Genomic DNA, 101,992 nt, shown 5'->3' on the forward strand with positions numbered 1-101,992 from the left:
AAACGCCCGGTTACATTCCGAACCCGGAAGCTAAGCCTCACAGCGCCGATGGTACTGCAGGGGGGACCCTGTGGGAGAGTAGGACGCCGCCGAACAATTTTTGGGGAAACCCCCGCATCTATGGATGCGGGGGTTTTCTGCGTTCAGGGCTCGTTTAGGGTCGAGGCATGCGCTACGACCTCATCCTCTTCGACAATGACGGCGTTCTCGTCGACAGCGAGCCGATCTCCAACCGTCTCCTCGCCGGGTATCTGACCGAGTTGGGGCACCCGACGACGTACGAGGACTCCATCCGGGACTACATGGGCGCGGCGATGCACCGGGTCCACGATCTGGTGCTGGAGCGGACGGGGCAGCGGTTGCCGGACGACTTCGACGACGTCTTCCACGCACGCGTGTTCGCCGCGTTCGAGCGGGAGTTGAAGCCCGTGGCCGGTGTCGGGGACGTACTGGAGAAGCTGACCGCGGAGGGGGTGCCGTACTGTGTGGCGTCCTCCGGGAGTCATCAGCGGATCCGGGTGGGGCACCGGGCGACCGGACTCGACCGGTGGTTCACGGAGGACCGGATCTTCAGTTCCCAGGACGTCGGGCGGGGCAAGCCGGCGCCGGATCTCTTCCTGTACGCGGCCGAGCGGATGGGCGTCGCCCCGGAGCGCTGCGCGGTCGTGGAGGACTCTCCGCTGGGCGTGCGGGCGGCTGTGGCGGCGGGAATGGACGTGTACGGGTTCACCGCGATGACGCCGGCGGAGCGGCTCGCCGGGGCCGGGCAACTCTTCTCCAGCATGGGGGAGTTGGCTGACCTGCTGGTATGACCGCAGCCATCGTTCGGTGCCTGACAATTGTCATGCGGTCCTCCGGACGAACGTTTCTACTGGCGGCCCCCCTTCGGCCGCGAAGCTGAGGGCATGACGAAGAACGCGGGTACGACGAAGAATGCGGGTACGACGAAGAACGCCGGCATGACGAAGAACGCCGGCATGACGAAGGACGCGGACACCAAGAACGCGGACGCCGAGAACCCGAGCGCGCTGGACAACTTCAAGCCGCTGCTCCTGGACGTGGCGCTGCCGCTCGGCTCGTACTACCTGTTCAAGGACGCCTTCGGGATGAGCACCTTCGCGGCGCTCGCCTGGAGCAGCGTCGTGCCGGCGGCGCGGACCGTGTGGGGGCTGGTGAGGGAGCGCAGGACGAACGGGCTGGCCGGGCTGATCCTGGTCGTCAACGTCGTCTCGCTGCTGCTGAGTTTCGTCTCGGGCGACCCGCGGCTCATGCTCGCCAAGGACAGCGCGGTCAGCAGCACGGTCGCCCTCGGCATCCTGGTCTCCGTGGTCCTCGGCCGGCCGATGATGACCGCGGGCATGAAGCCCTTCCTGGTGAAGGGCGACGCCGCGAAGGAGGCCGCCTGGGAGCGGCTGGTGTCGGGGGCGGCGGCGAACTCGGCCGTGTTCCTGCGCAAGGAGCGGACGTTCTCCGTGGTGTGGGGTGTGGCGCTGTTCGCCGAGTGCGTGGCGCGGGTGGTGGGGGCGTACACGATCCCCGTGGACACGATGGTCTGGCTGGGCGGGGCCGTCATGGCCGGCGTGCTGGTGGTGACCTTCGTGATCAGTGGCGCTCTCGCCGCCGGGCCGATGGAGCACATCCTCGCCGACGAGGTCGAGGCCCAGGAGGCGGCGGACGGCACTGCCCGGACCGCCGGAGCCGTTCAGACTGCCCGGACCGCGCAGGCCGCCGGGACCGTTCAGACCACCGGGGCCGCGCAGGCCGCCGGGAGCGCTCAGGCCGCCGGGACCGGGGTGGCCGTCGCCGCCTGATCCTCCCTGCCCGGTCAGGCCGGGCCGTCGACCCCGCCAAACTTGAAGAAAATTCATCTTTGGCTGATCTACCCACAGGTAGCCTGGGGCCCTACGCTCGCCGCCATGACAGATGTGCTGCGGCGCGGCAGGGCCTCTTTGGCGTTCAGCTTCTTCACCCAGGGCGCGACCTTCGCGCTCCTCGTGACCCGTATTCCGGCCATCCAGGACCGGTACGGGATCTCCGACGCGCTGCTGCCGGTCTTCCTCGCCGCCGTACCGATCCTCGCCGGGGTCGGCAGTGTGAGCACCGAGCAGCTGGTGAAGCGGATACGGCCCAGCCGGCTGCTGCGCTGGTCCCAGCCGGTGGTGCTGCTGGCGCTGCTCGGGGCCGGGGCGGGCGACCGGATGGCCGAGGTGGCGGTCGCGCTCGGCGCGTTCGGGCTGGCGGTCGGCGCGCTGGACGCCTCGATGAACATGCTCGGGGTGAGTCTGCAGCGGTCGTACGGGCGCAGCATCATGCTGAGCTTCCACGCCGCCTACAGTCTGGGCGGCATCCTCGGGGCCTCGCTGGCGTGGGTGGGGGCGCACTGGCATCTGGCGCTGTGGGTGTCGTACCTGCCGGTGGTGGCCGTGCTGCTGCCGGCGACGCTGGTGGGCAGCCGGTGGTACGTGGACGGGGATCCGGCGCCGGCGGCGGGGGATCCGTCGCCGGTGGAGGGGCGGGCCGCCGGGCAGGGCGGGGGTGGTGTGGTCTTCAAGCTGCTGCTGCCGCTGTGCCTGGTGATGACGTTCGCGTACATCGGTGACTCGACCGTCTCCAACTGGAGCGCGAAGTACCTGAAGGACGTGCTCGGGAGTTCGGAGCAGCTGGCGACAGTGCCGTACAACGTCTACATGGTGACCACGCTGGTGGGGCGGGCCATCGGGGACCTCGGGGTGCGGCGGTTCGGGGCCGTGACGGTCGTACGGCTGGGGACGCTGGTGGCGGCCGGCGGGTTCGCGGTGGTGGCGTCGGCGCCGGGGGCCTGGGTGGGGATGCTCGGGTTCACCCTGCTGGGGCTCGGGCTGTGCGTGCTGGTGCCGCAGACGTTCGCGGCGGCGGGCCGGCTGTTCCCGGGGGCTTCGGACGCGGCTGTGGCGCGCCTGAACATCTTCAATTACGTGGGCTTTCTGATCGGTTCGCCGCTGGTGGGGGCCCTGGGCGATGCGTGGAGCTATCGGGGGGCGATGCTGGTGCCGATGGTGTTGGTGCTGGTGACGTTGGTGTACGCCAGGTCGTTCGCCGCGGCGCCGGGCGGATACGGTGGCGGGCATGAGCGGCCGCGCACAGCTGATGTGGGACGAGGCAGTAACGGGCTATGACTTCGGCCCGGACCATCCGATGGATCCGGTCCGGCTGGAGCTGACCCGGAAGCTGGTGGCGGCCTTCGGGCTCGACCGCGAGGTGGAGGTCGTCGCGGCGAAACCGGCCGGGGACTCGACGCTGCGGCTGGTGCACCGGGAGGACTACATCGACGCGGTGAAGGCCGCGTCCGCGGATCCGGGGTCGGCGGCCGGGGCGTACGGGCTCGGCACGACGGACGATCCGGCCTTCGCCGGGATGCACGAGGTGTCCGCGCTGATCGCCGGGCAGTCCGTGGGCGCCGCGGAGGCGGTGTGGCGCGGTGACGTCGAGCACGCGGTGAACTTCGCGGGCGGGCTGCATCACGCGATGCCCGGGGGCGCGTCGGGGTTCTGCGTCTACAACGACGCGGCCCTGGCGATCGCGCGGCTGCTGGAGCTGGGCGCGGAGCGGGTCGCGTACGTGGACGTGGACGTGCATCACGGGGACGGGGTGCAGGCCGCGTTCTGGGAGGACCCGCGGGTGCTGACGATCTCGCTGCACGAGCACCCTCGTACGTTGTTCCCGCAGACCGGGTGGCCGCAGGAGACCGGGGCCGGGGCGGGGGAGGGGGCGGCCGTGAACGTCGCCCTGCCGGCCGGGACCGGGGACGCGGGGTGGGTGCGGGCGTTCCACGCGGTGGTGCCGGAGCTGCTCGCGGAGTTCCGGCCGCAGGTGATCGTGACGCAGCACGGGGCGGACACGCACTTCGAGGATCCGCTGGCGCACCTCGCCGTGTCGCTGGACGCGCAGCGGGCCGTGCAGGTGGCGTGCCATGAGCTGGCCCATGAGTACGCCGGCGGGAAGTGGGTGGCGCTCGGCGGCGGCGGGTACGCGGTGGTCGACGTGGTGCCGCGGTCGTGGACGCATCTCGTGGGGATCGCGGCGGGCCGGGAGGTCGCTCCGGAGACGGAGATCCCCGAGGGGTGGCGGCAGGAGGTGTTCGCCCGGACCCGTCAGACGGGGCCATGGCGGATGACGGACGGGCGGTGGCCGGTGTCCTTCGCCCCGTGGGAGGCCGGCTACGACCCCGCCGACCGCCTCGACCAGGCCGTACTCGCCACACGCCGGGCGGTGTTCCCGATGCGGGGGCTGCTGGCGTAGGGCGTGGGCGGTAGACGCCCAGCGCACTCGGGGACGTGGTTACGCCGACCGTGGGGTTTTTCCGGGATCCTTGCGCGGTGTCGTCCCCCAATGAGTCACCATCGCACCCGTGTTGACCCCTGATGCCCTTCGCGCGCACCTGTTGGCTGTCCGGCTGGCCGGGGCGGTCGGGACGTCCCGGGAGGTCAGTCTTCGGAGGTATCGGCTGTTCGCGGCGCGGGATCCCCGGGTTCTGATCGGTATTGATCCCGAAGGGGTCTGGGGGCAGCGGGAATTGCTCGATCTGATGGCGAACCGGTGTGGGGTGTCGGCCGATCCGCGGCACACTTCGGGGTGCGACGTGATCGACCCGGAGCGGACGCTGGCCGCGCTGGACGCCTTCGCCGAGAGGATCCGCGGTGCCGCACGCGGCGGTGTCCCGGTGCTGCTGGGCACGGGGCACCCGCACCGGCTGCTCGGGTTCTACGCAGCCCTGGCAGACGCGCTGTCGGCGGCGGGATGTGAGATTCTCACCCCGGCGCAGGGTCGCTGTGTCGACATATTGACCCGGTTCGGCGTACGCACGCATCACCTGGACTACGTACGAGGTGTTGCGTTGGTGCGGGAACCCGAGGCCGAGCGCCCCGGTTGTGAGCCGGGGGTCCACAGCCACTCGCCGCTCCCGGTTCGGCTCGCGCTGGCCGCCGCCGCCGAGGCCGGCGGGCCGCTGCCCGGACTGGTGATCGGTGATCACGGCTGGGTCTGCGGTGCAGGTCAGCTGGGGTTCGAGGCGATCGGGCTGGCGGACGCGGACGATCCGGCGCCGTTCGTCGGGGAGGCCGAGGGGTCGGTGTCCGTCGTCGTTCCACTTGACGACGGGGTGCGGTCTAGTCACTACGGTCCGCTTACCCGCTACGTACTCAAACGAGCATGTCTGTCACAGTAGGCCTGCGATGGGTGCACCTCTTCCCCACTCGCATCACCCGCCCCTACATTGGGGAGTGAGCACGCAACGACGAAGAGTCACCGGAAGGGGAAGCCGGTGGCCGTCGAGTGCGGAAGGTTCAGGTGTGTCATGGCTGCAGCTGGCGAGAGGCCTCTGAACGAGGTTCAGTTCCTTACCGTGGCGGAGGTCGCCGCGGTGATGAGGGTGTCGAAGATGACCGTGTACCGGCTGGTGCACAGCGGTCATCTGCCCGCGATCCGGGTGGGGCGGTCCTTCCGTGTCCCCGAGCAAGCGGTCCACGAGTACCTTCGCGAGAGTTTTGTGGGGGTGGAGACGGCCTGACGACGCTTCCGGGAGACCCGGAGGACACCTCGATTACAGCCTCAACGCGTGAGCGGGTAGGCTAGCCCCTCGTAGGTCGTATGGGCCCATGATGCCCAGCACCGAGTGATGAGAAGTGAGCGAGGGTAGTCGTGGGCTCTGTTATCAAGAAGCGGCGCAAGCGGATGGCCAAGAAGAAGCACCGCAAGCTGCTCAAGCGCACGCGCGTTCAGCGCCGCAACAAGAAGTAAGCGGCGACGCGAGAGCGTGTCCCTGTGGCCCCCGTCCTGAGGACGGGGGCCACAGTCATGTCCGGGACGGGGCGGCCCCGCTCGTGTTCACTCGGGGACGGTCATGTCCGGGGCACCGGGCATATTCCGACTGGGGAATTTCCGCCGCCTCGTGCATCGCGTGGTCATCACAGCGCAACGTCGACCCGCTAAGTTGGCGCACACGGGGAAAAGCGGGCTGGGACCAGGTTTCGCACGAGGTCGGGAAGGAAGGCGCTGATCTTGGGGAAGGTCGTGCTCGTCACCGGGGTGGCCCGGCAGCTGGGCGGCAGATTCGTGCGCCGGATCCAGAAGGACCCCGAGGTCGAGCGGGTGATCGCCGTGGACGCGGTGCTGCCGGCGCACCAGCTGGGAGCGGCCGAGTTCATCCAGGCCGACATCCGGCAGCCGACGATCGCCCGGGTCATCGCCGAGACCGGCGCCGACACGGTCGTCCACATGGACGTGACGGGCATCGCGCCGGGCGGCGGCAGCCGGGCCATGGTCAAGGAGACCAACGTCATCGGCACCATGCAGCTGCTCGGCGCCTGCCAGAAGTCGCCGAACGTGCGGCGCCTGGTCGTGAAGTCCAGTACGAACGTCTACGGTTCCGCGCCGCGTGATCCGGCCGTCTTCACCGAGACGACGCCGGCCAAGTCGCTGCCGAGTGGCGGGTTCGCGAAGGACGCCGTCGAGGTCGAGGGGTATGTGCGCGGGTTCGCGCGGCGGCGGCCGGACGTCGCCGTGTGCGTGCTGCGGTTCGCCAACATCCTCGGGCCGACCGCGGACACCCCGCTCGCCGCGTACTTCTCGCTGCCGGTCCTGCCGACCGTGTTCGGCTACGACCCCCGGCTGCAGTTCGTGCACGAGGACGACGTCCTCGAGGTGCTGCGGATCGCCGCGCACGACCCGCGCCGGGGCACGCTCAACAGCGGCACCTTCAACATCGCCGGTGACGGGGTGCTGTTGCTGTCGCAGTGCTCGCGGCGGCTCGGCCGGCCCACGGTGCCGCTGCTGCTGCCCGCGGTCACCTGGACCAGCTCCCTGGTACGGACGCTCGGCATGAGCGACTTCTCGCCGGAACAGATCCGGCTGCTCACGCACGGGCGGGTGGTGGCCACCGACCAGATGCGCGAGACGCTGGGATTCACGCCCAGGTACACGACGGCGGAGACGTTCGCGGACTTCGCGCGCGGCCAGGGCCCGGGGCTGCTGCCGCCGCAGGCCGTCGCCGGGGCCGTCGACCGGATCGCCGCGCTGTCCGCGCAGGGCAGCGGCCACCTCTTCAAGCACAGCGCCGACTGAGGAGCGCAGCAACGATGGCGGACGCCAAGGTCATTCCGTTCGACGACGACCGCTCCCGCGGGGGTGCCGTGCCGCGGCCGGGCCGGCGCCGGGGCGCGGGCGGCAGGCGCGGCGGCGCGCAGGAGGCCGCGCCGGTCGGTTCGGTCCAGCCCCTGCCCACCAGGGCCGTTCCGCAGGATGGTGATGCCGTGACCCAGCAGGAACACCAGCCCGCCGAACCGCACGACGTACCGCCCGCCGACGGCGGTCTGGAACGGCGCATCGCGAGCGGCCTGGCCTTCCTGCGACGCCGGCTGACCGGTGACTACGAGGTCGACGACTTCGGCTACGACGAGGAGCTGACCGACCAGGTCCTGATGTCGTTGCTCCGGCCCATGTACGAGAAGTACTTCCGGGTCGAGGTGAAGGGCATCGAGAACATCCCGGCCGAGGGCGGTGCGCTGATCGTCGCCAACCACTCCGGGACGCTGCCGCTGGACGGCCTGATGATGCAGGTCGGCGTCCACGACCATCACCCGGCCGGCCGGCACCTGCGGCTGCTCGCGGCCGACCTGGTCTTCGTCCTCCCGGTGGTCAACGAACTCGCCCGCAAGCTGGGCCACACCCTCGCGTGCTCCGAGGACGCCGAAGGGCTGCTGGCGCAGGGGGAGCTGGTCGGCGTGATGCCGGAGGGCTTCAAGGGCATCGGCAAGCCCTTCGGTGACCGGTACAAGCTCCAGCGGTTCGGGCGGGGCGGCTTCGTCTCCACGGCGCTGCGCCAGGGCGCTCCGATCATCCCGTGCTCGATCGTGGGGGCCGAGGAGATCTACCCGATGATCGGCAACGCGAAGACGCTGGCGCGGCTGCTGGGGTTCCCGTACTTCCCGCTGACGCCGACGTTCCCCTGGCTCGGCCCGCTCGGCGCGATCCCGCTGCCCACCAAGTGGACGATCCAGTTCGGCGAGCCGATCCCGACGGACGGCTATCCGCCGGAGGCGGCCGACGACCCGATGCTGATGTTCAACCTGACCGACCAGGTCCGCGAACAGATCCAGCACACGCTGTACAAGTTGCTGGTGCAGCGGCGGTCGGTGTTCTTCTGAGGAGGGGCTCGGCCGGGGGCCTGGGGGGAAGGGCCGGACCCGGGCTGCGCGTAGTCGCCGGTCGGAGGCCGGCGCAGCTGTCCGAAGCCCGCGAAGCGGTGCGAGGGCAGCGGTCGGGAGGGGCCAAGCTGCTGGTGCAGCGGCGGTCGGTGTTCTTCTGAGGTTTGGTCGTTCGGGCATACGACTGTGGGGCGCCCCCGCTCGGGGAGGGGCGCCCCACAGGTGTTGCCGTAGGGGCTAGTTCGCGTCCTGGCTGTCGATGCCCAGGCCGGGGAGCAGGCCCGGGAGGAGTGGTGGCAGGGTGACGTCCGGCTTGGCCGAAGGGGATTTGCCGGCGGACGGGGAACTGCCGCCGGAGCCGAGTTGCGGCGGGTCGAGCAGGCCGCCCGTGGTGCCTCCGATCAGGCCGTCGTCGGCGCTGCCCGAGGCCGAGCCGCTGGGGCTGCCGGGGCTCGCGTGCCTGCCCGAGGACGGCGTGTCGCCGCTGCTCGGGACCGTCGACCGGTGGGTGCCGGACGAGGCGCCGGCGGATGCCGATCCGGAGCCCGTGCCCGTACCGTTGCCGGGTTCGGCGGACGGCGGTGGGAGCATGGACTGCAGCGGGCCGACCTCTTGGTCTATGGCGTCGAAGACGGACGACACCTGGTCCCGGACGTCCCCCAGCTGCAGGGGCAGCCGGTCGCTCAGCGTGCTCCACGCCTCGCGGTGGGACCGGGAGAAGGTGGAGAGTGCCTGGATGGGGCCCAGGGACTCGGGGTCCGCCTCGTAGGCGGCGTGCAGCAGGCGGTGGCCCTCGGTCACGTCGTGCTGCATGCCGGACAGGGTGCGGCGGATCTCGCCGATGGACTCGTGGTCGAGCTGACCACCGCGGTCGCGCTCCATGAGCCGACGGGCCTCGCTCAGCCGGGTGGAGGCCTGGTCGAGGTACGTCTGACCGCGCTCGCCGTCGCCGTCGCTCAGGTAGTTGAGCCTGAAGTCCTCGATGCCGCGTTTGAGGCCGTACAGGGAGTCGCCGGGCAGCGAGTCGGAACTCGCGGCGGCGACCCCGCTGAAGGCCCCGGCGGCGACGCCGACGCTGAGCCCACCCGCGGTGAGCCCCTTGGCCAGCCGGGAACGCGGCCGCAGTCTGCCCAGGGAACTAGCCCGGTGCGCGCCACGGCGCCTCTGTTCCGGCACCGACGCGTTCGCCGCCCCGCCCGCTGCGTCCTCCTGGAGCATGGCCTCCATCGCGGCCACCAGCTGGGCGCGCTGTACGACCTTGACCTCGGGGTCGAGCTGGGGCCTGGGCAGCGCACCGAGTTCCGCCGCGAGGGTCAACAGCTCGCCCTGTCGGCTCTGTTCCTCGGCCGTCGGTGGTGATCCCGACGGTGCTGTGGACTGCTCGGCCGCCGTGTCCCGGTCGGACTGCTCCTCCAGGGCCTGGGCGAAGGCGTTCGCCCGCCGGTGGGTTGATACGTTCGCGATCACAGGCGGCACCTCCTCTCGTCATGACGGTCGACTCCCCAGGGGGTCCTGAGGGTTGCACGCCCACGACCACTTCCACACGATCGAGCGATCGGGGGCGGCCGGGGCGTGACCACAGGGAGCCTGTATCCCGCACAACGAGCGGCTCGGCACTTGGGTTACGGACGCCGGATGATCCGATCAGAAAGTCAACGCGCTTTCACCGAGCGTGAGTTGGTCGTCGCCGAGCGTGGCGGCGGGGTGGGTGCGGCTCAGCGCACGTCGTCCGGCAGGAGCCGGGCGAGGGTCCGGACGGCCCGGTACTGGAGCGTTTTGATCGCCCCCTCGTTCTTGCCCATCACCCGGGCGGTCTCGGCGACGGAGAGCCCCTGGAGGAAGCGGAGCGTCACGCACTCCTGCTGCTGGGGATTGAGCCGGCGTACGGCGTCCAGCAGGGCGGCGTTGGAGAGGGACTCCAGGACGGAGTCCTCCGGGGAGCGCTCGACCTCGTTGGCGTCGAGCATCTCGCCGGTGGTGACCTCCAGGCGGAAGCGGCTGGACTTGAAGTGGTCGGCGACGAGGTTACGGGCGATCGTCACCAGCCAGGCGCCGAAGTCGCGGCCCTGCCAGGTGAAGGTGCCGATGCGGCGCAGGGCCCGCAGAAAGGTCTCGCTGGTGAGGTCCTCGGCGGTCGCCTTGCCCCCCACCCGGTAGTAGATGTACCGGTACACCGTGTCGCTGTACTGGTCGTAGAGCCGCCCGAAGGCCTCGGCCTCCCCCGCCTGGGCGCGCTCGACGAGGTCCATCATCCGGGCGCTGTCACTGTCGGCGGCCGGGCGGCGGGCGGTGGTGGTGGTGGTTCCGGTGCCGGTGGAGCGGCCGCGTCTGCTGACGGCGGCGCTCCGTTCGGCCAGTGCGTAGCACGGGCCCGCGGGTGTGGCGGCGGCGAAGGCGGGGACGGCGTACGCGGACGGGACGAGGCCGCGCAGCGTCTCTTTGACCGTTGCGACAGTTGCGCGCAGCGTAGCCAGGCCCGAGGCGTCAACCCCGACGTGTGGGTACACGGGACTCCCAGAGGCAGAGCTTCCATCACGTGCAGTGCGGGACCGTTCACCCGTCGTGGCGACGGAGGGGTACCGGTTTGCGTCTGAGGAGAATAACGCTTCGTGCAGGCCCTGCTACGCCGAGTTGCTCAAATCGTCGATTGCGTCGCTTATGTTGCCGATTGACGGCTCATCAAGTTGCGTGATGTGACCGGTTGTTGATCGGAAGGGCGCCGGTTTCTGCGAAAGCTGGGGCGTGTTGGGCAGGGGGCGCCATAATTCGGGCGCGAGGGCATGGGGGTGGGGATGGGGATGAGAGTTCCCGGGCAGGGCGAAGGCGGGCGCGAGCAACTTCCCCGCACCCGCACCCGCACCCGCATCTGCACACGCCCCCATCTGCACCTGCACCACCCGGCGACGGCGTGATGCGGCGTCAGTGGCGCAGGGTCACGGACGGCGCAGGGTCACGGACGGCGCAGGATCACCGCCGGCGCCGGCTCAGGGCGATCGCCGCGGCCGTGCCACCGGCGACCGCGCCCACGCCCGCCGCGGCGGGGATGCCGACCTTCGCGGCCTTGCGGCCGGTGCGGTAGTCCCGCAGGCGCCAGTCCTTCTCCCGGGCGTACCTGCGCAGCTTGGAGTCGGGGTTGATGGCGTAGGGGTGGCCGACCAGGGACAGCATCGGAATGTCGTTGTGGCTGTCGCTGTAGGCGGCGCAGCGGGAGAGGTCGAGGCCCTCCGCCGCGGCGAGGGCGCGCACCGCCTCCGCCTTCGCCGGGCCGTGCAGCGGCTCGCCCACCAGTTTGCCGGTGTAGATGCCGTCGACGGACTCGGCGACCGTACCGAGCGCGCCGGTGAGGCCGAGGCGGCGGGCGATGACCTGGGCGATCTCGACGGGCGCGGCCGTGACCAGCCAGACCTTCTGGCCGGCGTCCAGGTGGGCCTGGGCCAGCGCCCGGGTGCCCGGCCACATGCGGTCGGCCATGTACTCGTCGTAGATCTCCTCGCCGATCGTCTCCAGTTCGGCGACGCGGTGGCCCTTGACGATGGACAGGGCGGAGTCCCGTACGTCCTGCATGTGCTCGGGGTCCTCGACCCCGGCCAGCCGGAACCAGGCCTGCTGCCAGGCGAACCTGGCGAGATCGCGGGTCTCGAAGAACTTCCGCTTGTACAGGCCGCGACCGAAGTGGAAGATCGCGGCGCCCTGCATCACGGTGTTGTCGAGGTCGAAGAAGGCGGCGGCGCGGTCGTCGCCGATCACCGGGAACTCAGGTTCCCGTTCGGCGGCCTGCTGTGCCTCCAGCGCCTGCTGGGCTTCCTGCGCCTCCTGCGCCTCCTGCGAGGACTTGCGGGCGGCCTCCGCCGAGGCCTCGCCTGCCAACACGCTCCGCGCCGTGGCGGAGCGCCTACGGGGAGTGAGCCATCCGAGAGCGGCCATGCGGTGAGCATAGCCAGTCTGTTCGGTGCTTCCGGAGTCGAGAGGTTTGAACGGTGTGAACTCTGCGCGACCGCGCCGTTAAAGGAGGCGCGAGAATGGCCGGCATGAGCCCTCTCTTCCGCCGCAAGGCCGCACCTCAGGTGCGGTTGGTCACGCTCGTCCGCAAGCCCGGCTGCCATCTGTGCGACGACGCGCAGACCGTGATCGAGAAAGTCTGCGGCGAACTCGGCGTGCCCTGGGAGCAGAAGGACATCACCGAGGACCGGGCACTGCACGACCAGTACTGGGAGCAGATCCCGGTGGTCCTCGTCGACGGCCGTCAGCACACCTTCTGGCGGGTGGACGAGGGTCGTCTGCGCAAGGAACTGACCGGGGGATGACCGAGAGGTGGTCGGAAGGTGACCGGAAGGTGACCGTCGACTGACCGAGCAGTGCAAGTCGGGGTCGGATGTCGCTTAGGATCGACGACGGTTTGGTCTCGGGGGCGTGATTCATGAGGAGTGTGTCGTTTTGCCCCCTGGCTGTCTCCCGGGATCGACGCGCGTGACCCCGGTCACGTTTGCCGGGCAAATCGGACACCATCTTTGTGCACGCGTTCACAAAGACATAGCCTGCTGTCGACGGGGCGGTCTGGGGACGTATGACCGCCTGCAGCCCCGCTCTACCCGCAGGAGCACCGTGGCAACTGGCCGAACACACCGACCGGCGACCCGTAGCCGAGGGATTCCCGAGGCCACCGTCGCCAGGCTTCCGCTGTACCTCCGAGCTCTGACCGCACTGTCGGAGCGCTCGGTCCCCACGGTCTCCTCCGAGGAGCTGGCCGCGGCGGCGGGGGTCAACTCCGCCAAGCTGCGCAAGGACTTCTCCTACCTGGGCTCCTACGGAACGCGCGGTGTCGGCTACGACGTGGAGTACCTCGTCTACCAGATCTCCCGCGAACTCGGCCTGACCCAGGACTGGCCGGTCGTCATCGTCGGTATTGGTAACCTCGGCGCCGCCCTCGCCAACTACGGCGGGTTCGCCTCCCGTGGCTTCCGGGTCGCCGCGCTGATCGACGCCGACCCGGCGATGGCCGGAAAGCCCGTCGCGGGCATCCCGGTCCAGCACACCGACGAGCTCGAGAAGATCATCAAGGACAACGGGGTCTCCATCGGCGTCATCGCCACCCCGGCCGGCGCCGCCCAGCCGGTCTGCGACCGGCTCGTGGCCGCCGGGGTCACCTCCATCCTGAACTTCGCGCCGACCGTGCTGTCCGTCCCGGACGGCGTCGACGTGCGCAAGGTCGACCTCTCCATCGAGCTGCAGATCCTCGCCTTCCACGAGCAGCGCAAGGCCGGCGAGGAGACCGCCGCCGGCGACGGCGCGCGGCCCGCCGCCACCTCCCGCGAGGGCGTCGACCAGGGACCCGACGGGGACGTACCCGCCGTGATGCCGGCATGAGCCTCCTCGTCGTCGGCCTGAGCCACCGCAGCGCACCCGTGAGCGTCCTGGAGCGGGCCTCGCTGAACGCGGACACCCAGGTCAAGCTGTCCCAGGACACGGTCGCCGCCGAACCGGCCACCGAGGCCGCCGTCCTCGCCACCTGCAACCGCATCGAGCTGTACGCCGACGTGGACAAGTTCCACGCCGGTGTCGCCGAGCTGTCCACACTGCTCGCCCAGCACAGCGGCGTCGGCCTGGAAGAACTCACGCCCTACCTGTACGTGCACTACGAGGACCGCGCCGTCCACCACCTGTTCTCGGTGGCCTGCGGACTGGACTCCATGGTCGTCGGCGAGGGCCAGATCATCGCCCAGATCAAGGACTCCCTGGCCCGCGCCCAGGAGCTGCACAGCGCCGGCAAGCTGATCAACGACCTGTTCCAGCAGTCCCTGCGGGTCGGCAAGCGCGCCCACTTCGAGACCGGCATCGACCGCGCCGGCCAGTCCCTGGTCACCTTCGGCCTGGAGCAGCTGGCCGCGGGCGGCGACGTCCAGGACTGGGCCGGCGGCAAGAAGGCGCTGGTCATCGGCGCCGGATCGATGTCCTCGCTGGCCGCCGCGACCCTCGCACGGGCCGGGGTCCGCGAGATCGTCGTCGCCAACCGCACCTTCGAGCGCGCCGAGCGGCTCGCGCAGATCCTGACCGAGGCCGACGACCACGCGGTGACGGCCCGTGCGGTACGGATGGACGCCGTACCGCACGAGCTGACACGTGCCGACGTCGTCGTCTCCTGCACCGGCGCGACCGGCCTGGTGCTGACCGCCGAGGCGATCGGGCAGGCGGTCGAGGGCCGCGTCGGCGCGCCCGTCGCCGACGCCTCCGCCCCCGCGCCGAAGCCCGCCGCCCCGCAGGCGCCCGCCGGCACCGCCGCCGAGGACGGCTGCCCGGTGGACCTGGCCGCCGTCCAGGGCGCGACCGGCTTCTCGGTGATGGGCGAGGCCGCCGTGGCCGGCATGGACGCGGCCACCCTGGAGCAGCACGCGGCCTGGGTCGCGGGCGCCACCGTGGACCGGCGCGAGAGCGCGCGCCGCACCGCCGAGACCGAGGCCCGTACCCCCGAGGACGACGCCGAGCTGATCGGCGCGCTCGCCGCGACCGCGGCCGCCATCGGCCGCGTCCCCGAGCACCGCAAGCCCGAACCCGTCGCCCAGATCCCGCGCCCGGCCCCGGCCCTGTACCTCCTCGACCTCGCCATGCCCCGCGACATCGACGCGGCCGCGCACCGGCTGGCCGGGGTGCGGCTTGTGGACATCGAGTCCCTCGCCGAGGCCTCCGCCGACGCCCCGATGGCCGCCGACGTGGACCAGGTCCGGCGTATCGTCTCCGACGAGGTCGCGGCCTTCGGCGCGGCGCAGCGGGCGGCACACATCACGCCGACCGTCGTCGCGCTGCGCACCATGGCCGCCGACGTCGTCGCCGGAGAGATCGCGCGCCTCGACGGCCGCCTGCCCGACCTGGACGAACGCCAGCGCGGCGAGATCCGCCAGGCCGTGCACCGGGTCGTCGACAAGCTGCTGCACGCGCCGACCGTACGGGTCAAGCAGCTCGCGGCCGAGCCCGGCGGCGCCGGGTACGCGGACGCGCTGCGCACCCTGTTCGACCTCGACCCCGAGACGGTCGCCTCCGTCTCCCGGGCCGGGAACAGCACAGACGAGAAGGACCGACCGGCATGAGTGAGAAGGCACCACCACTGCGACTGGGGACACGGCGGAGCAAACTCGCCATGGCCCAGTCCGGACAGGTGGCACAGGCCGTGAGCCAGGTGACCGGCCGGCCCGTCGAGCTGGTCGAGATCACCACCTACGGCGACATCTCCCGCGAGCACCTCGCGCAGATCGGCGGCACCGGCGTGTTCGTCACGGCGCTGCGCGACGCGCTGCTGCGGGGCGAGGTCGACTTCGCGGTTCATTCGCTGAAGGACCTGCCGACCACGCAGCCCGAGGACCTGGTCCTGGCCGCCGTCCCGGTGCGCGAGGACCCGCGGGACGCGGTCGTCGCCCGGGACGCGCTGAAGTTCACCGACCTCGCCGCGTCCTGCGCGCACGGCTCCGCCGCCCGCATCGGCACCGGCTCGCCGCGCCGCATGGCGCAGCTGAACGCGTACGCCCGCGCCCACGGACTGGACATCGAGACGGTCCCGATACGCGGAAACGTCGACACCCGGATCGGGTACGTCCGCAAGGGCGAACTCGACGCCGTCGTCCTCGCCGCCGCCGGCCTCAACCGGATCGGCCGCAGCGACGAGGTGACCGACTTCCTGTCGGTCGACACGGTTCTGCCCGCCCCCGGCCAGGGGGCACTGGCGATCGAGTGTGCCGCGGACCGCGCGGACCTGATCGCGGCGCTCGGCCGGCTCGACGACCCGTTCACGCGGGCCGCCGTGACCGCCGAGCGGTCACTGCTCGCCGCCCTGGAGGCCGGCTGCTCCGCCCCTGTGGGCGCGCTGGCCGACCTCCTGGCCGACGGGCAGATTGTCAAGGAAATGCGCCTGCGGGCCGTCGTCGGCACGACCGACGGCACTCGCACGGTGCAGCTGTCCACCACCGGTCCCGTGCCCCACACGCACGAGCAGGCGGAGGCACTCGGTCGCGAACTCGCCGCCGAGATGCTCGCCCAGGGCGCGGCCGGTCTGATGGGGGAGCGAGCACATTGAGCCCCACCACCCTTCCCGCCGGCCTGGAACACGGGCACGTCACCTTCCTCGGTGCCGGACCCGGGGATCCGGGACTGCTGACTCTGCGCGCCGTGGAGGCGCTGTCGACCGCGGACGTTCTGGTCGCCGAGCACGAGGTGCTCGACGTGATCCGGACGCATGCCCGGCAGGGCGTCTCCGTCGTGACGACGGACGCGGATCCGTCTCAGCTCCCGCCGCCGGGCACGGGCACGCCCCAGCTGACGGTCGTTGACGGCACGTCAACAACCGCCGCTGTCCCGGCTGCTGCCCGGGATGCCGCTCATCTTGTCATGGAGGCCGCACGGGGCGGCAGGCGGGTCGTCCGTGCGGTGTCCGGGGACCCCGGACTGGACACGTACGCGGCCGAGGAGATGCTCGCCTGCGCCGCGGCCGGGGTGCCCTTCGAGGTCGTCCCCGGTGTCGCGGCGGCGGTCGGTGTGCCCGCGTACGCCGGTGTGCCGCTGCGGGACGCGCAGGGCGCGGACGTCCGGTTCGTGGACGCCCGTACCGCCTCCGACCGCTGCTGGACCGAGGTGGGCGCCTCCGACGGCACGGTCGTGGTCTCCACGACCCTGGACGCGGTGGCGGCTGCCGCCGGCGAACTGGTGTCGGCGGGCCGCAAGCCGGACACCCCGCTGACGGTGACGGTCGCCGGTACGACGACCCGCCAGCGCACCTGGACGGCGACCCTCGGCACCATCGCCCAGACCCTGAAGCAGGCGAAGGTCCTGCCGTCCCCGGACGGCGGCCGGCCGGTGATAGCCGTGGTCGGTGAGCGTTCCGCCGCCGCCCAGCGCGACCAGCTGTCGTGGTTCGAGTCCAAGCCGCTGTTCGGCTGGAAGGTGCTCGTGCCGCGCACGAAGGAGCAGGCGGCGTCGCTCTCCGACCAGCTGCGGTCCTACGGCGCCGTGCCGCACGAGGTCCCGACGATCGCGGTGGAGCCCCCGCGCACCCCGCAGCAGATGGAACGCGCGGTCAAGGGCCTGGTGACGGGCCGCTACGAGTGGATCGCCTTCACCTCGGTGAACGCGGTCAAGGCGGTCCGCGAGAAGTTCGAGGAGTACGGCCTCGACGCCCGTGCCTTCGCGGGCATCAAGGTCGCCGCGGTGGGCGAGCAGACCGCCAGGGCGCTGATCGCCTTCGGTGTGAAGCCGGACCTGGTGCCGAGCGGCGAGCAGTCGGCGGCCGGCCTGCTGGAGGACTGGCCCCCCTACGACCCGGTCTTCGACCCGATCGACCGTGTCTTCCTGCCCCGCGCCGACATCGCGACCGAGACCCTGGTCGCCGGTCTGATCGAGCTGGGCTGGGAGGTCGACGACGTCACCGCCTACCGCACCGTGCGCGCCTCGCCGCCGCCGGCGGACACCCGTGAGGCGATCAAGGGCGGCGGCTTCGACGCGGTCCTCTTCACGTCCTCCTCGACCGTCCGCAACCTGGTCGGCATCGCGGGCAAGCCGCACAACGTGACGGTGATCGCCTGCATCGGCCCGGCCACGGCGAAGACGGCCGAGGAACACGGCCTGCGGGTCGACGTCATGGCTCCGGAGCCCTCCGTCCACAAGCTGGCGGAAGCCCTGGCCGGCTTCGGTCTGAAGCGCCGCGCCGCCGCCCTGGAGTCGGGCGACCCGGTGACGCGTCCGAGCGAGCGGCGCCCGGGTGCTCGGAGGCGTCGTACGACGACGTGAGTGGTGTGACGGCGTGAGCTGTACGGCGGCGTGAGCAGCTGTACGGCGGCGTGAACGGTGAAGGCGGAGTGCCCTGTGCGGGGCGCTCCGCCTTTTCGTGTGGCCCCCGCTCACGCCGGGGTGCCGGGTCCCCCAGCGGGTGGGCGCTATGCCCCTCTTGGTCCGACAGGGCGTCGGCAAAGGCGCGGGCCGGGCGGGCGTAGCGTAGAAGGCATGACGAAGTACGGATCCTTCCCCGGCACGCGACCTCGGCGGCTGCGGACCACGCCCGTCATGCGGCGGATGGTCGCCGAGACGCGGCTGCACCCCGCGGACTTCATCCTCCCGGCGTTCGTCCGGGAGGGCGTGAGCGAGCCCGTGCCGATCGCGGCCATGCCCGGGGTCGTCCAGCACACCCGGGACAGCCTGAAGAAGGCCGCGGCGGAGGCGGTCGAGGCCGGCATCTCCGGGATCATGCTGTTCGGCGTGCCGGAGGAGAGCAAGAAGGACGCGCTCGGCACCCCGGGGACCGACCCGGACGGGATCCTGCAGGTCGCCATCCGCGATGTGCGCGCCGAGGTCGGGGACGAACTGCTCGTCATGTCCGACCTCTGCCTCGACGAGACCGTCGACCACGGACACTGCGGCGTGCTCGACGCCGAGGGCCGGGTCGACAACGACGCCACCCTGGAGCGGTACGCCGAGATGGCCCAGGTGCAGGCCGACGCCGGCGCCCATGTGGTCGGCCCGAGCGGCATGATGGACGGCCAGGTCGGCGTCGTCCGCGACGCGCTCGACCAGATCGGCCGCGAGGACGTCGCCATCCTCGCCTACACCGCCAAGTACTCCTCCGCCTTCTACGGCCCCTTCCGCGAGGCCGTCGCCTCCTCCCTGCAGGGCGACCGCAAGACGTACCAGCAGGACCCCGCCAACTGGCGCGAGTCGATGCGGGAGCTGGAGCTGGACCTGGCCGAGGGCGCCGACATGGTGATGGTCAAGCCGGCCGGGCCGTACCTGGACATCCTCGCCCGGGTCGCCGACTCGGTGGACGTGCCGGTCGCCGCCTACCAGATCTCCGGCGAGTACTCGATGGTCGAGGCCGCCGCCGAGAAGGGCTGGGTCGACCGCGACCGCGCCATCTTCGAGACGCTGACGGGCATCAAGCGGGCCGGCGCGCGCAACATCCTCACCTACTGGGCGACCGAGGTGGCGCAGAAGCTTCGCTGACGGACACGGGCGGGCATCGTTCCGATACCGGATCCGCCGCGAACCGGCTTCGAAAAGCCGTCAGTTCGGCAACGGAACGACGACGGATCCGCGAACGGGAGGCCGCTGTACCGGCAACGGTCGGCGGCCTTGCTCATATCTGTCCTGAAAATGGCGTTTGAAACGTGCACTTTTACGCCTGACGTGTTCGTGGCGAAACCCTTAACCTCAGCGCCTGGCCTGATCCGTTCGGACCGGGCAACACGTCGATCCCTGGGGGGTTTCCATGAGCTGGTTCATCGAGGCGCTCAAGAAGTACGCGGTCTTCAGCGGGCGGGCGCGCCGCAAGGAATACTGGATGTACACGCTGTTCGCGTGATCATTTACGCCGTCGTCGCGGGCATCGGTGCCGCGGCCAAGGCCCCCTACCTCGTGCTCATCGTCGCGCTTCTCCTGCTGCTGCCGTCCTGGGGCGTCAGCGTGCGCCGGCTGCACGACACCGGAAAGTCCGGCTGGCTGATCCTCCTGGGCATCATCCCGCTCGTCGGCCCCATCGTCCTGCTGGTCTTCTACTGCACCGACAGCGTGGCGGGCGAGAACAAGTACGGCCCGAACCCCAAGGAGACCCCGGCGTTCGGCTGACGCCCAGCGTCTTCCGCCGAGGCCGCCCGGCCGTCGTCCGGGCGGCCGCGCCGCGTCTGAGCCCTGGGGGCAGCGCGCCACTCAGACCAGGGTCGTGATGCAGAACGGGTGGCCCGCCGGGTCCAGCAGGACCCGCCAGCGCTCGGCGCCCGGCTGGAACTCGGGCTTGACGGCGCCCAGTTCGAGCAGCCGCTTCTCGGCGAGGTCGAGGTCGTCCACGCCCAGTTCGATGTGGGCCTGCTTCTCCTGGGCGGGGCCCGGCCAGGTCGGCGGGCGGTAGTCGGCCAGCCGGTTGAAGCCCAGGCCGGCCGCGCCCTCCTTGCCGAGCAGGACGAAGTCGTCCGTGGAGAACAGGATCGGGAAGCCGAGCAACTCGCCGTAGAAACGTGCCATTTCGGCAGGGTCGGCGCAGTCGAAGGTGACGGCGGCGTAGCGGAACGCGGGTGCGGACGTGGTGGTGTCTGTGCTCATGGGGAGGACGCTAGGACATGACCAGGACAGTTACGGTCCTGGTCACCGGGGCGTGTGTGTGAGACTTCGGTCGTGATCGCCGCGTCCGCCCGCCTGCTACGGCTGCTTGCCCTGCTGTCCGCCCGCCCGTCCTGGACCAGCGCCGCACTGGCCGAGCGCATGGAGGTCACCGACCGCACGGTCCGCCGGGACGTCGCACGCCTGAGGGAACTCGGCTACACCGTCGACTCCGAGGCCGGCCCCTGGGGCGGCTACCGCCTGCGCGCCGGATCCCACGTACCGCCGCTGATCCTCGACGACGAGGAGGCGCTGGCCGTGGCCGTGGGCCTGAGCGGGACGGCGCTGGACGGCGACCAGGCGGCCCTGTCCGCGATGCTGAAGCTTCGTCAGGTCCTGCCCCGCCGGGTCGCGGACCGCCTGGGCGACCTGGACGACGCCTTCGTGCGCCTCCCTGGCACCGGCACACCCCCGATGCGTCCCGGCCTGCTACTGGAACTGGCGGCCGCGTGCCGCGGCGGGGAGCGCGCCCGGCTGTCCTACACGGACGGGGCGGGCAGGGCCACGGTCCGCGACGTCGACCCCTACCGACTGGTCCACACCGGCAGGCTCTGGTACTTCGTCGCGCGGGACGTCGCCCGGGGGCAGTGGCGCACCTTTCGCGCCGACCGGGTCGACCGCCTGCGGCCCACCGGTCACCCGGCGGACCTCACCGGCGCCCCGGACCCGGCCCGGCTGGTCTCCCGCAACATCGCAGGCGGCCCGTACCCGCTGACGGCGACCGTCCGCCTCCCCGTTCCGCTCCAGGAGGCCCTGCGCCTCGTCCCGCCCACGATCGGCGCGCACCGGCCCGACGGCCCGGACGCGACGACCGTCGACATCGGCGGCCCGGACGCGGACGGCCTCGCCCGCTATCTCCTGGGCCTGGCAACGCCGTTGAGCGTCCTCGCCCCGGACACCGTACGAGAGGCTCTCGTACGGTGTCCGGGAGCTGGCCGAGACGAACGGCCCGGAGGTCAGAGCTTCTCGGGAGTCCTGATGCCCAGCAGGGCCATGCCCTGGTGCAGGGTGCGGGCCGTGACGTCGCACAGGAAGAGGCGGTTCTCCACCTGCTCCTTCGTCTCGGCCTTCAGGACCGGGCACTTGTCGTAGAACGTCGTGTACAGGGACGCCAGCTGGTAGAGGTACGCCGCCAGCTTGTGCGGGGCGTACTCCGTCGCCGCCTCCGCCACCGACTCCGCGAAGGCGTCCGCGTGCAGACCCAACGCCCGCTCGGCGTCGGCCAGTTCCAGCTCCGGGTGCGCGACCGGGCGGGTCTCGCCGGCCTTGCGCAGGATGGACTGGATACGGGCGTAGGCGTACTGGAGGTAGACGGACGTGTCGCCGTTCAGCGAGACCATCTGGTCCAGGTCGAACTTGTAGTCCCGGTTCGCCGACGTCGACAGGTCCGCGTACTTCACCGCGCCGATGCCCACCTGGGCGCCACGCTCGGTGATCTCCTCCTCGGACAGGTCCTGGGCCTTCTCCCGGACCACGGCCGAGGCACGGTCGATCGCCTCGTCCAGCAGGTCGACCAGCCGGACCGTCTCGCCCTCACGCGTCTTGAACGGCTTGCCGTCCTTGCCCAGCACCGTGCCGAAGGCCAGCTGGTACGCCTTGACGTCGTCGTTCAGCCAGCCGGCCCGCCGCGCGGTCTCGAAGACCATCTTGAAGTGCAGCGACTGACGGGCGTCCACGACGTAGATGATCGAGTTCGCCTTCAGGTTGAAGACGCGGTCGCGGATCGCGGAGAGGTCGGTGGCCGCGTAGCCGTAGCCGCCGTCCGACTTCTGCACGATCAGCGGGACCGGGTTGCCCTCCGGGCCCTTGATGTCGTCGAAGAACACGCACAGGGCGCCCTCGGAGCGGACCGCGACACCGGACTCCTCCAGCAGCCGGCAGGTCTCCGCGAGCATGTCGTTGTAGCCGGACTCGCCGACGATGTCGGGGTCCCGGATCTCCATGTCCAGCTTCTCGAAGACCGAGTAGAAGTAGATCTTCGACTCGTCGACGAACTTCTGCCACATGGCGAGCGTCTGCGGGTCGCCGGCCTGGAGGGCCACCACCCGGCGGCGGGCCCGCGTCTTGAACTCCTCGTCGGAGTCGAACTTCCTGCGCGCGGCCTTGTAGAGGCTGTCGAGGTTCGACATCGCCTCCTCGCCCGTCACCTGGGCGGCCTTGTGGTCCAGCTCGTGCGGGTGCTCGTCCAGGTACTGGATGAGCATGCCGAACTGGGTGCCCCAGTCGCCGATGTGGTGACGGCGCACGACGCTCTCGCCGGTGAACTCCAGCAGCTGCACCACCGCGTCGCCGATGACCGCCGACCGCAGGTGGCCGACGTGCATCTCCTTCGCCACGTTCGGCTGCGCGTAGTCGATCACCGTCGTGCCCGCGTTCGCGGCGGTCGGCACGCCGAGGCGGCCGGTCTCGTCCGCGTACCGCGCGGCCAGGTTCTCGGTGATCGCCCTGTCCGCGATCGTGACGTTCAGGAAGCCGGGGCCGGAGACCTCGATCTCCTTGATCACGTCACCCGTGACGACCTGGGAGACGACCTGCGTCGCCAGCTCCCGGGGGTTCGCCTTCGCCTTCTTGGCGAGCGCCAGGATCCCGTTGGCCTGGAAGTCGGCCCGGTCGCTTCGTCGCAGCAGCGGGTCCGCGCCGGCGGCCTCGGGCAGGGTGGCCGAGAGGGCGGACGCGAGGTGCTGCTGGACGGAGTCGCTGAGGGACGTGACCGAGGCCATAGGAAGGGGTGCCGTTCTCCTCGTGGGGATCGATAGACACGCCCAGTCTCTCACGCGGCACAAAGGGGTTTTCGCCGTCGGGACCGGGTCTGTGAGAATGGGGCATCACCCCGTTTCGATGGAGTGCCGCCCCGTTCCAGGATGAAGCAGGAAGAAGGACGTGCCGATCGTGGCTCAGAGCACCGAGACCACCGACTGGGTCTCCCGTTTCGCGGATGAGGTCATCGAGGAGTCGGAGCGCCGGGCCCCCGGGAAACCGGTCGTCGTCGCGTCCGGACTCTCCCCCTCCGGGCCCATTCACCTGGGCAATCTTCGTGAGGTGATGACCCCGCACCTGGTCGCCGACGAGATCCGGCGGCGCGGGTACCAGGTCCGGCACCTGATCTCCTGGGACGACTACGACCGCTACCGCAAGGTGCCCCGGGGCATCGCCGGGGTCGACGACTCCTGGGCCGGGCACATCGGCAAGCCGCTGACCTCCGTGCCCGCCCCGGAGGGGTCCCCGTACCCGAACTGGGCCGAGCACTTCAAGGCCGCGATGGTCGACTCGCTCGCCGAGATGGGTGTCGAGTTCGACGGGATCAGCCAGACGGAGCAGTACACCACCGGTGTCTACCGCGAGCAGATCCTGCACGCGATGAAGCACCGCGGTGACATCGACGCGATCCTCGACCAGTACCGCACGAAGAAGGCGCCGGCCAAGAAGCAGCAGCAGAAGCCGGTCGACGAGGCCGAGCTGGAGGCAGAGGAGGGCTCGGGCGCCGCGTCCGAGGACGACGGCAGCTCCGGCTCCGCCGGCTACTTCCCGTACAAGCCGTACTGCGGCAACTGCGGCAAGGACCTCACCACCGTCACCGCGTACGACGACGACACCACCGAGCTGACGTACACCTGCACCGCGTGCGGCTTCTCGGAGACCGTCCGGCTGACCGAGTTCAACCGCGGCAAGCTGGTCTGGAAGGTCGACTGGCCGATGCGCTGGGCGTACGAGGGCGTCGTCTTCGAGCCCAGCGGCGTCGACCACTCCTCGCCCGGCTCCAGCTTCCAGGTCGGCGGCCAGATCGTCGGCATCTTCGGCGGCAAGCAGCCCATCGGCCCGATGTACGCCTTCGTCGGCATCTCCGGCATGGCGAAGATGTCGTCCTCGCGCGGCGGTGTGCCGACCCCGGCCGACGCGCTGAAGATCATGGAGCCGCAGCTGCTGCGCTGGCTCTACGCCCGCCGCCGGCCCAACCAGTCCTTCAAGATCGCCTTCGACCAGGAGATCCAGCGGCTGTACGACGAGTGGGACAAGCTGGCCGGGAAGGTCGCTGGGGGCACCTCCCAGGCTATTGGCTCTGGGGGAAGTTCCGCCCTGCCCGGCGACGTCGCGGCCCACACCCGGGCCGTCGGCACCGCCGCCGGCGCGCTGCCCACGACCGCGCGTCCGATGCCGTACCGCACCCTTGCCTCCGTCGCCGACATCACCGCCGGCCACGAGGACCAGGCCCTGCGCATCCTCTCCGAGCTCGACCCGGAGCAGCCCCTGTCCTCCCTGGACGAGGCCCGGCCCCGCTACGACAAGGCCGAGGCGTGGATCAACACCCACGTCCCCGCCGACCAGCGCACCATCGTGCGCGACGAGCCCGACGCCGAGCTTCTGAAGTCCCTCGACGAGGCCTCCCAGCAGTCCGTACGCCTGCTGCTCGACGGGCTCGCCGAGCACTGGTCGCTCGACGGACTGACCCACCTCGTCTACGGCGTCCCGAAGGTCCAGGCCGGATTCTCCGCCGACGCCACGCCGAAGGAGCTGCCGCCGGAGATCAAGACGGCCCAGCGCACGTTCTTCGCGCTGCTCTACCACCTGCTCGTGGGCCGGGACACGGGCCCGCGCCTGCCCACCCTGCTGCTGGCCGTGGGCCAGGAGCGGGTGCGGCGCCTGCTCGGCGAGTAGGCGGCTGAAAGGACATGAGGAAGGGGCCCTCCCCAAGGAGGGCCCCTTCCTCATGGGCCGGGCTTCGCGGCGTCAGGCGATGTGGTCCTCCTCCAGCTCCGCCGAATGGCGCTGCTGGAAGCGGTCCACGAGTTCCTTCAGCTCGCCGGGGCTGAGCTGCTTTCCGTACGTCGCCAGGACGTTGTCGCCCAGGACGCGGGGCGTGGGATAACTGCCGTCTATGGACTGACGGAAGACCTGGTAGAAGTCATCGTCGTCCGGCTCGGCCGGCGGGGTGCCGCCGCCCTCGCCCAGCTCACGGGTGCGGTTCGGGCCCACCGGGATGGGGAAGCTGCCCGTGTCCTCGGGGGACGGCTGCTGGAACTGCTCCGGCGGCTGCTCGTCGTACCACTCCTCGTACTGCTCCTCGGGAACGTACTGAGGATCGGGCGCCGGGTCGTACGTGGGGTCGTAGCCCCCCTGGTAGTCCATGTCGCGCGGCGGCGTCTGGAACCACGGGCTCTCCTCCGGGTCCTGGACGTTCCCCGGCCCACCGCGGTACTCCCCGCCGTGCTCACGGCCGAACTCGCCGGTGTACTCCCCGGTGCGCTGCGCGGGCAGCAGGGGGCGTGCCTCGCCGGCCGGCGCCGCCTGCTGCGGAACCGGAGCCGTCGTGCGGTCCGCGGCGGGCAGCACGGCCGGCTCGATGCCCGCCGCCGCAAGGCCCGCCGGGGCCGTCTGCGCCAGCGGGACGCCGTACCGGGCCAGGCGCAGCGGCATCAGCGACTCCACCGGTGCCTTGCGGCGCCAGGCGCGGCCGAAGCGCGAGCGCAACCGCGCCTGATAGACGAGGCGTTCCTGCTCCAGCTTGATGACCTGCTCGTAGGAGCGCAGCTCCCACAGCTTCATCCGGCGCCACAGCAGGAACGTCGGCACCGGCGAGAGCAGCCAGCGGGTGATCCGCACGCCCTCCATGTGCTTGTCCGCGGTGATGTCCGCGATCCGGCCGATCGCGTGCCGGGCCGCCTCGACGGAGACCACGAACAGGATCGGGATCACCGCGTGCATGCCCACACCCAGCGGATCCGGCCAGGCCGCCGCGCCGTTGAAGGCGATCGTCGCCGCCGTCAGCAGCCACGCCGTCTGGCGCAGCAGGGGGAAGGGTATGCGTATCCAGGTCAGCAGCAGGTCCAGCGCGAGCAGGACACAGATGCCCGCGTCGATGCCGATCGGGAAGACGTACGAGAAGTTCCCGAACCCCTTCTTCAGGGCCAGCTCACGGACGGCCGCGTACGAACCGGCGAAGCCGATCCCGGCGATGATCAAGGCACCGGAAACGACCACGCCGATAAGAATGCGGTGCAATCGGGTCAGCTGCAGTGGCGCGGCCACTCGTACTCCCCTCCCATTGCGTGTTGTTGCGCGCAACAGGGTGGCACACGTGCGTGGCGCACGTGGCGCCGGTCAGCCCTTCTTGGCCGCCGACTTGGACGGCGAAGCGCTCGGGGAGGCGGACTCGGAGGGCGAATCGGACGCCGGACCGGACGTCGAGCCCGACGTCGAACCCGATGTCGAGCCCGACGCCGAACCCGCCCCGGATCCCTTGCCGTTGGCCGAGGCCACCGACGCGATCGCCTCCTTGGCGGCCTTCTCGGCGGCCTTGGTCAGAGCGGCGGCGTCCGGGGTCTTCTCGCCCGCGAGACCGGCACCGTTGTAGTCGAGCGTGACGACGACGTTCTCGACCCGGGCGACGACCGTCTGCTGCTTGAAGGCGCCTTCCTTCTTCTTCAGGTCGTACCGCACGGTCGTCGCCTCGTCGCCCGTCCCGGCCACCGGCTGTGACGTGGTGTTCTTCGCACCGGCCACGCCCTTGGCGTCCGAGATCTGCCGCAGGTAGTACGCGTGCGCCTGCTGGTCGCCGGAGCCGCGGGTCGCGTCCGAGTCGAAACGCAGCAGGGAGACGTTCAGCCAGCGGAACTGCGAGCCCTTGACGCCGTTGTTGTCCAGGCTGTTCCAGGAGCACGAGGAACGCGTCGACACGTCGTCGCTGGTGCCGTCCTTGCCGGCCTTGGACCCCTTCGGCACCAGGTCACCCAGGGTGCCCTTCGACAGCACCTTGCACGGCTCGGGAAGCGTGCGGTACGCGGCGGCCCGCACGGTCGGGGAGGCACTCGCCGAGGGCTGCTTCTTCGCGTCGCCGGCGCTCTGCCCGGCCGCCGGGCCACCCTTGTCGCCGGCACCGGAGTCCGAGGAGCAGGCGGCGGTGATCAGTACCGCGGGAACGGCTGCCGCGCACACAAGGACGCGGCGGAGGCGCTTGGCTCGTTGATCAAGCTGGGCTCGGTCGTCTCGCTGGGCTGCTCGCTGCATGGTTCCTTCACTCGTGACGCTGGGTGTTCGTGCGGGTTCCTGCGGGGCCACCGTACGCGGTGAAGGAGCTGTGCGGTTTTGGTTCGCCCGCATCGCGGGCGGCGACGCACGGCGTTCACCACGCCGTCATCCGCCCAGTGCGTCGTCCAGTTGAGAGGCCAGATTCCGGGCCCTGTCCTGCATTTCCTTGCTGTCCGGGACCATACCGACGGCCATCGGCTGCTCCTCGTACTCGATGGTCACCACGACGTTGGACGTGCGGAACACCACAGTCACCGTCCGCTGTTCGGCCGTCGAACCCGAGTTGCCGAGTTGGTCGTCCAGATACGCCTCGTCACCGAGACCGGAGAGCGTGCGGGGCTGGAGTTCGGCCGTCGAGGAGGCACTGCCCGAGGGGGAGCCCGGGGCGGACGAGGCAGGGGACGAGGCATCGGACGAGGAGCCCGTCGGGGCGCCCGTCGAGGACTGCGTCGGGGAGCCCGCCGAGTCCGGGGTGGCGCCGCCGCCCGCGCTCGCGCTCGCCGAACCGCTGGGCGTGGCGGCCGGTGTCGTCGGGGCCGAGGAGCTGGGCGCGGGCAGGTCCGCGGCCACCTCCATCTGCTGGAACAGCTTCTGCGCCTGGGCGTCGTCGCTGACCGCGTTGTCGTACGACACCACGCGCTCGAAGTCGACCGAGAGGCGGTCGGTGGCCGCCGTCGACTGGACCTTCCAGTGGCAGCCCACCTTGCGGTCGGTGTCGTAGGTCAGCTCGGCCTCGCCCCGGTACGCCTTGTCCCGCGGGTCGGCGTCGGCGATCTGCCGGATGCCCGGGAGCAGCGCGTCCAGGGTGTCGTGGCCGACCGCGCCGCACGGCTCGGGAAGCGTGCGGTACTTGCCGGGCTGGGCCGCGACGGTGGCCGTACCGGCGGCGTCCGGGTTGGAGTTGTCGCTCGCGCCGTCGCTTCCGGAGCCGCTCGAACAGCCTGCCAGCAACGCCGCGAGGAGGGCCGCGATGCCGGTTACGTACGCCTTCCGCTGCACGGGCGGGATCCTCTCGACGGTGGGCGATCCGACGTGGTGATCGCCTGCTGCTTCTGTGTCCCCGCTGGTTATTCGCTTGCCGTGGCGGGGCGCCCCCTGCAGACAATGTGTATCGCACGCACCGCCGTGGACGCCGGTCCCCTGTCTCTTTCCGACGGCTTTGGTGCCGCCTTTCCTTTTTGTCGCTCAAGCTCTTCTGTTGCCTGACCTGTTGCCTGTATCCGGGGGAATGAGGAAGTCATGTCGTACGTCGAGATGCCCGGCGCCAAGGTGCCGATCCGCATGTGGACCGACCCCGCGACCGTCGAGGACGGCGCCCTGCGCCAGCTCCAGAACGTCGCCACCCTGCCCTGGATCAAGGGCCTGGCCGTCATGCCGGACGTGCACTACGGAAAGGGCGCGACGGTCGGCTCGGTCATCGCGATGCGCGACGCGGTGTGTCCGGCGGCGGTGGGTGTGGACATCGGCTGCGGAATGTCGGCGGTGAAGACGTCCCTGACGGCGAACGACCTCCCGGGTGATCTGTCGCGGCTGCGCTCGAAGATCGAGCAGGCGATCCCGGTGGGCCGGGGGATGCACGACGACCCCGTCGAGCCGGGCCGGTTCCACGGGCTCGCGACGTCCGGCTGGGACGACTTCTGGGGCCGGTTCGACGGAATCGCGGACGCGGTCAAGTTCCGTCACGAGCGCGCCGGGAAGCAGATGGGGACGCTGGGAAGCGGCAACCACTTCGTCGAGGTGTGCACGGACACGACCGGTTCCGTCTGGCTGATGCTGCACTCCGGATCCCGCAACATCGGCAAGGAACTCGCCGAGCACCACATCGGCGTGGCCCAGAAGCTCCCGCACAACCAGGGCCTGGTCGACCGCGACCTCGCCGTCTTCGTGGCGGACACGCCGCAGATGGCGGCGTACCGCAACGACCTGTTCTGGGCGCAGGAGTACGCCAAGTACAACCGCACGCTCATGATGGCGCTCCTGAAGGACGTGATCCGCAAGGAGTTCAAGAAGGCCAGGCCGGCCTTCGAGCCGGAGATCTCCTGCCACCACAACTACGTCGCGCAGGAGCGGTACCAGGGCATGGACCTGCTCGTGACCCGCAAGGGCGCGATCCGGGCCGGCTCCGGCGAGTTCGGGATCATCCCGGGCTCGATGGGCACGGGTTCGTACATCGTGAAGGGTCTCGGCAACGAGAAGTCCTTCAACTCGGCCTCGCACGGCGCGGGTCGGCGGATGAGCCGGAACGCGGCCAAGCGGCGCTTCTCGACCAAGGATCTGGAGGAGCAGACCCGGGGCGTGGAGTGCCGTAAGGACTCCGGCGTCGTGGACGAGATCCCGGGCGCCTACAAGTCCATCGACCAGGTCATCGACCAGCAGAAGGACCTGGTCGAGGTCGTGGCCAAGCTGAAGCAGGTCGTCTGCGTGAAGGGCTGACGGCCCCGGAACCGGAAGGCCCTCGCGGGCTGTCTCCCTCCTCGTCGGAAGCCGTCCGGCGGGGAGGGGCAGTTGATGATGCGTCGTAGTCGTATGCGTCGTATATGTCGTACGCGTCGTAGGGGTGCGGTGGTCTCGGTCGCCGCGGTGGTGCTTGCGGGGGGTCTGCTCGCCGGGTGTTCGCAGAACTACAACGACGAGCGGGGCAAGGGGGACGCGCCGGTGCAGGGGCGGGCCGGGGACAACACGCCGGCCGAGGTGTTCAACATGCCCGACGGGTTCGGGAACCTCGCCACCAAGTGCGTGGGGCACGGGTTCCGGGCGTACGTGACGACCAATGCCACCGGGCCCTCCAACGTGCAGATCGTGGAGGACAAGGCGTGCGCGGGCTGAGCGCGCGGGTCGCCCTGGCGGTCGTGGCCGTGGTGTGTGCCGCGTCGGTGACCGCCGGCTGTTCGCGGCAGCACTACGAGGAGCGCGGGAAGGCGGACGCGCCGGTGCGGGGCCGGGCGGGGGAGAACAGCCCGGCCGAGGTCTACAACTTCCCGGACCAGTTCGGGAACCTCGCCACCAAGTGCGTCGGCGAGGGCAAGCGGGGATACGCCACCACGAAGTACGTGCGCCAGGAGGACGACGACGAGGTCGTGGTCATCCCCGCCCACGCGGTGATCGTCGACGATCCGGAGTGCCGGGCGCCCTGACCGGAGCGCGGCTCACCTGGCTCACCTGGTCCACCTGGCTCACTTTGCGTGGCGTACCGCGTAGATCATGATGAACGCCACGAAGTGGATGCCGAAGAGGAAGTACGCCAGGAAGTACCAGACCTGGCGTTCGTTCTTCGTCTCCTGCGCGAGGCGGCGCTTCTCCAGGGACTGGGTGGAGGACGTTTCCGCGGAGGTCTCCGGGGACTTCTCGTCATCCATCACGACTCCCTGTGCACCTTCGTGTTGGAGGCCTGGGCGCGCGGTCGCAGGACCAGGAGGTCCACGTTGACGTGGCTGGGGCGGGTGACCGCCCAGGTGATCGTCTCGGCCACGTCCTCGGCGGTGAGCGGCTCGGCCACGCCCTCGTAGACCTTGGCGGCCCGGTCGGTGTCGCCGCCGAAGCGGGTCAGCGCGAACTCCTCGGTCCTGACCATGCCGGGCGCGATCTCGACGACGCGGACCGGTGTGCCGACGATCTCCAGGCGCAGGGTCTCGGCGAGGACGTGGGCGCCGTGCTTGGCGGCGACGTACCCGCCGCCGCCCTCGTACGTGCCGTGTCCGGCGGTGGAGGAGACGACGACCACCACGCCGTCGCCGCTCGCCTCCAGCTTGGGCAGCAGGGCCTGGGTGAGGTTGAGGGTGCCGATGACGTTCGTCTCGTACATCGTGCGCCAGTCGGCCGGGTCGCCGGTGGCCACGGGGTCGGCGCCGAGGGCTCCGCCGGCGTTGTTGACCAGGACGCCGATCGTCCTGAAGGCCGTCGCGAACTCGTCCACCGCCGCGCGGTCGGTCACGTCCAGCGTGTACGCCGTGGCCGAGTGGCCCGCGGCGTTGATCTCCTTCGCCAGCGCCTCGATGCGGTCCTCGCGGCGGGCGGTGAGGACGACGCGGTAGCCGGCCGCGGCGAGCTGCCGTGCCGTGGCGGCGCCGATGCCGCTGCTCGCACCCGTGACGACGGCGATGCGGGAGGCGGCGGACGGGTCGGCGGTGGCCATGGGCTCTCCTGGAGTCGGCTGCGGGGGCTCCGTCCAGATTAGGCGAGGCTCAGCCGTTGCCTCGCGGCGCCCACATGATCACGGCCATCCCGGCGAGGCAGATCAGGGCGCCCGCGAGGTCCCAGCGGTCGGGGCGGTATCCGTCCGCGATCACGCCCCACAGGATGGACCCGGCGACGAAGATCCCGCCGTACGCGGCGAGGATGCGGCCGAAGTGGGCGTCCGGCTGGAAGGTGGCGACGAATCCGTACGCGCCGAGGGAGAGGACACCGCCGAGCGCCCACAGCCAGCCCCGGTGCTCGCGGACGCCCTGCCAGATCAGCCAGGCACCGCCGATCTCGAAGAACGCGGCGACGACGAACAGGGCGGCGGAGCGGACGATCCACATGGCCGCAGCTTCGCACGAGGGCTTCGGGCGCGGTTCGTGGTGTCACCTGTTGGCAGGTGCCTGGGGGGCGGCTCGTGGCATACCTCCGTATATAGGGGATGTATAGGGGATGTGAAGGCCGCGCGGGACGTGCGGGCCGTGGCGGATGCGGGAGGCGTACGGATGAGGCGGATGCGGCGGATGTGGCGGACGAGCGGGATGCGGCGGACGAGGCGCGCGAGGCGGGCGAGGCGGGCGAGGGCGTGGGTGGTGTCCGTGGTGTCCGCAGTGTGCGCGGGTGCCCTGGTGGCGGCGGGCGGGACCACGTGGGCCGGGTCCGCGCCCCAGGCCGACCTGGCCTTTCACGGGAGCGCGGTGATGAACGGGGACCTGATGGAGGTCCGGCTCACGCCGCGCAACAACGGGCCGACGGCCGTGCCGGACGCGAGCGTGCGGCTGAGCTGGTCGGTGCCGCTGGCCGAGCGGCAGCGGTTGCCGGTGGGGTGCGCGCGGACGGACGAGCGGTCCGTGGTGTGCGGGACGGGGGCGCTGCCCGCGGGTGGGGTGGGGGACCAGATCCGGGTGCCGGTGCGGCTGGCGGAGCGGCCTGCGGAGGTGACGCTGGAGGTGGACACCGCCTGGGGCGGGGGCGTGGTGGACGCGAACCGGTCCAACGACCGGCTGAAGGTGCTGGTGCTGGACACCGGGGACACGTACTCCTTCTGACGTACTCCTTCTGACGTACACCCTCTGACGTCCTCCTTCTGGTGTCGTGCGGCGGCGGGGCGAGGTGGGCCGGCGGCGACGCCGTCGCGTCCCGAAGTGGGGGAACAGGTCGGGAATAGCTCGGGCAGGGCCATCGTTCGAAAGGTATAGTTGAATGGTCAACAACCTAGAGGGTGAGGGACCATGCAGTTCGGGATCTTCAGCGTCGGCGATGTCACGCCGGACCCGACCACGGGACGGACGCCGACCGAGCGTGAGCGGATCAAGGCCATCATCGCCATCGCGCTGAAGGCGGAAGAGGTCGGACTCGACGTCTTCGCGACCGGTGAACACCACAACCCGCCGTTCGTGCCGTCGTCCCCGACCACGATGCTCGGTTACGTCGCCGCTCAGACGGAGAAGCTGATCCTCTCCACGTCCACCACGCTGATCACCACCAACGACCCGGTGAAGATCGCGGAGGACTACGCGATGCTCCAGCACCTGGCCGACGGTCGCGTCGACCTGATGATGGGCCGCGGCAACACCGGACCCGTCTACCCCTGGTTCGGCCAGGACATCCGCGAGGGCATCAACCTCGCCGTCGAGAACTACGCCCTGCTGCGCCGGCTGTGGCGCGAGGACGTCGTCGACTGGGAGGGCAAGTTCCGCACGCCGCTGCAGGGCTTCACGTCCACGCCGCGGCCGATGGACGACGTGCCGCCGTTCGTCTGGCACGGCTCCATCCGCTCCCCGGAGATCGCCGAGCAGGCCGCGTACTACGGCGACGGCTTCTTCCACAACAACATCTTCTGGCCGGCCGAGCACACCAAGCGGATGATCGAGTTCTACCGGAAGCGGTTCGCCCACTACGGGCACGGCACCCCGGAGCAGGCGATCGTCGGCCTCGGCGGGCAGGTGTTCATGCGGAAGAACTCGCAGGACGCCGTGCGCGAGTTCCGGCCGTACTTCGACAACGCGCCGGTGTACGGGCACGGGCCCTCGCTGGAGGACTTCACCGAGCAGACCCCGCTGACCGTCGGGTCCCCGCAGCAGGTCATCGAGCGGACGCTGTCCTTCCGGGAGTACGCCGGTGACTACCAGCGCCAGCTGTTCCTGATGGACCACGCGGGACTGCCGCTGAAGACCGTCCTGGAGCAGCTCGACATCCTCGGCGAGGAGGTCGTACCGGTCCTGCGCAAGGAGTTCGCGAAGGGCCGTCCGGCGAACGTGCCGGAGGCCCCGACCCACACGTCCCTGCTGGCCGCGAAGAACGAGGCGAAGACCGAGACCGAGACGAAGGACGAGTCCGAGACGAAGGACGAGTCCGAGACCCAGAACGAGAAGAGTGAGGACGAGGTGAGGGCCGCATGAAGCTCGTCGTCGTGTCCGCGGGGCTGAGCGTCCCCTCCTCCACCCGGCTGCTGGCCGACCGGCTGGCCACCGCCGTGGACCAGCGGACGCCGTCCCTGGACATCGAGGTCGTCGAGCTGCGTGACCTCGCGGTCGAGATCGCGCAGAACTTCACCAGCGGGTTCCCGGGGCGGGAGCTGGCGGCGGCGCTCGACGCGGTGAGCGCCGCGGACGGACTGATCGTCGTCACGCCCGTGTTCACCGCGTCGTACAGCGGCCTGTTCAAGTCGTTCTTCGACGTGCTGGACAAGGAGGCGCTGGCCGGCAAGCCGGTGCTGATCGCCGCCACCGGCGGTACGGGCCGGCACTCGCTGGTCCTGGAACACGCGCTGCGTCCGCTCTTCGCCTACCTGCGGGCCGTGATCGTTCCGACCGCGGTGTACGCCGCCTCGGAGGACTGGGGCGCGCAGGGGCTGTCCGAGCGGATCGAGCGGGCCGCCGGGGAGCTGTCCGCGCTGATGACGGGGCTGTCCGGCGCCCGTCCGGGCCTGCCCCGGCAGGAGCGGGCCGAGAGCGTCGAGGTCGCCGAGTTCACCGTGGTCCCGTTCGAGGACCAGCTCGCGGCTCTGCGATCCGCAGGCTGAGGCGGCACGGTGAGACGGCACGGTGAGACGGCAGGGTGAGAAGACGGTAGGGACGCGCGGCGGGTTGCCCGTGTGACGGTGAGAGGCGGGTAAAAAGGGTGATCGTAGGCCCGCTCGTCCCGGTCGAACCGCCGCCGCGCTTGGCAGACTGGAACCGTGCCCCAGACTGTGCTGCTCGCCGAAGACGACCGCGCCATCCGTCATGCCCTGGAGCGGGCCCTGACCCTGGAGGGGTACGAGGTGACGGCGGTCGCCGACGGCATCGAGGCACTCGCCCAGGCCCACCGGACCCCGCCTGACGTGCTGCTGCTCGACGTGATGATGCCCGGCATCGACGGACTCCAGGTCTGCCGGGTACTGCGGGCCGAGGGCGACCGCACCCCGATCCTCATGCTCACCGCCCTCGTGGAGACCGCCGACCGCATCGCGGGCCTGGACGCGGGCGCCGACGACTACGTGGTCAAGCCGTTCGACGTCGAGGAGGTCTTCGCGCGGCTGCGCGCGCTGCTGCGCCGCACCACCCCGGTGCCCGCGGGCCCCGCGGGCGGCGGCGGTGACGGCGGGCGGGACGCGCAGGTCTCCGACCGGCAGGTGGAGGCGGCCGGGATCCGCATGGACCTCCAGGCCCGCCGGGCCTGGCGCGGCAAGCGCGAGCTGGAACTGACCCGCACCGAGTTCGAACTGCTGGAACTGCTGGTACGCAACGCCGAGATCGTGCTCGACCACTCGACGATCTACGACCGCATCTGGGGCTACGACTTCGGCCCCGGCTCCAAGAACCTCGCCGTCTACGTCGGCTACCTGCGCCGCAAGCTGGACGAGCCCGGCGCCCCGCAGCTCATCCAGACCGTGCGGGGTGTGGGTTACGTGCTGCGGGAGGAGTAGTGGGCCGTTCCCGGCGGACCTGGACCCGGCCCAAGCTGGTCTCCCTGCGCACCACCTTCGCCGTGTCCTTCGCCGCCGTCACCGCCGCCGTGACCATCCTCGTCGGCATCCTGTCGTACGGCTCGGCCGCGCGGCTGGTCCGGGTCGACCAGCAGTCGATATTCACGCAGGTCGTGCAGGACGTACGGGACGAGGTACGACAGCACGAAATGGTCCCCGAGGACTTCTCCTCCTCCCGGCCCGGCCATGACCTGGTGCGGCCCGCCCGCACCGATGTGCAGGTGCTGGGCGCGCAGGGACAGATCGTCGACCACGGCAGCCCGGCGCTGCCCGTCACCGCCCGGGACCGGGCGGTGGCCGGCGCGCAGGCGGCCGGGAAGGTGGTCGAGCACAAGGACGTACGGGTCGCGGAGGACCTGTTCCGCATCGCCACGGTCTCGCTCGGGGACGGCAAGGGTGCCGTACAGGTGGCGCAGGAGTTCAGCGACACCGAGGACCTGCTGCGTGCCCTGCAGCAGCGGACGCTGATCCTCATGGCGGCGGTCGTGGTCGCGGCCGGGCTGTTCGGATGGTGGCTGGCCCGCCGGATCACCCGGCGCCTGGTGATCCTGACCACCGCCGCCGAGGACGTCGCCCGCACCCGCCGGCTCGGCATCGAGGTGCCCGTCGCCGGTCTCGACGAGGTCGGCCGGCTCGGGCGCGCCTTCGACCGCATGCTCGGGCGGCTCGCACAGTCCGAGGAGGACCAGCGGCGGCTGGTGCAGGACGCGGGGCACGAGCTGCGGACGCCGCTCACGTCGCTGCGGACGAACATCTCGCTGCTGCGGCGCATCGACGAACTGCCGCCCGACACGCGTGACGAACTCGTCGCCGATCTCGGCCAGGAGGCCCGTGAGCTGACCGACCTCGTCAACGAACTGGTCGACCTCGCCGCGGGGCAGTCGGACACCGAGCCGCCGCAGCGGGTGGACGTCGCCGACGTCGCCGAGGACGTGGTGGGGCTCGCGCGGCGGCGTACCGGGCGGGAGATCGTGCTGCGGGCGAGCGGCGACACGAGTACCGACGGGCGGCCGGGGATGCTGCAGCGGGCGATCTCGAACCTGGTCGAGAACGCGGCGAAGTTCGACCGGGACGGGAAGGTGCCGATCGAGGTCAGCGTGACTGGGCCGGCGCGGGCGGGGACGGTGCGGGTGGAGGTGCTGGACCGGGGGCCCGGGATCGCCGAGGGCGATCTCATCCGGATCTTCGACCGGTTCTACAGGGCTGCTGACGCGAGGTCTTTGCCGGGGTCGGGGTTGGGGTTGTCCATTGTGCGGGAGGTGGCGATGGCGCATGGGGGGGCGCCGTTCGCGTATCGGAGGGAGGGGGGTGGGGCGGTGATCGGGTTTACGGTCGGGGGTGGGGGTTAGGGGGGCGGTGCGGTGCTGCTTCTCGGCGGTTCTTTCCCACCCACCCGCCCGCCCGTGCGGGCTTCGTTGTCCGGTGCGGGTGGCCCTTGTGGGGGTGCCCGTACGTCGGCGGCTTGCGGTGGTCTGTGGGGGTTTTCCCACCCGCACGGGTGGTGCGGGTGGGGGAAGTCCCCGCTGTGGGGGGAGTGGCGCGGTCCCGGGGGCGTCGGTGGGTGGGGTCAGGGGGATTTGGGGGTGCGGTGGGGGAGGGTTGGGGGGGTGAGGAAGCCTTCGGCGCGGGCGCTGGCCAGGCCGATGCGGGGGATGTCGGCGGTCTTGGCGAAGAGGAGGAAGCGGGGCTCCCACAGGGGGCGGTACTTGGCGTTGGCCCGGTAGAGGGACTCGATCTGCCACCAACGTGAGAAGAAGGTGAGGATCGAGCGCCAGAGGCGCAGGACGGGGCCCGCGCCGAGACGGGAACCGCGTTCGAAGGCCGAGCGGAACATCGCGAAGTTGAGGGAGACGCGGCGGACGTTCAGCTCCGAGGCGTGGAGCAGGAGTTCCACGACCATGTACTCCATCAGACCGTTCTCGCAGCCCCGGTCGCGGCGCATCAGGTCGAGGGAGAGGCCGTTCTCCCCCCAGGGGACGAAGCTGAGCAGCGCCCGGGGGACACCGTCCGCGTCCCGGCACTCCAGCATCACGCAGCGGCCGTCCGCCGGGTCGCCGAGGCGGCCGAGCGCCATGGAGAAGCCGCGCTCGGTCGCGCCGTCCCGCCAGTGGTCGGCGCGGTCGACGAGGACGGCCATCTCGTCGTCCGGGATGTCCACGTGGCGGCGGATGCGGACCGAGTAGCCGGCCCGCTGTACGCGCTTGTGCGCCTGGCGGACCACACGCATCGCCCGGCCCTCCAGCGTGAAGTCGGCGAGGTCGACGATCGCCTCGTCACCGAGTTCCAGGGCGTCCAGGCCGTGCCGGGCGTAGATCGTGCCCGCCTCCTCGCTCGCGCCCATGACCGCCGGGGTCCAGGCGTGCCGGCGGGCCTGCGCCAGCCACGCGTCGATGGCGCCGGGCCACGCCTCGGGGTCCCCGATCGGGTCGCCCGAGGCCAGGCTGACGCCGCCGACGACACGGTAGGTGATGGCCGCCTTGCCGCTGGGCGAGAACGTGACGGCCTTGTCGCGGCGCAGCGCGAAGTAGCCGAGGGAGTCGCGTTCGCCGTGCCGGTCGAGGAGGGCCCGCAGTCGCCGCTCGTCCTCGTCGGAGAGCAGGGCCTCGCCGCGCGGGGCACGGAAGCAGGCGTAGAGGACGAGGAGGAAGGTCGCGGCGATCAGGACGTTGACGATCACGTCCGCCCAGCGCGGCGCGTGCACCGCGGACACCCGGTCGGCGAGCGGGCCGACGCTGATGCCGCGCAGCAGGGTGTAGGCGATCTCGTCCCGCAGACCGGCGCCGGTGAACCTGTTCGTGAAGTGCACCAGCAGCACGCCGAGCGTGGCGCTGATCAGTGAGCCGCCCGCGCCGACGGCGAGCGCGAGGCGCGGGTTGGACCGGTCCCCGACGGCGTCGAACTCGCGCCTGCCCACCAGCAGGGCGAGCACGAACAGGCCGGTGAGGGCGGCGGAGAGCCAGTTGAAGACGTGCTCGCCGTAGGAGGAGCGGGTCAGGGCGAGGGCGTAGAGGCCCAGCAGTGGGCCGGCGAGGAGCAGGTTGAAGACCCAGGCGGCGCGCTTGCGGCGGCGCATCACCACCGCGAGGAACAGCGCGAGCGCCGCCGAGACCAGGCCGGCGGTGGCCAGGTACGGGGTGAAGAACTCGCCCGCGTTGTGTTCGTGCACCTCCTCGCGGAAGGGCAGGGAGAGGACCGCGACGATGTTGAGCACGGCCATCAGCCGCAGGTACCAGACGGTGGCCGCCGCCGCCCTTTTGCGCAGCGGGCCGGTGTCGGTCGGCAGGAAGGGGATCTGCGGGCGGGGCTTGCGTTGCGTGCGAACCTGTGGGGAGATCAGGGTCGAACCTCGAGCGGGCATGGTGACGGGCACCTTGGGGGGAGGGGACGGGGGACGGGCCACTGGAACCCTACAGCTTGTAGGGGGTCGCGGATACGGATGTGCGCGTACCCGCGAGGGACGGCCTCAACCGGAGTGATCCCTGCCGCGGCGGGCCGACGAGATCATCCAGGCCAGGTTGCCGACCGCCGCCCCGGCGGCCACCACGGCGACGATCACCCCGCCGGTGGCCAGCCCGTCGCTGAACAGGTGCGGGCGCCGCGCGAGCGCGGTCAGGCCGAAGCCGCACAGCTCGTACACGCCGATCGCCGCGATGACCAGGCTGCCGACCAGCAGGGTCAGCGTGGGCGTGAGGCTGCGCACGTCGACCCCCGCCGGGGGGTTCGGCTCCGCCGTTCCCGATTCCGTGTCCTGCATGTGTCCCCCGTCGAGCAGACGTGTGGCCGATGGCGGTTCGGAACCTACAGTATGTAGGGTGCGGCAGTGTGCAGTGTGCAGGGTCCTGCGGTCCTGCCGGGCCGAGCCTGGGCGACGTGAGCGCGGCCCCCTCCATGATGGCCGAGGCGCGAAGTCGGCCGTGCGGGGCGCGCTGGCGGGGGTGCGGAGGGGGTGCGGAGGGGGCTTCTGCGGCCTGCGGCGCCGATGTGGACCGCGCCCGGCCTGAGAGACCTGAGGAGTCTGAGGGACCTGAGGGATCTGAGGGATCTGAGGGGCCTGAGAGGAACGTCTCGGTCGAAGCGGACCGCCGCGTGGCCCGCCGCGTGGTCCGCCGCGCGCTGGTCCGGGGGCGTACCAGCCCTCGATCTTCGGCCCCCGGAGCCCCGTGTCGTACCGCGGTACCACTCGCACGGCGGGATTCGACCCCCGGTACCACGGAATAGGGGCGAAACGGACCATAGCGTGGTGGGTGAGGCGTCAGAGGCGACGGACGCCCGAGCCCGAGAGAAAGCGACGCGCATGATCGACGCACGGCAACTGACCAAGCGGTACGGGGAGAAGACGGCGGTCGACGGGCTGGAGTTCGTCGTGAAGCCGGGCAGCGTCACCGGGTTCCTCGGGCCGAACGGCGCGGGGAAGTCCACCACCATGCGGATGATCGTCGGTCTCGACGCCCCGACGAGCGGCACCGTCACGGTCAACGGCCGGCGCTACGCCCGCCACCGGGCCCCGCTCCAGGAGGTCGGCGCGCTGCTGGAGGCCAAGTCCGTGCACCCGGGCCGCTCGGCCCACCAGCACCTTCGGGGGCTCGCCCTGACCCACGGCATCCCGCGCCGCCGGGTCGACGAGGTCATCGAGCTGGCGGGCCTCGGCAGCGTGGCGAAGAAGCGGGCCGGCGCCTTCTCCCTCGGCATGGGCCAGCGGCTCGGCATCGCGGCGGCCCTGCTGGGCGACCCGCAGACCGTGATGCTCGACGAACCCGTCAACGGACTGGACCCCGAGGGCGTCCTCTGGGTCCGCAACCTGTTGACCTCGCTCGCCGCGCAGGGGCGGACCGTGTTCGTCTCCTCGCACCTGATGAGCGAGGTGGCGCAGGTCGCCGACCATCTGATCGTCGTGGGGCGCGGGCGGCTGCTCGCCGACACCACCGTGAGCGAGCTGGTCCGCGAGGCGGGCGGCGACGCGGTGACCGTGGCGACCGACGCCCCGGCCCGGCTGCGGGACGTCCTGGCCGGACCCGGCGTCGACGTCACCGGCCGGGTCGGCTCCGAGGAACTCCAGGTGACCGGCCTGACCGCCCGCGAGGTCGGCCTCAAGGCGGCCGAACACGGCATCCCGCTGTTCGAACTGACCACCCGGACGGTCTCCCTGGAACAGGCCTTCATGGACCTGACCCGGGAGGCCGTGGAGTACCACGGCACGACGTCCGCGACTCCGGCCGACGCCGAGTCCGAAAGCAACAGCGGACCCGAGAAGGACGCCGAGCCCGGAAACAGCACCGAGCCCGACGAGAACCTTGAGACCGCCGGGAGGCCGGCATGAGCACCCTCAGCACGACCGGCACGACCACCGCGACCCCCGAGTCACCCCGCACCACCACGTCGTCCCCCGACCGCCCCGTCTACCGCGTGACCGGACGGCGCGTCCTGGCCTCCGAATGGGCGAAGCTCTGGTCGCTGCGCTCGACCTGGATCACGCTGGGCCTCGGCCTGCTGTTCCTCGTCGCGTTCGGGCTGATCGCCGCGACCCGCTTCAAGTCCCAGTACGGCTCCGTCCGCATGGACCCGGACTTCGCCCGCGCGACCGCCGTGAGCCTGTCCCTCTTCGGCACCAACTTCGCCCAGCTGGCCCTCGGCGTCCTCGGTGTCCTGGTCACCGCGGGCGAGTACTCCACCGGCCTGATCCGCTCCACCCTGGCGGCCGTACCGCGCCGGCTGCCCGTGCTGTGGTCCAAGGCGGCCGTGTTCGGGCTGGTCGCGCTGGTCGTCGGCACCGTCGGCGCCTGGGTCGCCTTCCTGGCCGGCAGCCGGATCGTCTCCGGCACCCCCGCCGCGCTGGACATCACGCACGACGGCGTCGTACGCAGCCTGTTCGGGGCCGGGCTCTACCTGGGCCTGGTCGGCGTCATCGGCACCGCGCTGGGCGTGCTGCTGCGCTCGGTGGCGGGCGGCATCTCGCTCCTGGTCGCCACCTTCATGCTCGTCCCCGGGCTGATCTCCCTGCTGCCCAGCTCCTGGCAGGACGACATCAGCCCCTACCTGCCCAGCCACGCGGGCGAGGCCCTGTTCTCCCTCACCCACGACGCCACCACCCTCTCGCCGACGGCCGGGCTGCTGGTCTTCCTCGGCTGGACGGCCCTCGCCCTCGCGGGCGCGGCGTACCGGCTGGTGCGGAGTGACGCCTGACCGGGCCCACCGCGGGGCCCCCGCGCGTCCCGGCTCCGGGCCCGGCGCACCTCACAGGTTCCGCGTGCACGATGGGCGGGTGAGTGCCGCGACCCCTTACGACATCGGCGGTATGGGACCGCTGGTCACCCGGCTCGGCCGGGTCGGCCGGCGGTTCCGGCAGGCCGACCGGGCCCACCCCTGGGTGCTGGACACCGCGGTGGTGGTGCTGGTCTTCCTGATGTTCTGTCTGCCGGACCTGCTGCACGCGGGCATCGGGGGCGGCGACGGCGACGGTGACGGACCGCGCCGCTTCCGCCTCGCCTTCACCCGGCTGCCCGTCGCGGGCGTGTTCGTCCTGCAGGCGGGACTGGTGCTGCCGCTGCTGTGGCGCAGACGCCGTCCGCTGGTCGCCTTCTGCGCCGTCTGGGCGGTGTTCGTCCTCCAGTGGGCGCTGGGCTCGGCGCTGCGCGCGGACCTGGCCCTCTTCGTCGCCCTGTACAGCCTGGCCCTGCACGGGCGGCTACGGCAACTGCCCTGGGCCTGCGCCGGCATGGCGGCCGGCATGGCGCTGGTCGCGGTGCGGGTGTCGCCGGTCGTGTCCGTCTGGGACGCGCTGTTCTTCCTGCTGAGCACGGCGACCGCGGCTCTGGCGCTCGGCCTCGTGGTCCGCATCCGCCGGGCCCAGCTCGCCGGACTGCGGGACCGGGCGGCCCGGCTGGAGATCGAGCGCGACCAGCGCAGCAGGCTGGCCGCCGCCACCGAACGGGCCCGCGTGGCCCGCGAGATGCACGACATCGTCGGCCACAACCTCTCCGTCATCATCACGCTCGCCGACGCCGGGGCCTACGCCACCGACACCGCCCCCGAGCGTGGCAAGGAGGCGCTGTGCCTGATCGGTGACACGGGCCGCCAGGCCCTCGACGAACTCCGGCGCGTCCTCGGCGTCCTGCGCGACGCGACGGACGGGCGACGCGACGCGACGGATGGGTGGCGCGACGCGACGGGCGGGTGGCGCGGCGGGCCCGAACTCAGCCCGCAGCCCGGCGTCGCGGACATCGGCTCGCTGTGCGAGGGGGTGCGCGCGGCCGGCCTGGACGTCGTCTACCGCACCGCCGGTGACGTCGACGCCCTGGACGAGGGCGTCCAGCTGGCGGTCCACCGCATCGTCCAGGAAGCCCTGACGAACACCCTGAAGCACGCGGGCGCCGGCACCCGGGTGAACCTGTCGGTCGCGGCCGAGGACACCCGGCTGACCATCCGGGTCCGGGACAGCGGACAGTCCGTCCCGTCCGGACCGCCGAACGAGGAAGGACACGGCCTGGTGGGCATGCGCGAACGAGCGGCACTCTACGGCGGGACCGTCAGCGCGGGCCCCGCCCCCGGCGGAGGCTGGCGCGTCGACGCCGTCCTCGCCCTCACCCCGCCCGGCGACGGCCGCGCACCCCGTGACCTCACGTCCCCGGGCGGCGGGCGATGACCACCACCGTGCTCGTCGTCGACGACCAGCCGCTCCAGCGCTACGCCTTCCGCATCCTGCTGGACTCCGTCCCCGAGACCGAGGTCCTCGGCGAGGCCGCCCACGGCGGCGAGGCCGTCCGCAAGGCCGCCGAACTGCGCCCCGACGTCGTCCTCATGGACGTCCGCATGCCCGGCATGGACGGCATCGAGGCCACCCGGCGCATCGTCGCCTCCGGCGCGCGCTCCCGCGTGCTCGTGCTGACCACCTTCGACCTCGACGAGTACGTCCACTCCGCCCTGCGCGCCGGAGCCAGCGGCTTCCTGCTCAAGGACGCCCGCCCCGAGGACCTCCTCGCCGGCATCCGCGCCGTGGCGGGCGGCGACGCCGTCATCGCCCCCGCGCTCACCCGCCGCCTCCTGGAGGAGTACACCCGGCACGTCCCGCACCCGCACCGCGCCGGCGACCCCGCCGAGGACAGCCGGCTGACCTCCCTGACCAACCGCGAGCGCGAGATCCTCGTCGCCATCGGCAAGGGCTGGACCAACGGCGAGATCGCCGACCGCTTCGTCCTGTCGGAGTCCACCGTGAAGACCCACGTCGGCCGCGTCCTCGCCAAGATCGGCGCCCGCGACCGCGTCCAGGCCGTGATCTTCGCCTACGACCTCGGCCTCGCCCGTCCCCACTCGGACTGACCCCGCACCCGAACCGACCCCGCACCCGAACCGACCCCGCACCCGAACGGCCCACCGTCACTCGCACCCCCGCCCGCGACGGGATCTGCTGCTGGCAGAGGTACGACCGACGGTCCGGGCACGAGCGGTGAGCGGAGGAGGCCGGGGATGACGGAGCGGGAGCCGACGGGGGAGGACGGGGCGGGCGGGGAGGACGGGGGCGCTGCCCGCCAAAACAGTCAAGGAGACCGCGCCGAACTGGACCGGCTGCGCGCCAGGGTCGCCGCCCTGGAGGCCCGGTCGGCGGGCGGAGGGACGGGCGGAGGGACGGCGGGTGGGGCGGTGACAGGCGGGTCACGGCACCGGACGAGGTCCGTGCTCGCCGCGCTGCTGATCGTCCTCGGCTGTGTCCTCGCACCGCTCGGCGCCCTCGCGGCCTGGACCTCCGACCTGCTGGGAGACACCGACCGCTACGTCGCCACCGTCGCCCCGCTGGCCGCGGACCCCGCCGTCCAGAACGCCGTGGCCACCCGGGCCACCGACGCCCTCATGGACCACCTGGACGTCCCCGACCTCCTGAAGGGCGTCGCACCGAAGGACCGGCCGCTGCTGCAGAAGGGCCTCGGCGTACTCGGTGGCTCGGTGGAGGGAGCCGTGCGCAGCTTCGTGCACGACAAGGCGCGGGAGGTCGTCGCCTCCGACGCCTTCGACACGATCTGGCGCGACGCCAACCGCCAGATCCACGCCTCCCTGGACAAGGCCCTGACGGGCAGCGGCGGAGGCGCGGTCCGGCTGGAGAACGACACGGTGAGCGTCGACCTCGCCCCGGTCATCGAGCAGATCAAGACCCGGCTGGCCGACTCCGGGCTGACGGCAGCCGAGAAGATCCCCGCGGTGCACACCCAGTTCACGGTGTTCCAGGGGGACAAGGTCAGCCGGATCAAGACGTACTTCCGGGTGCTGGAGCTGGCGGGCCTGTGGCTGTCGGTCCTCGCCGTCGTCCTCACCGCGGCCGGCGTCCTCACGGCCACGCACCGCCGCCGCACCCTGATCGCCGCCGCCCTGGGCTTCGCCTTCGCCACCCTCCTGCTCGGCCTCGGGCTCACCGTCTTCCGGGTCGTCTACCTGGACTCGTTGCCGCGCGGGGTCTCCCAGCCTGCCGCCGCGTCCGTCTACGACACCCTGACCCGTTTCCTGCGCAAGGAGGTACGGGCGGTGGTGGCACTCGGTGTGATCGTCGCCCTTGCCGCCTGGCTGACCGGACCGGCCCGCTGGGCCCGCGCCGTCCGGCAGGTGTGGCACGCGGGCATCGCCGCGTCCCGCGCCCAGACGGACCGCCTCGGCCTGCGCACGGGCCCGGTCGGCCCGTTCGTGCGCCGCCACCGCGTCGGGATCGGCTGGCTCCTGGTGGCCGTGGCCGCCGTCGCCTTCGTGCTCTGGAACCACCCCACCGGCTGGGTCGTCGTCGGCCTCGCCCTGGCCCTGCTCTTCGCTCTCGCGGTGGTGGACTTCCTGGCCACGGAATGACGGTGGACGACGGCGTACGTCGGCATACGGCGGCATGCGACGGCATGCGACGACATACGACGGCGTACGGCTCGATTTCTTCTCTTACTCGATTGTGTTATCGCTTGGAATTCCGCTGCGCGTGCGCGCCCTGCTTGGTCGATCGGTATTTGGAGGAGACCTGTCCGACGAGTTCCCAGAAACACACCAGGGCGGTGATCGGGGGAATTCCGAGCATCACGAACGTCAGAATCGACTGGGACGCGTGGCTGACGCACAGGGCCACCGCCACGGCCGAGGCCGAGAGGATCACGCCCCAGGAACGGCGGGCGGTGCGGCGCTGGACCGTCGCCCGCAGGATCGACAGGGCCGCGACGAACCAGGGCCCGTACACCGTGAGCGGCCACCACTCGGCGAGGTTCGAGGGCAGGACGGACTCGGCGATGGTGTGCAACTGGCCGTAGGAGTAGCTGATCGCCCAGGTCAGCAGGGAGGCCGCGGCCACGACGATCGTGCCGATCAGGACCGTGACATGGGTGACGCGCTGCCCGCCGTCGAGGAGATGCGATTCTGCCTGGAGTCTGCGCCGGTTGACCTTGCGGTGCGACCGCTCGGGAGAGGCCGGGCCGGGGGTCGGGGCGGGAGCGGGAGCGGCCGCCGCGCGGGTCGCCCCCGACAGCATGTGGGCGAGTTCTTCGTCCAGGTCCCAGGGCGAGACCTCCGGCGCCGGAGCGTGCCAGGACTGCTGGGTCGGGAAGGAGACGGCGTCGAACGTGGGCTGGCTCAGCGTGTCGTGTTCGCCTCGGAAGACGTGCTGCGGCTCGTAGTCGTAGGGGTGTGCCTCATAGCTGTTCCGGTCCATCCGGTGGTTTCCTCCGTGTCCTCAGGTTCAGGAAGCAGTTCCGTCTGGAACACGGGGTCTGCACGATGCCGCCCAGCCGGCGCTCGTCTCACCATTCCGTTCGCGGGCCGCCCGCAGGTATTCAGTTTCCATGACCCTAATCTCGTCCAAGAAATCATCGAGGAGGTCCCAGCAGCTGCCGAGACGCACCGGATGATTCATGGCTTCGCATGCTTCATCCCCTGTCAGTGACACGCTCACATAACGAGGGCCGATGGAGGGCGGGTGTCGAGCATTCGGGGGAATGAATCCCCCGAAAGGGTTGTCCGGGCGGTCCGAACGAAACACTTGACCGATGACAGTAAGTAATGAAAGCAGTTACTGGAGGGCTCGGCCCTCGGGGTCCGGGAAGTCGGCGGACGGGGTGGGTCTCCTCGGACGCCGCATGATCGGCATCAGCAATGGCTTTGCCCGCACTGCTGCCCGGATCCACGGGATCCACGGGATCTACGGGATCCACGGGATCCGCGAGATCCCCCAGGATCCCCTTTTCGCATCCGATGGATTTCAGGAGTTCTGCGGCGGCGGCGAGACTTCGGTGGATAGAATATCGCGCGCTGCTCGCGATGGCGGTCGGTGAGGTCGGTGGTGGAGGGGGCGAGAGCACCGTGATTGAGCTGCGCAAACACACTGTCCGGGGAGGCTTCGCCCGAGGTCGTGAACGTGTGTTCGCCTTTTCTGGCCTGCGGTTCTTACAACTCGTCCGCAATACCATCAAACGATCATCACAACGCGGTCCACGCACCAGCAGTGGGCCGTTTTCTTTTGCCTCGGCGTTCACGGCCGGCGTCCCTTTCCGGGGGCACGAAGTGGACATGTGGCGAGAAGTGGCCGCCTCGTTTTCAAGACAAGAGAAGTGTGGAGTGTGATGCCATGAACCGAGTCGGCTCAGACTCGCGCCAGTCGACCCGCGGCCTTGCGGAGCGGCTGGCACGCGTAGGGTTATCCGTTCTCCTACTGGCGGGCGGCGCCGTGGGAGCGACGTCCGGACCGGCCGCCGCCTCGACCGACGACGGCACGCTGACGGTCGAGGTGCTGCGCGACTTCTTCGGCACCGGCGTGATCAACGCGACGATGGACGTGCCCCAGCGCGGCATGAAGGTGGAGATCTCCGACCCCGCCGGACACCATGTCACCGGCGTCACGGATGCCACCGGAAAGGTCGTGGTGTCGCGGTCGACCGTGCTGAGCGGCGGCCGGTACCGCGTCGACGTCAGCGTCCCGGCGCCGTACAGCGACTATCTGCGGGCGGCACCCGCGTCGACGGCGGAGAACCACTTCGACAGCTTCACGTCGTTCGTGGACGTGTCGGGCGGGAAGAACGCCGCGGTGGTGACCGGGGTCTGGGATCCGGCCGACTACACGCTGCCGGACTCGCGGTACTTCGTACCGGTCCAGAACGGCGCCACCGGAACCGACACCCGGGCACTGGTGGCGTTCGGGACGAACGTCCGGGGCACGTGTCCCACCGGTGTGTCGTGCCCGGCCACGCTGGCCACGCAGGCCCAGGTGGGAACGACGTTCGCGCTGGCGTACGACAAGTACCGGAGCCGGTTGTTCCAGGGCGCGTTCGCCCGCCGGTACGCCCCGTACGGGCCGAAGGGCGTCGGCGCGATCTACACGGTGCCGGTCAGTGGCTCGGGTACGCCCGAGCTGTTCGCACGGGTGCCGGGCGCCGCGGTGACACCGCACGACAGCGCCGACATGAACAAGGACCCCGGGTTCATCGACGCGCCGGGCAAGGAGAGCATCGGCGGCATGGCCCTGTCGGAGGACGGTTCCACGCTGTACGCGGTGAACCTGCTGACCCGCAGCCTGGTGAGCTTCGACGCGACCGGGGCCACCGCCTCGTCGCCCGAGGCGACGGTGCGGATCCCGGACCCGGGGTGCGCGAGCGCCGGCGACTGGCGGCCGTTCGGTCTCTCCGTCCACGACAACAAGCTGTACGTCGGCGGCGTGTGCAACGCGGAGAGCACGCAGCGGCGCGCGGACCTGAAAGCCGTCGTCTACACCTACGACGGCAAGCGGTTCACCACGGTGCTGACCCACGCGCTCACCGCCAAGCGCGGCACCGTCTTCAACGGTGCCGGCGACATCGACCAGGCCACCCACTGGAACCCGTGGAACACCAGCCTGGGCACCTGGGACCAGCGGAAGGCGGGCGGCGCCTTCATCGATCCGCAGCCGGAACTCGCCTCCCTCGCCTTCGGGCGGGACGGTTCGATGATCCTGGGCTTCCGCGACCGGTTCATGGACGTGCTCAGTGCGAAGGGGCTGGACCCCCGCCCGCTGAACAACACGCCCGAAATGGGCATGTCCGGCGGTGACATCACCATGGTCTGCGCCGTTCCCACCGGGGGATACGCCTGGGAAGGCACCGGGAACTGCCCCAACCACGCCACCCCCGCCAACAGCGGAGGCCAGGCCAACGGCGTCGTCGAGTACTTCCCCGGCGACTTCTACGCCGGGCCGCACCAGGAGACCGCGCTGGGATCGGTGGCCTACATTCCGCGGCAGCAGTGGGTCGTCAGCACGGAGTTCGACCCGACCGTCAACATCGAGACCGCCGGGACCGGTTACCACCACATCACGACCGGTCAGGGACCGGGCAACGCCCCGGCCGCCAACGCGTACCAGTTCGTCGGTCAGGAACAGAACGGCTTCGGCAAGGCCGGCGGGCTCGGTGACATCGCGTACGCGGCGGCGAACGCGCCGGTCCAGATCGGCAACCTCGTGTGGTTCGACGGCGACCACAACGGCATCCAGGACCCGGCGGACGTACTGCTGCCGGGGGCGACGATCAACCTGCTGGACGCGCACGGCAAGCAGGTCGCCACGACCAGGACCGATGCCGCCGGCGAGTACTACTTCGGCGGTGTCGGCGCCGCGTACGAACTCACACCCGGTGCCGCGTACACGGTGCAGTTCGACGTGTGCACCGCGGACACGGCCAAGGTGCCGAGGCAACCCCGGGCGAGCGAGCTGCGGTTCACGCTCCCGCGAGCCGGGTCCGACCGGGTGCACGACTCCAATGTGACTCCGCCGACCACGGGGAGGCTGTGCAACGGCTCCGCGCCGGTCACGGCACCGGACAAGCCGGGCGGGGTCGATCACACGATCGACGCCGGGGTGTACATCCCGAAGTCGAAGCCCACGCCGACGCCGACCCCGACGCCGTCGTCGCCACCGGCCTCCGCGCCACCGGCGTCGCACGCGCCGCCTGCGCTGCCTGCCAACAACCCGGCCCCGGCCGGCGGTAGTTCGGGTTCGATGGCGCACACCGGTATGTCCGGGGTGCCGCAGATGATCGGGCTCGCCGGTCTGCTGGTGGCCGCGGGCCTGTTCATCGCGTTCATGAGCCGGAAGCGTCGCGCCCGGAAGAACTGACCGAACGGCACGAACGAACGGAACAGACGAACGGCACGACTGTGATGTGCCCCGGCCGGTCCGCGAGGGCCGGCCGGGGTGGTGATCGAGAGGGTGAACCAGAAGAGTGTCAGCGTCGAGCCGCGCGCGGAGCGTGAGGGTCCAGCGAGCTCTACCGGTCCGTGCGGCCGACCGGCGCCGATGGCTGCGGCCCCGCTGGGCGGCGGCCATCGGCATAGCGGCCGTCGCGGTGGCCGCGATCCTGGTGGCCGTCGTCGCCACCGGCGGCGGCTCCGGCCCCGGCGGTCCGCGCGCGCTGACGCCGGACGAGGCGAACCTGCTGGCGATCACGCGGTTCCGCAACTACGAGGCGCACGGCCGCGCGGTGACGATCACCGTGCCGGGCACCGCCGGTGGGCTGACCGTCACGGGGTCCGTCGACTACCGGGGCAAGCTCGGTTACGGCGTGGTGCACGGCACCGGGCGCGACACGTCCAGCGACGGGCTGATCCAGTGGACGGCCACCTCGGTGTTCGTCCACCCGATGGCGAACGCCCCGGCGCAGGCACCCGCGTCGCCGCCCCGCTCGGGCTGGTACGGCCGCCCGCTGCGGTCGTCCGGCAGTTCGCTGGACACCTCGCTGGCCATCGCGCTCGGTCTCGGCAGCGACCGGCCGGACAACGCCCAACTGCTGCCGCAGAACGGCGCCGCCTGGTGGGGAGAGGACCAGGTGGACGGGCATCGGGTGGACGTCATGACCGGGCCGTCCTCCCGCGACCGCTCCGGCACGGCGGGCCGCGTGCGCTACTGGGTCGGCTCGGACGGCACCATGTACCGGGTCCGCGTCAGCGTGGGTTCCGCGCCGCAGCCGGTGGTCATCGCTTTCGACACCCGCACGTACGTTCCGGTCGAGCCGGCACCGGGAGTCACCCCGGCGCCGTAGCCGCCGTTCAGGACGTCTACACCGCCGTTCACGACGTCCGCACCGCAGTTCAGGACGTCCGCACCGCCGTTCACGACGTCCGCACCCGCGCGCCCGCGGCGAGCAGGGACGCCGACGGCAGCGGGACGTCCGCCGTGTCCGGCAGGACCGGAGAGGCCGGGACGGCGGTGGCGCCCGTGGTGACGGCGTGGGGGAACTGCGGCTGCGGACCGGGAGCCGCGACCTCGGTGAACGGGATGCCACCGGGTGCCGTCGGCATCGTCCATCTGCCCGTCGGCGAGGGCGACTTGGCTGCAAGCGGGCAGGACGCGGTCGCCGCGAGCCGGGCGGGCACCGTGGTGCGCAGCTCGTTGCCGCGCAGGCAGTTGCCCCGTCCCCGCGTGGCGGTGGGGAACGTCCAGCCGACGTCGACGCCGTTGCCGGTGAACGTGTTGTCCAGGATCTGGTTGCCGACCGGAGGCAGGTCGGCGGTCGCGGTGATCACCAGCCCGGCGTTGGCGTTGCCGGCGATGCGGTTGCGGACGAACCGGTTGTCGCTGCCGCCGTCGATGCCGATGCCGGTGCCCCAACCGCCGTCGGCCTGCTGCGGAGTGGCCGGCTGCTGGTTGGCGGCGATCAGGTTGCCCGCGATGACGGCGCCCCGCTGCGGGAGCAGCTTCTCCTGGTGGTCGGAGTCGGTGGTGAGCCCGACCCGGTTGCCGACCAGGCGGTTGCCGACCACGTACATGTCCCCGCCGGCGTTGGTGCCTTCGTAACCGACCGCGTTGAGTTCGGCGATGTTGTCCCGCACCACGACGCGACAGGGCTTGCACTGTCCCACGTAGATCCCCGAGTCGGCCCCGCCCGAGGCGTACGAATGCTCGATGACACCGTTCTGCGCGGAGAACGCGTAGATGCCGTACAGCCCGTTGCGGGTCGCGGTCACGTACGAGACCAGGAACGACTTCAGGAAGGTGACGGGCTCGTCGCCGGTGTCGTACCCCCCGGAATGCCCCGGCAGCCCGGAGGCCGCCTTCGCCGAGCCGGTGACGAGGATCCCGTTCTGCGTGTTGTTCTCCACGGTCAGGTTCTCCACGGCCACGCCGGGCGCCGTGACGACGACACCGTTCGGCTGCCGCAACCGTCCGTCGATGACGACCTTGTCCCGGGACGCGCCGCGAAGAGTGACGCGAGGCGTGTCGATCCGCACCGACTCGTGGTACACGCCCGGTGCGACCAGCACCAGGTCACCGGGCCGGGCCAGCGACACAGCGTCCGAGATCGTCGGGGCGTCGGCAGGCACGCGGATCGTCACGTCCGCACCGCTCGGTCGCCGGCCCCTGCCGGACCCGCCGTCGTCGCCACCACCGCCACTGCCGCAGCCGGCCACGAGCGTCAGCGTGGCCAGTACCGCCGCCACCACGCGAGGAGCTAATCGAGGCATGAGCCCAGTCTCACATGATCGATGCCCAATTCCGGGCCGGAATCGGAAGGTTGACCGGCATGCGTGAAGGGGGTGTGGCACTCTGCACACCATGCACCGAGCCGATCACCACCCGTCTCGCCGCGCGTTCCTCGATGTCACCGGCGCCATGGTGGCCGCCGGTCTGACCGCCGGGTGCACATCGGACTCCGCCCGGCCAGGCCGGCAGGGCCCCTCCGCGGCGGCCACGCCGATGCCGACGCCGGTTCCGGCGGCGGGCCGGCACCAGGCGGGCATCACGCTTCCCCAGCCGGCCCAGCGCAACCTGCTGGCCGTGGTGGCCGACCTCGGTGCCACCGTGGCCGCCGGCCCGTTACTGGCCGAACTCGGCGAGACCATCCGCGCACTCACCGCGGGAACCGACGTGCGATTGCTGGGACTTGAGCCGGGCGACCTCACCGTGACCGTGGGCGTGGGCCCGCGACTGGTGCGCAGCGCCGGCGCCACTCTGCCCGGCGCGGCCGACCTCCCGCGCTTCTCCCGCGAGCGGATCGCCCCACGGGCACGCGGCGGAGACCTCCTGTTACAGATCTGTGCCGACGACGCGCTGCTCCCGCCGGTCGTCGCCGCCGCGCTCCTGCACCAGGCCGGTGACCGCGTCCACGAGCGCTGGCGGCAGTCCGCACGCCGGGGCACCAACGTGCCCATCGGCAACGGCCTCACCGCGCCACGAAACCCGCTCGGTTTCATCGACGGCATCGTGGGCCCGCACACCACCGCCGAACAACAACGCGACCTGTGGCTCGCCGGGCCTCCCGCGGTCGCCGGCGGCACCCTCGCCGTACTGCGGCGCATGGAACTCGACCTGCCGCGGTTCGCCGCGCTGTCCGTGGCCGAACAGGAAGCCGTCTTCGGCCGGCATCGGGCCGGCGGCGCCCCCCTCTCCGGCGGCCCCGTCGCCTCGGGCCCGGACCTCGGCGCCAAGACCCCGGACGGACGCTACGTCGTCCCCGCGGACGCCCACGTGCGCCGCGCGAACCCCGCCGTCGTCGGCACCGGCCTGATGCTCCGCCGCTCCTACAGCACCGACGACCCCGCCCCGGGCCTGCTCTTCATCAGCTTCCAGAACGACCTGCGGACCTTCACCGCCACCCTCACCCACATGGACACGTCCGACGCGCTGCTGCGATTCACCACCACAACCGCCAGCGCGACCTTCCTGATCCTCCCCGGCTTCGACCGCCAACACCCTCTCGGCGCAGAGCTGTTCGCCTGAGACGACCACCCGACGGCGACTTCACCGGAGGACACCTCCACGAACACGGCCAGCCGGCCCAGCCCTCCCGAACTCCAGCTCAGGGCCACACCAGGCAGTACGGCTGATGCCCCGCCTCATGCAACCGGTGCGAGAAGTCCTGCCATTCGTGCAGCGAATGGGAGGGGTGGGTTGCTGACCTGGGGCTTCTCGGTGGAATGTGCGTTGACCTGGGAAAACTCCTCTCCGTAGTTCTCACGGGTCAACGCCGTTTCCCAGGCTCATGTGCCCTGGATGTGCCCTCCGGGGCACATGCCTGACACGCGTGGGTGGTCGTGTCAGGAGACCAGGATGGAAATGCCGTCTCCGACCAGCCTGAGCCCGAGGACGAAGAACAGGACGGCCATCACGGCGACGTTGTGCTGAGCTGCCCACTCTTTCCAGTTGCCGAGCGTGGCCTGGGCTCGCTCTCCTCCGAGGAGGAAAACCCCCAGCGGGGCCAGCAGGCCGAGGGTGGCGACCAGGACGAAGATCGCCAGTGAGGCGATCTGCTGTCCGACCGGCAGCCCGGCCGAGCCGATCGAGGCGCCCGCGGCGATGGTCAGCGGGGCGTTCTTGGCGTTGAGCGCGGCCAGGGCCAGTCCGAGTGTGAAGATCTTGACCGGCGTGAGGCGGTCGATCGCGCTCATCCACTTCGGCAGCTGGGCCTGCGAGGGATCTCTTGGGCGTCGGTGCCATGCCGGGCGCCGAAGAGGACGAGGAACAGGCCGAGTGCGAGCTTGAGAGCTCCCACCCAGGTGGCCGGCTGGTTGTGGGCGGAGGCGCCTGCGGGGGAAGCGATCGCCAGCATCACCGCGCCCAGTACCGAGAGTCCCAGGATCCAGCCGACGGTGAAGAGGACTCCGTTGAGACGTCCCCGGGGCGTGGCGAGTATGAGGATGACGGCGATGATCGGGAGCGGGCTGACCGCCACGGCGGCCGCGAAACCCAACACGTCACCGAGGACTTTGCCCACGGTTGCCTCCCTCTGGGGGGCGGGTGGTGATCCGGTCGAGCAGGGTTCGGCGGAGGCAAGAGCCGCGACCTTGGCGGCGCAATGGGGTTTTGTGCGATCGGCTTGTGCGATCGGTAGCGCCCTTGTCGTCATGACGGCGTGGAAGTGGTTGCCGAGAAGTGGTGACGACGACGCGTTCGGCATGCCCCGGTTCCATCTTCCTGCGCCTGGTCTGATCTGTCTCCGGGAGCCCCTCAGGACTTCGAGGACCTCGGTTGTGGCCTGTCTCACCGCGTTGCTGCCGACCCGGAACCGGGCGGCAAGCCGGGAGACGCGGCACCGACCGTGATCGGCCGTGGTCCGGGAGCACGAGGCGAAGATGCAAGGCAGCGCATCCGCGGTGAGGATTGACATGTGAGGGCGATGGCGCCTCATGTTCGGGGCGCTTGGCGATCCTCGCACCGATCCGTGGCAGGAGAATCTCACGATGACTGCGACGTCAGGTGCACCCCAGTCGGCCCACCCCGAGCGCCCTGGCAGGTCGGACGGGGTCTGCAGCGAGTTCACCGTAATGTGCAAGATCAAGCCGGGCGAGGCCGATGCATTGCGTGAGGAACTCGCCACCGTCTCCAGCGGGGCGGCCGAGAAGACCGTCCGTGCGGCGGTGCAGCAGATCGGCACCCTGCATGACGAGCGCCATGTCATTTTCGACCATGACACCCGGCACATGTTCGCCAGTGTCTTCGACGGCTCCTGGGACGCTTACATCGACGACTTCGCCCATACGCAGGTCGGGGCCAATTTCGACAGGTTCTTCTCGCATGACGAAGGGTTCCCCGGCGTCACCGACCCTGGGGTGAAGGACTGGTTCGTCGCCAACCAGGCGCCCGCGAACGCATTCGTCAGCGCCTATCCCGGACTGACCGTTCAGCAGGTCTGGAAGGACCAGCGCGTGAGTGAGGCGTTCCAGGCGGTGCTGGACACCCCCGAGTTCCGCGCGGCGCTGGAGAACCCGGCAAACGCCGAGTTGCTGGCGACGCCCACCTTCCAGAAGCTGTTGGAGGAAGCCGCACGGTAGAAGCCGGACACAGTCGACCCTCGGAGCTGACCCACCATCGGTGGACCCCGTCTGCGGGCAGGGGCCGGCCGCTGCGGGGCTGCCCGGGCGGAGACCGATGTGGAGGCACTTCCGATCATGAACACGGCGGACAACAGCAACACGGTCGGCGTGCGCGTCGAGATCGACGACGTCCAGAGTGGTGCCCTGCGTCCACGGCCCGTGCCCTACGCGGGAGAGTTCGTCTTCCTGCGTATCGATGACCGCCAAGCAGGCCGCGCCCTGCTGCGGCGGCTGCTCCCGCTGACCTCGGGTGGCCTGCCCGGCGCGGACCGGAGCCAGGATGCCTGGGTGGCTGTGGCGCTCAGCTATCAGGGACTACGGGCCCTGGGGGTGCCCCAGGAGTCGCTGGACAGCTTTCCGCGGGCGTTTCGTGAGGGCATGGCCGCCCGGGCGGAGCTGATCGGCGACGTGGGCGAGAGCGCGCCGGACCACTGGGAGGCGCCGTTCGGGACGGGCGATGTCCACATCGCGCTGAGCGCCCTCTCCTCCGATGTGGGGCAGCTGGGGAAGGAGCTGGAGCGGGCCCGTGCCGCCTACGAGGAGACGCCCGGTGTCCGGGTGGTCTGGCAGCAGGAGGTCCGCCAGCTCCCGACCGGGCGCACCACCTTCGGTTTCCGTGACGGCATCAGCCATCCGAACATCGAGGGCGTCGGACTGCCCGGCTCCAATCCGCAGGAAGTTCCCATCAAGGCCGGTGAGTTCATTCTCGGCTACCCCGACGAGACCGGCAGCCTGCCGCCCACGCCCAGCCCCGACGTCCTCGGTCGCAACGGGACCTATGCGGCCGTTCGCAAGATCCACACCAATGTGGCGGCCTGGCGCCGGTACCTGCGCGCGAACAGCTCCAGCGCCGAGGAGGAGGCGCTGCTGGCGGCGAAGATGGTCGGGCGCTGGCCCAGCGGGGCGCCGCTGACGCTGTCCCCGGACCGCGATGATCCGGAGCTGGCGGCCGACCCGCACCGCGTCAACAACTTCCTGTACCGGGAACACGACGACGGCGGGTTCGGGTGCCCCGCGGGTGCGCACATCCGGCGCACCAACCCCCGCGATGCCACCATCATCGGCGACGCCCGGATGCACCGCCTCATCCGCCGCGGCACCACGTACGGCCCACCGCTGCCGGAGGGCGTGCTGGAGGACGACGGTGCCGAACGCGGCCTGGTCGGAGTATTCATCGGCACCCACCTTGAACGGCAGTTCGAGTTCATCAAGGCCGAGTGGGTCAACGACGGAAACTTCATCGGCTACCCCGGCGAAAAGGACCCGGTGGCCGGGCACCACGGCGGAACCGGCAGCGTCACCATCCCGGAGAAGCCGGTCCGGCGCCGTCTGCGGAACCTGCCCAGCTTCGTGGTGACCCGCGGCGGCGAATACTGCTTCCTGCCGGGGCTGAGCGCTCTGCGCTGGCTCGCCGAGCTGGAGGACTGAGGGCAGTTCCTGCCTCCTGGGACCCGACCACGGCCGTCGAGGAGAGGTCGAAGTCATGGCAGCACAGTTCGTCCCCTACACGCCTGACGTCGAAGACGATGACCCGAACTTCGACCAGAGCCTGCAGCAGGTGATCGAGAAGACCGAGAGCTACGTGGCCGAGTCGGTCAGCGCCGGCGGCACCGGACACGCCATTCGCGACGCCCACGCCAAGGGCTACGGGCTGGTCCGAGGGGAAGTCGAGATCCTGGACGGGCTGCCCCCCGAGTACGCCCAGGGCATCTACGCGACCCCGGGAACGCACGACGCTCTCATCCGCTTCTCCAACGGCTCGCCGCACGCCGGAGCCGACGCGCGACTGGGCCCCGCCACCGGACTGGCGCTCAAGATGTTCGACATCCCCGGCCCGACCCTGCTGGAGGACGAACCGGACACGGGCACGTTCGACTACGCCAACATCAACGGACCGGTCTTCTTCTGCAACACGATCGAGCACTACCTGTTCATCCAGGACCTGTTCCTGAACGCACCGGCCTACTTCTCCCAGGGCCGCCCCGGCGCACATCGCTTCTTCACCGAATTCGTCACCGGAAAGGGAACACTGGACCAGGACGACTGGGCCTGGGACGAGTTCCTGGTCTTCCTGCGCCTGTCCGAGATCCCCATGGTCAACGTACTGCTGTCGAGCTACTGGACGATGGGCGCGGTCCGGCACGGCGACTACATCGCCAAGGTGCGCATCACCCCCGACCCGGCCTCCGCCGCCACGGTGGTCCGACGTGACATCGACCCGGCCTCCGCGCAGGAGGTCTTCCGGCCGGCTCTGCAGGCCGAACTCCAGGAACGGCCCTACACCTTCGACATCCAGGTCCAGCTCTGCACCGACCTGGAGCGCATGCCGGTGGAGGACACCACCGTGGAGTGGCCCGAGCGGCTCTCGCCGCCCGTCACCGTGGCGAAACTGCGGCTTCCGCAGCAGGACATCTCCGGCCCGGAGAACCTGGCGAAGATGGACGCGCTGTCCTTCACACCCTGGCGGGTCACCGCCGAACACGCGCCCCTGGGCAACATCATGCGGGCCCGCAAGGAGGTCTACCGGCACTCCTCCATCACGCGGCACAAGCTCAACCAGCAACCGCGCACGGAGCCTCGGAGCGCCGACGAGGTGCTCGGCCCGCCCCGTTGAAGCCGTCCGGTGTTACGGCAAGCACGACCTCCAGCGCGATCCTCGGCCCACTCTCAGCCCGGCTACTCCTACTTGTGCGAACTCCTCGCCGGGTACCAGCGCCTGAGTCCGCGTGACCGTGCCAGGGCACGGCTGTGGGTGGGTACGGCGCTGAGCAAGGAGTGCGTGGCGCCGACGACCTGGAGCAGGCCCTGCGGGATAGCTTCTGACCTGGTCATACGCACTCTGGCGTGGCCCCCGGGAGCGCAGGATTGCGCCGTTGCCGACCATGGTTTACCGGTCTTATGGGCACGCCGTCGGCTCGGAGGTGCGGGGCACTCCCCTGAGCGGCTGACAGACGGGCGACGTCTGGAAGCGTGAGCGGGCGGAAAGGGTTCGCTTGCAGGAGCACACGGCTCGCGGAGGTCGAGCGGGAACTGCCCGTCATCGTGAACTTCTTCGACGGCCTGATGAAGGCCCGGCGTTCGGGCGAGTGCGCTCGCCGGGGCTGTCTGGTCTCCGACGCGCGCGCCGTCACGGAGAACGGCGATCCGGGCGTACGTGCCATCCCTCGGCCAACACCACCAGGAGCTGCGGAACCTGCTCGCCCACCGCGTGAACCCGCGCTCACGCGCGGGCGCCGATGCAAAGGCGCTGAAAAGGCCGCGACCGTGGCATCAATCGACCGGTCGGCCGCCGTGTGACACCCAGACGCTGTACCACGCCGACGGAGCACGGATCGAAAAGGGCCGTCACTTGGGCGGCAGACTCGCCGAGAAGGCACGACCCTCGTCGATCCACCCGGCCAGCTCGGCGTCCTCCGCGACCGCCTCACCCGCGACCACGATCCAGCCCCGCATGGGGCGACCGGTCATGTCGAAGACGCGCGTCCCGGGCCGGGCCAGGGCTGCGTCGGTGGCGTCGGGGCCGACACGGACCAAGAGGTCGCCGTCGGTGACCCCGACGGCCATGTCGCCCCGGCACAGGAAGGCGATGCCGCCGAACATGTGCTTCTCGGTGATGTCGGGATCACCCCCCAGCCACTCGCGGATCCGTTCGGCCAGTCCCTCGTCGTATGCCATCAGACGTCTTCCTTCGGCTCGGTGAGCCGGTGTTCCAGATCGCGCAGGTCCTTGGCCAGGGAGGAGCGGACCTGGCGGGACATCAGGGGAGCGGCCAGTCGGAGGAGTCCACCGGGCCCGCCTCGGACACGGATGGCTGCAAGAGTTCCGCGCGGGTGCGGGTCGAACGAGTATGTGACGTGCATCGGCATCGGGGCGACCACGGAGACCATGTCGAGCAGTCGCGGGGGTTCGTACGCGGCCACGCGCAGGACGTAGTCGATGCGCCGGCCCAGGAAATGTGCCGTGCGGGTAACCTCGGCACCGGTCCCGAACCCGCCGCCGTCGGCCTGGCGGGACAGCTCCGCGGTGCGGATGCCCTGAGTCCTCCCCCATAGCCCTGAACGGGCATGGGAGGTGCCCCCAGGCGTCATGGCGCCAGTCCATGGCGTACGCAGCCACCCGCTCCGGTGGCAGCGGGATCACGCGCCGCACAGTCACGTCGATCGTCATCGTGCCGCCGTCTCGTCGTCGTCCCGGCTGCCGGGCTTCCCGTTCGCCCGTCCCGCCGCCGGGTCCAGGATGGCCGTGATCGGCGCCCGTCGCGCGCTGCGGCGGGTCGTCGTCGGGTGCGGTGCGGTGCGGTGCGGGCGGGTCGGGCTGCAGTCCGTCCGCTCCCTTGGCCGGCAGGTCAGAACGGGCCGCTGAGGGTGCCGAGTCGGTCGGTCAGGCGCAGGTTCTCGGAGTAGTCGACGGGGCAGGCGATCACGGAGACACCTTCGTCGTCGAGGGCACGGCGCAGCGTGGGTAGCAGTTGGTCGGCGGACTCGACCCGGTAGCCGTGTGCGCCGAAGCTTTCGGCGTAGGCGACCAGGTCCGGGTTGGTGAACCGGGTGTGGCTGTGGCGGCCGAGTTCGAGTTCCATCTTCCAGGTGATCAGCCCGTATTCCTCGTCCACCAGGACGAGGACGACCAGCGGGATGCGTTCACGGACGGCGGTCTCCAGTTCCTGGGAGTTCATCAGGAAGGAGCCGTCGCCCATCATGGCCAGGACGCGCCGGTCCGGCCGGGCCAGTTTGGCGGCGATGGCACCGGGCAGCGCAAAGCCCATGGTGGACAGTCCGTTGGAGACCAGGCAGGTGTCCGGTTCGTAGGTCGGGTAGAGGCGGGACATCCACATCTTCCCGGCGCCGGTGTCGGCGAGCACGATGTCGTGGCGGTCCAGCGCCGTGCGGACATCGGCCACCACGCGTTGCGGTACCAGGGGGAAGGCCTCGTTGTCGCGTCCGTACCGCAGTTCTTCGTCGAGCAGCGTACGGATCTTCGCGCTGCCTGCCGAGTCGAAGGTGAGGCCGTCGGGCAGTGCTGCCGCGAGCGCGTCCAGCGCCTGTGAAGGATCGCCTTTGACGCCCACCGCCACCGGGTAGTGGGCGTCCACCTCGGCGGGGAAGCGGTGCAGGTGCAGGATCCGCTTGTCGCCGTTCGGGTTGATCTTGACCGGGTCGAACTCCTGGATCTCGTAGCCCACGCAGATCAGCACGTCGGCCGTGTCGAAGCCGAAGTTGCCGTAGTCGTGGCGCATGAAGCCGACCGCGCCGAGGGCGCCCGGGTGGTCGTCGGGGAAGACGCCCTTGCCGTGGAAGGTGGTCGCGACCGGGATGTTCAGCCGCTCGGCGAACCGCACCAGGGCGGCCGAGGCCCCGGCTCTGGCAGCGCCGTGGCCCGCCAGCACGACGGGGTGCCGTGCAGCGGTGAGCACCTCGACCGCCCGCGCGATCTGGGAGGCGGACGGAGCGTCGGCACGCACCGTGTCGATCTGCAGGGGTGCCAGCGGCTCAGCGGGACGCCCCGCTTCGATGTCCTCCGGCACGGCCAGGAACACGGCCCCGGGACGCTCGCTCTGCGCGGTCTTGAACGCCTTGCGCGTCATCTCCGGCACCGCGTCCGGACACTCGATACGGGCCGACCACCGGGTGACGGGAGCGAACATCGACACGAGGTCGATGACCTGGTGCGACTCCTTGTGGATGCGACGCAGGGAGCCCTGGGCGGCCAGGGCCACCATCGGCGCGCTGTTGGTCATGGCGTCCGCGGTACCGAGGAGCAGATTGATCGCGCCGGGCCCCAGGGTCGCCGAACACACGCCGGCCCGGCCGGTCAGCCGTCCGTAGATCTCGGCCATGAACGATGCGGCCTGCTCATGGCGTACCAGGATGTACCGGATACCGGAGCCGTTCAGCGCGTCGACGAAGCGGATGTTCTCCTCACCCGGGATCCCGAAGACGTACTCCACGCCCTCGGCCCGCAGACAGCGCACCAGGAGATGCGCGACGTCCTCCGCTGCTGCCGTGTTCCGCGACTCGGTCGCGCTCTCGGTACCCATGCGACGAACGTAGGCACGGCCTCCTGCCTCGGCCACTCTTCGGCCGCCGACCGGGGTGTGGACCAACGGGGGCCGTTCGGAGGTGTTGTGGTGGCGCACGCCGCGGTCGGCCCGCACGCTGGATCCGGATGTGGACGCGCCGCCGGACACCGTACGGCGGCAGGCTCTGGGAGGACCGTGTGACCGCTTCGTCGCCCGCCACCGACGCCCCGCCGGCCCGGTACGACGACCTGCGTGCCCTGGTGATCAACTGCACCCTCAAAAGGTCGCCGGACACCAGCAACACGCAGGGGCTGATCGACCGCGGCGTCGCCATCATGGACGCACAGGGAGTGCACGTCGACGTCGTACGGGCGGTGGACCACGACATCGCCACCGGTGTGTGGCCCGACATGACGGAGCACGGCTGGGAGACGGACGCCTGGCCGGACCTGTACACGCAGGTTCTGGCGGCCGACATCCTGGTGCTGGCGGGCCCCATCTGGCTGGGTGACAACAGCTCCGTGATGAAACGGGTGATCGAACGCCTCTACGCCTGCTCCAGCCTGCTCAACGACGCCGGCCAGTACGCCTATTACGGGAGGGTCGGCGGCTGCCTGATCACCGGCAACGAGGACGGCGTCAAGCACTGCGCCATGAACGTCCTCTACAGCCTGCAGCACCTGGGGTACACCATCCCTCCCCAGGCGGACGCCGGGTGGATCGGCGAGGCCGGTCCCGGACCGTCGTACCTCGACCCCGGCTCGGGCGGCCCGGAGAACGACTTCACCAACCGCAACACCACCTTCATGACCTGGAACCTGCTCCACCTGGCCCGGGCACTGAAGGACCTGGGCGGCATCCCCGCCTACGGCAACCAGCGCACCGCGTGGGACGCCGGCTGCCGCCGCGACTACGAGAACCCCGAGCACCGGTAGGGACACCAACGGCTGCGGCAGCTGTGCGGGACGGGTTCCTGGTCGGCTTCCGTCCCGGTCCGGGTGAGGAGCTGGTGCAGCCGTCGCCGGGAACCACCTGTGACGGACCGGTCAGAGGTCCCAGCGATCGGACGGCCGGTGAGGCGGTGCGTGTCACGTCCGTAGCCGGGACTCAGCGGCTGTTGCGTCGTCCGAAGACGACCAGCCGAAGCAGGACGAAGCGCAATGCGGTCACCAGGGCGAAGCTTGGAACAAGCACCAGGACCTCCGTTGCCGGTGAGGCGGTGGGCCGGTAGTGGCGCAGGAGCAGAACCGCCCCGGTGGTGACCAGATATGCCAGGACGAACAGGACGCCTGCCGCCAGATGAGCCTGGACGGCACGGACCGGAGAGCCGCGGAAGGTCAGCCGCCGGTTCGCTTCGGTGTTGAGGACGGTGAGGACGAGGAGGGAGACGAGGTTGGCCAGCCAGGGGGGTGACCAGTGGCGCAGCACCCAGTACAGCAGGCCCTGGCCCGCCGTGGACGCGACGCCGATCACGGCGAACCAGCCGATCTGTCTGGTCAGCACGGTGCGGCCGAGCTGGTCGGAGGCTTTGTACCGCGCGCTGAGGCGTTGCACCCCTCCATCATGGGGCCGGAGCGCCGACGCCTGGGGAATCACCTGGAGCAGGGGTTCGGCCGTTCGGCTGACGCTGGACACCCGCATGGGCCCCAGGCCCGGCCGACCGACCTGACCTGTGTCAGCTTGTTGGTGTCATGTTCGGTCACGCGCCGGCCGCGACATGGACCCGCCTCGTCGTGAGGGCGGCCCGGGGACTGGAGGAGACGGCCGATGGAAGGTGGCGGACGGCCGTCGGGTCCGACTCCCCCCGGTGGGTCGCGGCGGCGGCCGGATGAGGAGCGTGCGCGGGAGCGTATGAAGCGCATGCGCGCCGCTGTTGCGGCTGTCTCGTCGGTGGCCGCTGTCCGTGCCCACGCGGCGGCGCGGCGCATCGGCCAGGTTCCCCCGCCTCCCGGTCCGTTCCGTCCTGGGTTCTGGCGCAGTCCGATCCGCGGGCCTTGGCTGACCTCGGTGTTCGGCCTGGTCCTGCTGATCGGCATTCCGCTGCTGTTCGTCACCGGACTGCTCTCCTACGCCTCCTACAACCCCGGGCTGAGCCCCCTCAACGACCAGACGCCTGACAAGGGCGTGCTGGGTTTCTACCTGTTCTCCTGGCCCACGCACCCCTACTGGCTGTATCGGCTGACTCAGGGCGTGCACGTCACGCTCGGTGTGGTCCTCGTGCCGGTGCTGCTGGCCAAGTTGTGGTCGGTGATCCCGAAGCTGTTCGAGTGGCTGCCGGTGCGCTCCGTCGCCCACGGACTGGAGCGGCTGTCCCTGCTGATGCTGGTCGGCGGAGTCATCTTCGAATTCGTCACCGGCATCCTCAACATCCAGCTCTACTACGTCTTCCCCGGCTCGTTCTACCGTCTGCACTTCTACGGCGCATGGGTGTTCATCGCCGCCTTCGTCGTCCACGTGTGCCTCAAACTCGGCCGGATGACACATGCCCTGCGCTCCCGCAGCCTGGGCGCCGAACTGCGCACCGACCTCGCCCACACCCGGCCCGAGCCCCTCGACCCCGACGGCTTGGTGGCGGCCGCCCCCGCGCCGCCCACGATGACCCGCCGCGGTGCGGTGGGCACGGTCGGAGCGGGATCGCTGCTCCTCCTCGTCGTGACCGCCGGACAGAGCATCGGCGGCCGGCTGCGCGGCACCGCCGTCCTCGCACCGCACAACCGCGACCCGGGCAGCGGCCCGAACAGCTTCCAGATCAACAAGACGGCGGCGGCCGTCGGCGTCACCCCCGCGCTCGTCGGCCCGAACTGGCGACTGGAGATCCACGGCCACGGACCGGCACTGGTCCTCACCCGCGAGCAGCTCCTGGCGATGCCCCAGCACTCCGCGGCACTGCCGATCGCCTGCGTGGAGGGGTGGTCCACCGGCAACCAGCAGTGGAGTGGTCTTCGGCTGACCGACCTCGCCGCGATGGCCGGATTGTCCGGCGCCGGAAGCGTCCTGGTCGAATCCATCCAACCCCCCGGCCCGTTCACCAAGGTGGTACTGCGGGGCAACCAGATCCACGACCCCCGAGCGCTGCTCGCCCTCCACGTCAACGGCGCGGACCTCTCCCTCGACCACGGCTACCCGGCCCGCGTCATCGTCCCGGCCAACCCCGGCGTGAACAACACCAAGTGGGTCCACCGACTCACCTTCAGGGCATGACCATGGCACGATTCATCCGCTGGTACGGCTCCGGCCCCCTGCACCTCCTCGTCCTGATCGCCTCGTTCGCCCTCACCGGCTACGCCATGGTGCGCCTGTTCGCCATCGAGCCCTGGGGAGTGGCGATCTGGTTCGTCGGCGCGGCGATCCTCCACGATCTCATCCTGCTGCCGCTGTACTCACTGGCGGACCTGTCGGCCCAGTCCGTGCTGCGGCACCGCAAGGACCAGCGACCGACGGGGCTGTGGCTCAACCACCTTCGCGTCCCCGCCTTTCTGTCCGGACTCCTGCTGCTGGTCTGGTTCCCCCTCGTCCTCGGTCTGGCGGTCCCCTACGCCGGTGACACCGGGCTGCCCGGGAGCGTCTACCTCGGCCGATGGCTCGCGATCACCGGTGTGCTCTTCGCCGCCTCCGCACTGGCCCTCGCGTCCAGACTCCGCCGCGTCCGACGGGCCGCCCGCACCGACGGCGACCGGCCCGCTCCAGGCCATGGCGCCACACCGTGACGACCGGCGAAGACGAGCTGCACGGGGCCGAAGAGGACCCCTACGCACTGGCCCTGCGACCCGACCGCGGACCGGTCTATCTGCGGCTGGCGGACGGGCGCCGCATCAGGATGCCCGTGCGCCGCTGGTACGCGCGGCCCACCGTGGCCGACAGAACCGTGTTGGAACGGTGCGTCGGCCCCGTACTCGACGTCGGCTGCGGGCCGGGCCGGTTGTGCAGAGCACTTCTCGGTCGCGGAGTCTTCGCTCTCGGAGTCGACATCGCGCCCCGCGCCGTCGCCCACACCACTGCCCTGGGCGGGATTGCGCTGTGTCAGTCGGTGTTCGACCGGCTGCCGGTCGAGAGAGGCTGGCAGACCGTCCTGCTCATCGACGGCAATATCGGCATCGGAGGCGATCCTGGCGGCTTGCTGCGCCGCTGTCGCGGGCTCATCGCCCCGACGGGGCTTCTCGTCGTCGAGGTCGACCCACACGATGTCGAGGAGCTCTGCACCGCCCGATTCGAAGACAACCACGGCCACAGCGGTCCGCCCTTCCCCTGGGCGCGTCTGGGAGAACGAGCACTCCGCGGAATTGCCGACGGTGTCGCTCTGAGGGTCACCGACCGGTGGACCAGCGGTCACCGGAGCTTCTTCGCCCTAGGCCGCCAGGGCTCGTTCTAGCCAGGACCATTCGTGGTTGTGCCGGGCCGCGACGTGGTGGCCCTGGGCAGGACCGCCGAGGATCGGATATCGAATGGGCTCGCGCCGCCGGGTCATGCGGCCAGGGCCAAGGCCGGGCAGTGTTCGGGCCGTGAGCGGTACGCCGTGTTCGTCGGCGTAGATACGCCGGCACCGGCCGTTGCAGAAGCCGGCGGTGCAGGAGGGGCTGTGCGCCTGCGGTCAGGGCGGCGACCGCCACGGACAGGGACGTTGCCAGGACCCCGGGCGGGGCCGTCCGCGTTGCTGACGCCGCGGAGCCCGCCGCTGGAACGGCGGTCGATGCGGCGATCGGCCTCCAGCACCTGCGACACGGCCAGGAGCCGCCGACCGTTGGAGTCCAGGCCATTGGCGGCAGGCATCCGGTGGATGCAGCCGAGCCGGTTCGCAGCCGACGCGTCCTGCCTGCTCACAAGGGGCGCAGGAACCTCTCTACTGCGGGGTCCGGGCTGGTCGTGACCAGGCCGCAGTCGGCGACGGCAGACTCGGCGCCGGAGCCACACCCGCCGGGAGGCCGTCAGTCCGTTTCGGCTTCGGCCGCGACGTCGCGGATGCCGCGGGGGCGTCCGGCCTTGACCCACATCCGGTACAGCAGTGCGGCGACGGCCAGCGCGGCGACGACCCACCCATGGACAAGCCCCAGGCCATTGACCTGGGGCTTCATCATGGAGCGGGTGACGAGAATCGAACTCGCGCTCTGAGCTTGGGAAGCGACGCCGCTTGGGGAGCCGGATGGCTTCTGACCTGGTCGTATGCAGCTCTGGACGGCGCCCGACAGTCCGAGATCGCACCGCTGTCGACCGTGGTTGTCCGGTCTTAAAGCGCGGGCCGACGCTGCTCAGCGAGCTCAGTTAACAGCACGGTCGCCTTATCGACGTGAGCGACGCCGACACCGAGGCGACCCTGACCCGCGCGCGAGGCGGCTGCCTGCACCTCGACACCATCGCCGACCTCGCGGTTCTCTGGATGAGGATCGCCCGTCAGGAGCCCAAGGCTCTTGACGGGCTCGCGAAACTCGGCAAGTGCGCCCCGCTCAAATGGCAGCGGGCCACGGGGGCTGACTGGGCCGAGCGACTGACCGGCGGGAACCCGAGTACGCCGACCACTCGGACCAGGACTTCACGCTGCGAACGTACACGCACCCGCTGACTTCCAGCGAGACGCGGACCCGCAAGATGATCGACGACGCCTTCAGGCAGTAGCCAGCACCAGAAGCCCGTGGCACATCAGTGCCTCGGCTAAACCAATGTGCCCTCAATGTGCCCCGGGCGCCTGACGGCCCCTCCCCGGCACGTTAAAGGGCGAGGCCCGAAGACCTCGCCCGCCCCCACGAAACCCCAGCTCAGGGCCACACCAAGCAATAAGGCTGATGCCCCGCCTCATGCAACCGATGGCTGAAGTCCTGCCACTCGTGCAGCAGTTGGTACACGTTGAACGCGTCACGTGGGCCGCCCCGGTCCGGGACCGTGGACCAGATGAAGGCCGCCGCGCCCACCGCTTCCTCGCCGATGCCGCGCAGGGGGTCGACGACGGTCATCGGGAGTTTGACGACGGCGTAGTCGGGGTGGAGGACGACCAGTTCCAGGGGCGGGACCTTGTGCAGGGGGACGCCCTCGATGCCCGTGAGGACCATCGCGGCCATCGTCTCCGGCTTGATCTTGGTGAACATGCCGTTCATGCCCAGCTCGTCGCCGCCGAGTTCCTCGGGGCGCATCGAGATCGGGACGCGGGCCGCGGTCGCGCCGTCGGGCGCGCCGAAGTATTTGTAGGTCACCCCCACCCGACCACCATTCCCGCTCCCCGCCCGGAGACGCTCGGGCTCGCTCGGTACGCCCTGTGTCCGGCGTGCGTCGCTCGGCCGCTTCTCGGCCGCTTCCTCCGCCTCGCGCCGGTGCCTGCCCCGCCGGGCACGCCGAGGACCGAGGTCGTCAGTCCCCTCGCCCAGTCCGCCACCGCGATGCATATCTCCACCCGACTGCATTTCTAGGACGCTCGGCCCCGCCGCGCAACCCGATCATCGTGTCAGTGACCTCCCCCACGCCCGCGCGCCGAAACGTGCGGTGAAACAACCAGTCCGCGGGATCCCTCCGGTCCCGGATCACTACGTACCAAGGGGCTGTGTGTATCACTGCGTGTGTCAGTTGCCAGTCTCGCAGATGGTGAGCGAGTGGCCAGGGGATCAAGCCAGGGGATCAAGACTGGGATCAGAGTCAGGGATGAGAGTCAGAGTCGGAGGATCGGGCACGTGGTTGTCCGGGTGGTGCACCGCTCCGCCTACCCTGAGGAGGTCACCACACGACCGGAGTCAGAGAAGCCGGAGAAGTCGCACGTCATGAGCGCCCAGAGCGAAACGCCCTATCCCTACGACGCGCCCGTCTCGCAGGCGCTCTTCGACCGCGCCTCCGTCGTCACGCCGGGCGGCGTGAACTCGCCGGTGCGCGCCTTCCGCGCGGTCGGCGGTACGCCCCGGTTCATGGTCTCCGGCAGCGGGCCGTACCTGACCGACGCCGACGGGCGGGAGTACGTCGACCTGGTGTGCTCCTGGGGGCCGATGATCCTGGGGCACTCGCGGCCCGAGGTCATCGCCGCCGTCCAGGAGGCCGTCGCCCGCGGTACGTCCTTCGGCACGCCCGGTGAGGGGGAGGTGGCCCTCGCCGAGGAGATCGTCGCCCGGGTGGAGCCCGTCGAGCAGGTGCGGCTGGTCAGCAGCGGCACCGAGGCGACCATGTCGGCCATCCGGCTCGCTCGCGGGTTCACCCGGCGGTCCAAGGTGATCAAGTTCGCCGGGTGCTACCACGGGCACGTGGACTCGCTGCTGGCCGCGGCGGGCAGCGGTGTCGCGACGTTCGCGTTGCCCGACACCCCCGGTGTCACCGGTGCCCAGGCCGGCGACACGATCGTGCTGCCGTACAACGACCTCGAGGCCGTGCAGGAGGCCTTCCACCGGCATCCCGGCGAGATCGCCTGCGTCATCACCGAGGCCTCGCCCGGCAACATGGGCGTCGTGCCGCCGGACCCCGGGTTCAACCAGGGCCTGAAGGACGCCTGCCACAAGAACGGCGCCCTCTTCATCTCCGACGAGGTCATGACCGGGTTCCGCACCAGCAGGTCCGGCTGGTACGGGATCGACGGCGTGAAGCCCGACCTCATGACGTTCGGCAAGGTCATGGGCGGTGGCTTCCCGGCCGCGGCCTTCGGTGGCCGTGAGGACGTGATGGCCCACCTCGCGCCCGCCGGGCCCGTCTACCAGGCCGGCACGCTCTCCGGGAACCCCGTCGCCACCGCGGCCGGCCTCGCCCAGCTGCGGCTCCTGGACGACGCGGCGTACGAGAAGGTCGACGCCGTGTCCGCGCAGATCCAGGCCCTCGTCACCGAGGCGCTGACGAAGGAGGGCGTGGCGCACCGGCTGCAGACCGCCTCCAACATGTTCTCGGTGTTCTTCACCGACCGGAAGGTGCGCACGTACGAGGACGCCAAGCGGCAGGAGTCGTTCCGCTTCACCGCTTTCTTCCACTCGCTGCTGTCGAACGGCGTCTACCTGCCGCCGTCGGCCTTCGAGTCCTGGTTCGTGTCCACGGCCCACGACGAGCGGGCCATCCAGAAGATCGCCGACGCCCTCCCGGCGGCGGCCCGAGCCGCCGCGGAGGCGACCGCGTGAGCAACAACGGCAGCAACGGCAGCAACGGCAACGGCAACGGCACCAACGGCAACGGCAGCAGCGGCAGCAGCGGCAGCAGCGGCAGCGGCAGTAACGACATCACCGTCGTCCACGTCATGCGCCACGGCGAGGTCGACAACCCGACCGGCGTGCTCTACGGCCGGCTGCCCGGCTACCACCTCTCCGACCTGGGCCGGAAGATGGCCGAGCGGGTCGCCGAGCATCTCGCCGCACGGGACGTGACCCATGTCGTCGCCTCCCCGCTGGAGCGCGCGCAGGAGACCGCCACGCCGATCGCCAAGGCGCACGGGCTCGACCTCGCCACCGACGGGCGGCTCATCGAGGCCGAGAACGTCTTCCAGGGCAAGACCTTCGGCGTCGGCGACGGAGCGCTGCGCCGGCCGGAGAACTGGAAGCATCTGGCCAACCCGTTCAGGCCGTCCTGGGGCGAGCCGTACATCGACCAGGTGGTCCGGATGATGGGCGCGCTGAACGCGGCCAAGGACCAGGCCCGTGGGCACGAGGCGGTGCTGGTCAGCCACCAGCTGCCGATCTGGATCGTGCGGTCGTACGTCGAGAAGCGCCGGCTGTGGCACGACCCGCGCAAGCGGCAGTGCACGCTCGCCTCGCTGACGACGTTCACGTACCGGGGCGACAGGATCGTCTCGGTCGGCTACAGCGAGCCCGCGATCGACCTCGTCCCGGCCCATCTCCGCGCGGGCGCCAAGCCCGTGAAGGGGAAGAGCAAGGCATTCGGGGCCTGAAGGGCCTGAAAGGGCTGCGGAGCCTGGAGGGCCTGAAAGGGCTGCGGAGCCTGAAGGGCCCGCGTCTCCAGCACGCTTTCTTCAGAGATGTTATGTAAAGCATAAGAAATTCACGGAACCTCCCCGTTCGCCACGCTCTCTAGCTGGTCGACCACAGAGGGCGTGACGAATCGGGGATGTCCATGCGCACCACTTCCCGGGCTCTTTCCCGGCGGGGAATACTCGGCCTCGGCGCGGGCGCGGGCGCCGCTGCCGTCGCCGGGCTCGCCGGATGCGGGACTCTCACGTCGTCGGGCGACGGCGGAAAATCCCCCAGCACTGGTACCGCTTCCGGTTCCGGCGGCTCGCCCACCGGCGACGCCGGCTCCGGAGGTCACAGCGGTGGCAGGAGCGGCGGGATCCCGGCGCAGGCGCGGCCCATCGGGGACGGCTCCACCTCCTTCACCGGCAAGCAGCCCCACCAGCCCGCCGCGCCGCAGCCGCTCGAACCGGGGCAGACCCCGCCACAGTTCGTGATCTTCTCCTGGGACGGGGCCGGCGAGGTCGGCAACGGTCTCTTCCCGCGCTTCCTCGACCTCGCCAAGGAGCACGGCGCGAGCATGACCTTCTTCCTCTCGGGGCTGTATCTGCTGCCCGAGTCGAAGAAGCGGCTCTACAACCCCCCGAACAACCCGCGCGGCGCCTCCGACATCGGCTACCTCACCGACGAGCACGTCAAGGCCACGCTGGCCAATGTGCGCCGTGCCTGGATCGAGGGGCACGAGATCGGCACCCACTTCAACGGCCACTTCTGCGCCGGTTCCGGCACGGTCGGCGACTGGACCCCGCGCCAGTGGCGCAGCGAGATCGAGCAGGCCAAGGCGTTCGTGAAGGAGTGGCGGACCAACACCGGCTGGACCGATCTGCCCTCGCTGCCCTTCGACTACGACAAGGAACTGGTCGGCGCCCGCACACCCTGCCTGCTCGGCCAGGGCAACCTGCTGCCCACCGCCCGCGAGCTGGGCTGGCGCTACGACGCCTCCTCGCCGGGCGGGCGCCAGGTGTGGCCGGACAAGCGGATGGGCGTCTGGGACCTGCCGCTGCAGCAGATCCCGTTCCCGGGGCACTCCTTCGAGGTCCTGTCGATGGACTACAACATGCTCGCCAACCAGTCCGTGAACTCCACGAAGGCGCCCGCCTCCAACTACCCGGGCTGGCGCAGGCAGTCCGCGGGGGCGTACATCGCCGGATTCGAGCGGGCGTACCGGACGAACCGGGCGCCGTTCTTCGTCGGCAACCACTTCGAGCAGTGGAACGGCGGCATCTACATGGACGCCGTCGAGGAGGCGTTCACGCACATCGCGCGCGAGAAGGAGAAGGGCGCGGACGTACGCCTCGTCTCGTTCAGGCAGTTCGTGGACTGGATGGACGTCCAGAACCCGGAGATCCTCGCCAGGCTGCGCACGCTGGAGGTCGGGCGGAAACCGGCCGGGGGCTGGAAGGAGTTCCTGCGCGGCGCCAAGTCCGCCTCCACGGACCCTGCCTGAGGAGCCGCCCGGCAGCCGACCGGCGAGCCACCGGAATGCCGACCGAAATGTCCGGAGTAAATACCTCCTGAAATGCGGTTTTCCGCCCGCCAGGGGGGTGCGCGAGATCCCCGGAACCGACATGCGAAACTTTTCACATGAGTACCCGTAGCCGCGCCGTCCTGCTCAGCGCTGTGGCCGCCGTCGCGGCACTGACCCTGTCCGCGTGCGGCAACGGCGGCACCTCCGGTGGGGGCGGCAACACCAACTTCATCACCGGCAACAACGGCATCGACACGGCTCCCAAGGGCGAGCGGGCCGCGGCCCCCGACCTGTCGGGCAGGACCATCGACGGCAAGTCCCTGGCCGTAGCCGACTACAAGGGCAAGGTCGTCGTCGTCAACGTCTGGGGCTCCTGGTGCGGGCCGTGCCGGGAAGAGGCCAAGTACTTCTCCAAGGTCTCCCAGGACTACGCGGACAAGGGCGTGCAGTTCGTCGGCATCAACACCCGCGACAGCAGCACCACCCCCGCGATCGCCTTCGAGAAGGAGCACGCGATCGCCTACCCGAGCCTGTACGACCCGACGGGCAAGCTGATGCTCCGCTTCGAGAAGGGCACGCTCAACCCGCAGCTCATCCCCTCCACGCTGATCATCGACAAGGACGGGAAGGTCGCGGCGCGCGCCCTGGAGGCGCTCGACGACACCACGCTGCTGAAGATGCTCAAGCCGGTCCTCGCGGAGAAGTGACGTGAGCGACCTCCTCACGCTCGCCGCCGCGACGGGCCGCAACGAGACCGTGCTGAGCGGCGCCCTGCTGGTCGCCCTGCCCGTCGCCCTGCTCGGCGGGCTCGTCTCCTTCTTCTCGCCCTGCGTGCTCCCGCTGGTCCCCGGCTACCTCTCCTACGTCACCGGGGTCGCCGGCACCGACCTGGCCGAGGCCAGACGCGGGCGGATGGTCGCCGGTGCCTCCCTGTTCGTGCTCGGTTTCAGCGCGGTGTTCGTCTCCGGCGGGGCCCTGTTCGGCTCCTTCGGGTGGACGCTCCAGGAGCACAAGGACGTCCTGTCCAAGGTGCTCGGCGTGCTCATGATCCTCATGGGCGTGTTCTTCATGGGGCTGATGCCCTGGTTCACCCAGCGCGAGTTCCGCTTCCACAAGCGGCCGTCGACCGGACTGGTGGGCGCCCCGGTACTCGGTGCCCTGTTCGGCATCGGCTGGACGCCCTGCATCGGACCGACCCTCGCCGCGGTGAACTCCCTCGCCATCCAGCAGTCCAGCGCCGGGCGCGGCGCCCTGCTGATGGTCGCCTACTGCCTGGGTCTCGGCGTGCCCTTCGTGCTGGCGGCCGTGGCCTTCCGCAAGGCGCTCGGCGCCTTCGGCTGGGTCAAACGCCACTATGTCTGGGTGATGCGCATCGGCGGCACGATGATGATCGTGACCGGTGTGCTGCTGCTGACCGGGGCCTGGGACCGCCTGGTGCAGGAGATGCAGACCTGGTCCAACGGCTTCACTGTGGGGATCTGATCGATGAGCACAACCGAAACCGACAAGAGCCAGGACCAGGAGGACCTGGGCGCGGCAGGCTCGCGGCTGTCCACCGCGCCCCAGGAGGACGCGGTCGCCCTGCCCTCGCTGGGCGTCGTCGGCTGGATCCGCTGGTTCTGGCGGCAGCTGACCTCCATGCGGGTCGCGCTGCTGCTGCTCCTGCTGCTCTCCCTCGGCGCGATCCCCGGCTCGCTGATCCCGCAGACCGGCGCGGACATCACCAAGGTCGCCGAGTTCCGCAAGGCGCACGGCACGCTCGCGCCGATCTACGACAAGCTCGGCCTGTTCCACGTCTACGGCTCGGTGTGGTTCTCCGCGATCTACATCCTGCTGTTCGTCTCCCTGATCGGCTGCATCGTCCCGCGCACCTGGCAGTTCGTGGGCCAGCTGCGCGGCCGCCCGCCGGGCGCGCCGAAGCGGCTGACCCGGTTGCCCGCCTACACGACCTGGCGCACCGGGGCCGAGCCCGAGCAGGTCCGCGAGGCCGCGCTCGCGCTGCTGAAGAAGCGCCGCTTCCGCGCCCACCTCGCCGGTGACGCCGTGGCGGCCGAGAAGGGTTACCTGCGCGAGCTGGGCAACCTGGCCTTCCACATCGCGCTGATCGTGCTGCTGATCGCCTTCGCCTCGGGCCAGATGTTCAAGTCGGACGGCACCAAGCTGGTCGTGGAGGGCGACGGGTTCTCCAACTCGATCATCCAGTACGACGACTTCAAGTCCGGCAGCCTGTTCACCACCGACGACCTGGTGCCGTTCAGCTTCGACCTGAAGGACTTCAAGGGGACGTACGAGCTCACCGGTCCGAGCCGCGGCACCCCGCGCACCTTCGAGGCGAAGATCGACTACAGCGAGGGCGCGTACGGCAAGCCGAAGCCGACCACCGTCAAGGTCAACGAGCCGCTGAAGATCGGCGACTCCAAGGTCTACCTGGTCAGTCACGGCTACGCGCCCGTCATCACCGTCCGCGACGGCAAGGGCAAGGTCGTCTACCAGGACGCCGTGCCGCTGCTGCCGCTCGACGGGAACGTCACCTCGCAGGGCGTGGTCAAGGTGATGGACGGCTACAAGGACGCCAGGGGCGTCAGTGAGCAGCTCGGCATCAGGGCCTTCTTCCTGCCGACGTACGGCGGGGCCGGCCAGGAGACCATGTCGGCGTTCCCCGCGCTGCTGAACCCGGTCCTGAACCTGGAGCCCTACCACGGCGACCTCGGTGTCAACTCCGGTCTGCCGCAGAGCGTGTACGAGCTCAGCACGAAGCACATGAAGGCGTTCAAGGACGCCAAGGGGCAGCAGCTGCGGACCAACCTCAAGCCCGGCCAGACGATGCAACTGCCGAACGGCGCCGGTTCGGTCACGTTCGGCAAGGACGTCAAGGAATGGGCCGGCTTCGAGATCGTCCAGGAGCCCGGTGGCGGCTGGGCGCTCGGCGGCGCGCTCGTCGCGATCTTCGGCCTGGCCGCGTCCCTGTTCATCCAGCGCCGCCGGGTGTGGGTGCGGGCCGTGCGCGGCGCCGACGGCGTCACGGTCGTCGAGATGGCCGGCCTCGGCCGCAGCGAGTCCGCCAAGGTGCCCGAGGAACTGGGCGACCTCGCCGGGATCCTCTACGACCAGGCGCCGGGCGCACCCGACCCCGGCGATTCTTCGGCTTCCGAAGTCTCCGAAGTCTCCGAAGCCTCCGACGAAGCAACCCCCGACCCCGAAGTCGTACCTGCCGAAGGGGCTGAGAAATGACTCTCGCCGCCGCAACCGAACTTGCCGTAGCCACCAACGAACACCTCGCGAGCATCAGCAACACGCTGATCTACTCGTCGATGGCCGTCTACACGCTGGCCTTCTTCGCGTACATCGCCGAATGGCTCTTCGGCAGCCGCAGCAAGGTGGCCCGTACGGCCGCCGCGCTCACCGCCGAGGGCGCGCAGAAGGAGAACGGCCCCGCCGTCACCGTGAAGAAGGCCGGCGGCACCGCCGTCCTGGAGCGGCCCAAGGTCGTCGTGCGCTCCGCGTCCGGTGCCCGGGACGTGCCGGACGGGCCCGGCGCCCACGGCGGTGACGTCCAGGGCGACATGTACGGGCGGATCGCCGTCTCCCTCACGGTGCTGGCGTTCCTGGTGGAGCTGGCGGGCGTCGTCGCCCGCGCGGCCTCCGTGGAGCGGGCGCCGTGGGGCAACATGTACGAGTTCAACATCACGTTCTCCACGGTCGCCGTCGGTGTGTACCTCGCGCTGCTGGCACTGAAGAAGAACGTGCGCTGGATGGGCCTGTTCCTCATCACCACCGTCCTGCTGGACCTCGGTCTCGCGGTGACCGTCCTCTACACGGCCAGCGACCAGCTGGTCCCGGCCCTGCACTCGTACTGGCTGTACATCCACGTCTCCACCGCGATCTTCTGCGGCGCGGTCTTCTACGTCGGCGCGGTCGCCACGATCCTCTACCTGTTCAAGGACTCGTACGAGAACAAGCTGCAGACCGGCGGCACGCCCGGCAGGTTCGCGACCTCGGTCCTGGAGCGCCTGCCCGCCTCCGCGTCCCTCGACAAGTTCGCCTACCGCGTCAACGCGGCCGTCTTCCCGCTGTGGACGTTCACGATCATCGCGGGCGCGATCTGGGCGGGCGACGCCTGGGGCCGCTACTGGAACTGGGACCCCAAGGAGACCTGGTCCTTCATCACCTGGGTCGCCTACGCCTGCTACCTGCACGCCCGCGCCACCGCCGGCTGGAAGGGCCGCAAGGCCGCCTACCTGGCGATGATCGCCTTCGGCTGCTGGCTGTTCAACTACTACGGCGTCAACATCTTCGTGACCGGCAAGCACTCCTACGCGGGCGTCTGAGCGGCTCCTGCGCGGGCGTCCGAGCGACTCCTGCACAGGCGTCCGAGCGTCTGTTCGCGGACACTGGTGTCATGAGCGGTTCCATCGAACAGGGCACCAGCCGGACGAAGGGGAACACGCACATACTCCACTTCCTGGTGCGGATTCCGCGGCGGATGGAGGACGTCTGGGCGGCGGTGGCCACTCCCGCGGGGCTCGGGGGGTGGTTCACCGCCGTCGACGTTCTCGAACCCCGGCTCGACGGGTGGGTCACCCTGCGTGACGTGGGGGGCGGGCGGGTCACCGCGTGGGACGTGGACCGGGTCGCCGAGTTCACGGTGGGGGACGGGGGCCGGATCCGGTTCCATCTGGAACGGGACGGCGACGAGGGGTGCGTGCTGCGGTTCACGCACGAGTTCCGGGGCGAGGGGGCGTCAGAGGCCGGCTGGCGGGCCAGGTTCGAACACCTGATCGATATGCTGGAGCCGGCACAGCCGTCCCGTCCGGCACAGCCTTCCCAGCCGTCGCAGGCCCAGTCCTAGGACGGCGGCAGGCATTCCTTCGTCGGTGGCCTGCCCTCCGGCCAGGCGATGCGGACGAAGCGGGAGCCGCCCTCCGGGGTCAGTTCGACGATCGGTACGGCCTTGTCGTACGGGTTGCCGTGCGCGTCCAGGCAGATCCAGCCGCTCGCCCCGTCCACCCGCAGCGACCCCTTGACCTGCGGCCACTGCAGGCCCACGTCCGCCAGGGCCGGGACGGTCCGCCCGTCCGGGACCGCCTCGCGGATGCCGTGGACCGTGAGGCGCAGGGCGTCGTAGCCGATGATCAGCTGACCGTCGTCCAGGGCGACCGTGCCGATCGGGCCGACCGGTGCGCGCTGCCCGGAGGCCAGCAGGGTGAGCATCGTCCGGAGGCCGGCGGCGGAACCGCCGGTCTTCGGGGTGGCCCTCGTCCAGGCGTCGGGGTGGGCGAGGGAGGTGTAGCGGACCGAGAGGTTGTGCCGCAGGGCGTCGCGGTCCAGGGCCTTCTCGTGGGTCAGGTACGAGGCCTCGTCGCCGGTGAGCACCGTGAACGCCCGGTCCTGGCAGCCGCGCCCGCCCAGCGCGTTGATGAACTGCCGCAACTGCGTGTGCCGGCCCGCGAACAGGATCGTGTCCGTCTCCCGGGAGGTGTCGCACACCAGGTGCGTGATCTGCCGGAAGGTGTTCGCGGTCGTGCCCTCCCGGCTGCGGTCGGCGGGCGGCGTGAACGGCTGCGGCTCGTACGGCGAGCCCTTGATCAGCGCCGCGAACGACTCCTGCAGTGTGCGCGTGTACGGGTCGCCCGGCTTGTCGTACACCAGCAGGGCCTTGCCCGCGCTCACCTCGGCGAAGGACGCCAGCGCGCGGGCCTCGTCGGTGTTGGTCGGCGCGACCCGGGCGAGGCCGGGGAAGGGGTCCTTGCCCCGCTGCCCGTTGGCGAGGTCGTCGGCGGTGATGGAGGAGCCGATCACCGGGACGTGGTGCCGGGTCAGTTCCCGTACGGCGTCCTTGTTGTTGTCGGTGCTCTGCCCGATGCCCGCGACCGCCCGCAGCCGGTCCCTGCTCGTCGTCATGGCGACGAGCGTGTCCACCACCTGCCGCCAATGGCCGCCGCCGGAGCCGGGGTTGGCGAGCACCAGCCGGATCTGCGGTGCCTCTCCGTTGGACTCGTGGTTGGCCTGGTACTGCGCCAGGTAGGCGCCCTGCAGCTGGTGCTGGATGTCGTTGAGGTTCGTCGGGGCGGTGGAGCTGTACGGCAGCATCATCGCCACGGTCACATAGCTGCCGGGCTTGAGGCGGTCGTTCTCCCGCCCGATCGCCCGTACGACGTCACGCAGTTGGGCGTGCCCGAAGTCGTACGGGGCCGTGGCCACGCCCACGCACTCGTCGTCGTCCACCGGCCGTGCCACGCCGGGCGCGCAGGACCGGTCCTGGTGGGTGAGGGCGCGCACGGCGAACACCAGGCCGGTCACCAGGCAGGCCGCCAGCAGCAGCGCGAGATAGCGGCGCAGCGGGATCTCCCACACGCCCTCGCGCAGCCATGTGCCCATGCCCCTGCCGCTGCCCGCCATCAGGCCTCCCCGCTCGATGAGTCCGGGCCACCGCCCGCACCGCCCGCACCGCCCGTGCCGACCGCGCCGTCCCCTCCGTCGCCGTCGTCCCCGCCCTCGGGCCCGTCCATCGGGCGTCCGGCGAGCGCGGCCGAAGGCCAGCTCCGGGAGGCCCGCCACAGCAGCGCGTTGCCCGCCGGCCGCAGGTTGGACAGCTGCTCCAGCTCGAAGCGGAGCCGGTCGCCGACCTCCGGGTCGGGCAGCACCAGCGGGTCCGCCAGCAGCCACACCGCGTGCAGCAACCGCCGTATCCGCAGGTGCAGGACGGCGTCCGCGCCCTCCGGTACGGCGTGCCGCGCGTCCGTGCGGCCGAGCGCGACGGCGGCCCGCCGGTCCGCGCGGCCGGTGAAGTCGCGGCCCTCGGCGTCGTGCGCGTGGAAGTACGGCGCCGACGCGACGAACCGCAGGGTGCGCAGCCAGGCCCGGATGTCCTCGGTGAAGAAGGTGTCGCGCAGGTGGGCGACCGCCGGTTCGGTCACGCCCAGGGCGAGTTCGTGGTGGAGCCGGTAGCGGGCGTCCCCGGGCTCCGGGTAGTGGGCGATCAGCGTCTCGTGCGCGATACGCCAGGACGCGTGATCCGCGGACCCGCCCCCGCCCCCGCCTCCGCTTCCGCCCCCGCCTCTGCCGCCGTCGCTGTCGCGCAGGTGCAGCCGCAGATGCAGCAGGGTCCGCACGAACGGGTCCCCGACGAACCGGCCGGGCACGACCGGCAGCCCCTCCTCCGCCAGCAGGGTCCGCAACTCCCGTACGTTCGCCGGGCCGAAGGTGTCCGGGAGCAGTGCCGCCGCCAGCGCGCTCGCCGAGCCGTGGTCGTGGGCGGCGGCCAGCACGGTCAGCTCCTCCAGGTGCTCGGCCGGCACCAGCCGGTCCAGCAGCGCCTGGTAGGCGGGCACGGCGGGATCGTCCTCGCCCGGCCGGACGCCCGCGGTGAGCAGCTCGCCCAGGGTGGTCGCCGCGGGCAGGTTCTGCGCGGCCGACTCGGCGAGCAGGACGATGCCGAGCGGATTGCCGCCGGTCAACCGGTGGATGGCGTGCGGAAGTTGGGCCGGGACCCGGGTGTCCGCGCAGACCGCGCCGACGATGTGCAGGGTGTCGTCCGGGCTCAGCGGGGGCAGCGCGAGCAGCAGCGCCCGCGAGGAGGGGGCCGCGTCCGGCGTCCAGCCGGTGCGCCGGGCCACCTCGGGCAGCTCCCGCCGCACCGCGCTGCGCAGCTCCCGCCGGCCCTCACCGCGCCGGGCCGCGACGAACACCACCTGGTCGGCGACGCCCTCGGCGCGGTCGCGCAGCACGGCGTCGATCAGCCCCGGCCCCGGCGCGGTCTGCGCGTTGTCGAGCAGCACCAGCGGCCGGCCCAGGCGCCGCATGCGCGGCAGCACACCCGCGTACGCCTCCGTCAGGTCGGCCAGCAGCGCCCGCACCAGATGGCGTTCGGCGTGCTCCCGGGAGGTGCCGCCCGCCCGGAAGTGGTCCGAGAGCAGCATCAGCCCGCGCTGGGCGTGCCCGCCCGCGTTCGGGTACGTCCGGTACCACACCGACGCCTTCTGGTGCCGGCGGCTGGCGAAGCCCTCGGCGACCGACTCCAGGGTCGCCTCGATCGCGCCCGAGACCAGGGGCCCGGTGCCGGTGGCCGCGGCGACGACCTTGGCCGCCACCTTCCCGGCCCAGCGCCCGGCGAGCCCGCTGATCCACGACCCGTTCTCGTTCAGCAGCAGGATCCGCTCGACCTCCCGGCGGATCCGCTCCGAGTCGGCGTCGCCCCAGCCGCCCGCGGCGACCGCGACCAGTCCGGACATCAGCCGCGGGAAGGTGATCCGCCCGGCGCCCGTCACCGGCTCCGCCAGCTGCTCCGCGATCACCAGCAGCGCCTGCGCCACCGGCGACCACGACTCGGCGGGCCGCTCCGCGGGCGGGGCGGCGAACTGCTCCTCGGCGCAGTCGACCGACGCGACCGGCGTGTGCCCCCGGTACGCCTCCCGCAGCGCGGCGAGGACCGCGGACTTGCCCAGCCCGCGCGCCCCGGTCAGCACCACGAACGGCGGCTCGGCCGGGTGCTCGAAGGGGTGACTTCGGTGATGGGAGGGGCGCAGGCCCACCAGCCGGGGCGCGAGACCGGCCGGCTCGACGTCGAACAGCGCTCCACGCCCGTGTAATCGTCCGCCCACCGCACCCCCCTCGACAGAAGTGTAGAAAGGGGGAGTTGCTTCGTACCAGTGTCCGTGGTGTCCGTTCGGTCACGAAGTGTGGCCGGGCGAGGACGGCCCTGGTGAGGACGGCCCTGGCGTGAGCGTGGCCGCGATCAGGTCGCGCAGCCGCTCGACGTACAGCCGCATGTTCTTCGCCGCCACGTCGGTGTCCGGATGGCGGCTCGCCAGCCACAGCCCGTCGTGCAGCCGGTTGACCCACACGCACACCTGGTCGCCGTACGACACCCGCAGCAGCCCGTACGCCTTCTGCTCGGCCCAGCGCGCGGCGCCCGGGATGCCCCGGCCGTCGACGAACGAGACGATCGAGTACAGGTCGGGCGAGGTGGGCCGGAAGTCCGCGCCGAGCAGGCGCAGCACACGGGCGAGCGGCATCCGGGACAGCGGCCGGTTCGCCTGGAGCTGCGCGCGCACCGCCCGCATCGTGGCCGGCAGGTCGGGGGCGTCCGCCACGGGCACCTCGATGGGGGCACCGCCCACGAACCAGCCCACCGAGTCGGACCAGCGGGACTTCACCCGGGTGTGGAACGGCACCACCGTCCGGTACACCGGCACCCCGCCCAGCTCGTGCACGATCATCCCGGTGGCCGCGAGCAGCCCGACCAGGCTGCCGCCGTACGGCCGGCAGGCCGCCTCGAACGAGGCCGCGGCGTCCGCGTCCACGAGCGGTTCGCTGATCATCCGCTGCCGGGGCAGCGGGCCGCCGGGCTCGACGTCGTCGATGCCGAGTTCCACCGGGAAGCCCGGCAGGGTGCCGTCGCAGCGCCGGACGAACTCCCGCCAGCGGGCGACGAGGTCGTGGCCGCCGTCGATGCGGTCGGCGTCCGCCCGCTCCAGTTCGCAGAAGTCGACGTAACTGGCCGCGGGGGTGCGTACGACGGGCCCGCGCCCCTCGCGGGCGGCCGTGTACAGCTCCTCGATCTCGGCGGGGATGCCGTGCAGCGAGTAGGCGTCCACGTTGCTGTGGTCGAAGGCCAGGTACACGCTGGCGGAGTCGTCCCGGACGACCGCCGCGTAGATCAGGTTGGGCCAGCGCAGCGCGTCCGCGACCGTGTCGAAGCGGTGCTGCAGGTGCGCGGCCAGGGCGTCGGCGTCGGTGAAGTCGCCGGCGTCCTCGCGGTGCAGGGACACGTCCTCGGCGTCCAGCGTGAACCGGCGCAACTCGCCGCCAACGCCGCCCACTTGGCCCGTCCCGCCTGCCTGGCCCGCCTCGGCCGCTTGGCCCGCCTCGGCCGTCCCATTCGCCCAGCGGAACCCGCTGCGCAGCGTCTCGTGCCGCACGGTCCAGGTGCGCAGCGCCTCCTGGAGCAGATCGAGGTCGACCGGTCCGGGCAGGTCGAAGACCGTACCGAGCCAGGTGGGCACGAACAGGCCGCTGTCCCGTACGGACTTGGCGGTTCTGATGTGCGACTCCTGGATGTAGGCGGGCGGCCGGGAGTCCTCCGGGAGTTTCGCCGCCACCGCGACGGTCGCCGGAGCGAGGGTCCACTCCACGAGCCGTCCCGGCCGGACCTCGCAACGCTGGATGTCAGTGATTCGCACGCGTCTCCGATCGCAGGCGGGGGACCCCCTGGATGAAGGGCCCCCTTCAAGGGAATGCCGTCGGACCCGGCGCGGACATGCCCGCCCGGACCATTTCAACGGAACGGGTGGCGGTGCGAACGCGGAAGTGAATAACCCTCGGTGACCGGTGGGGACATCACGCCGGCGCTGCCGCGACCGCTCGCCAGATGCGGTCCGGCAGGATCAGGGCCGCTTCGTCGAGGTCGACGTCGTCGATGCCGGACAGCCGGCGGCGGGCCACGGCGATGACCGGGCCGAGGACGAGGGACTCGATCAACGCCGTGGGCAGCGGGGCGAGTTCGCCGGCGTCGACATGGATCTGGGCCCACTGGGCGAGGGGGGAGAGGCGGGCCTCCTGGGCGTCGCGCAGGCGTCGGCCGTCGGCCATGCCCCGGCGGTCGGCGTAGGCGGAGTGCAGGAGCAGGGCGGCGTCCCGGTGCTCCTGTACGAAGTCCAGGTAGGTCACGACGAGGGACCGGATGCCGGTGTGGGCGGTGCGGGTACCTCCCAGGGCGGTGACCAGTTCGTCCATCAGCCGGCCGAGCCACCGCGTGAGCAGCGCGTCCATGAGGCCGTCGAGGCTGCCGAAGTGGTGGTACAGGCTGCCCAGGCTCACCCCGCTCGCCTTCGTGACGGCACTGACCGTCAGCCCCTGGTCGCCCCCCTCGGCGTACACGCGCAGCGCGGCGTCCAGGAGGTGCTCGACGGTGGCCTCGCCCCGCTGTTGTTTGCGGCTCATTCTGGAATACTTTTCTAGAAACAAATTTCAGAACAGTGGACAGTGTACTCAGGGGGAGCGCGTTGAGCAGGGAACACGGGGAACGTGGGGAGCACAGGGCGTACGGGGAGCACGGGGTCGAGCCGCTGGAGGCCGACGACCCGCGGCGGATCGGTCCGATCCCGCTGATCGGCCGGCTCGGCTCCGGCGGCATGGGCCGTGTCTATCTGGGCGTGCACGAGGGCCGGTACGCCGCCGTCAAACAGGTGCTGCCCTCCGTGGTCGGTGAGGACAAGGACTTCGTACGACGCTTCGGGCACGAGCTGGACAACCTCTCCCGGCTGCCCGCCGAGGCCACGGCCCCGCTGCTCGCGGGCGACCGGGAGGACCGGCCCCCGTGGTTCGCCACCGCGTACGTGCCCGGACTGACCCTGCGCGAGGCCCTGGAGGCGCACGGCGGCCCGCTGCCACCCGAGGCGCTGTGGCTGCTCCTGCGGGAGAGCGCGGCGGGTCTGGCGGCGGTGCACGGGCTGGGCATGGTGCACCGGGACGTCAAGCCGTCCAACGTCATGCTCACCCTCGACGGCGTCACCCTCATCGACTTCGGTGTGGCGCGGGCCGCCGAGCAGAGCCAACTGACCCGGACCGGCATGGTGGTGGGCACCCCCGCCTACATGTCGCCTGAACAGGCCGCGGGCGCACGGCGGTTGACCGGCGCGGTGGACGTGTTCGCGCTGGGTTCCGTGGTCGCGTTCGCGGCGTGCGGCCGGCCGCCCTTCGGGGACGAGTCCGGGCACGCCGTGCTGTACCGGATCGTGCACGAACAGCCCGACCTCGGGGGGCTGCGCGAGGCCGACCCGGAGCTGGCCTCCGTCGTCGCCTCCTGCCTGGACAAGGACCCCGAGGGCCGCCCCACCGCCGCCGAACTCGTCCGGTCGGCCGCCGGCCGGGGCCCGTCCGGGCCGCCGCTGTGGCCCGCCGCCCTCACGCGGCACCTGGCCGGGCGGGCGGCGTTCGCGGCGGCGGTGCCGGAGGCGACGGTGGTGGAGACGGCCCCGGCCCCCGAGCCGAAGGCCGGTGCCGAGCCCGGTCCTGAGGCCGGTCCTGAGGCCGGTCCTGAGGCCGGTCCTGGGCCCGGTCCCGAGCCCGGTCCCGAGCCCGAGGTGGTCGTACGGCCCTCCGCGGGCGGGCGCAGGGACGACGGCGTCCGCGAACGGCGCCGCTCTCGCGTTCTGTTGGCCGTCCTGCCGGCCGTGGTCGTCGTCGGCACGGCGCCCCTCGCCTTCCAACTCCTCCCGTACGCGACCGACCCGGGCCGCCGCGACGACACCGCGGGAACCCCCGCGGCCTCCGTCTCCGCGTCGGCCGGATCCGCACCCGGCTCGTCCTCCGCGAGTCCCTCCGGTGCGACGAAGCCGGACGGGAAGAAGTCGCCCTCTCCCGCGGGGGAGAAGAAGCCCGGAAAGGGCACGAAGGACTCGGGGGCGTCCGGCGGTTCGGGCGGCTCGGGCGGCTCGGGCGTGTCGAACGGCGGAACCTCCGGAGGCACGGGCGACGACTCGGCTTCCGGCTCGGGCGGTTCCGGCGGCTCGGGAGGCTCCTCCGCCGGTGGCTCCGCCGCCGGCGGCTCCTCGTCCGCAGGCTCCTCGGGCGGCTCCACCGCAGGTTCCCCCGGCGGCTCGTCGTCCGGCGGCTCCTCCTCCGGAGGGACCGGGACCTCCCCCGCCGGCCCCGCCTCGGGAACCTTCCGGCTCAAGAACGGCGAGAACGGCACGTGCCTGATCCAGGTGTACGGCTCCACAGGCCTCGGTGACTGCTCGTCCTCGTCCGCCCGCTGGACCTTCCGCAGCGCCGCCGGTGGCAGCGTCAAGGTGGTCAACGTGTCCAGCGGCGCCTGCCTGAGCGCGAACGGCAAGAACCAGGCCGTCTTCGTCGGCGACTGCTCCCAGGCCAGTGATCTGCGCCTGTGGCGGACGGGCTCCGGCAACTCCCTGAGCACCGTCTACGACGGCGGCTGCCTCGACCTCGCCTACGGCGGCGGCGTGGGCGAGGCCACCTGCCTGCCGGGGGCGTCCTCCCAGAGCTGGGCCAGGATCTGAGGGGCGGCTACGCGCCCACCCGCAGCAGCAGCTTCCCGGTGCTCGTGCGGGTGCCCATCAGGTGGTGGGCCTCGGCGGCGTCCTCCAACGGGAACTCGGCGGTCACCGGCAGGGACACCGTGCCGTCGACCGCCTTGGCGAAGGCCTGCTCGGTGAGCCGGCGCAGCTCGGCCGGTGCCGTCGTGGCGAGGGTGAGGATGGAGAACCCGGAGACGGAGATGCCGAGGGGGTACAGCTCGGGCTGGCCCACGGTCCACGGCGCGGCGGAACTGGCGTTGCCGAAGGAGACCAGGCGGCCGAAGACGGCGAGGGAGGCCAGGCCCGCGCGGAGGGTGTCGCCGCCGACGGGGTCGAGGACCAGGTCGGCGCCCCGGTCGGCGGTGGCCTCGCGCACCGGGTCCTGGAAGGCGCCGACGAAGACCTCGTCGTAGCCGTGCTCCTTGGCGTAGGCGGCCTTCGCCGCGGAGGAGACCACGCCGAGGACCGCGCCGGCGCCCGCCGCCCGTGCCAGTCGGCCCGCCACCGTGCCGATCCCGCCGGCCGCGCCCTGGATCAGGATCGTCTCGCCCGGCTGGAGCCGGCCGACCGTGTGGACGAGGGCGTACGCCGTCGGCAGGACGGTCGGCAGGGTGGCCGCCGTGCGCAGGTCAAGACCGGCGGGGACGGGGAAGACGGTCGTCGCGTCGGCCACGACGACCTCCGCGTACGCCCCGCCCGGCGTCAGCGCGGCCACCTCCTGGCCGACGGTCAGGCCGGTGACCCCGGCGCCGAGGGCGCGGACGCGGCCGGAGACCTCCAGGCCGGGGACGTACGGCAGGTCCGGCACCCGGTAGCCCTCCGCCCGTGCCTTGAGGTCGGCGAAGTTCACGCCCGTGTACGCCACGTCGATGCCGACCTGGCCGGGGCCGGGTTCCGGCGCCTCGGCCGTCACCGCCTTCAGGACCTCGGGACCGCCGTACTCCTGGAACTCGATCGCGCGCATGCCAAACCCCCGGCTCGGTGAAGTGCCCACTGACTGTTCAATCGAAAGCGAACACTCATGAGTGTATGGTTTTCATCGAACACTCGGCAAGCGGGAAACCGCGGAGCGGACAACGGCCGAGCGGACGACAGCCGAGCGGACGACAGCCGAGCGGACGACAACCGAGCCGACAACGGCGACGAGAGAGATGAGGGAGGGCCGGCATGGCCGCGCGTTCTCACCGGGCCGCCCCCGAGCACACCCACCCCGACGACGTCCCGCTGGAGGCCGCCCTCGCCGCCCTCGCCGACCCCGTACGCCTCACCCTGGTCCGGGAGTTGGCCGGCTCCGCAGAGTGGAGCCGCAGCTGCGGCAGCTTCGACGTGCCCGTCGGCAAGGCGGCCCTCAGTCACCACTTCGCGGTGCTGCGCGGCGCGGGCCTGGTCGAACAGCGAGACGAGGGGCCCAAGCGGGTCAACCGGCTGCGGCGGGCGGAGTTCGACGCCCGCTTCCCGGGACTGCTCGACCTCGTCCTGCGCTGACGGTCATTGGCGGCCACTGACGGCCGCTGAAGGCCACTGTCGGTCACTGAAGGCCACTGACCGTCGCTGACGATCCTTCACATTTCTTTGGCTCCCTGTTCGTTGTGCGTTCCGCCGGGCGCCGTCGCGCGCGCGGACGATCCTGCCCCAGCTGACGCAGGGGAGTCCGGTGAACACTCGCAGTGTGGTGACCGACAGACAGCCCGAGGGCGGTGAGCCCCGTCTGCGGGTCGGGGCACCGGCGGTCGTGCCGCCGCGCTCGCGGGCGCGCCGGTGGTTCCCGCGGGCCGTCGCCGTCGCGACCGCCCTGAGCGCGATCGTCGTCCTCGCCGAGGGGCATGTGGGCCTGCCCTTCACGCGCGTCGTGACGATCGAGGCCAAGATGGCCTCGAAGGCCGACTACTTCGAGGACCCCGAGGTCCAGCGGCTGCTTGTCCGGCACGGATTCCGTGTGCACATCACCCGCCTGGGGTCCCGGGGGATCGCCGCCCAGAGCTACGACGGCTACGACGTCGTGTTCCCCTCGGGACAGCCCGCCGCCGACCTGATCGCCAGGAAGCGCGTGGCCGAGGGCCACTCGACGACGGCGTACCGGCCGTTCGTCAGCCCGGTCGTGCTCGGCACCTACCGGGAGTACGCCGAGACGCTCCAGGAGGCCGGGATCGCCACCCCGTTACCGGGGGTGCCGCCGGGTGCCGAACCGCTCTACTACTCGCTGGACATGAAGAAGTTCCTCAAGGCGAGCGCCGACGGCAGCCGCTGGGACGACCTCGGCATCGACCGCCACGGCATCCACAACGGCAACAAGGTGCTCGCCCAGACCTCCGACATCTGCGAGGCCAACTCGGCGGGCACGTACCTGGGTCTGGTCTCCTACATCTGGAACGGCGACAACATCCCGCAGGACGAGGCGCAGGCCGACCGGTTCGCCGCGAAGATACGGCTCCTGCTCAACGACCAGGGCATGCCGTCCTCGGAGAAGAACGAGACGTACGTGTCCGCCGAGGGCAAGAGCATCTCGCCGATCGCGGTGATCTACGAGCACCAGTTCCTGGCCCACCAGATCGCCGCTTGGAACGGCACCGGGCACATCGACAGCGAACGCGTCCTGCTCTACCCGTCGGCGCGGTTCATCACCGAGCCCCAGCTCATCGCGCTGTCCCCGGACGGCGCCCGGCTCGGCGACCTCATCACCAAGGACCCGGCGCTGCAACGGCGCGCGATGGAGCTGGGATTCCGGGTGCGGGACGCCGAGGGTGCCTCGGCCACCAGCGACTCGCTCACCCGGTTCCTCGGGCAGCGCCACATCCAGGCACCCGTCCTCTCCGACGACGACACCAAGGCGGTGCTGCCCCGGCTCGACCTGCTGGAGCGGATGATCGAGACCGTCGGCGACTGCGACCCGGTCGTCCAGTCGGGCGCCGCCGGCGAGGAGGCACCATGAGGACCCGCCCCGCCCGCATCCCCCGCACCCCCGCCGCCCGCATCCGCCCCGCGCGCACCCGCGCAACCCGCACCCGCGCAACCCGCACCCGCGGCCTTCGTCTCACCCTCTGCCTCGTCCTGCTCGCCACGCTCGGCGGGTTCGTCTCCTGCACCGGTGGCGCCGGCGGTCCCGACGTCACCCTGCACGTCCTGGCCAGCGACGAACTCACCGACATACAGCCCCTGTTGGGCCAGCTCCAGGAGGACACCGGCGTCCGTCTGGACATGGACTACCGGCCCACCAACGACGCCGGCGACACCCTGCTGAGCGGCCGCCACTCCTACGACCTGGCCTGGCTCTCCTCCGACCGCTACTTCCGGCTCAAGGCCAAGAAAGCCGAGCCCGGCACCGGCACCGGCACCGGCACGGGCACGGGTACCGGCACGGGTACTGGCACCGTCACCGGCACGGGTACCAGCACCCACCCCGCCACGGTCGTCCAGAGCACCTCGATCATGCGGTCCCCGGTCGTCGTCGGCCTCACCCCCGACGTGGCCGGCACGCTGCGCGCCGGAGTGCCCGGCGGACGCCTGTCCTGGGCGGACATCGCCGACGCCGCCGCCACCGGCACCGTCCGCTTCGGCATGGCCGACCCCCGGCACAGCAACAGCGGCCTCGCCGCGCTGGTCGGCGTCGCCACGGCCGCGGCCGGGACCGGCGGCGCGCTGCGCCTGCCGGACGTCAGCTGCGACCGGCTGCGCGGCTTCCGCTCCGGGCAGACCCTCACCGCCGAGAAGTCCCACGACCTGCTGGACGCCTTCGCCGACCACCCCGGCCGCACCAACGCCCTGATCACCTACGAGTCCGAGCTGCTCACCCTGAACGCCTCGCACCGCCTGAAGCAGCCACTGGAGATCGTCCACCCCGCCGACGGCATGGTGCTGTCCGACTACCCGCTGCTCCTGCTCGACCCGCGGCGCCGCGACTCCTACGACCGGGTCGTGGACTGGCTGACGGCCACCGGCCACCAGCGCGACATCATGCGCCGCACCCTGCGCCGCCCGGTCAGCACCGCCGTGACCCGCGACCCCCGGCTCACCTCGCCCCTGGACAACGCGCTGTACTTCCCCGACGACGCGGCCGTCCTGGACCGGCTCCTCGCCGACTACGGCGACCCGCGCCGCCGCGTCGCCGACCAGGTCGTCTTCCTGCTGGACTTCTCCACCTCGATGCGCGGCGCCCGGACGAGCGCGCTGCGGGCCGCGTTCGCCGGGCTCAGCGGCGCGGACACCTCCGCCACCGGCAAGTTCGTCCGCTTCTACCAGGGCGAGCGGCTGACCGTGGTCCGCTTCGGTGGCCGCCCGCTGGCCGAGCGCACGGTCACCGTGCACGGCCCCGCCGACCTCAGCGCCCTGGACGACTTCGTCGCCGGCGGCGGTTACGACGGCTCCACCGCCGTCTGGTCCGCCCTGGACCGCGGCTACGGCGCCGCCGCGCGCACCCTCGCCGACGACCCGGGCCGTGCGGTGTCCATCGTGCTGATGACCGACGGCGAGAACAACGCGGGCCTGGACCGCGCGGGTTTCGTCAGCCGCTACCGGGCCCGGCCCGCCGACGTGCGCGCCGTGCACACCTACCCCGTCCACTTCGGGGACGCGGACCCGGCCGAACTGCGCCAGGTCGCCGCGGTGACCGGCGGCCGTATGGTCGACGCCCGCCGCTCGTCCCTGTCCACCGCGTTCAAGGAGATCCGTGGCTGTTCTTGACGGCACCTGGTGGAGCGCCTGGTGGGGCGCGATGACATGGTGGCTGGTGGCCTTCGCCGGCCTGCTCGTGCTGGGCACGCTGACCGTGCGCGGGGCCCTGGGACGGATCGGCAGGCCGCCCGAGGACCCCAACTACCAGCCGCTGTACCTCGACAACGACGCCGTGATGGGCCTGTTCAAGATGGGCAACTACAAGACGGCGATGCGCCGGGAGGTCGAGGAGCGGCGCCTGCGCAACGCCGGCTGCCTGGCGGTGATCCCGCTGGTCTCCATGGTGTTCAACCTGACGGGCGGCAGCAGCACCGAGGTCGTCGCCAAGTACGTGGAGCAGAGCGAGCCGATATCGGTGATCGGCCTGCTGCTGTCCGTCCTGCGCCGCAAGGACGCCCTCGTCGAAGTGGTGCTGGGGCGGGAGTCCGGCACCGTCACGCCGAACCACGTCCTCGGCCGGAAGCTGGCCCCCGCCGCGACCGTGGGGCTCACCGAGATCGGCGAGTTCGTCATGGTCACCGGCCGGTTCCAGGCCGACGGCTCCGACGGCGAGGACCTGGTGATGCGCGCCGCCTACGGAGACGGACGGTCCCGCGCGCACCTGCGGGTCGTCCTGCGCCGCTCGGAGCTGCGCCGGCCGGGCAAGAGGCTGCCCGGAGGCCAGTTCCAGGCGCACTGCCTGGGCAAGGTGACCAGCTGGGACCCCGAGAACCGCGAGAGCGTGCTCGAGTACCCGATCGCGGCGTTCCTCTGAGCTGCTGAGCTGCTGAGCGTCTGGGCTTGTGAGCGTCTGGGCGTCCGGTCTTCCGTGAACCCGAGTGGCTGAAAACTGCCCTTAGAGGAAGGCGATTGCACCATCGGACAGTACTTGCGTGCGCAGTGAACCGACGGCGTCACCGCGCGCGATACTCCTCGCCACCAGGGTTTTTTCCCAGTCATGACCTTCGGGAGGAGTTGCGGTGGATGCGATCGCGGAGACGGGAAGATGCCCCGACGGGTACCTGCTGGGTGACCTTCCCGTCCGGCGCCTCGGCTACGGGACCATGCAGCTCACCGGCCCAGGCGTCTGGGGTGATCCCGAAGACCCTGAAGAGGCCGTTCGCGTACTGAGACGCGCGGTCGAGCTGGGCGTCAACTTCATCGACACGGCGGACTCCTACGGCCCGTTCTCCGCCGACCATCTGGTGCGTCGCGCCCTGCACCCGTACGCGGACGACGTGGTCGTCGCCACGAAGGTGGGACTGACACGACCCGGCCCCGACCAGTGGATACCCGTGGGACGTCCGGAGTACCTGCGCCAGCAGGTGGAGTTGAGCCTCCGTCATCTGGGTGTCGACCGCATCGACCTGCTCCAGCTGCACCGTATCGACCCCGCCGTGCCGCTCAGCGACCAGCTCGGTGAACTGAGGAGCCTTCAGGACGAGGGGAAGGTACGGCATCTCGGCCTCAGCGAGGTGACCGTGGACCAGCTGGAGGAAGCCTCCGGTATGGCGACCATCGTCTCCGTCCAGAACCGGTACAACCTGGCGGACCGTGCCGCGGACGACGTCCTCGCCTTCGCGGAGGCGCACGACATGGCGTTCATCCCCTGGTTCCCCCTCGCGACCGGTGAACTGGCCCGGCCGCAGGGACCCTTGCACACGCTCGCCACCGAGATCGGTGTGACACCGGCGCAACTGTCCCTGGCGTGGCTGCTGAAGCGGTCGTCCTCGATACTTCCGATTCCAGGAACGTCGAAGGTGGGTCATCTCGAAGAGAATGTGGCCGCCGCCGACATCGTTCTGTCAGAAGGCGACTTCAAGCACCTGACCGAATCGGTGTAGCAGGAAGAAAGTTGACGATCATGCGCGTCGCCGGCGAGCCGAGCCCGTACGAGTTGTACATACAGTTCCCTCGTCTGGAGGCACTGTGGAGTCGGGCCTCTGCCCCTGACTGGCCCGATGGCGTATCGGTCGCAGCCGGCCTGCAGGCGACAGAACTCTGCCTGATGCTCCTGAAGGACACGCTTGAGGACGAGAGGAAGGACGCTCTGCCGCACCGGCGGCGCGCTCGCCTGGTCGCCCTGCTGGCGGCGGGGCTGGAGGCGGTGTGTGAACAGCTCCTGCGGACACCTCCGCCGCCTTCGTACCTGACCGGCCGCAGCGTCCGTGACATGCGGAGGGCGAAGCCCGCCCAGGGGTTCGGCCTCCTGGCGTATCTGTCGCGGGCCGAGACGGAGCGGGTGGCCGCCGTCTTCCGGGCGGCCGGCCTGCCCTTCGGTGTCGGCGTGGAGGCGGAGGTCGACCGCGCCTGCGCGCAGCACGGCCTGCCGCCTGTTTCTCCGTCTGTGTCTCCGCCCATGTCTCACCACGCCGTGGGAGCGGCCGAGACCCTCGACTACGCCGGACTCGTCCGGCCGGACGAGGTCTGGGGCCTCGACGACACACCGCACCTGGGACCGGAAGACCTCGTCTTCCGCACAGCGCACCAGATCAACGAATGCTGGCTGAGGGTGGCCCACACCCATACCGATGCCGCCGAAGCCGCGGCGAAAGCGGAGCATTGGGAGGAGGCGGCCCGGCGGACCGAGTCGGCCTCGCGGGCGATCCTCCTCGCGACCGAGGCCGGCCACTTGCTGGAGACCATGAATCTGGCCGACTACCATCCGCTGCGCGTCATGCTGCGTGACGGAAGCGGGGCCCAGTCGAAGGCCGCGCGAGCCCTGAGTGCCGTACCCCGCCGGCTCGTCAACCCCTTGGTCGGCGCCCTGGCCGCCAGGGGGCTGTCACTGTTCGACGTGCTCGCCCACCCCGGCCAGGAGCTGTCGGCCTACACCCACCTCGTGGCGGTCAAGGCAGCGGCCCGCAGTTGCCAGAACTTCTTGTTCCAGCACTACTTGCTCGTCCTCAACGTCCTGGGAACGAACACCCGTGGCGCGCTGGGCTACGAGGTGCACGAACTCGGCGACCGGGCTCTGCGGGAGCCCCTGCCCGAACTGGGTGGGGCACAGCACGATCTCGCCCTGATGACCAGCCTGTTGTACGGCCAATCCTCTGGTTCCGCGGTTCTCCACAATGAAATCGCCGTGGGCTGGAATCCCTACACTCTCCCGCCGCCGTCCTCGCCCGCCTGTCCACCCGATCTGATGCGCGAGCGCATCGCCGCGTATTTCCGGACCCTGCGCGAGCGCGACGCGGCCGGATGGGTGGGATTGTTCGATCCCGAACAGGGGCAGATGCGCGACAACCCGGGCGCGCGCCCATTCCGGGGGCGACGTCATCTGTCGGTCTTCATCACCTCGGTCTTCGATGTTTTCGCGGACATCGAGAATTCCTACGACGTGATCGATGTGCACGACAATTATGTGGAAGTGTCGTGGCGGATGGACGTGAACACCGTCATGGGCCGGGAAAGCGGTTTTGAGGGCACGGAGGAGTTCTGGTTCGACGACGAAGGTCTCATACTTCGCGCGTGGTCGAAGTGGGATCCCGAGCAGGCGGCCGTGTCCTTGTGGCCCGGATCCACCATTCGTCCGCCGGTCCGGGCGTCGGTCGGCATGCCCTTGTCCGGCACGTCCTTGTCCGGCGTGCCCTCGTCGGGCGTCTGAGCCGGGGCCATCGGCCGCGCCGATGGCCCCATCGGCAGCACTCCCCAGTGGCCCGTGGACCGGCCCGCCGCCCTTTCGTAGCGTCGACGTCATGACACCGGAACACAGGGGCACGGCCCAGCTGACCACCGCGATGATGCTCTCCGGAACCCTCGGCGTGTTCGTCGTCGAGTCGGGGGCCTCGCCGTACGACGTCGTCTTCTTCCGCGTCCTGTTCGGCGCCCTCGCCCTCGGCGGATACGTCGTCGCCCGGGGCTGGCTGCGCGGGCACGGCTTCACCCCGCGCACGCTCGGACTCGCCGTGCTGGGCGGGGTGTTCATCGTCTTCAACTGGGTGCTGCTCTTCCAGTCGTACGAGAACACGTCCATCTCGGTCGCCACCGTCGTCTACCACACACAGCCGTTCTACGTGGTCCTGCTCGGCGCCCTGCTCTTCCGGGAGCGGCTCACCGCCGCGCGGGTGGGCTGGATCGCGGTCGCGTTCGCCGGGCTGATCCTCGTCTCCGGCGTGAGGCCGGCCGACTTCACCGGCGGCGGCACGTACCTCACCGGCATCGGTCAGGCCCTGCTCGCAGCCCTCCTCTACGGCCTGTCCACGCTGGTCACCAAGCGGATCACCGGGGTGCGCCCGCATCTGATCGCCCTGGTCCAGGTCCTGGTCGGCATCCCGCTGCTGCTGCCCCTCGCCGACTTCGGCGCGATGCGGGGCACGGGCTGGGACTGGGGCTGGCTGGTCGGGCTCGGCCTCGTCCACACCGGCGTGATGTACGTCCTCATGTACGCCGCCTACGCCCAGCTCCCGACCGCGAAGATCGCCGTCCTCGCCTTCGTCTACCCGGCGGTCGCGCTGCTCATGGACTGGGTGGTGTACGGCCACCACATCGGCCTCGTCCAGGCCCTCGGCGTCCCGCTGATCGTGACGGCGAGCCTGAAGGTCACGCTGGCCCGGCCTGCTCGGACACCAGTTGCCGGGCCCGCTCCACGAACAGCCGCGCATGGGCCGCAAGCCGCTTCCCGGCCCGCCACGCCAGCTGCGTGCGAAGCGTGAACGGCGGCTCCCAGCCAAGGCGTACGAGGGAGCCCTCCGCGAGTTCGGCGGCGACCGTCACCTCGGGCAGCAGCGCGATCCCGAGGCCGGCCGCCGCCGCGCGTTTGGTCGCCTCGATCGTGCCGAACTCCGTGAACGCCACCGGCTCCAGCGCCGTCAACTCCCGCTCGAACAGGTCCCGGTAGGCGCAGCCGGGCTCGGTGGCCAGCAGGGACTGCCCGGTCAGCTCGGCCGTCTCGACCGGCCGTCCGGCCAGGGCGTGCCCGCGGGCCGCGACCAGCGCCAGCGGCTCCACCGCCAGCACCGCGCTCGTGAGCCCCGGGTGCTCGGTCTCCGCCTCCATCAGGAACCCGACGTCGTACGTGCCCTGCCGCAGCGCCTGCCGTGTCTCGTCGCCGATCGTGGTGCGCAGCGCGAGCCGTACCTGGGGGTGGCGGTGGTGGAAGTACTCCAGCAGCGGGGGCAGCCGGTAGGAGGTCAGGGACTCCATGGTGCCGACGGTCAGCGTCCCGGACGGCTCCTGCGGCCCGGTGACCGCCGCCCGCGCCTCCTCGGCCAGCTCGATCATCTCCCGGGCGTACGGCAGCAGCCGCTCGCCCGCCTCGGTGAGCCTGATCCTGCTGCCGAGCCGGTCGAACAACTCGACCCCGAGGTCCGACTCCAGCGCCCGGACCTGGCTGGTCACACTCGACTGGGCATACGACAACTCGGCCGCGGCCCGCGTGAAACTCAGCACGGTGGCGACCTTCTCGAAGGTGACGAGCAGCCGGAATTCCATGGGTCAGTCGTTCTTCGGATCGTCCTTGTCGAGGGACTTCAGGAAGTCGGGATTGTCGTCCGGGGCCACCCAGTTCGCGGCGGTGTTCCGGTGCCACCGCGACGGCGTGGATCCTCCCCCGGAGGGGGTACCCCCAGCCGGGCCGCCGCGCCGCACCTTGCCGGTCACCAGCCACGCGACCGGCCCGACCAGCACCTCGCCGAACAGCAGGATGACGATCACCCACACCACCTTCGGCAGATGCCGCACCTCGTCCTCAGGCGTGTTCAGACAATCCACAAAGGCATAGACCCACAACGCCAGAACCAACAAAAACGGCAGATACCTGACCATGGCGCACAAATCCCCCGACATGTAAGGCGGCCCGACGACCGAGCCAGACTAGCGGGACGAATCCAGGCACGGCTCACTGCAACTCCCCAGGGGCGCGGGACTGTATCGATGTGCGGCTCCGCCACGTGGGCGCGACCAGCCCCCACACACCCGCACCCGGCAACGGCCAGCCCACTCACGGCGCGAATCCGCCCGTCGGCGATACTTACCCCATGGCTTACGACGATCTTCGCTCCCTCCTCCGCGCCCTGGAGCGCGAGGGAGACCTCAAGCGCATCAAAGCCGAGGTCGACCCGTACCTGGAGGTCGGGGAGATCGTCGACCGGGTCCAGAAGTCCGGCGGCCCCGCCCTCCTCTTCGAGAACGTGAAGGGCTCCTCGATGCCCCTCGCGATGAACGTCTTCGGCACCGACCGCCGCCTCCTGAAGGCGCTGGGCCTGAAGTCGTACGGCGAGATCTCCGAGAAGATCGGCGGCCTGCTGCGCCCCGAGCTGCCGCACGGCTTCGTCGGTGTGCGCGAGGCCTTCGGGAAGCTCGGCGCGATGGCGCACGTGCCGCCGAAGAAGGTGAAGGCCGACAGCGCCCCCGTGCAGGAGGTCGTCCTCACCGGCGACGACGTGGACCTGGACAAGCTGCCGGCCCTGTTCACCTGGCCGAAGGACGGCGGCTCCTTCTTCAACCTCGGCCTCACCCACACCAAGGACCCCGAGACCGGCATCCGCAACCTGGGCCTGTACCGCCTCCAGCGCCACGACAAGCGCACGATCGGCATGCACTGGCAGATCCACAAGGACAGCCGGAACCACTACCAGGTGGCGGCGCGGCGCGGCGAGCGGCTGCCGGTCGCCATCGCCTTCGGCTGCCCGCCCGCCGTCAGCTACGCCTCCACCGCCCCGCTGCCCGGTGACATCGACGAGTACCTGTTCGCCGGGTTCCTCGCGGGCAAGCGGATCGAGATGGTCGACTGCAAGACGGTCCCGCTCCAGGTGCCGGCGAACGCCGAGGTCGTCATCGAGGGCTGGCTTGAGCCGGGCGAGATGCTGCCGGAGGGCCCCTTCGGCGACCACACCGGCTTCTACACCCCGCAGGAGCCCTTCCCGGCGCTGACGATCGACTGCGTCACCATGCGCAGGCGCCCGCTGCTCCAGTCGATCGTCGTCGGCAGGCCCCCCACGGAGGACGGTCCCCTCGGCCGCGCCACGGAACGCTTCTTCCTGCCCCTGCTGAAGATCATCGTCCCGGACATCGTGGACTACCACCTGCCCGAGGCCGGCGGCTTCCACAACTGTGCGATCGTCTCGATCGACAAGAAGTACCCGAAGCACGCCCAGAAGGTCATGCACGCGATCTGGGGGGCCCACATGATGTCCCTCACCAAGCTGATCGTGGTCGTGGACTCCGACTGCGACGTCCACGACCTGCACGAGGTCGCCTGGCGGGCGCTCGGCAACACGGACTACGCCCGTGACCTGACCGTCGTCGAGGGCCCCGTCGACCATCTCGACCACGCCTCCTACCAGCAGTTCTGGGGCGGCAAGGCGGGTATCGACGCCACGAAGAAGTGGCCGGAGGAGGGCTACACCCGCGACGGCGGGTGGCCGGACATGGTCCTCTCGGACCCGGATACGGCGGCCCTGGTGGACCGCCGCTGGAAGGAGTACGGCCTGTGAGCACCGCCTCCGCGGCACTCCCGCGGCCGGGACGCACCAGGGCGTTCCTGCGCCTGGTGATGATCGAGCACTCGGTCTTCGCGCTCCCCTTCGCCTACATCGCCGCGCTGACCGCCATGTTCCAGTGGGACAGGAACATCCACTGGGGCCGGCTGCTGCTGGTGACGATCTGCATGGTCGGCCTGCGCACCTTCGCCATGGCGGTCAACCGGATCATCGACCGCGAGATCGACGCCCGTAACCCCCGCACCGCCCACCGCGAGCTGGTCACCGGCGCGATGTCGGTGCGGCACGCCTGGACGGGCGCCCTGATCGCCCTGGTGGTCTTCCTGGGCGCCGCGGCCCTCCTCAACCCGCTCTGCCTGGCCCTGGCCCCCATCGCGGTGATCCCGATGGTCGTCTACCCCTACGGCAAGCGGTTCACGAACTTCCCGCAGGCCATCCTGGGCCTGGCCCAGGCGATGGGCCCGGTCGGCGGCTGGCTCGCGATCTCCGGTACCTGGTCCTGGGACGCGGTGATCCTCGGCCTCGCCGTCGGCATCTGGATCGGCGGCTTCGACCTGATCTACGCCTGCCAGGACGTCGAGACCGACCGCGAGATCGGCGTCATGTCGGTCCCGGCCCGCTTCGGCATCCCGGCCGCGATCTGGGGCGCCCGCGTCTGCCACACCCTCACCACGGCCCTGTTCGTCTGGTACGCCCTCGCCACCCACGCCGGCGCGTTCTTCTGGCTGGGCCTGGTCGTCGTCGCGGGCGCCTTCCTCTACGAACACCGCATCGTCCGCCCCCACGACCTCTCCCGCGTGAACCGCGCCTTCTTCTCGGTCAACGGCTTCATCGGCATTGCCCTCTTCGTGTGCGCCCTCCTCGACCTGCTGGTCCGGGGCCTGACGGTCTGAGTACGGTCGGCCTACCATCGAGGGCAGGACCCCCAGGGAGGCCAGCGTGACCGTCTCGGGCATCGATCGCCTGCACTCGCAGCTCAGCAAGCTGGAGGACATGTTCCCCGGCTATGTCACGGAGATTGTCGAGGGCAGCATCGTGATGAACCCGGTCAGGCCGTTCCACGGGAGGACGATCCAGAGCTTCTGGGGGATCGTCGAACCGCAGCTGCCGACAGGCTGGGTCGTGGTGACCGACGTCGCGTTCCCTTTCGACGACGCCCACGAGTTCTGCCCGGACCTCGCGGTCATCCCGGCCGAGGCGGAGGCCGAGAACCACAGCTCCTACGCGCCGGACCTCATCGAGTTCGTCGCGGAAGTCGTCTCGCCGGAAAGCATCCGGCGGGACTACGAGCTGAAACCCCGCTGGTACGCCTCCCGGGGCATTGCGAACTACCTGGTGCTCGACCCGCTCCAGGGGCATGTCGTCACCATGTGGAACCCGAGCCCTGACGGCTACCTGGGCCGGGACACCGTTCGCTACGGCCCCGAGCTGACCGTGCACTCGCCCCTCGGCAAGCTGGTGATCCCCACCGGCACCCTCCCCGTCGACCCCAAGGCACCCGACCGGTCCTGAGCAGTCGACATCTCACCGGTACGCTCAAGGTGTGAACGCAGGAGAAACGCAGCGCGCGCCTTGGATCGTGGGGGTGTCCGGAGCTTCCGGGACGCCGTACGCGGCTGCCGTGCTGCGCGCGCTGCTGGACGCGGGGGAGGCGGCGGACCTGGTGGTCAGCCGGGCCTCGCGGCTGACGCTGCTGGACGAGACGGGGATCTCGTTCCGGGACGCGCACTGGCAGGAGGACCTGCGGGAATGGCTCGCCCGGGGTGCCGACGGCAAGCCCGGGACCTTCGACGTGGACGTCAGCGGGGTGCGGTACTGGAACGCGGGGGACCTCGCGGCCGGACCGTCCTCGGGGTCGTACCCGGCGAAGGGGATGCTCGTCGTGCCGGCCTCCACGGCCGCCGTCGCCGGTGTCGCCCTGGGACTGTCCAAGGACCTGCTCCAGCGCGCGGCGAGCGTGACGCTGAAGGAGCGCCGGCCGCTGGTCGTGGCCGTGCGGGAGGCCCCGCTGAACGGGCAGACCCTGCGGCACCTGGTGGCCCTGGACGACGCGGGTGCGAGCGTGGTGCCGGCCTCGCCGGCCTTCTACGCGGGCGCCACCCACATCCAGGACCTGGTGGACTTCGTCGCCGGGCGGGTGCTGGACGCGGCGGGCGTCGGGCACGGCCTGTACCGGCGCTGGAAGGGCGAGCTGGGCGGCGGTGCCGACCGCACGGACCGTTAGCGCGCCTCGCAGTACCTCTCATCACTTCGGGAACTCTTCAGCGGAAGGCTTCGATCGCATGGACGCGGTGGACAGGCAGCTCATCCAGGCCCTGAGGGAGAACGGCCGGGCCTCGTACGCGGAGCTGGGGCGCCTCGTCGGCCTGTCGGGGCCCAGCGTCACCGACCGGATCAACCGGCTGGAGGCGGCGGGTGTCATCACCGGCTACCGGGCCACGGTGAACGCGGCCTCCCTCGGCCTCGGCGTGACCGCCCTGATCGGCATCTCGCTGTCCGACGCCGCCGACCACGAGGACGTGGCCCAGCGGCTCAAGGACCTGCCGGAGATCGAGGACTGCTGGTTCATCGCCGGCGACGACTCGTTCATGCTCAAGGTGCGGGCGGCGGACGTGGACGGCCTGGAGCGGATCATCCGGCGGCTGAGCGGGACCAAGGGGGTCTCCCGGACCCGTACCACGATCGTGCTGTCCACGAAGTGGGAGAACCGGGTCGGGGAACTGCCCGAAGAGGTGTAGGGATACCGTTGGTCGGGCTGTCGGAGAAAGGTGTGGGTATGGACGTCGGGCTCAAGCGCGAGCTGGAGGAGAAGGTCCGCTCCGGTGAGCGGCTGACTCGCGAGGACGGCATCGCGCTGTACGAGTCGGACGATCTGGCGTGGCTGGGCGGACTCGCCCACGAGGTGCGCACGCGTAAGAACGGCGACGTCGTGCACTTCAACGTCAACCGTCACCTGAACATGACGAACGTGTGCACGGCGTCCTGCGCCTACTGCTCGTTCCAGCGCAAGCCGGGCGAGAAGGACGCGTACACGATGCGCATCGAGGAGGCCGTCCGGCTCGCCAAGGCGATGGAGTCGGAGAACCTCACCGAACTGCACATCGTCAACGGCCTGCACCCGAACCTGCCGTGGCGCTACTACCCGCGCTCGCTGCGGGAGCTGAAGGCCGCCCTGCCGCACGTCTCCCTGAAGGCGTTCACGGCCACGGAGATCCACCACTTCGAGACCATCTCGGGCCTGTCGGCGTCGGAGATCCTCGACGAGCTGATCGACGCCGGTCTGGAGTCGCTGACCGGCGGCGGCGCGGAGATCTTCGACTGGGAGGTCCGCCAGCACATCGTGGACCACCGCACGCACTGGGAGGACTGGTCCCGCATCCACCGCCTGGCGCACGAGAAGGGTCTGAAGACCCCGGCCACCATGCTGTACGGCCACATCGAGGAGCCGCGCCACCGCGTCGACCACGTCCTGCGCCTGCGTGAGCTCCAGGACGAGACGAACGGCTTCCAGGTCTTCATCCCGCTGCGCTACCAGCACGACTTCGTGGACATGCAGGACGGCAAGGTCCGCAACAAGCTCCAGGCCCGTACGACCATGGCCACCGGCGCGGAGGCCCTCAAGACCTTCGCCGTCTCCCGTCTGCTGTTCGACAACGTCCCGCACGTGAAGGTCTTCTGGGTGATGCACGGCGTGCAGACCGCTCAGCTCGCCCTCCAGCACGGCGCCGACGACATGGACGGCTCGGTCGTCGAGTACAAGATCACGCACGACGCGGACAACTACGGCACCCCGAACAAGCTGACCCGCGAGGACCTGCTCGACCTGATCCGCGACGCCGGCTTCCGCCCGGTCGAGCGGAACACCCGCTACGAGATCATCCGCGAGTACGACGGCGCGGACCCGCTGCGCCGCGAGTCGCCGCAGCCGATGCGGGTGTGACCGCGTGGCGCTGACCTTCGAGCTGGACCCGGTGGTCTCGCCCTCCTTCAGGGACGAACTGCTCACGCTGTGGACGGACGTCTCGAACGCGGGCGGCTCCGTCGGGTTCGTGCCGCCGGTGACGGCCGCGGACATACGCCCGGAGCTGCTCAAGCACTTCGTGGCCATGGCCGAGGGCCGCGCCCGGCTGCTCGTGGGCCGGGACGAGGCCGGGGCCGTCGCCGCGGCGGCGTTCCTCACCCACAACACGCACCGGCTGATGAGGCACTGGCTGTGGCTGTACACGGTGATGGTGCATCCCCGGCACCAGGGCAAGGGGTACGGCCGCGATCTGCTGGCCGCCGCGGAGGGCGCGGCGCGCGGCTTCGAGGGCATCGAGGCGATACGGCTGACCTGCCGGGGCGGGCTCGGGCTTGAGCGGTTCTACGGCTCCTGCGGCTACAAGGAGGTCGGGCGGGTGCCCGGTGCGATCCGGGTCGCCCCCGGTGACGACCGCGACGACATCATCATGCTGCTGCCGCTGCACTGACCCCGCATCGACCCCGCTGCAAGATCGGATGCGCACCGTGCTTCACTGGACGATGCCCCTGTTTGGAATCGGAAGAGTGGATTGAGATGCTCCGCTACACGCTGATGCGCCTCGGCATCTTCGCCGGCTGCCTCGTGGTCGTCTGGGGAGCCGTCTACTCCGGCATCGTCCCGCGCGGTTTCGGCGACTCCAACCTCCTGTGGGTCCTCCTCCTCTCGCTGATCCTCTCGGCCCCGCTCAGCTTCGTCCTCCTCCGCAAGGAGCGCGACCGCGCCTCGGCCCAGATCGTCACCCGCGTCGACCGCATGAAGGCCAACCTGGAATCCAACCGCAGCCAGGAGGACGCGGCCCAGTAGGGGTCACCTCACCGTCGCCGGGTGCGGCTGCGTCCGCGCAGTTCCCCGCGCCCCTTGGGTGGGTGCCTCGTCGTTGTCGGGTGCGGCTGCGTCTGTGCCGTCCGCGCAGTTCCCCGCGCCCCTTGGGCGGGTGCCCCGCCGTTGCCGGGTGCGGCTGCGTCTGTGCCGTCCGCGCAGTTCCCCGCGCCCCTTGGGTGGGTGCCTCGCCGTTGTCGGGTGCGGGTGTGTGGGGGTTGTTCGCGCAGTTCCCCGCGCCCCTCGGGTGGGTGCCTCGTCGTTGTCGGGTGCGGCTGCGCGGGGGCCGTTCGCGCAGTTCCCCGCGCCCCTCGGGTGGGTGCCTCGTCGTTGTCGGGTGCGGCTGCGCGGGGGCCGTTCGCGCAGTTCCCCGCGCCCCTCGGGT

The 101,992-nt window shown here is 70.8% G+C and carries 93 protein-coding genes, 1 rRNA gene and 3 pseudogenes; 68 read left to right on the top strand and 29 right to left on the bottom strand.

From position 1 onward, the window contains the following. From rrf to ACGFYV_RS06785, 10 genes are all read left to right on the top strand, one after another. Positions 1-95: ribosomal RNA gene (rrf, locus tag ACGFYV_RS06740) — 5S ribosomal RNA — on the top strand; the annotation flags it as partial. A 72-nt stretch (positions 96-167) separates the two neighbouring features. Then, positions 168-812 carry an HAD family hydrolase gene (locus ACGFYV_RS06745; RefSeq protein ID WP_393877290.1) on the top strand — a complete coding sequence of 215 codons (645 nt, stop codon included), beginning with the start codon at positions 168-170 and terminating at the stop codon, positions 810-812. 147 nt (positions 813-959) lie between these two features. Further along, positions 960-1,811, top strand: coding sequence for a VC0807 family protein (locus ACGFYV_RS06750; RefSeq protein WP_393877540.1), 852 nt, complete (start codon positions 960-962; stop codon positions 1,809-1,811). Positions 1,812-1,916: 105 nt separating this feature from the next. Continuing rightward, on the top strand, positions 1,917-3,155 hold the full coding sequence (locus ACGFYV_RS06755) for an MFS transporter (protein ID WP_393877291.1): 1,239 nt from the start codon (positions 1,917-1,919) through the stop codon (positions 3,153-3,155). Then, a complete protein-coding gene (locus ACGFYV_RS06760) occupies positions 3,106-4,278 on the top strand; it encodes an acetoin utilization protein AcuC (protein ID WP_393877292.1) in 1,173 nt (390 codons plus the stop codon). Before ACGFYV_RS06755 ends, ACGFYV_RS06760 begins: the two co-directional genes overlap by 50 nt. A gap of 109 nt (positions 4,279-4,387) precedes the next feature. Continuing rightward, positions 4,388-5,203 carry a phosphatase gene (locus tag ACGFYV_RS06765; RefSeq protein ID WP_393877293.1) on the top strand — a complete coding sequence of 272 codons (816 nt, stop codon included), beginning with the start codon at positions 4,388-4,390 and terminating at the stop codon, positions 5,201-5,203. Positions 5,204-5,332: 129 nt separating this feature from the next. Continuing rightward, the gene (locus tag ACGFYV_RS06770) at positions 5,333-5,545 is read left to right on the top strand and encodes a helix-turn-helix domain-containing protein (RefSeq protein ID WP_159399367.1); all 213 of its coding nucleotides are present in this window, start codon (positions 5,333-5,335) and stop codon (positions 5,543-5,545) included. Between the two features lie 131 nt (positions 5,546-5,676). Continuing rightward, a complete protein-coding gene (locus tag ACGFYV_RS06775) occupies positions 5,677-5,775 on the top strand; it encodes a 30S ribosomal protein bS22 (protein ID WP_003948845.1) in 99 nt (32 codons plus the stop codon). Between the two features lie 261 nt (positions 5,776-6,036). Continuing rightward, a complete protein-coding gene (locus ACGFYV_RS06780) occupies positions 6,037-7,098 on the top strand; it encodes an NAD-dependent epimerase/dehydratase family protein (protein WP_393877294.1) in 1,062 nt (353 codons plus the stop codon). 14 nt (positions 7,099-7,112) lie between these two features. Next, the gene (locus tag ACGFYV_RS06785; protein WP_393877295.1) at positions 7,113-8,180 is read left to right on the top strand and encodes a lysophospholipid acyltransferase family protein; all 1,068 of its coding nucleotides are present in this window, start codon (positions 7,113-7,115) and stop codon (positions 8,178-8,180) included. A gap of 237 nt (positions 8,181-8,417) precedes the next feature. Here the strand turns inward: ACGFYV_RS06785 and ACGFYV_RS06790 are convergent, their stop codons facing one another. From ACGFYV_RS06790 to ACGFYV_RS06800, 3 genes are all read right to left on the bottom strand, one after another. Next, complete coding sequence (locus tag ACGFYV_RS06790) at positions 8,418-9,647, bottom strand: DUF5667 domain-containing protein (RefSeq protein WP_393877296.1); 1,230 nt, start codon at positions 9,645-9,647, stop codon at positions 8,418-8,420. Positions 9,648-9,895: 248 nt separating this feature from the next. Continuing rightward, the gene (locus ACGFYV_RS06795) at positions 9,896-10,687 is read right to left on the bottom strand and encodes an ECF subfamily RNA polymerase sigma factor, BldN family (RefSeq protein ID WP_393877297.1); all 792 of its coding nucleotides are present in this window, start codon (positions 10,685-10,687) and stop codon (positions 9,896-9,898) included. A gap of 460 nt (positions 10,688-11,147) precedes the next feature. After that, complete coding sequence (locus ACGFYV_RS06800; RefSeq protein WP_393877298.1) at positions 11,148-12,104, bottom strand: HAD family hydrolase; 957 nt, start codon at positions 12,102-12,104, stop codon at positions 11,148-11,150. Positions 12,105-12,199: 95 nt separating this feature from the next. Between ACGFYV_RS06800 and ACGFYV_RS06805 the strand changes: the two genes are divergently transcribed. The 7 genes from ACGFYV_RS06805 (at position 12,200) to ACGFYV_RS06835 (ending at position 19,772) form a co-directional block, all read left to right on the top strand. Further along, the gene (locus ACGFYV_RS06805) at positions 12,200-12,484 is read left to right on the top strand and encodes a glutaredoxin family protein (RefSeq protein ID WP_393877299.1); all 285 of its coding nucleotides are present in this window, start codon (positions 12,200-12,202) and stop codon (positions 12,482-12,484) included. 298 nt (positions 12,485-12,782) lie between these two features. After that, complete coding sequence (locus ACGFYV_RS06810) at positions 12,783-13,544, top strand: redox-sensing transcriptional repressor Rex (protein ID WP_393877300.1); 762 nt, start codon at positions 12,783-12,785, stop codon at positions 13,542-13,544. Then, positions 13,541-15,259, top strand: coding sequence for a glutamyl-tRNA reductase (locus ACGFYV_RS06815; RefSeq protein ID WP_393877301.1), 1,719 nt, complete (start codon positions 13,541-13,543; stop codon positions 15,257-15,259). Before ACGFYV_RS06810 ends, ACGFYV_RS06815 begins: the two co-directional genes overlap by 4 nt. Further along, positions 15,256-16,239: a hydroxymethylbilane synthase gene (hemC, locus tag ACGFYV_RS06820; RefSeq protein ID WP_393877302.1), complete on the top strand. Its 984-nt coding sequence runs from the start codon at positions 15,256-15,258 to the stop codon at positions 16,237-16,239. Before ACGFYV_RS06815 ends, hemC begins: the two co-directional genes overlap by 4 nt. Continuing rightward, entirely contained in the window at positions 16,236-17,945 is a 1,710-nt protein-coding gene (locus ACGFYV_RS06825; RefSeq protein WP_393877303.1) for a uroporphyrinogen-III synthase, read from the top strand. The genes hemC and ACGFYV_RS06825 overlap by 4 nt, the downstream gene beginning before the upstream one ends. Positions 17,946-18,158: 213 nt before the next feature. Beyond that, positions 18,159-19,151 (top strand): porphobilinogen synthase, encoded by a 993-nt coding sequence (gene hemB / locus ACGFYV_RS06830; protein WP_393877304.1) that lies wholly within the window; start codon positions 18,159-18,161, stop codon positions 19,149-19,151. A gap of 354 nt (positions 19,152-19,505) precedes the next feature. Beyond that, complete coding sequence (locus ACGFYV_RS06835) at positions 19,506-19,772, top strand: DUF805 domain-containing protein (protein WP_393877305.1); 267 nt, start codon at positions 19,506-19,508, stop codon at positions 19,770-19,772. An 81-nt stretch (positions 19,773-19,853) separates the two neighbouring features. Here ACGFYV_RS06835 and ACGFYV_RS06840 read toward each other — a convergent pair whose 3' ends face one another. Beyond that, on the bottom strand, positions 19,854-20,243 hold the full coding sequence (locus tag ACGFYV_RS06840) for a VOC family protein (protein ID WP_393877306.1): 390 nt from the start codon (positions 20,241-20,243) through the stop codon (positions 19,854-19,856). A gap of 72 nt (positions 20,244-20,315) precedes the next feature. On the opposite strand from ACGFYV_RS06840, the pseudogene ACGFYV_RS06845 reads away from it, so the two are divergent. Next, positions 20,316-21,158, top strand: a pseudogene (locus tag ACGFYV_RS06845) (helix-turn-helix transcriptional regulator); the annotation flags it as partial. A gap of 98 nt (positions 21,159-21,256) precedes the next feature. Here ACGFYV_RS06845 and argS read toward each other — a convergent pair. Continuing rightward, complete coding sequence (gene argS / locus ACGFYV_RS06850) at positions 21,257-23,020, bottom strand: arginine--tRNA ligase (protein ID WP_393877307.1); 1,764 nt, start codon at positions 23,018-23,020, stop codon at positions 21,257-21,259. Positions 23,021-23,180: 160 nt separating this feature from the next. Between argS and lysS the strand changes: the two genes are divergently transcribed. After that, a complete protein-coding gene (gene lysS, locus ACGFYV_RS06855) occupies positions 23,181-24,953 on the top strand; it encodes a lysine--tRNA ligase (protein WP_393877308.1) in 1,773 nt (590 codons plus the stop codon). Between the two features lie 72 nt (positions 24,954-25,025). Here the strand turns inward: lysS and ACGFYV_RS06860 are convergent, their stop codons facing one another. The 3 genes from ACGFYV_RS06860 to ACGFYV_RS06870 form a co-directional block, all read right to left on the bottom strand. Next, positions 25,026-26,324 (bottom strand): DUF2637 domain-containing protein, encoded by a 1,299-nt coding sequence (locus ACGFYV_RS06860; protein ID WP_393877309.1) that lies wholly within the window; start codon positions 26,322-26,324, stop codon positions 25,026-25,028. Positions 26,325-26,396: 72 nt separating this feature from the next. Further along, positions 26,397-27,302, bottom strand: a complete 906-nt coding sequence (locus ACGFYV_RS06865; RefSeq protein ID WP_393877310.1) for a DUF3558 domain-containing protein — start codon at positions 27,300-27,302, stop codon at positions 26,397-26,399. A gap of 126 nt (positions 27,303-27,428) precedes the next feature. Then, positions 27,429-28,322: a DUF3558 domain-containing protein gene (locus tag ACGFYV_RS06870; protein WP_393877311.1), complete on the bottom strand. Its 894-nt coding sequence runs from the start codon at positions 28,320-28,322 to the stop codon at positions 27,429-27,431. A gap of 240 nt (positions 28,323-28,562) precedes the next feature. Here ACGFYV_RS06870 and ACGFYV_RS06875 point away from each other — a divergent pair, with 240 nt between their 5' ends. The 3 genes from ACGFYV_RS06875 to ACGFYV_RS06885 all read left to right on the top strand — a co-directional run bounded on the left by ACGFYV_RS06875 (position 28,563) and on the right by ACGFYV_RS06885 (position 30,457). After that, positions 28,563-29,756, top strand: a complete 1,194-nt coding sequence (locus ACGFYV_RS06875) for an RtcB family protein (RefSeq protein WP_393877312.1) — start codon at positions 28,563-28,565, stop codon at positions 29,754-29,756. A 129-nt stretch (positions 29,757-29,885) separates the two neighbouring features. Then, complete coding sequence (locus ACGFYV_RS06880) at positions 29,886-30,149, top strand: hypothetical protein (RefSeq protein ID WP_393877313.1); 264 nt, start codon at positions 29,886-29,888, stop codon at positions 30,147-30,149. After that, on the top strand, positions 30,137-30,457 hold the full coding sequence (locus ACGFYV_RS06885) for a hypothetical protein (RefSeq protein ID WP_393877314.1): 321 nt from the start codon (positions 30,137-30,139) through the stop codon (positions 30,455-30,457). The genes ACGFYV_RS06880 and ACGFYV_RS06885 overlap by 13 nt, the downstream gene beginning before the upstream one ends. 39 nt (positions 30,458-30,496) lie before the next feature. On the opposite strand, the gene ACGFYV_RS06890 is transcribed toward ACGFYV_RS06885, so the two are convergent. The 3 genes from ACGFYV_RS06890 to ACGFYV_RS06900 are packed head-to-tail and all read right to left on the bottom strand — an operon-like array spanning position 30,497 to position 31,843. Next, a complete protein-coding gene (locus ACGFYV_RS06890; RefSeq protein ID WP_393877315.1) occupies positions 30,497-30,679 on the bottom strand; it encodes a hypothetical protein in 183 nt (60 codons plus the stop codon). Next, the gene (locus tag ACGFYV_RS06895) at positions 30,679-31,455 is read right to left on the bottom strand and encodes an SDR family NAD(P)-dependent oxidoreductase (RefSeq protein ID WP_393877316.1); all 777 of its coding nucleotides are present in this window, start codon (positions 31,453-31,455) and stop codon (positions 30,679-30,681) included. Before ACGFYV_RS06895 ends, ACGFYV_RS06890 begins: the two co-directional genes overlap by 1 nt. A gap of 49 nt (positions 31,456-31,504) precedes the next feature. After that, the gene (locus ACGFYV_RS06900; protein WP_393877317.1) at positions 31,505-31,843 is read right to left on the bottom strand and encodes a YnfA family protein; all 339 of its coding nucleotides are present in this window, start codon (positions 31,841-31,843) and stop codon (positions 31,505-31,507) included. A 255-nt stretch (positions 31,844-32,098) separates the two neighbouring features. Here ACGFYV_RS06900 and ACGFYV_RS06905 point away from each other — a divergent pair, with 255 nt between their 5' ends. The 5 genes from ACGFYV_RS06905 (at position 32,099) to ACGFYV_RS06925 (ending at position 36,818) form a co-directional block, all read left to right on the top strand. Next, positions 32,099-32,548 carry a hypothetical protein gene (locus ACGFYV_RS06905; RefSeq protein WP_393877318.1) on the top strand — a complete coding sequence of 150 codons (450 nt, stop codon included), beginning with the start codon at positions 32,099-32,101 and terminating at the stop codon, positions 32,546-32,548. A 183-nt stretch (positions 32,549-32,731) separates the two neighbouring features. After that, a complete protein-coding gene (locus ACGFYV_RS06910; RefSeq protein ID WP_393877319.1) occupies positions 32,732-33,901 on the top strand; it encodes an LLM class flavin-dependent oxidoreductase in 1,170 nt (389 codons plus the stop codon). Continuing rightward, positions 33,898-34,524: a CE1759 family FMN reductase gene (locus ACGFYV_RS06915; protein WP_393877320.1), complete on the top strand. Its 627-nt coding sequence runs from the start codon at positions 33,898-33,900 to the stop codon at positions 34,522-34,524. Before ACGFYV_RS06910 ends, ACGFYV_RS06915 begins: the two co-directional genes overlap by 4 nt. Before the next feature lie 156 nt (positions 34,525-34,680). Further along, positions 34,681-35,409 (top strand): response regulator transcription factor, encoded by a 729-nt coding sequence (locus tag ACGFYV_RS06920; RefSeq protein ID WP_393877321.1) that lies wholly within the window; start codon positions 34,681-34,683, stop codon positions 35,407-35,409. Beyond that, on the top strand, positions 35,409-36,818 hold the full coding sequence (locus ACGFYV_RS06925) for an ATP-binding protein (protein WP_393877322.1): 1,410 nt from the start codon (positions 35,409-35,411) through the stop codon (positions 36,816-36,818). The genes ACGFYV_RS06920 and ACGFYV_RS06925 overlap by 1 nt, the downstream gene beginning before the upstream one ends. A 218-nt stretch (positions 36,819-37,036) precedes the next feature. On the opposite strand, the gene ACGFYV_RS06930 is transcribed toward ACGFYV_RS06925, so the two are convergent. Together ACGFYV_RS06930 and ACGFYV_RS06935 are read right to left on the bottom strand one after the other, a co-directional pair. Further along, complete coding sequence (locus ACGFYV_RS06930; protein ID WP_393877323.1) at positions 37,037-38,827, bottom strand: phosphatidylglycerol lysyltransferase domain-containing protein; 1,791 nt, start codon at positions 38,825-38,827, stop codon at positions 37,037-37,039. A gap of 105 nt (positions 38,828-38,932) precedes the next feature. Then, a complete protein-coding gene (locus tag ACGFYV_RS06935; protein WP_393877324.1) occupies positions 38,933-39,223 on the bottom strand; it encodes a hypothetical protein in 291 nt (96 codons plus the stop codon). A 540-nt stretch (positions 39,224-39,763) separates the two neighbouring features. Between ACGFYV_RS06935 and ACGFYV_RS06940 the strand changes: the two genes are divergently transcribed. The 5 genes from ACGFYV_RS06940 to ACGFYV_RS06960 all read left to right on the top strand — a co-directional run bounded on the left by ACGFYV_RS06940 (position 39,764) and on the right by ACGFYV_RS06960 (position 45,288). Beyond that, positions 39,764-40,786, top strand: coding sequence for an ABC transporter ATP-binding protein (locus ACGFYV_RS06940; protein WP_393877325.1), 1,023 nt, complete (start codon positions 39,764-39,766; stop codon positions 40,784-40,786). Further along, a complete protein-coding gene (locus ACGFYV_RS06945; protein ID WP_393877326.1) occupies positions 40,783-41,649 on the top strand; it encodes an ABC transporter permease in 867 nt (288 codons plus the stop codon). Before ACGFYV_RS06940 ends, ACGFYV_RS06945 begins: the two co-directional genes overlap by 4 nt. Before the next feature lie 112 nt (positions 41,650-41,761). Next, on the top strand, positions 41,762-43,108 hold the full coding sequence (locus ACGFYV_RS06950) for a sensor histidine kinase (protein ID WP_393877541.1): 1,347 nt from the start codon (positions 41,762-41,764) through the stop codon (positions 43,106-43,108). Beyond that, a complete protein-coding gene (locus ACGFYV_RS06955; protein ID WP_393877327.1) occupies positions 43,105-43,782 on the top strand; it encodes a response regulator in 678 nt (225 codons plus the stop codon). The genes ACGFYV_RS06950 and ACGFYV_RS06955 overlap by 4 nt, the downstream gene beginning before the upstream one ends. Before the next feature lie 147 nt (positions 43,783-43,929). After that, positions 43,930-45,288, top strand: a complete 1,359-nt coding sequence (locus ACGFYV_RS06960) for a hypothetical protein (RefSeq protein WP_393877328.1) — start codon at positions 43,930-43,932, stop codon at positions 45,286-45,288. Positions 45,289-45,385: 97 nt separating this feature from the next. Here the strand turns inward: ACGFYV_RS06960 and ACGFYV_RS06965 are convergent, their stop codons facing one another. Beyond that, positions 45,386-46,129, bottom strand: a complete 744-nt coding sequence (locus tag ACGFYV_RS06965) for a DUF2637 domain-containing protein (RefSeq protein ID WP_393877329.1) — start codon at positions 46,127-46,129, stop codon at positions 45,386-45,388. 424 nt (positions 46,130-46,553) lie between these two features. Between ACGFYV_RS06965 and ACGFYV_RS06970 the strand changes: the two genes are divergently transcribed. From ACGFYV_RS06970 to ACGFYV_RS06980, 3 genes are all read left to right on the top strand, one after another. Continuing rightward, the gene (locus ACGFYV_RS06970; protein ID WP_393877330.1) at positions 46,554-46,748 is read left to right on the top strand and encodes a hypothetical protein; all 195 of its coding nucleotides are present in this window, start codon (positions 46,554-46,556) and stop codon (positions 46,746-46,748) included. Between the two features lie 392 nt (positions 46,749-47,140). Beyond that, positions 47,141-49,555 carry an SdrD B-like domain-containing protein gene (locus ACGFYV_RS06975; protein ID WP_393877331.1) on the top strand — a complete coding sequence of 805 codons (2,415 nt, stop codon included), beginning with the start codon at positions 47,141-47,143 and terminating at the stop codon, positions 49,553-49,555. Positions 49,556-49,796: 241 nt separating this feature from the next. Continuing rightward, positions 49,797-50,477, top strand: a complete 681-nt coding sequence (locus ACGFYV_RS06980; protein ID WP_393877542.1) for a hypothetical protein — start codon at positions 49,797-49,799, stop codon at positions 50,475-50,477. 70 nt (positions 50,478-50,547) lie between these two features. On the opposite strand, the gene ACGFYV_RS06985 is transcribed toward ACGFYV_RS06980, so the two are convergent. Then, positions 50,548-51,900: a nitrous oxide reductase family maturation protein NosD gene (locus ACGFYV_RS06985; RefSeq protein WP_393877332.1), complete on the bottom strand. Its 1,353-nt coding sequence runs from the start codon at positions 51,898-51,900 to the stop codon at positions 50,548-50,550. Positions 51,901-51,991: 91 nt separating this feature from the next. On the opposite strand from ACGFYV_RS06985, the gene ACGFYV_RS06990 reads away from it, so the two are divergent. Then, on the top strand, positions 51,992-53,155 hold the full coding sequence (locus tag ACGFYV_RS06990; RefSeq protein ID WP_393877333.1) for a Dyp-type peroxidase: 1,164 nt from the start codon (positions 51,992-51,994) through the stop codon (positions 53,153-53,155). Between the two features lie 317 nt (positions 53,156-53,472). Here the strand turns inward: ACGFYV_RS06990 and ACGFYV_RS06995 are convergent. Next, positions 53,473-54,563: pseudogene (locus ACGFYV_RS06995) on the bottom strand (GAP family protein). Positions 54,564-54,699: 136 nt separating this feature from the next. Between ACGFYV_RS06995 and ACGFYV_RS07000 the strand changes: the two are divergent. The 3 genes from ACGFYV_RS07000 (at position 54,700) to ACGFYV_RS07010 (ending at position 57,862) form a co-directional block, all read left to right on the top strand. After that, positions 54,700-55,206: a hypothetical protein gene (locus tag ACGFYV_RS07000; protein WP_393877334.1), complete on the top strand. Its 507-nt coding sequence runs from the start codon at positions 54,700-54,702 to the stop codon at positions 55,204-55,206. A gap of 117 nt (positions 55,207-55,323) precedes the next feature. Continuing rightward, positions 55,324-56,676: a Dyp-type peroxidase gene (locus ACGFYV_RS07005; RefSeq protein ID WP_393877335.1), complete on the top strand. Its 1,353-nt coding sequence runs from the start codon at positions 55,324-55,326 to the stop codon at positions 56,674-56,676. Between the two features lie 55 nt (positions 56,677-56,731). Then, entirely contained in the window at positions 56,732-57,862 is a 1,131-nt protein-coding gene (locus ACGFYV_RS07010; RefSeq protein ID WP_393877336.1) for a catalase family protein, read from the top strand. A gap of 731 nt (positions 57,863-58,593) precedes the next feature. Here the strand turns inward: ACGFYV_RS07010 and ACGFYV_RS07015 are convergent. The 3 genes from ACGFYV_RS07015 to ACGFYV_RS07025 all read right to left on the bottom strand — a co-directional run bounded on the left by ACGFYV_RS07015 (position 58,594) and on the right by ACGFYV_RS07025 (position 61,285). After that, a complete protein-coding gene (locus ACGFYV_RS07015) occupies positions 58,594-58,923 on the bottom strand; it encodes a TfoX/Sxy family protein (RefSeq protein WP_393877337.1) in 330 nt (109 codons plus the stop codon). Continuing rightward, entirely contained in the window at positions 58,923-59,336 is a 414-nt protein-coding gene (locus ACGFYV_RS07020; RefSeq protein ID WP_393877338.1) for a hypothetical protein, read from the bottom strand. The genes ACGFYV_RS07015 and ACGFYV_RS07020 overlap by 1 nt, the downstream gene beginning before the upstream one ends. Positions 59,337-59,593: 257 nt before the next feature. Continuing rightward, positions 59,594-61,285, bottom strand: coding sequence for an acetolactate synthase large subunit (locus ACGFYV_RS07025; RefSeq protein WP_393877339.1), 1,692 nt, complete (start codon positions 61,283-61,285; stop codon positions 59,594-59,596). 179 nt (positions 61,286-61,464) lie between these two features. Between ACGFYV_RS07025 and ACGFYV_RS07030 the strand changes: the two genes are divergently transcribed. After that, positions 61,465-62,202, top strand: a complete 738-nt coding sequence (locus tag ACGFYV_RS07030; protein ID WP_393877340.1) for a flavodoxin family protein — start codon at positions 61,465-61,467, stop codon at positions 62,200-62,202. A 172-nt stretch (positions 62,203-62,374) separates the two neighbouring features. On the opposite strand, the gene ACGFYV_RS07035 is transcribed toward ACGFYV_RS07030, so the two are convergent. Continuing rightward, complete coding sequence (locus ACGFYV_RS07035) at positions 62,375-62,821, bottom strand: GtrA family protein (protein ID WP_393877341.1); 447 nt, start codon at positions 62,819-62,821, stop codon at positions 62,375-62,377. Between the two features lie 453 nt (positions 62,822-63,274). Here ACGFYV_RS07035 and ACGFYV_RS07040 point away from each other — a divergent pair, with 453 nt between their 5' ends. The 3 genes from ACGFYV_RS07040 to ACGFYV_RS07050 are packed head-to-tail and all read left to right on the top strand — an operon-like array spanning position 63,275 to position 65,636. Next, a complete protein-coding gene (locus ACGFYV_RS07040; RefSeq protein WP_393877342.1) occupies positions 63,275-64,468 on the top strand; it encodes a molybdopterin-dependent oxidoreductase in 1,194 nt (397 codons plus the stop codon). A 2-nt stretch (positions 64,469-64,470) separates the two neighbouring features. Continuing rightward, positions 64,471-64,974, top strand: a complete 504-nt coding sequence (locus ACGFYV_RS07045) for a hypothetical protein (protein WP_393877543.1) — start codon at positions 64,471-64,473, stop codon at positions 64,972-64,974. Then, positions 64,971-65,636 carry a class I SAM-dependent methyltransferase gene (locus tag ACGFYV_RS07050; protein ID WP_393877343.1) on the top strand — a complete coding sequence of 222 codons (666 nt, stop codon included), beginning with the start codon at positions 64,971-64,973 and terminating at the stop codon, positions 65,634-65,636. Before ACGFYV_RS07045 ends, ACGFYV_RS07050 begins: the two co-directional genes overlap by 4 nt. A 553-nt stretch (positions 65,637-66,189) precedes the next feature. Here the strand turns inward: ACGFYV_RS07050 and ACGFYV_RS07055 are convergent. After that, positions 66,190-66,339 (bottom strand): hypothetical protein, encoded by a 150-nt coding sequence (locus tag ACGFYV_RS07055; protein WP_393877344.1) that lies wholly within the window; start codon positions 66,337-66,339, stop codon positions 66,190-66,192. A 209-nt stretch (positions 66,340-66,548) separates the two neighbouring features. On the opposite strand from ACGFYV_RS07055, the gene ACGFYV_RS07060 reads away from it, so the two are divergent. After that, positions 66,549-66,821, top strand: a complete 273-nt coding sequence (locus ACGFYV_RS07060; protein ID WP_393877345.1) for a hypothetical protein — start codon at positions 66,549-66,551, stop codon at positions 66,819-66,821. Between the two features lie 193 nt (positions 66,822-67,014). On the opposite strand, the gene ACGFYV_RS07065 is transcribed toward ACGFYV_RS07060, so the two are convergent. Next, the gene (locus tag ACGFYV_RS07065; RefSeq protein ID WP_393877346.1) at positions 67,015-67,635 is read right to left on the bottom strand and encodes a hypothetical protein; all 621 of its coding nucleotides are present in this window, start codon (positions 67,633-67,635) and stop codon (positions 67,015-67,017) included. Positions 67,636-68,004: 369 nt separating this feature from the next. Between ACGFYV_RS07065 and hemL the strand changes: the two genes are divergently transcribed. The 8 genes from hemL to ACGFYV_RS07105 all read left to right on the top strand — a co-directional run bounded on the left by hemL (position 68,005) and on the right by ACGFYV_RS07105 (position 76,490). Continuing rightward, the gene (gene hemL / locus ACGFYV_RS07070) at positions 68,005-69,330 is read left to right on the top strand and encodes a glutamate-1-semialdehyde 2,1-aminomutase (RefSeq protein ID WP_393877347.1); all 1,326 of its coding nucleotides are present in this window, start codon (positions 68,005-68,007) and stop codon (positions 69,328-69,330) included. Between the two features lie 116 nt (positions 69,331-69,446). Then, complete coding sequence (locus ACGFYV_RS07075) at positions 69,447-70,094, top strand: histidine phosphatase family protein (RefSeq protein WP_393877544.1); 648 nt, start codon at positions 69,447-69,449, stop codon at positions 70,092-70,094. A 182-nt stretch (positions 70,095-70,276) separates the two neighbouring features. Then, on the top strand, positions 70,277-71,620 hold the full coding sequence (locus tag ACGFYV_RS07080; RefSeq protein WP_393877348.1) for a hypothetical protein: 1,344 nt from the start codon (positions 70,277-70,279) through the stop codon (positions 71,618-71,620). A gap of 137 nt (positions 71,621-71,757) precedes the next feature. Then, positions 71,758-72,348, top strand: a complete 591-nt coding sequence (locus tag ACGFYV_RS07085; RefSeq protein ID WP_393877349.1) for a TlpA family protein disulfide reductase — start codon at positions 71,758-71,760, stop codon at positions 72,346-72,348. Between the two features lies 1 nt (position 72,349). Further along, positions 72,350-73,123, top strand: a complete 774-nt coding sequence (locus tag ACGFYV_RS07090) for a cytochrome c biogenesis CcdA family protein (RefSeq protein WP_393877350.1) — start codon at positions 72,350-72,352, stop codon at positions 73,121-73,123. 3 nt (positions 73,124-73,126) lie between these two features. Beyond that, the gene (locus tag ACGFYV_RS07095) at positions 73,127-74,872 is read left to right on the top strand and encodes a cytochrome c biogenesis protein ResB (protein WP_393877351.1); all 1,746 of its coding nucleotides are present in this window, start codon (positions 73,127-73,129) and stop codon (positions 74,870-74,872) included. Further along, on the top strand, positions 74,869-75,969 hold the full coding sequence (gene ccsB, locus ACGFYV_RS07100) for a c-type cytochrome biogenesis protein CcsB (RefSeq protein ID WP_393877352.1): 1,101 nt from the start codon (positions 74,869-74,871) through the stop codon (positions 75,967-75,969). The genes ACGFYV_RS07095 and ccsB overlap by 4 nt, the downstream gene beginning before the upstream one ends. A gap of 71 nt (positions 75,970-76,040) precedes the next feature. After that, positions 76,041-76,490: a hypothetical protein gene (locus ACGFYV_RS07105; RefSeq protein ID WP_393877353.1), complete on the top strand. Its 450-nt coding sequence runs from the start codon at positions 76,041-76,043 to the stop codon at positions 76,488-76,490. Here ACGFYV_RS07105 and ACGFYV_RS07110 read toward each other — a convergent pair. From ACGFYV_RS07110 to ACGFYV_RS07125, 4 genes are all read right to left on the bottom strand, one after another. Next, positions 76,487-78,040, bottom strand: coding sequence for an ABC transporter substrate-binding protein (locus ACGFYV_RS07110; RefSeq protein ID WP_393877354.1), 1,554 nt, complete (start codon positions 78,038-78,040; stop codon positions 76,487-76,489). The genes ACGFYV_RS07105 and ACGFYV_RS07110 overlap by 4 nt on opposite strands. Then, positions 78,040-80,241: a hypothetical protein gene (locus ACGFYV_RS07115; protein WP_393877355.1), complete on the bottom strand. Its 2,202-nt coding sequence runs from the start codon at positions 80,239-80,241 to the stop codon at positions 78,040-78,042. Before ACGFYV_RS07115 ends, ACGFYV_RS07110 begins: the two co-directional genes overlap by 1 nt. A gap of 69 nt (positions 80,242-80,310) precedes the next feature. Continuing rightward, positions 80,311-81,822 (bottom strand): condensation domain-containing protein, encoded by a 1,512-nt coding sequence (locus tag ACGFYV_RS07120; protein ID WP_393877356.1) that lies wholly within the window; start codon positions 81,820-81,822, stop codon positions 80,311-80,313. 157 nt (positions 81,823-81,979) lie between these two features. Further along, positions 81,980-82,582, bottom strand: a complete 603-nt coding sequence (locus ACGFYV_RS07125) for a TetR/AcrR family transcriptional regulator (protein WP_393877357.1) — start codon at positions 82,580-82,582, stop codon at positions 81,980-81,982. Between the two features lie 62 nt (positions 82,583-82,644). Here ACGFYV_RS07125 and ACGFYV_RS07130 point away from each other — a divergent pair, with 62 nt between their 5' ends. Further along, a complete protein-coding gene (locus tag ACGFYV_RS07130) occupies positions 82,645-84,660 on the top strand; it encodes a protein kinase (protein WP_393877358.1) in 2,016 nt (671 codons plus the stop codon). Positions 84,661-84,667: 7 nt separating this feature from the next. On the opposite strand, the gene ACGFYV_RS07135 is transcribed toward ACGFYV_RS07130, so the two are convergent. After that, a complete protein-coding gene (locus ACGFYV_RS07135; RefSeq protein WP_393877359.1) occupies positions 84,668-85,642 on the bottom strand; it encodes a zinc-binding alcohol dehydrogenase family protein in 975 nt (324 codons plus the stop codon). A gap of 203 nt (positions 85,643-85,845) precedes the next feature. Here ACGFYV_RS07135 and ACGFYV_RS07140 point away from each other — a divergent pair, with 203 nt between their 5' ends. The 7 genes from ACGFYV_RS07140 (at position 85,846) to ACGFYV_RS07170 (ending at position 93,980) form a co-directional block, all read left to right on the top strand. Continuing rightward, entirely contained in the window at positions 85,846-86,163 is a 318-nt protein-coding gene (locus ACGFYV_RS07140) for an ArsR/SmtB family transcription factor (RefSeq protein WP_393877360.1), read from the top strand. A 184-nt stretch (positions 86,164-86,347) separates the two neighbouring features. Beyond that, complete coding sequence (locus tag ACGFYV_RS07145; protein ID WP_393877361.1) at positions 86,348-87,607, top strand: hypothetical protein; 1,260 nt, start codon at positions 86,348-86,350, stop codon at positions 87,605-87,607. Continuing rightward, entirely contained in the window at positions 87,604-89,355 is a 1,752-nt protein-coding gene (locus ACGFYV_RS07150) for a substrate-binding domain-containing protein (RefSeq protein WP_393877362.1), read from the top strand. Before ACGFYV_RS07145 ends, ACGFYV_RS07150 begins: the two co-directional genes overlap by 4 nt. Continuing rightward, positions 89,342-90,100, top strand: a complete 759-nt coding sequence (locus ACGFYV_RS07155) for a hypothetical protein (protein ID WP_393877363.1) — start codon at positions 89,342-89,344, stop codon at positions 90,098-90,100. Before ACGFYV_RS07150 ends, ACGFYV_RS07155 begins: the two co-directional genes overlap by 14 nt. Positions 90,101-90,305: 205 nt before the next feature. Further along, entirely contained in the window at positions 90,306-91,169 is an 864-nt protein-coding gene (locus tag ACGFYV_RS07160) for an aldo/keto reductase (protein WP_393877364.1), read from the top strand. A 20-nt stretch (positions 91,170-91,189) separates the two neighbouring features. Further along, on the top strand, positions 91,190-92,932 hold the full coding sequence (locus ACGFYV_RS07165) for a nuclear transport factor 2 family protein (protein ID WP_393877545.1): 1,743 nt from the start codon (positions 91,190-91,192) through the stop codon (positions 92,930-92,932). A gap of 91 nt (positions 92,933-93,023) precedes the next feature. Further along, positions 93,024-93,980 carry a DMT family transporter gene (locus tag ACGFYV_RS07170; protein WP_393877365.1) on the top strand — a complete coding sequence of 319 codons (957 nt, stop codon included), beginning with the start codon at positions 93,024-93,026 and terminating at the stop codon, positions 93,978-93,980. Here the strand turns inward: ACGFYV_RS07170 and ACGFYV_RS07175 are convergent. Both ACGFYV_RS07175 and ACGFYV_RS07180 read right to left on the bottom strand, forming a co-directional pair. After that, positions 93,868-94,758: a LysR family transcriptional regulator gene (locus tag ACGFYV_RS07175; protein WP_393877366.1), complete on the bottom strand. Its 891-nt coding sequence runs from the start codon at positions 94,756-94,758 to the stop codon at positions 93,868-93,870. The genes ACGFYV_RS07170 and ACGFYV_RS07175 overlap by 113 nt on opposite strands. A gap of 6 nt (positions 94,759-94,764) precedes the next feature. Further along, positions 94,765-95,091 (bottom strand): annotated as a pseudogene (locus ACGFYV_RS07180) (PLD nuclease N-terminal domain-containing protein); the annotation flags it as partial. Positions 95,092-95,303: 212 nt separating this feature from the next. On the opposite strand from ACGFYV_RS07180, the gene ACGFYV_RS07185 reads away from it, so the two are divergent. From ACGFYV_RS07185 to ACGFYV_RS07220, 8 genes are all read left to right on the top strand, one after another. Next, entirely contained in the window at positions 95,304-96,761 is a 1,458-nt protein-coding gene (locus ACGFYV_RS07185; RefSeq protein ID WP_393877367.1) for a menaquinone biosynthesis decarboxylase, read from the top strand. Beyond that, entirely contained in the window at positions 96,758-97,660 is a 903-nt protein-coding gene (gene mqnP / locus ACGFYV_RS07190) for a menaquinone biosynthesis prenyltransferase MqnP (RefSeq protein WP_393877368.1), read from the top strand. The genes ACGFYV_RS07185 and mqnP overlap by 4 nt, the downstream gene beginning before the upstream one ends. Positions 97,661-97,706: 46 nt before the next feature. Then, on the top strand, positions 97,707-98,279 hold the full coding sequence (locus tag ACGFYV_RS07195; protein WP_393877369.1) for a Uma2 family endonuclease: 573 nt from the start codon (positions 97,707-97,709) through the stop codon (positions 98,277-98,279). Positions 98,280-98,310: 31 nt separating this feature from the next. Beyond that, the gene (locus ACGFYV_RS07200) at positions 98,311-98,991 is read left to right on the top strand and encodes a UbiX family flavin prenyltransferase (protein ID WP_393877370.1); all 681 of its coding nucleotides are present in this window, start codon (positions 98,311-98,313) and stop codon (positions 98,989-98,991) included. A 58-nt stretch (positions 98,992-99,049) separates the two neighbouring features. Next, entirely contained in the window at positions 99,050-99,505 is a 456-nt protein-coding gene (locus tag ACGFYV_RS07205) for an Lrp/AsnC family transcriptional regulator (protein WP_393877371.1), read from the top strand. A gap of 38 nt (positions 99,506-99,543) precedes the next feature. After that, positions 99,544-100,707, top strand: coding sequence for an aminofutalosine synthase MqnE (gene mqnE, locus ACGFYV_RS07210; protein ID WP_393877372.1), 1,164 nt, complete (start codon positions 99,544-99,546; stop codon positions 100,705-100,707). Between the two features lie 4 nt (positions 100,708-100,711). Further along, positions 100,712-101,236 carry a GNAT family N-acetyltransferase gene (locus tag ACGFYV_RS07215; RefSeq protein ID WP_393877373.1) on the top strand — a complete coding sequence of 175 codons (525 nt, stop codon included), beginning with the start codon at positions 100,712-100,714 and terminating at the stop codon, positions 101,234-101,236. 86 nt (positions 101,237-101,322) lie between these two features. Continuing rightward, a complete protein-coding gene (locus ACGFYV_RS07220) occupies positions 101,323-101,592 on the top strand; it encodes a DUF4229 domain-containing protein (RefSeq protein WP_393877374.1) in 270 nt (89 codons plus the stop codon). Positions 101,593-101,992: the final 400 nt, after the last annotated feature.

The sequence above is a fragment of the Streptomyces sp. NPDC048297 genome (assembly GCF_043201585.1).
Classification (GTDB): Bacteria; Actinomycetota; Actinomycetes; order Streptomycetales; family Streptomycetaceae; genus Streptomyces.

What these genes read in the sequence shown, in the direction of transcription:
- ACGFYV_RS06970 (WP_393877330.1), top strand. Translation starts at nt 46,554, where the DNA reads ATGATCGGCATCAGCAATGGCTTTGCCCGCACTGCTGCCCGGATCCAC.
- ACGFYV_RS06890 (WP_393877315.1), bottom strand. Translation starts at nt 30,679, where the DNA reads ATGGATGACGAGAAGTCCCCGGAGACCTCCGCGGAAACGTCCTCCACC.
- ACGFYV_RS06935 (WP_393877324.1), bottom strand. Translation starts at nt 39,223, where the DNA reads ATGCAGGACACGGAATCGGGAACGGCGGAGCCGAACCCCCCGGCGGGG.
- ACGFYV_RS06915 (WP_393877320.1), top strand. Translation starts at nt 33,898, where the DNA reads ATGAAGCTCGTCGTCGTGTCCGCGGGGCTGAGCGTCCCCTCCTCCACC.
- ACGFYV_RS07020 (WP_393877338.1), bottom strand. Translation starts at nt 59,336, where the DNA reads ATGACGCCTGGGGGCACCTCCCATGCCCGTTCAGGGCTATGGGGGAGG.
- ACGFYV_RS06840 (WP_393877306.1), bottom strand. Translation starts at nt 20,243, where the DNA reads ATGAGCACAGACACCACCACGTCCGCACCCGCGTTCCGCTACGCCGCC.
- ACGFYV_RS06985 (WP_393877332.1), bottom strand. Translation starts at nt 51,900, where the DNA reads ATGCCTCGATTAGCTCCTCGCGTGGTGGCGGCGGTACTGGCCACGCTG.
- ACGFYV_RS06960 (WP_393877328.1), top strand. Translation starts at nt 43,930, where the DNA reads ATGACGGAGCGGGAGCCGACGGGGGAGGACGGGGCGGGCGGGGAGGAC.
- ACGFYV_RS06805 (WP_393877299.1), top strand. Translation starts at nt 12,200, where the DNA reads ATGGCCGGCATGAGCCCTCTCTTCCGCCGCAAGGCCGCACCTCAGGTG.
- ACGFYV_RS07105 (WP_393877353.1), top strand. Translation starts at nt 76,041, where the DNA reads ATGAGCGGTTCCATCGAACAGGGCACCAGCCGGACGAAGGGGAACACG.
- hemL (WP_393877347.1), top strand. Translation starts at nt 68,005, where the DNA reads ATGAGCGCCCAGAGCGAAACGCCCTATCCCTACGACGCGCCCGTCTCG.
- ACGFYV_RS06900 (WP_393877317.1), bottom strand. Translation starts at nt 31,843, where the DNA reads ATGTGGATCGTCCGCTCCGCCGCCCTGTTCGTCGTCGCCGCGTTCTTC.
- ACGFYV_RS07125 (WP_393877357.1), bottom strand. Translation starts at nt 82,582, where the DNA reads ATGAGCCGCAAACAACAGCGGGGCGAGGCCACCGTCGAGCACCTCCTG.
- ACGFYV_RS07165 (WP_393877545.1), top strand. Translation starts at nt 91,190, where the DNA reads ATGCGCGTCGCCGGCGAGCCGAGCCCGTACGAGTTGTACATACAGTTC.
- ACGFYV_RS07205 (WP_393877371.1), top strand. Translation starts at nt 99,050, where the DNA reads ATGGACGCGGTGGACAGGCAGCTCATCCAGGCCCTGAGGGAGAACGGC.
- ACGFYV_RS06800 (WP_393877298.1), bottom strand. Translation starts at nt 12,104, where the DNA reads ATGGCCGCTCTCGGATGGCTCACTCCCCGTAGGCGCTCCGCCACGGCG.
- ccsB (WP_393877352.1), top strand. Translation starts at nt 74,869, where the DNA reads ATGACTCTCGCCGCCGCAACCGAACTTGCCGTAGCCACCAACGAACAC.
- ACGFYV_RS07170 (WP_393877365.1), top strand. Translation starts at nt 93,024, where the DNA reads ATGACACCGGAACACAGGGGCACGGCCCAGCTGACCACCGCGATGATG.
- ACGFYV_RS07185 (WP_393877367.1), top strand. Translation starts at nt 95,304, where the DNA reads ATGGCTTACGACGATCTTCGCTCCCTCCTCCGCGCCCTGGAGCGCGAG.
- ACGFYV_RS07045 (WP_393877543.1), top strand. Translation starts at nt 64,471, where the DNA reads ATGGCACGATTCATCCGCTGGTACGGCTCCGGCCCCCTGCACCTCCTC.
- ACGFYV_RS06785 (WP_393877295.1), top strand. Translation starts at nt 7,113, where the DNA reads ATGGCGGACGCCAAGGTCATTCCGTTCGACGACGACCGCTCCCGCGGG.
- ACGFYV_RS06875 (WP_393877312.1), top strand. Translation starts at nt 28,563, where the DNA reads ATGTCGTACGTCGAGATGCCCGGCGCCAAGGTGCCGATCCGCATGTGG.
- ACGFYV_RS07095 (WP_393877351.1), top strand. Translation starts at nt 73,127, where the DNA reads ATGAGCACAACCGAAACCGACAAGAGCCAGGACCAGGAGGACCTGGGC.
- hemB (WP_393877304.1), top strand. Translation starts at nt 18,159, where the DNA reads ATGACGAAGTACGGATCCTTCCCCGGCACGCGACCTCGGCGGCTGCGG.
- ACGFYV_RS07025 (WP_393877339.1), bottom strand. Translation starts at nt 61,285, where the DNA reads ATGGGTACCGAGAGCGCGACCGAGTCGCGGAACACGGCAGCAGCGGAG.
- ACGFYV_RS07110 (WP_393877354.1), bottom strand. Translation starts at nt 78,040, where the DNA reads ATGGCGGGCAGCGGCAGGGGCATGGGCACATGGCTGCGCGAGGGCGTG.
- ACGFYV_RS06895 (WP_393877316.1), bottom strand. Translation starts at nt 31,455, where the DNA reads ATGGCCACCGCCGACCCGTCCGCCGCCTCCCGCATCGCCGTCGTCACG.
- hemC (WP_393877302.1), top strand. Translation starts at nt 15,256, where the DNA reads ATGAGTGAGAAGGCACCACCACTGCGACTGGGGACACGGCGGAGCAAA.
- ACGFYV_RS07220 (WP_393877374.1), top strand. Translation starts at nt 101,323, where the DNA reads ATGCTCCGCTACACGCTGATGCGCCTCGGCATCTTCGCCGGCTGCCTC.
- ACGFYV_RS07080 (WP_393877348.1), top strand. Translation starts at nt 70,277, where the DNA reads ATGCGCACCACTTCCCGGGCTCTTTCCCGGCGGGGAATACTCGGCCTC.
- ACGFYV_RS07000 (WP_393877334.1), top strand. Translation starts at nt 54,700, where the DNA reads ATGTGCAAGATCAAGCCGGGCGAGGCCGATGCATTGCGTGAGGAACTC.
- ACGFYV_RS06750 (WP_393877540.1), top strand. Translation starts at nt 960, where the DNA reads ATGACGAAGAACGCCGGCATGACGAAGGACGCGGACACCAAGAACGCG.
- ACGFYV_RS07055 (WP_393877344.1), bottom strand. Translation starts at nt 66,339, where the DNA reads ATGATGAAGCCCCAGGTCAATGGCCTGGGGCTTGTCCATGGGTGGGTC.
- ACGFYV_RS07175 (WP_393877366.1), bottom strand. Translation starts at nt 94,758, where the DNA reads ATGGAATTCCGGCTGCTCGTCACCTTCGAGAAGGTCGCCACCGTGCTG.
- mqnE (WP_393877372.1), top strand. Translation starts at nt 99,544, where the DNA reads ATGGACGTCGGGCTCAAGCGCGAGCTGGAGGAGAAGGTCCGCTCCGGT.
- ACGFYV_RS06815 (WP_393877301.1), top strand. Translation starts at nt 13,541, where the DNA reads ATGAGCCTCCTCGTCGTCGGCCTGAGCCACCGCAGCGCACCCGTGAGC.
- argS (WP_393877307.1), bottom strand. Translation starts at nt 23,020, where the DNA reads ATGGCCTCGGTCACGTCCCTCAGCGACTCCGTCCAGCAGCACCTCGCG.
- ACGFYV_RS06745 (WP_393877290.1), top strand. Translation starts at nt 168, where the DNA reads ATGCGCTACGACCTCATCCTCTTCGACAATGACGGCGTTCTCGTCGAC.
- ACGFYV_RS06990 (WP_393877333.1), top strand. Translation starts at nt 51,992, where the DNA reads ATGCACCGAGCCGATCACCACCCGTCTCGCCGCGCGTTCCTCGATGTC.
- ACGFYV_RS07150 (WP_393877362.1), top strand. Translation starts at nt 87,604, where the DNA reads ATGAGGACCCGCCCCGCCCGCATCCCCCGCACCCCCGCCGCCCGCATC.
- ACGFYV_RS06965 (WP_393877329.1), bottom strand. Translation starts at nt 46,129, where the DNA reads ATGGACCGGAACAGCTATGAGGCACACCCCTACGACTACGAGCCGCAG.
- ACGFYV_RS06760 (WP_393877292.1), top strand. Translation starts at nt 3,106, where the DNA reads ATGAGCGGCCGCGCACAGCTGATGTGGGACGAGGCAGTAACGGGCTAT.
- ACGFYV_RS07085 (WP_393877349.1), top strand. Translation starts at nt 71,758, where the DNA reads ATGAGTACCCGTAGCCGCGCCGTCCTGCTCAGCGCTGTGGCCGCCGTC.
- ACGFYV_RS06930 (WP_393877323.1), bottom strand. Translation starts at nt 38,827, where the DNA reads ATGCCCGCTCGAGGTTCGACCCTGATCTCCCCACAGGTTCGCACGCAA.
- ACGFYV_RS07140 (WP_393877360.1), top strand. Translation starts at nt 85,846, where the DNA reads ATGGCCGCGCGTTCTCACCGGGCCGCCCCCGAGCACACCCACCCCGAC.
- ACGFYV_RS07065 (WP_393877346.1), bottom strand. Translation starts at nt 67,635, where the DNA reads ATGCATCGCGGTGGCGGACTGGGCGAGGGGACTGACGACCTCGGTCCT.
- ACGFYV_RS06770 (WP_159399367.1), top strand. Translation starts at nt 5,333, where the DNA reads ATGGCTGCAGCTGGCGAGAGGCCTCTGAACGAGGTTCAGTTCCTTACC.
- ACGFYV_RS07015 (WP_393877337.1), bottom strand. Translation starts at nt 58,923, where the DNA reads ATGGCATACGACGAGGGACTGGCCGAACGGATCCGCGAGTGGCTGGGG.
- ACGFYV_RS06755 (WP_393877291.1), top strand. Translation starts at nt 1,917, where the DNA reads ATGACAGATGTGCTGCGGCGCGGCAGGGCCTCTTTGGCGTTCAGCTTC.
- ACGFYV_RS06945 (WP_393877326.1), top strand. Translation starts at nt 40,783, where the DNA reads ATGAGCACCCTCAGCACGACCGGCACGACCACCGCGACCCCCGAGTCA.
- ACGFYV_RS07005 (WP_393877335.1), top strand. Translation starts at nt 55,324, where the DNA reads ATGAACACGGCGGACAACAGCAACACGGTCGGCGTGCGCGTCGAGATC.
- ACGFYV_RS06865 (WP_393877310.1), bottom strand. Translation starts at nt 27,302, where the DNA reads ATGCAGCGAGCAGCCCAGCGAGACGACCGAGCCCAGCTTGATCAACGA.
- ACGFYV_RS06950 (WP_393877541.1), top strand. Translation starts at nt 41,762, where the DNA reads ATGGGACCGCTGGTCACCCGGCTCGGCCGGGTCGGCCGGCGGTTCCGG.
- ACGFYV_RS06910 (WP_393877319.1), top strand. Translation starts at nt 32,732, where the DNA reads ATGCAGTTCGGGATCTTCAGCGTCGGCGATGTCACGCCGGACCCGACC.
- ACGFYV_RS07075 (WP_393877544.1), top strand. Translation starts at nt 69,447, where the DNA reads ATGCGCCACGGCGAGGTCGACAACCCGACCGGCGTGCTCTACGGCCGG.
- ACGFYV_RS07135 (WP_393877359.1), bottom strand. Translation starts at nt 85,642, where the DNA reads ATGCGCGCGATCGAGTTCCAGGAGTACGGCGGTCCCGAGGTCCTGAAG.
- ACGFYV_RS06955 (WP_393877327.1), top strand. Translation starts at nt 43,105, where the DNA reads ATGACCACCACCGTGCTCGTCGTCGACGACCAGCCGCTCCAGCGCTAC.
- ACGFYV_RS07010 (WP_393877336.1), top strand. Translation starts at nt 56,732, where the DNA reads ATGGCAGCACAGTTCGTCCCCTACACGCCTGACGTCGAAGACGATGAC.
- ACGFYV_RS06940 (WP_393877325.1), top strand. Translation starts at nt 39,764, where the DNA reads ATGATCGACGCACGGCAACTGACCAAGCGGTACGGGGAGAAGACGGCG.